This is a genomic window from Paenirhodobacter sp. YD-8 (genome assembly GCF_056590935.1).
Genome location: NZ_CM152649.1, coordinates 3,266,012 through 3,376,144 on the forward strand (window position 1 = coordinate 3,266,012; position 110,133 = coordinate 3,376,144).

The window sequence follows — 110,133 nt, forward strand, 5'->3', positions numbered from 1 at the left end:
GAGCCGATCATCATCTGGATGTCCTCGGGCACCGCGCGGGTCAGGCCAAGCGCCTTCTGCAGCTCGAAGCTGCGGTAGAACAGCCAGCTTTGCGTGCGTTCGTTGAAGAAGTGGCGATAGATCAGCCGCTCTTCCTTGATCCCGGTCTTGATCCAGTCCGAAGCGAAGAAGTCGAAGCTCTCGATATAGTCGACATCGGTCGCATCGAGGAAGGCATGGGCGAATTCGGCCGTCTTCGTCTGCATGCAGTCGCCCGAGAGCATGTAGAAATGCGTGGCCTCGGGAAAGGCCTCGACCGCGGCCTTCACCGCCTCGAGCGTGGCGGCGACAAGGCTCCACTCGCCCCAGCCGCATTTCAGCCGCTTCGCCGCGAAGGTGACGGACGGGTTGTCGGCCAGCGCCGTGCGGATCTTCTCGAAATCGGCGGGCTTGGCGCGAGCGTCGAAATGGATCGAAACGTAATCGCCGGTCGCTGTCAGCCGCTGCGCCTGCCCGATGATCCCGTCCGGGTCCTTGTGGGTCAGCAGAATGAAGGCGATTTTAGCCATAACAGAAACAGTTCTTTCGCCGATTACGCGCTATCTGCCTTGATACCGTCAAAGAACATTGAAAAGACAGAGGTTCTTTGATCTTTAGTGACTAAATATTTCGGCGATGACGTCAAGATGACGCCCGGCCGTTCAAGGAGGCAGATCGAATGGGTTTTCCAGGGACGTGGATGACGGAAAGCGAAAGCGTCGTCTACCGGGTGGTTCCGAAATGTGCCTGCTCGTCGATCGGGCAGATCATGTTCTACTCCGACCACGGCCGCTTCTTCGATGGCGACATCCATGATTCGACCTCCGGACTGCACAAGTGGTCGCAGGAGGAAAGCCAGAAGCTGATCGAGCGGAACGTGAAGGGGCACAAGAGCTATGCCTTCACCTGCGTGCGCAACCCCTATGCCCGGCTGCTCAGCTCGTTCTTCGACAAGATCGCCGGCATCCAGCGCAACGGCAAGCGCTATCGCGGCAATCTGGTGCCGCAGCTGATCCAGAAATACGGCATCGAGGTCGGCACGCCCGAGGACAATTTCGAATTCGACCAGATCAAGTCGTTCCGCCGCTTCCTGCTGTTCGCGCGCGACACCATCCGCTGGCGCCGGCCGATGGAGCCCGACATCCACTGGTCGGCGATGTCGGGGCATATCTCGACCTTCATCGTGAACGGCGGGCGCTACGACAACATCTTCTTCACCGAGAAGTTCAACGAAGGCATGCAGTCGGTGCTCGACCACATCACCACGCCGGTGCCGGTCGATCTGGCGAAAGTACCGAAGTTCAACGAATCGGAAGGCCACGGGCCGAAGCGCGCGCACAAGGTCAGCGAGTATTTCGACGACCTGTCGCGCCATCTGATCTGGGAGATCTACAAGAAGGACTTCCAGCTCTTCCGCTACGATTTCGACGACCCGGACAACAAGTATCCGCTGGGCGAGGTCGATCTCGAGGAAGTCCACGCCAAGCTCGGCGACTGAGCCGGCCCGGGCCGGCGCGGCCTCAGGGCTGCACCGACGGATCGGGCACGGCGGTGAACAGCACCTGCCCCCGCGGCAGGCGCATCGTCTCGCGCGTGGCAATCCAGCCGGTCTGCGCGGCAAAGCCGTGCACATCCGCCTCGAGCAGGTGATAGGGCGGACGGATATCGTGGGTGACGACGCCGTCGGGCTGACGGTGGGGGCGCGCCGCGATCACCGCATCGGGGGCGAGGAAGACGGTGAACAGGAACCGTTCGAGCCGCGAAAACCGCCGCAGCCCGGTCATCGCGCGCCGCAACATCGCCATCGGCAGATGCGGGAAGACGGCGAAGGCGATGGCGTGGGTGATGGTGTCGGGCACGCCCGGAAAGTCGAAGCGCGCATCCTCGATCAGCTGCGCCGGATCGAGCCTGGCGGGATCGGCCAGTTCCGCCGCATGCCCCGCCAGCAGGATCGCGCGCGAGGCATCCGTCGCCCAGTAATGGCCCGGCTCGAGATAGGGCACCGCCTTGCAGCCAAGCCGCAGCGAGCCCGCCCCGATGTCGAGAAGCGTATGCCCGGGCAAGAGCCCCGCCGCCCGCAGCGCGATCATCTGCGCCTCGCCGGTCTCGTCCCAGCGGCCGCCGACGATCTCGCGGTGGCGCCCGCGCGCCAACTCGCGCGCATAGAAGGCGTCGTCATAGGGCGAGGCGGCCATGCTCCCTGCCCCGCTCAGATCAGGCCCTTCGCCCGGAACAGCGCCTTGATGTCGCTTTCGGGGCGCGCGCCGTAATGGCTGATGACCTCGGCCGCGGCGATGCAGCCCATGGCGCCCGCCACCTTCAGGCTCTGCCCGGTGGCATAGCCATAGAGGAAGCCCGCCGCGAACTGGTCGCCCGCCCCGGTCGCATCGACCGGCACGACGCGATGCACCGGCACCTCGACCCGCTCCTCGCCGCGGATCAGCACCACATCGGCGCCCGAGCGGGTGCACACCACCAGGCTGCACTCCGCCGAGGCCAGCGCCAGCGCCGTCTCGAGATCGGTCTGGTAAAGCGACTCCCACTCGTGCTGGTTGCCGATGACGTAATCCATCTCCTCGGCCACCAGACGGCGGAAGCTCGCGCGGTGACGGTCGACGCAGAACGGGTCGGACAGCGCGATCCCCGCCTTGCCGCCGCCGCGGTGGCAGCCTTGCGCCGCCTTCAGGAACGCCGCCTTGCCATAGTCCTTGTCGAAGAGATAGCCCTCGAGGAACAGGATCTCGGTGTTCTCCACCACCTCGAGCGGCACGTCCTCGGTCGAGACCTCGGCCGAGATGCCGAGATAGGTGTTCATCGAGCGCTCGCCATCCGGGGTGACGAAGATCATCGAGCGCGAGGTCGGCAGCTCGGCCGCGGCGACCGGCGGGTTCGGAAAGCCCGTGCCCTCACCCTGCAGCGCCGCCTCGTAGAAGCGGCCAAGCGCATCGTCGCGCACCCGTCCGATGAAGGCGGTGTTCAAACCGAGGTTGCCAAGCCCGGCGATGGTGTTGCCGACCGAGCCGCCCGGCGCCTGCGTGCGCTCGCGCATCGCGGCATAGAGCACCTCGGCGCGCTCGCGCTCGATCAGCTGCATGATGCCCTTCTCGATGCCCATCAGCTCGAGGAAGCTGTCGTCGCATTGCGCGATGACGTCGACGATGGCGTTGCCGATGCCGACAACCTGATAGTTCTTCACGCGGTTTTCTCCTCGAAGGCGCACAGGTCGCGGATCAGGCAATCGGCGCAGCGCGGCTTGCGCGCGGTGCAGATATAGCGGCCATGCAGGATCAGCCAGTGATGTGCGTGTTGCTGGAATTCGACGGGCACGTTGTCCTCGATCGCGCGCTCGACGGCGTCGACATCCTTGCCCGGACAGATGCCGGTGCGGTTGCCGATGCGGAAGATATGGGTGTCGACCGCCTGCGCCGGATAGTGGAACCACATGTTCAGCACCACATTCGCGGTCTTGCGCCCGACCCCGGGCAGGCTCATCAGCGCGGCGCGCGAGGACGGCACCTCGCCGCCGAAACGCTCGACGAGGATCGCGCTGAGCTTCATCACGTTCTTCGCCTTCTGCCGGAACAGGCCGATGGTCTTGACGTGCTCGATCAGCCCCTCCTCGCCGAGGGCGAGCATCTTCTGAGGCGTGTCGGCGATCGGGAACAGGCTGCGGGTGGCCTTGTTCACGCCCACATCCGTCGCCTGTGCCGAGAGCGCCACGGCAACAAGCAGGGTGAAGGCGTTGGTGTGCTCGAGCTCCCCCTTCGGGTGGGGCTCGGCCGCCTGGAACCGGCGGAACACCTGCTGCATGGTCTGATAGTCGAACTGGCGTGCCATGCCCCCTTCTGCCCGCCCCGCCCCGCGCCGGCAAGGGGACTGTGTCCCGGCCCCGAATTTTCGCGCCAAAGGGGGGCCGTTAACCCGGTATTTCCTCTGTTGCGCGAAGATCGGCAGAGAATCAGAGCGCAACGCGGCAGGAGAAGAGGATGCAGGTTGGCTACCCGGTATCGGCGCTCAGCCTCGACGCGCAACGCGGGGTCTGGTCTTTGTCTCCCGATTTCGACCCCGGCACCATGATGTGGCATCTGGTGCAGGGCGAGGACGGGGCCGAGCTGCGCGACGCCCTCGGCCGGACCATCACCCGGGGCACGGCCGCGGCCGACCTGCCGCAGCTGCTGTGCTCGCTCGACGGGCGGGTGCTGCGGCTCGAGCGGATCGACATCGACGGGCTGCCCTGCCTGTTCGTCGCCTCCGAACCGCTGGTTCCGGGGGCAGATTATGCGGTGCTGCCGCAACCGACCACCGCCGGCCGCGCGGCCGGACCGGAAGAGATCGCCCGCCTGCCCGCCCTTGGCCCCGGCACGATGATCGCCACCGCCGACGGGCCGCAGCCGATCGACTGGCTGCGCCCGGGGGACATGATCCTGACCCGCGACAACGGGCTGAAGCCGCTCGTCTGGCTCGGCCATCACGTGATGCCGCTGCGCGCGCCCACGACCTCGCGCCCGCTGCGCATCGCCGCCGCGGCCTTCGGCCCGACCCACCCCGAGCACGAGACCATCGCCTCGCCCGGGCTTGGCATCCTGCTCGCCGGGGCCGAGCTGAAATTCTGGTTCACCGAGGGCGAGATGTTCGGCCGCCTGGCCGAGATCTGCACCGCACCCCATGCCGAGGGGCGGCAGTCGCTCTATACCCTGCTGTTCGAGGCACCCGAAATCGTTCTGGCGAACGGGATCTGGGTCGGGTCCGTGCAGTTCGACGCCGCCTATGCCGCGCTGCTGCCGGCCGAGCTGCGGGCCAACCTGCGCCCACACCTGACCGCCGCCCATGCGCAGCCGGCGCGGTCCTGGCTCGAACGCTGGGAGGTGGAGATGTTCTGCCGCGCCCGCAACGCCCGGCGGCGGGTGATCGCCGCCTGAGGCGCGAATGCGCAGCTTTCGGGTCGCGTCCGGACCGGCTGCCGGGCTAGGATCGGGCATTCCGCCCCGTCGCTGAGCGAGCCCGCCGATGCCCGACACCGTCCTCTCCCCCTCCCTGACCGACGCCGATGCCGAGGCGCAGCGGCAGGATTACCACTACCGCGTCATCTCGCGCGCGCTGCGCGAGATCGACGCCGCCCGAGCCGAGGCGGCGGCGGGCGGCCAGCGGCGCGAAGTGCCGTTGACCGATCTGGCCGCCCGGCTCGGCTTTTCGCCGGCGCATTTCCAGCGCGTCTTCTCGGCCTGGGTCGGGGTCTCGCCGAAGCGCTATCAGCAATATCTGTCGCTCGATCTCGCGCGCGAGCTGCTGGCCGAACGCCTGCCGCTCGAGGAGGTCGCCGCGGGCGCGGGCCTGTCCGGCCCGTCGCGGCTGCATGACCTGCTGCTTCGCTGGGAGGCGATGACGCCCGGCGAATTCGCCGCCGGCGCCGCCGGGCTGACGATCCGCTGGGGCCGCTTCCCCTCCCCCTTCGGCGAGGCGCTGGCCTTTGCCACCGAGCGGGGGCTGTGCGGCCTTGCCTTCACCGCCGAGACCGGCTTTGACGCGGCATTCGCCGACATGGCGGCGCGCTGGCCCGGCGCCACGCTGCGCGAGGAGGCCGAAGCCATCCGCCTCTGGGTCGAGGCGGCGCTTGGTGGCGAGGGTGAGGCGTCGCTCACCCTGATCGGCGCGCCCTTCCAGATCAAGGTGTGGGAGGCCCTTCTGGCCATCCCCTCGGGCGAGGTGACGACCTATTCCGCGATCGCCGCGCAGATCGGCTCTCCCGCGGCGGTGCGCGCTGTCGGCACCGCGGTCGGGCGCAACCCGATCAGCTACCTGATTCCCTGCCACCGCGCGCTGCGCAAGTCGGGCGGGCTCGGTGGCTATCACTGGGGCCTGCCGGTCAAGCGCGCGATGCTGGCGCGCGAGGCGGCACGGCGCGACGCAGGGCTTGCGCCCGCCCTTCCGCGCCTCGCCCAGAAGTGATGGGCGAAGAACCGCCACCCGCGCAGATCGGATGGAACAAAACCCGGGGGATCGCGTAGAACGACAGAGACGCCTCAAGGGCGCATTCCCACGCGAGAGCACGGACATGAAGAAGAACATCCCCTTCCTCGTCGCGGCCGCCGGCCTGATCGGCCTGACCGCCTGCACGGACACCTACGGCCCGGGCTATGACGCCTCGACCGACCCGAACGCCAACCGCAACTCCGGCGCGATCACCGGCGCCCTGATCGGCGGCGTCTTCGGCGCGACCCGCCGCGGCGACGACAAGCTGGCCAAGGCCGCGGCCGGCGCGATGGTCGGCGGGCTGATCGGCGGCGCGATCGGCAGCTCGCTCGACAAGCAGGCGCAGGAGCTGCGCCGCGATCTCGACACCAACGGCGTCTCGGTGGTCAACACCGGCAAGCAGCTGATCGTCACCATGCCGCAGGACGTGCTGTTCGCCACCGACAGCTCGGCCGTGCGCCCCGACCTGCAGCGCGATCTCTATACCCTCGCGGGCAGCCTGAACCGCTATCCGAACACCACGGTCGAGGTGGTGGGCCACACCGACAACACCGGCGACGCCGGCTACAACCAGCGCCTGTCGCAGCAGCGCGCCGATTCCGTCGCACAGGTCCTGATCGGCGCCGGCGTGCCGCGCTCGCGCCTCGTCGCCTATGGCCGCGGCGAGGATCAGCCGATCGCCTCGAACCTCACCGTCGAGGGCCGCGCACAGAACCGCCGGGTCGAGTTCATCATCCGGCCGAACAACTGATCAACGTCGCACGGCGACCCAAGGCCGGGGCCCTCCCCGGCCTTTTTGCTGCGATACCCATTGCCGGGCCCCGGATGTGGTCATACATCTTGACCAACGGGGGGAAGAAATGCCGTTCCAGAAGATCGAATCCGAAAAGCTCGCCTCGGCCGTCGTTCGCCAGATCGAAGGCCTGATCCTGCAGGGCATCCTGCGCCCGGGTGAACGTCTGCCGTCCGAGCGCGAGCTGTCCGAGCGCCTCGCGGTCTCGCGCCCCTCGCTGCGCGAGGCGGTGGCCGAGCTGCAGGAGGAGGGCCTTCTGACCACCCGCGCGGGCTCGGGCATCTTCGTCGCCGACGTGCTCGGCTCGGCCTTCTCGCCGGCGCTGATCCGGCTCTTTGCACGCGACGAGCAGGCGGTCTTCGACTATCTCTCGTTCCGGCGCGACCTCGAGGGGCTCGCGGCCGAACGCGCTGCTCGGCTCGCCTCGGACACTGACCTGCGGGTGATCGACACGCTCTTCCAGCGCATGGAAGCGGCGCATGCCAAGCGCAACCCGGCCGACGAGGCGGCGCTTGATGCGCAGTTCCACATGGCGATCATCGAGGCGGGGCACAATGTCATCACGCTGCACATGATGCGCGCGATGTTCGACCTGCTGCAGGAGGGCGTGTTCTACAACCGCCAGGTCATGTTCCGCAATCGCCCGACCCGCGACGCGCTGCTGGAACAGCACCGCGCGATCAATGCGGCCATTCAGGCGCGCGACGGGGCGGCGGCCCGCGCCGCCGTGGCCGATCACATGGAATTCGTCGAGAAGGCGCTGACCGAACAACGCAAGGCCGAGCGCCACGAGACCCTGGCCCAGATGCGGCTGCGCCACGAGGCCGAGAAGGCGGGCTGAGCCCCTGCCCCGGCTGCAGACATGAAAAAACCCGGCCTTACGGCCGGGTTTTCAATTTTCCCAAGGCAGGTCTCAGTTGAGACGCGCCTTCACCTCGGAGATCGCAGTGTCGATCAGCCCGGCCTTGCGGTCAGGCGTCATCTGGCCGGCAAGCACTTCGGCCGCGGCGGCGATCGCCACCTGAACGGCACGGTCCTTGACGTCCTTCAGCGCCGAAGCCTCGGCCGAAGCGATCTGCTCCTCCGCCGCCTTCAGACGCCGCGCGATCGAAGCCTGCAGCTCGGCCTTGGCCACGTCGGCCGCCGCCTGCGCGTCGCGCTTCGCGGCCACCACGATGCCCTCGGCCTGCGCCTGGACTTCACGCGCCTTGCGCTCGTAGGAGGCAAGGATCGACTGCGCTTCTTCACGCAGCGCACGGGCCTCGTCGAGTTCCGACTTGATCGTGTCCGCGCGCTTGTCGAGCAGGGAGCCGAGCAGCGCCGGAACCTTGAACTTGACGATGATCGCCACGAACAGAAGGAAGGCGATGAGCACCACGAAGTTCGGGTTGCGCAGCGAGAAGAACGGCCCTTCCTCGGAAGCGAGCGCCGGCGAGGCCGCGAGGATGAAGAGAAGCGTAAGTTTCTTCATAATCTCAGCCTTTCACGCGTGCGCCAACGGCCGTGGCCAGAGCCGCGGTGTCAGCCTGCCCGCCAAGAGCGACGACGATCTCGGCCGCGGCATCGCGCGCGACGGCTTCCACCGCCTCGAGCGCCCCGGCGCGGATCTCGTTGATCCGGGCTTCCGATTCCGTGGCGCGCTTGGCGATCTCGGTATCGGCCTTGGCGGTCGCCGCATCGAGGTCCTTCTGGATCTCGGCCTTGGTTTCCGCGATGATCTTCTGAGCCTGGGCCCGGGCATCCGCGAGCGCCTTTTCATAGGCGGCCTCGGCGTCCTTCGCCTTCAGCTTGTAGTCCTCGGCGGCGGCAATGTCGCCGGCGATGGTGCTCTGGCGATCGGCCAGCACCGCGGAGATCCGCGGCAGGGCAATGCGCGAAAGCATCCAGTAGATCACGACCAGCGCGACGCAGAGCCAGAAGATCTGGTTCGGGAAGGTCGAAAGATCAAGCTGCGGCATCGGCACGGCGGCCGCGGCACCATGCGCCACATCGGTCGCCATCTCGGCCACTTGCTGTTCAGTTTCCATGTCGTCCCCCTGGACCCTCAGATAACCGGATGGGCCCGCGTGCGGACCCATCCGACCGAAAGGATTGGATCAGGGATCAGACCGCGAACAGCAGCAGCAGGGCGACGAGGAACGCGAAGATGCCCAGAGCTTCGGCGAAGGCCATGCCGATGAACAGCGTGGCGGTCTGGCCGGCGGCGGCCGACGGGTTGCGCAGCGCGCCGTTCAGGAAGTTACCGGCGACGTTGCCAACACCCATGGCGGCGCCCGCCAGGCCGATGCAGGCCAGGCCCGCGCCGAGGTATTGACCGAATTCCGAGATGCTGCCTTCCATTGGGATGCTCCTTAGGGATTGAAAGGTTGAAAAGGGTCTCTCTGCGGTCCGGGCCTCAGTGGCCCGGATGCAGCGCGTCCTTCAGGTAGACGCAGGTGAGGATGGTGAAGACGTAGGCCTGCACGAGGGCCACGATCACTTCGAGCCCGTACATCGCGGTGACCGCGAGAACCGACAGCGGGGTGACCAGCACGCCGACTGCGGCCGACATCAGGATCACCGGCGCGAAGCCCGCGAAGACCTCGATCACGGCGTGGCCGGCCATCATGTTGCCCGCAAGTCGGATCGAGTGGCTGACCGGACGCACGAAGTAGGAGATCACCTCGATCACCGCGAGGATCGGGCGCAGCGCGAGCGGCGCCGAGCTGACCCAGAACAGGCCGAGGAAGTGGGTGCCGTTCTTGACGAAACCGACGACGGTCACGGTGACGAAGACCAGGATCGCCAGCACGCCGGTGACGGCGATATGGGCGGTCGGGGTGAAGGAAAGCGGGATCAGGCCGAGGAAGTTCGAGAAGACGATGAACAGGAACAGCGTGAAGATGTAGGGGAAGAACTTCAGCCCTTCCTTGCCGGTCACGTCCTCGACCATCTTGTGGATGAAGCCATAGACGAGTTCGGCGAGCGACTGCATCCGCGACGGGATGATCGCACGGCCACGGGTGCCGACGACGAGCAGCAGCGCCATGCAGATCAGGCCGATCGCCATCCACAGGGTGACGTTGGTCGGCGTGTACCAGTGGATCGCGCCATCACCAAACAGGGGATGGATCTTGAAAGGTTCCATCGGATGGAACGCCAGACCTTCGCTCGCTTCTTCCGCCACGTCTATTTTCCCTCTGCATCGGAGGCCGGGGCCGCCGCATGTGCCTTCTTGTTCATCTCTTCGGCGGAGCGGATCACGACCCGGATCCCCGCCACAAGACCAAGGAGCGTGAACACCAGCATCAGCCAAGGCTTCGTTCCCGCGAGCGCGTCGAGCCCAAATCCGATGCCGAAGCCGATCCCCAGCCCCGCAACCATCTCGATGACCATGCGCCACGCCATGTCGGCCTGACGGAACTTGTCATCCGCCGCGGGTTTCGGCGCCTTTTCCTTGCGCAACTCGGCCAAGCGACGTTCCAGCGCCACCAGGCGCTCGGGATCGTGCTCGTCCGAGGGACGGTCGGTCATAGGCTTCCCCCGCAACAACTCCGGGCCTTGATAGACTTCACCGCCCTGTGAGTCAACGCCGTTAGCGCCTGTCAGGACGCCCCGTAACCCCTTGTTCCGAAAGCATTTCCAGAATCAATTTCCACCCTGGCGCCGGCCCCGCCCGCCGCAGTGCGGAAATCGCATATTCAACCTTCCGGTTGACGTTTTTGCCCCCCCGCCGCATCACTGGCCCATGAGCACCCCGGCCACCGCCCCCCTCGACGCCGTCTTCGCCGCGCTGGCCGACCCCACGCGCCGCGCGATCCTGACCATGCTGCTCGAGGATGACATGGCGGTCACCGATGTCGCCGAGCCCTTCGAGATGTCGCTCGCCGCGATCTCGAAACACCTTGCGATCCTCGCCGAGGCCGGTCTGATCTCCCAGGAAAAGCGCGGGCGGGTGAAATGGTGCAAGCTCGAACCCGCGGCGATGGCCGGCGCGATCACCTGGATCCAGAGCTTCGGTCAGCTCGAGCCGATCGACCTCGACGCCTTCGAGCGCTTCCTCGAGACGGAATTGCGCGACGTGGAGGGCGCGGAGGGGGCGCTGCCCCCTCGGCCCTGACGGGCCTCACCCCCGGGATATTTGAGGCAATTGGAAGGGAGGGCCGCGGCGCCCAAAGCCCTTCCCCCCCTCTTCCCCCTCTTCCAATTGCCCCAAATATCCTCGGGGGGTGAACCGGCCGCAGGCCGGGAGGGGGGCAGACAGCCCCCCTGCCCCGCGCTCAGTCGAGCGCTGTGCCATGGCTGCGGTCATAGCCGTTCGGCGCGGACGGCTCCCAGCCGGCGGGCGCCTGCTGCGGCCGGTAGATCTCGATCTTCAGCGGGTGACAGGCCGCCGTGTCCGAGCTGTGCTCGGACGAACAGTCGCCGCCCGGGCAGGCCGACAGCGCGCCGCCGAGGTCGATCTCGGCGAAGAATTCGAGAAAATCGCCCGGGCGCACCGGCGAGGCCTTCATGAAATACAGCCCGGTGTCCCGGGTGAACCCGGTGCACATGAAGACGTTCAGCACGTCATGCACATGGAATTCGCAGGCGTGCTTCATCAGCCCCGTTTCCTCGGCGAGCGCGCGGGTCAGGTTCGAATGGCAGCAATGGTGGTAATTCTCACCTCCCGACAGCAGGTAATGCGTGTAGGGGTCGCAACGGGTGCCGATCACGTCATGCACCGAACCGCCATGCTCGTCGAACCCGTACCAGTCGAGCGTATCCTCGGTGATCGTCGCCATCGGCCGCAGATAGGGCAGCGAGGACCAGAGCTGATCGCCGGTCGACAGGTGGGTGCCGTGCAGGGCCCGGGTCTTGCCGGAATAGAAGCGTTCGGTCAGATCCTCGAGGTTCCACAGGTTCAGATCACCGACCTGCGGCCCCTCGATCGAGACGATGCGGAAGAAGTGCCCGGCCTGAACCTCGAAGAAGCGCGCCTCGCGCGGCGGCACGATCACCTCCTCGAGCAGATCCCAGCCGGGGCGCACGGCGCGATAGCCCGCCACGTCCGGGCGCGGCAGGGTTTCGACGGGGTAGCAGATCACCGGGGGGATCGCCTTCAGCGCGGCGGCATCGGCGGGGACGGCATGTTCGGGACGGGAGAGTTTCATCGCGGCTCCTTGGCTGGTGCGCCATCCTGCCATGGCCGCGGCAAAACAAAAGCCCCGGCGCAACGCCCGGGGCTTCGTTTCGACGTCGGTCGGTGCGCTCAGGCGGCCGAGTAATACCCGAACATCTGCTCGATCGGGGTTTCGACAGCGGCGATCGCCGCGGTGGCCGAGACCTCGTCTTCGGGGATGTAATAGGCATAGGCCTGTTCCAGAACCCGCAGCGCCTCTTCGGCCTGTTCGCGTTCGGACGCCTTCACGAATTTGACGACTTTCGACATGGAACTCTCCTGTGGTCGGATTGAGTTCCTCCCTGCCGGTCCATGTAGGGGATCGGGGCGCGTCTGGGAAGGGGCGCGGGCGCAAGGGTGCCATGCAAATGCTGCAGCGCAGCAAATTTGTCGCACCCTCAAAGGCAAGGGCCCCGGATCGCTCCGGGGCCCAGATCTTGTGGTGTCAGGCTCAGACCTGGCGGTTGACCATCATCTTCTTGATCTCGGCGATCGCCTTCGCCGGGTTCAGACCCTTCGGGCAGGTCTTGGTGCAGTTCATGATGGTATGGCAGCGGTAGAGCTTGAACGGGTCTTCGAGCGCATCGAGACGTTCGGCGGTCGCCTCGTCGCGGCTGTCGATGATCCAGCGATAGGCATGGAGCAGCGCCGCCGGGCCGAGGTAGCGGTCCGAGTTCCACCAGTAGCTCGGGCAGGAGGTCGAGCAGCTGGCGCACATGACGCATTCGTAGAGACCGTCGAGCTTGCGGCGGTCCTCGATCGACTGGCGCCATTCCTTCTCGGGCTCGTTCGTCTTGGTCTGCAGGAAGGGCATGATCGAGGCGTGCTGCGCATAGAAATGCGTCAGGTCCGGGATCAGGTCCTTCACCACCGGCATGTGCGGCAGCGGGTTGATCTTGACGGTGTCACCCTTGATCTCGTCGAGACCGTAGATGCAGGCGAGCGTGTTGATCCCGTCGATGTTCATCGCGCAGGAGCCGCAGATGCCTTCGCGGCAGGAGCGGCGGAAGGTCAGCGTCGGGTCGATCTCGTTCTTGATCTTGATCAGCGCGTCGAGGACCATCGGACCGCATTTGTCCATGTCCAGGAAGTAGCTGTCGACACGCGGGTTTTCCCCGGTGTCCGGATCCCAGCGATAGATCTGGAACTTGCGCACATTCTTGGCGCCTTCCGGCTTCGGCCAGGTCTTGCCGACGCGGATTTTCGAGTTCTTGGGAAGCGTGAACTGAACCATTTCTTATCCCTTCCAGTCGGTTCGGGCGTAAAGCGGCCGCGTCGGCATGCGGCCGGATTTCTGATAGACGCAGCGGTCGAAGCGTGCGGAGGGGTCGTAGTTGCCGCCAAGGCCGATGTTCACATCAACCTTGGTCCGGGTGCGGAAGCCACCCGAGGTGGCCCCCATCCCGATCTCGCCGGAGATCGGCCTTTCGGACTGCACCTGCGCGAGGCACTGCCGCTCGGCAACATCCACCGGCACCGGGGCGCAGGCGGCAAGGCAGAGCCCCGCCACCGCAAGCGTCCCATATGCCGAGGCACGCCCCATCAGTAGACGCGCGCTTTCGGCGCGATCTTCTTGAGGTCGATCCCGCCCTCGTCCTGCGGCGTCAGCGGATCGACGTGGACCGCGCGGAAGCTCAGGTCCACCGTCGAGCCGTTCACGCGCATGATCGAGTGCTTGCGCCAGTTCACGTCGTCGCGGTTCGGATAATCCTCGTGCGCATGCGCGCCGCGGCTTTCCTTGCGCGCCTCGGCGCCGACGATCGTCGCCAGAGCGTTCGGCATCAGGTTCGTCAGCTCGAGCGTTTCCATCAGGTCCGAGTTCCAGATCAGCGACCGGTCGGTGACGTGCAGGTCGTTCATCTTCTCGGCGACGGCGGTCATCTTGACCACGCCTTCGGCCAGCGACTTGTCGGTGCGGAACACCGCGGCGTCCGACTGCATGGTCTTCTGCATCTCGAGACGCAGCGCGGCCGTGGGCACCGAGCCCTTGGCATTGCGCAGCCCGTCGAAACGGTCGAAGGCCTTGTCGATCGCCGATTTCGCCGGCGTCGGGATCGCCTTCGCCCGGTCGATGACCTGGCCGGCGCGGATCGCGGCGGCGCGGCCAAAGACCACGAGGTCGATGAGCGAGTTCGAACCGAGACGGTTCGCCCCGTGCACCGAGGCACAGCCCGCCTCGCCCACGGCCATCAGGCCCGGAACGACGGCGTCCTGGTCTTCGGCGGTCGGGTTGATCACCTCGCCCCAGTAGTTCGTCGGGATGCCGCCCATGTTGTAGTGCACGGTCGGCAGCACCGGGATCGGCTCCTTGGTCACATCGACGCCGGCGAAGATCTTCGCCGATTCCGAGATCCCCGGCAGACGTTCGGCCAGCGCTTCCGGCGGCAGGTGCGAGAGGTTCAGGAAGATGTGATCCTTGTGCTCGCCCACGCCGCGGCCTTCGCGGATCTCGATCGTCATGCAGCGCGAGACGACGTCACGCGAGGCCAGATCCTTGTAATGGGGCGCATAGCGCTCCATGAAACGCTCGCCCTCGGAGTTGGTCAGATACCCGCCCTCGCCGCGCGCGCCTTCGGTGATCAGGCAGCCCGAGCCATAGATGCCGGTCGGGTGGAACTGCACGAATTCCATGTCCTGCAGCGCGAGGCCTGCGCGCGCCACCATGCCGCCACCGTCGCCGGTGCAGGTGTGGGCCGAGGTCGCCGAGAAATAGGCACGGCCATAGCCGCCCGTCGCCAGCACAACCATCTTGGCCGCGAAGACGTGGAAGGTGCCGTCGTCGAGCTTCCAGCACAGCACGCCTTCGCAGGTCTTGCCGTCTTCGCTCATCAGCAGGTCGAGCGCGAAATACTCGATGTAGAATTCCGCGTTGTTCTTCAGCGACTGGCCGTAGAGCGTGTGCAGGATCGCGTGACCGGTGCGGTCGGCCGCGGCGCAGGTGCGCTGCACCGGCGGGCCTTCACCGAATTCGGTGGTGTGGCCGCCGAACGGGCGCTGATAGATCTTGCCCTCTTCGGTGCGCGAGAACGGCACGCCGTAGTGTTCAAGTTCATAGACCGCGGCCGGGGCGGCGCGCACCATGTATTCCTGCGCGTCGGTGTCGCCGAGCCAGTCGGAGCCCTTCACGGTGTCGTAGAGGTGCCACTGCCAGTTGTCCGGGCCCATGTTCGAAAGCGAGGCGGCGATGCCGCCCTGCGCCGCCACGGTGTGCGAACGGGTCGGGAAGACCTTGGTCACGCAAGCGGTGCGCAGGCCCTGTTCGGCCATGCCCAGCGTCGCGCGCAGGCCCGCGCCGCCGGCACCGACCACCACGACGTCATAGTGATGCGTCTCGTAAGGATAAGCTGCCATTTGTGTCGTCCCGTATTCAGTTCATCGCGCCGAGCACGATGCCGAGGAAGGTCATCTTCGCCAGCGCGTAGAGCGCCACGGCGATCACCAGATAGGCCACCGAATAGGCGGCGATGACCAGAACCTTGCGCGTCGTGCCCGCGGTGTAATCCTCGAGCATCATCTGCGCGCCCTTGGCGAAGTGGCGCATGCCCACGACCACGAGCAGCGCGGTCACGATCGCCGGGAAGGGGCGCGAGAAGGTCGCGATCACGCCTTCCTGGCTCTGGCCGAGGGCACGGCCGAAGACGATCAGGAAGACAGGCACGAGGAAGGCCAGCGCGACGGCGGAAACCGTCATGTACCAGTGGTGCTCGGTGCCGGTATGGGCGGCCCCCTTGCCCACGGCGCGTTTGCGATCGGTCAGGTAACGCATGAATGCCTCCTCAGACCATGACGATGATGACGGTGATGATGGTGAGAACCACCGACCCGATGATGATGCCCCAGCCGAGCTTCTCGGCGGTCTCGATCTCGAGGCCCTTGCCGGCGTCGAAGTAGAGGTGACGCAGGCCGGCGAGATAGTGATACCACACCGCCCAGGCCGAGAGCGTGAACACCAGATCGCCGAACCAGGAGGTGACGATCGCGTTCACGAAGTCGAAATAGCCGGGGCTCGTGGTCGCCGCGAGCAGCCACCAGACCGCGAGAAGCGCGCTTGCGATGAGGGCGTTGCCGGTGATCCGGGTGAGGATCGACGACATCGAGGTCATCTGCGGGCGGTAATACGGGCCGATCATGAAGGGGGAAAGGGGCCGTTCAACCCGTTTCGTTTCAGCCATTTTGGGTCCCTCTGTCGCTGGGCCCCGTTGGCGCGCCGGTCGAGGGCGGCTGGCGCGGGCGGGGCTGGCCGGATTTGCGCCCCCTGAATAGCGCATATTTCGCCCAAGTCACGAGCCCTGAATCGCGAATTGGCGCTTTCGGGCCGGTAAACGCGCAAAAAAAGTGCTTCGTGATCACAAATTTTCGGCGCGTGATCACGTGATTGCGCTCACACGACTCACCGCGACGGGAACGGGTGAGACCCACCGTGGACGGCCGCAGGCCCGACAGGGCAAGACCTCGGGTGGCGCGCCCGCCAACGGAAACGGCGGCGCCGAAGCCCCGCCGTCGCGCCCGCGTCGCGGGCAGAATTCGAGTATCCTGGCCAAGGAAAAGTCCGGGGCCCAGTTCAGGCACCCGGGCTCTTTCCGGCGCGGGATCACATCGGCATCAGCGCCCAGTAGTCGAGATCGAGCAGCACCTCGGGCGCGTATTTGCCGTCTTCGCCCTTCAGCGCGAACTCGGCCGCGCCCTGCTTGACCGCGACCAGCCGCAGCCGGATCGCGCCGACGCCCGGGGCGTCGGTCTCGGCCTTGTCGAGCACCTCGGACCAGGCCTTGACGGTGTCGCCGGCAAAGCAGGGGTTCGCATGCGCGCCGCCGTTCAGCGCCACGATCATCTGCGCATTGGCAAGGCCGTTGAACGACAGCGCCCGCGCCATCGAGATCACATGGCCGCCATAGATCAGCCGCTTGCCGTCCTCGCGGAAGGTGGCGTCGAAATGCACCTTGGCGGTGTTCTGCCACAGCCGCGTGGCGATCATGTGCTCGGCCTCTTCGATCGTCACGCCGTCGACGTGGTCGATCTTCTCGCCGATCTCGTAATCGCCCCAGCGGTGCGGCTCGCCGGCCAGACCGAAGTCATAGTCGCTGAAATCGAGCCCCTCGGGCACCACCAGATCCTCGGCCGGCACCGCCTTTTGCAGCGCGGGCAGCACGGTTTCCGGCGCCGGCGCCGACAGGTCGCCCTTTCGCACCATCACCCAGCGGACATATTCGAGCACGACCTCGTCCATCTGGTTCAGCCCGCGGGTGCGGACATAGACGACGCCGGACTTGCCGTTCGAGTTCTCCTTGACGCCGATCACCTCGCTTTCCGAGCGCAGCGTGTCGCCCGGCCAGACCGGCTTCAGCCAGCGCCCCTCGGCATAGCCGAGGTTCGCGACGGCGTTCAGCGACACGTCGGGCACGGTCTTGCCGAAGACGACGTGGAAGGCGATCAGGTCGTCAAGCGGGCTGCCGTCGAGGCCGGAGGCGGCGGCGAACTCGTCCGAGGAATAAAGCGCGTGGCGCGCCGGATAGAGCGCGTGATAAAGCGCGCGCTCGCCCTCGGCCACGGTGCGCGGCACGGCGTGGCGGATCACCTGCCCCACCTTGTAATCCTCGAAGAAACGGCCCGGATTGGTCTTCGCCATCATTGCTCTCCCAGCTTGATGTCGGGGTGATAGTCCTTGCCCGGCACGTCCTTGGTGACGGCCTGCGCACAGCGCATCACGCCCTTCGCGGCGTCGAAGGCATAGGCGGGCGAGCCGTGCAGCTCCCAGCCTTTCGACAGCGCCAGCGAGACCTTGTGGCAGAAGGCCGAGGTGTCGTCCTCGGTCAGCAGACGATAGAGTTTCATCGCATCACCCGAATGTCGGATAGCCGGCCGCGTAATGCAGCCCGGCGATCGCCCCATAGACGATGACCGTGCCAAGCACCGCCATCGCTTCCTTGCGCGCCCCGCCGGTGGCGGCGGGCGGCACCCATTTCGTGCGGTTGGTCAGCACGATCTCGACCAGCGCCCAGAGCCCGAGCCCGCCAAAGAGCACGAAGCTCGGCGTGTCGCCATTCACCAGCAGATGCGCGACCGACCAGACCAGCATCCCGGTCAGCATCGGGTTCCGGTAGTGCCGTGCGACCCAGGTCTTCATCCCGGCCGCGGCGAAAAGATAGACCGCGACCAGCATCAGCAGGTTGTTGATGCCCGCCAGCGCCGGGGTGCGCACCCAGTAGGTGGTGCCGAACCACGAGCGGTAGCCGATCACCATCAGCACCACGCCGACGACGATCGCCGCGGTCACCGCCGGCCGCTCCGCCGCGCCGAGGGCGCGGGAGAACCCCGGGAAGATCCGTTTCGCCAGATGCGCAAAACTCCACAGCAGGAGACCGAGGATCAGAAGCGCCATGAGAGTGCCTTTCAGTTGCCCAGAGCGGCAATCGCCTCCGCCTTGGCGAGGATCTGCCGCGCCGTCACGATATGCAGGTTTTCGACGATCTTTCCATCCACGACCGCGACACCGAGCCCGGCTTTCTCGGCCTCGTCGAAAGCGGCGATCTGGCGCTGCGCCAGGTCGATCTCGGCCGCCGAGGGGGCGAAGGCCGCATTCGCGATCTCGAGCTGGGCGGGGTGGATCAGGGTCTTGCCGTCAAAGCCCATGTCGCGACCCTGGTCGCATTCGACTTTCAGCCCCTCCTCGTCCTTGAAGGCGTTGTAGACGCCGTCGACGATGATCTTGCCGAAGGCCTTGGCGGCCAGCAGGCAGGTGCCGAGCCCGGCCATCATCGGCAGACGGTCGGCGCGGAAGCGGCTCTGCAGCTCCTTCGCGAGGTCGTTGGTGCCCATCACCATGCCCTCGAGACGGGGGTGTGAGGCGATCTCGGCCGCGTTCAGCATGCCGAGCGCGGTCTCCATCATCGCCCAGAGCGGCACGCCCGGGATCAGGTCGGCCACCGCGTCGAGGTCGGACTTGCGCGACACCTTCGGGATCAGGATCGCGTCCACCTTCGCGCCCTCGCGGATCGCGGCGGCAAAGGCGCGCAGGTCGTCACGGCCCCACTCGGTATCGAGCCCGTTGACCCGCACGATGCGCGCCCGCGCACCGTAATCCGCCTCTTTCAGCGCCTTCGCCAGGATCGCGCGGGCGTTCACCTTCTCGTCGACGGCGACCGCATCCTCGAGGTCGAAGATGATCGCGTCGCAGGCGAGGCGCGTGGCCTTTTCGAGCGCGCGCTCCTTCGAGCCGGGGATATAGAGCACCGAGCGATAGGGACGGGACGTGCCGTGAGCGGTCATGATTCTCTCCTCGCAACAATCTTTCGCCAAAGACCACACATCCGACACTTTCAGCAAGAGAAGAATTGCCGCAACGCAGAACCATTCGGCGAGCGCGCATCGGGCGACTCGCCCCCTGCCCTGCCGGTGACCGCGCGCAGCGCGCCCGTCCGCGCCCCGGACAGCGGGAAATTTTCTGCATACAACGGCATGCCGAACCGGTTCGGGCCGCGCCGGGCCCTTGCCAGACGGGACGCGAAGGGCTAACCCTGCCGCGTCAGTTTCAAATCATCCATCCTGACCTTTGGAGGAATCCCATGGCCCGACCCAAGATCGCCCTCATCGGCGCCGGCCAGATCGGCGGCACGCTCGCCCATCTCGCCGCGATCAAAGAACTCGGTGACGTCGTCCTGTTCGACATCGCCGAAGGCACGCCCCAGGGCAAGGCGCTCGACATCGCCGAATCCGGCCCCTCCGAAGGCTTCGACGCCACGCTGAAGGGCACCAACGACTACGCCGACATCGCCGGCGCCGACGTCTGCATCGTGACCGCCGGCGTGCCGCGCAAGCCCGGCATGTCGCGTGACGACCTGCTCGGCATCAACCTCAAGGTGATGAAGTCGGTCGGCGAAGGCATCGGCAAATACGCTCCGAACGCGTTCGTGATCTGCATCACCAACCCGCTCGACGCGATGGTCTGGGCGCTGCAGCAGTTCTCGGGCCTGCCGGCGGAGAAGGTCGTCGGCATGGCCGGCGTGCTCGACTCGGCGCGCTTCCGTCACTTCCTCTCGGTCGAGTTCAACGTCTCGATGAAGGACGTCACCGCCTTCGTTCTGGGCGGCCACGGCGACACCATGGTGCCGCTCGCCCGCTACTCGACCGTTGCCGGCATCCCGCTGCCGGACCTGATCGAGATGGGCTGGACCACCCAGGAAAAGCTCGACGCGATCATCCAGCGCACCCGTGACGGCGGCGCCGAGATCGTCGGCCTGCTGAAGACCGGCTCGGCCTTCTACGCGCCGGCCACCTCGGCGATCGAGATGGCGGAAGCCTATCTCAAGGACCAGAAGCGCCTGCTGCCCTGCGCCGCCTACGTCAAGGGCGCCTTCGGCCTCGACGGCATGTATGTCGGCGTGCCGACGATCATCGGTGCCGGCGGCATCGAGAAGGTCGTCGACATCAAGCTGAACAAGGACGAGCAGGTGATGTTCGACAAGTCGGTCGACGCCGTGAAGGGCCTCGTCGCGGCCTGCAAGGGCATCGACCCGACCCTCGCCTGATCCGGCAAGGATTGTCTCTCGGGAAAGGCGCGGCTTCGGCCGCGCCTTTTTCGTTGCGCTCAGGCGGCGACGAGAGGCGTGGGGTCGAAGCCGAAGCTTTGCGCCGCCCGCGCGAACAGCACCGCCTCATGCGCCAGCAGCGCCCGGTCGAAGCCCGCGGGGCTCAGGTCGACCGCGCCGACCACCCGCGCCGTCCGCGCCGCGATCTGCGGATCGAAGCGGGCGAGCACCCCCTCGCGCTCGAGCGCCCGGGCCTGCCCGGCAGAGATCACCTTCGCCGCCAGCCATTGCGCATGCAGAGCGCGCGCGTTGTGCGCCGCTCCCGCCATCGCCTCGAACTGCAACTGCCGCTGCGGCGCGTGCGAGGGCGGGTTCTTCGCCATCGCGTTCAGCGCGCGGCGCATCATCTTCAGCGCGTAATGCAGCTCGGTCAGCCCGTCGTAATGCAGCAGCGCGAGCTTGGCCGTGCCGTCATAGGGCACATCGCGCCCGCCGCCGTTCCACTCGCGCATCGGCCGGTGCACGCCGACGAACAGCTCCCGCCCCGAGCGCACCGCACATTTGCCGAGGTTGTGCCCGCACAGCCCCTTGTTCAAGAGCGCCAGCGCCGCGTCGTCATAGATCGTCCCGCCGCGCGCCTCGAACCCCCACCAAGGCAGGCGATAGACGCCGGTGAAGATGTCGGCCGCCGGCAGATCGTCGAGGTGGGTGCGCTCGGCCACGCCGATCTTCACCCAGCTCGCGCCCGGACGGACGGCACTCAGCACCTCGGCGACGCTTTCGCCCGTCGTGGGCAGGACGAATTCGTCGGCGTCGCAATGCACCAGCCAGTCAAGCTTTGTCTCGGCCAGCATCCGGCTGGCGTGATACTTCTGCCGGCCAAGATGCTTGACCGGGCGAAACCCGTTCGAGAAGGCCCAGCCGTCCTCGCCCGCGTCATGCAGCACCGCGCCCGGCACCCCCGCCAGCAGGTCGCGCGCCTCGGGGTTCGGGCGGTCGAGGCAGATGTGCACCTCGTCGGCGCCAAGATCGAGATGATGCGCCACGAAGGCCGCAATCAGGGCCGCTGGCTCGTCCGCCAGTGCCACCACGCCCCATCTGTCCATGCCCCGCCCGCTCCCTGTTCTGCCGCCCGAAGCTTTTCCGATTCCTTCGCCCCGGACAAGCCTCATGCTGCTCCGCAGCATTTGTGATCACGCATTTGAGGGGTGTGATCACAAAGCGCGCTTTTCTGCCGATCCGGGCAGTCGTCACGCATTTATCGGTTTGTTACACGCCCCGAATGTGCCAAACCACCATGCAAATCGCACCAGCATGGGAACTCTGCCATGAACATTCATGAATATCAGGCGAAGCAGCTCCTCAAGAGCTACGGCTGCCCGGTCTCCGAGGGCCGTCCGGTCCTGAAGGCCGACGAAGCCAAGACCGCCGCCTCCGAGCTCGACGGCCCGCTCTGGGTGGTCAAGGCCCAGATCCATGCCGGCGGCCGCGGCAAGGGCAAGTTCAAGGAGCCGGAAGCCGGCGAAAAGGGCGGCGTCCGCCTCGCGAAGTCGGTGGAGGAGGCTGCCGAACTCGCCAAGCAGATGCTCGGCCGCACCCTGGTCACGCACCAGACCGGCCCGGCCGGCAAGCAGGTGAACCGGATCTACATCGAGGACGGTTCGGACATCTCGCGCGAACTCTACCTCGCGCTGCTGGTTGACCGCCAGACCTCGCGCGTCTCCTTCGTCGTCTCGACCGAAGGCGGCATGGACATCGAGGAAGTGGCCGCCCACACCCCCGAGAAGATCATGTCCTTCTCGGTCGACCCGGCGACGGGGCTGAGCGACTTCCACGGCCGCCGCGTGGCCTTCGCCCTCGGGCTCGAAGGCGCGCAGGTCAAGCAGTGCGTCGCGCTGGTCAAGAACCTCTACCGTGCCTTCATCGAGAAGGACATGGAGATGCTCGAAATCAACCCGCTGATCGTGATGACCGACGGCAATCTCAAGCTGCTCGACGCCAAGCTCGGCTTCGACAACAACGCGCTCTACCGTCACTCCGACATCATGGCGCTGCGCGACGAGACCGAAGAGGACCCGAAGGAACTCGAAGCCTCGAAATATGACCTGAACTACATCGCGCTCGACGGCGAGATCGGCTGCATGGTGAACGGCGCGGGCCTGGCCATGGCGACGATGGACATCATCAAGCTCTACGGCGCGGAGCCGGCGAACTTCCTCGACGTGGGCGGCGGCGCGACCAAGGAAAAGGTCACCGAGGCGTTCAAGATCATCACCTCGGACCCGAACGTGAAGGGCATCCTGGTCAACATCTTCGGCGGCATCATGCGCTGCGACATCATCGCCGAGGGCGTCATCGCCGCGGTGAAGGAAGTCGGCCTCAAGGTTCCGCTGGTGGTGCGTCTCGAAGGCACCAACGTCGAACTGGGCAAGGAGATCATCTCGAAATCCGGCCTGAACGTGATCGCGGCGGACAACCTCGCCGACGGCGCCCAGAAAATCGTGAAAGCTGTGAAGGGCTAAGAACATGGCAGTCCTCGTCAACAAAGAAACCAAAGTCATCTGCCAGGGCATCACCGGCTCGCAGGGCACCTTCCACACCGAGCAGGCGATCGCCTACGGCACCAAGATGGTCGGCGGCGTGACCCCCGGCAAGGGCGGCTCCGAGCACCTCGGCCTGCCGGTGTTCAACTCGGTCCACGAGGCCGTGGCCAAGACCGGCGCCAACGCGACCGCGATCTACGTGCCGCCGCCCTTCGCCGCCGACTCGATCCTCGAGGCGATCGACGCCGAGATCGAGCTGATCGTCTGCATCACCGAGGGCATCCCGGTGCTCGACATGATGAAGGTGAAGCGCGCGCTGATCGACAGCAAGTCGCGCCTGATCGGGCCGAACTGCCCGGGCGTCATGACCCCCGACGAATGCAAGATCGGCATCATGCCCGGCTCGATCTTCAAGCGCGGTTCGGTCGGCGTCGTGTCGCGTTCGGGCACCCTGACCTATGAAGCCGTGAAGCAGACCACCGACATCGGTCTGGGCCAGTCCTCGGCCGTGGGCATCGGCGGCGACCCGATCAAGGGCACCGAGCACATCGACGTGCTCGACATGTTCCTCGACGATCCGGAAACCACCTCGATCATCATGATCGGCGAAATCGGTGGCTCGGCCGAAGAGGAAGCCGCGGAATTCCTGAAGGAGCAGAAGAAGAAGGGCCGCTGGAAGCCGACCGCCGGTTTCATCGCGGGCCGCACCGCTCCTCCCGGCCGCCGCATGGGCCACGCGGGCGCCATCGTCTCGGGCGGCAAGGGCGATGCCGGTTCGAAGATCGAAGCGATGCGCTCGGCCGGTATCGTGGTGGCCGAAAGCCCCGCCCATCTCGGCGAAGCCGTGATGAAGGCGATCAAGGGCGAATGAGTTCCGGGAGGCCGCGGGAGACCGCGGCCTCCATTCCCACTCCGCAGTGCCGAGCGGGCCCGGCAGGCCCGTTTCGCCCTTCTGAGTGTCCCCAAAGGTCGGACGCGGCCTGAATTCGGAGGTTGAGATGAGAAAAGTGACGTCTGGTGCCCTGGCCTCGGCCATTGCCCTCATGATGCTGGCAGCCTGCAGCGGCGGCCCCGGCAAGGACCCGATCCCGCTTTCGGCATCCGGCCCGATCACCACCTATCCGATCATCGGCACGTCCAAGGTCCCGCAGGGAACCACGCCGACCGGCTCGACCGGTTACGCGGTGGCCAATTCCGCCCGTTCCAACGGCTCCATCGTCGCCGGCACCGCCGCGACCTGCGGGGCCGCGAATGCAGGCGGTGAGTACGAGCTTGCCTGTGCCCAGGCAGCCGGTCAACCGGGCGCTGCCTCCCCCTACAAGTGACGCAGCGTTCCGCAGGAGAGTGAAGACAATGAAACGTGGACTTCCGGCTGTCTCGGCCGCGCTGGCGGCGCTGATGCTCGCGGGCTGCATGACTGCAGCCCCCGGCAGCGGCACCGAGACGGCCGCGCTGGCACCGCCGGTGCCGAAGGACGAGCGCTCGCACGGCACCTTCGAGCAGATGACCGGCATCAATGGCGATGCCGTCTCGGCGATCTCGGGCGATACCAAGCGCGCCTATATCTATTTCGATTTCTTCGCCGCCGACAAAACCGCGGTGAAAGCCGCGCCGGCGAAGCTCTGTGCCCATTACGGCAAGGGCCTGAAATCGTCCTTCGTCACCGAGCCGGGCGACCGCGAACCCGGCATCAAAGTTTTCGTGGTGGACTGCGCAGGCTGATCCGCCACCCCCGCCCCTCACCGGCCCCTCAGCCGTTTCCAAGGACAACCGTCATGAATGACCAATCCCCCAACGAACAGTTCGAAGCCTCGAGCTTCCTGCAAGGCGCGAACGCGGATTACGTCGAACAGCTCTATGCCCGTTTCGCCGCCGACCCGAGCTCGGTCGATACCGCCTGGGCCGCCTTCTTCGCCTCGCTCGGCGACAACGAGCTCGACGTGAAGAAATCGGCGCAGGGCCCGTCCTGGGCGCGCTCCGACTGGCCGCCGAGCCCGAATGACGACCTGACCGGCGCGCTGACCGGCGAATGGCCGATGGTGCCGGCGAAGGAAGCCAAGGCCGCCGGCGACAAGATCAAGGCGAAGGCCGCCGAGGCCGGCGTGCAGGTCTCCGAAGACGCGGTGAAGCGCGCCGTGCTCGACTCGGTGCGCGCGATCATGATCATCCGCGCCTATCGTATCCGCGGCCACCTGATCGCCGATCTCGACCCGCTGCACATGCGCGACGAGACCGCGCACCCCGAGCTCGACCCGAAGTCCTACGGCTTCACCGACGCCGACATGGACCGGCCGATCTTCATCGACAACGTGCTCGGCCTGCAGGTCGCGTCGATGCGGCAGATCATCGACGTGCTCAAGCGCACCTATTGCGGCACCTTCGCGCTGCAGTACATGCACATCTCGAACCCCGAGGAAGCCGGCTGGCTGAAGGAGCGGATCGAGGGCTACGGCAAGGAGATCCAGTTCACCCGGGAAGGCCGCCGCGCCATCCTGAACAAGCTGGTCGAGGCCGAGGGCTTCGAGAAGTTCCTGCACGTCAAGTACATGGGCACCAAGCGCTTCGGCCTCGACGGCGGTGAAGCGCTGATCCCGGCGATGGAACAGATCATCAAGCGCGGCGGCAACCTCGGCCTGAAAGAGGTCGTCTTCGGCATGCCGCACCGCGGCCGTCTGTCGGTGCTGGCCAACGTGATGATGAAGCCCTACCGGGCGATCTTCCACGAATTCCAGGGCGGCTCCTACAAGCCCGACGACGTCGACGGTTCGGGCGACGTGAAGTATCACCTCGGCGCCTCGGCCGACCGCACCTTCGACGAGCACACCGTCCACCTGTCGCTGACCGCCAACCCCTCGCACCTCGAGGCGGTGAACCCGGTCGCGCTTGGCAAGGTGCGCGCGAAGCAGGACCAGCTGAACGACGCCGACCGCACCCAGGTGATGGCGGTGCTGCTGCATGGCGACGCGGCCTTCGCCGGCCAGGGCGTGGTGGCGGAATGCTTCCAGCTTTCCGGCATCCGCGGCCACCGCACCGGCGGCACCATCCACATCGTGGTGAACAACCAGATCGGCTTCACCACGGCGCCGCATTTCTCGCGCTCCTCGCCCTACCCGACCGACATCGCGCTGATGGTGGAAGCCCCGATCTTCCACGTCAACGGCGACGATCCGGAAGCGGTGGTGCACGCCGCCAAGGTGGCGACCGAGTTCCGCCAGAAGTTCCACAAGGACGTGGTCATCGACATCTTCTGCTATCGCCGCTTCGGTCACAACGAAGGCGACGAGCCGATGTTCACCAACCCGGCGATGTACAAGAACATCAAGGGCCACAAGACCACGCTGCAGCTCTACACCGAGCGTCTCGTTGCCGACGGGCTGATCCCGGAAGGCGAGATCGAGGACATGAAGGCCGCCTTCCAGGCCAAGCTGAACGAGGAATTCGAGATCGGCAAGGCATTCAAGCCGAACAAGGCCGACTGGCTCGACGGCCGCTGGAAGCATCTCGACCGGCAGAGCTCGGATTATGACGCGGGCGTCACCCCTATCTCGCCCGAGCAGCTGGCCGAGCTCGGCAAGGCGCTGACCTCGCACCCGGACAGCTTCGACATCCACAAGACCGTGGGGCGTCTGCTCGAGTCGAAGAAGAAGATGTTCGAGACCGGCGCCGGCTTCGACTGGGCGACGGCCGAGGCGCTGGCCTTCGGCTCGCTGCTCACCGAGGGCTTTGCGGTGCGTCTGTCGGGGCAGGACTGCACCCGCGGCACCTTCTCGCAGCGCCATTCGGCCTTCATCGACCAGACCACCGAGGAACGCTACTACCCGCTGAACCACATCAAGCCGGGTCAGGCGCGCTACGAGGTGATCGACTCGATGCTGTCGGAATATGCGGTGCTCGGCTTCGAGTACGGCTATTCGCTGGCCGAACCGAACGCGCTGACGCTGTGGGAAGCCCAGTTCGGCGATTTCGCCAACGGCGCGCAGATCATGTTCGACCAGTTCATCAACTCGGGCGAACGCAAGTGGCTGCGCATGTCGGGTCTCGTCTGCCTGCTGCCGCACGGCTTCGAGGGCCAGGGCCCCGAGCACAGCTCGGCCCGTCTCGAACGCTTCCTGCAGCTCTCGGCGGAAGACAACTGGATCGTGGCGAACTGCTCGACCCCGGCGAACTACTTCCACATCCTGCGCCGGCAGATCCACCGCAACTTCCGCAAGCCGCTGATCCTGATGACGCCGAAGTCGCTTCTGCGCCATCCGCTGTGCACCTCGAAGGCCGAGGAATTCACCACCGGCTCCTTCTTCCGCCGCGTGATGTGGGACGATGCCGACGTGCAGCAGAAGCACGGCAACTCGGAGTTCCGGGTGAAGCCGGACAGCGAGATCAAGCGCGTCGTGATCTGCTCGGGCAAGGTCTACTACGACCTGCTGGCCGAGCGCGACAAGCGCGGCCTCGAGGATGTCTACATCCTGCGTCTCGAACAGTTCTACCCGTTCCCGGCGCATTCGATGGTGACCGAGCTCAGCCGCTTCAAGGACGCCGAGGTGATCTGGTGCCAGGAAGAGCCGAAGAACCAGGGCGCCTGGACCTTCGTCGAGCCGAACATCGAGTGGGTGCTGTCGAAGATCGACGCCAAGCACTCGCGTCCGCGCTATGCCGGCCGCAACGCCTCGGCCTCGCCGGCGACCGGTCTTGCCAAGAGCCACAAGGCGGAGCAGGACGCGCTCGTCAACGACGCGCTGGAGGGCTGATCGATGACCGAAGTCCGCGTCCCCACGCTTGGCGAGAGCGTCTCGGAAGCCACCGTCGCCACCTGGTTCAAGAAACCGGGTGACACGGTCGCCGCCGACGAGATGCTGTGCGAGCTCGAGACCGACAAGGTGACCGTCGAGGTTCCGGCCCCCGCCGCGGGTGTGCTGGCCGAGATCGTCGCTGCCGAGGGCGAGACGGTGGGCGTGAACGCCCTTCTCGCCACGATCAACGAAGCGGGCGCCGCGGCGCCCGCCCCGCAACCCAAATCCGAAGGCGCGGCAGCCCCTCAGCCGGCCGCGCAACAGTCCAAAGAGGTCAAGATGACGGACGTGATGGTGCCCGCCCTGGGCGAGAGCGTGTCGGAAGCCACGGTTTCCACCTGGTTCAAGAAAGTGGGCGACACGGTCGCGCAGGACGAGATGCTGTGCGAGCTTGAAACCGACAAGGTCTCGGTCGAGGTTCCCTCGCCCGTCGCCGGCGTGCTGACCGAGATCGTCGCCCCCGAGGGCGCGACCGTCGCCGCCTCGGCGAAGCTTGCCGTCGTGGCCGAAGGCGCCGCCGGTGCGGTCGCCGCGCCTGCCGCCGCCGCTCCGGCCGCCGCCCCCGCCCCGGCCGCTGCGACCGCCGGCAAGGATGTCGAGGACGCGCCCGCCGCGAAGAAGGCGATGGCCGAGGCCGGCCTCACCCCCTCGCAGGTCACCGGCACCGGCCGTGACGGCCGGATCATGAAGGAAGACGTCGCCGCGGCCGCCGCCAAGGCTGCCGCCGCTCCGGCCGTCTCGATCGCGCCCGCCCCGGCCTCGGCCCCGCGCGCCCCGGTCTCGTCGGACGACGCCGCCCGCGAGGAACGCGTGAAGATGACGCGCCTGCGCGCCACCATCGCGCGTCGCCTGAAGGATGCGCAGAACACCGCCGCGATGCTGACGACCTACAACGAGGTCGACATGTCGGGCATCATGGCGCTGCGCAACGAGTACAAGGACGCGTTCGAGAAGAAGCACGGCGTCCGCATGGGCTTCATGTCCTTCTTCACCAAGGCCTGCTGCCACGCGCTGAAGGAAGTGCCGGAAGTCAACGCCGAGATCGACGGCGGCGACGTCGTCTACAAGCACTACGTCCACATGGGCGTGGCTGCGGGCACGCCCACGGGCCTCGTCGTTCCGGTGATCCGCGACGCCGACCAGATGTCGTTCGCCGACATCGAGAAGGCGATCGCCGAGAAGGGCAAGCGCGCCCGTGACGGCAAGCTGACCATGGCGGAAATGCAGGGCGGCACCTTCACCATCTCGAACGGCGGCGTCTACGGCTCGCTGATGTCCTCGCCGATCCTGAACCCGCCGCAGTCGGGCATCCTCGGCATGCACAAGATCCAGGATCGCCCGGTCGTGGTGAACGGCCAGATCGTGATCCGCCCGATGATGTATCTGGCGCTGAGCTACGATCACCGCATCGTCGACGGCAAGGGCGCGGTGACCTTCCTCGTCCGCGTCAAGGAAGCGCTGGAAGACCCGCGCCGCCTGCTGCTGGATCTGTGATCCGACACCGGGGCGGCGCGCGCGCCGCCCCTTTTTCCATTCCGGCCCCTTTTTCTTGGCGGAAATACTCCGGGGGGCACGGGGGGCGGCGCCCCCCGACACTGCCAAAGGATCAAAACCATGGCTGAATTTGATGTGATCGTGATCGGCGGCGGCCCGGGTGGCTATGTCTGCGCGATCCGCTGTGCCCAGCTGGGCCTCAAGACCGCCTGTGTCGAGGGCCGTGGCGCCCTTGGCGGCACCTGCCTGAACGTCGGCTGCATCCCCTCGAAGGCGCTGCTGAACGCCACGCACCACCTGCACGAGGTGCACGAGAACTTCGAGAAGATGGGCCTCACCGGCGCCAAGGTGAAGGTCGACTGGGCGAAGATGCAGTCCTACAAGCAGGACGTCATCGACGGCAACACCAAGGGCATCGAGTTCCTGTTCAAGAAGAACAAGGTGACCTACCTGCAGGGCTGGGGCTCGATCCCGGCCGCGGGTCAGGTGAAGGTCGGCGACGAGGTGCACTCGGCCAAGGCGATCGTGATCGCCACCGGCTCGGAACCGGCCTCGCTGCCGGGCATCGAGATCGACGAGGACACCGTCGTCACCTCGACCGGCGCGCTCTCGCTGCCGAAGATCCCGAAGTCGATGGTCGTCATCGGCGCCGGCGTCATCGGGCTCGAGATGGGCTCGGTCTATGCCCGCCTCGGCACCGAAGTGACCGTCGTCGAATATCTCGACGCGATCACCCCCGGCATGGACGGCGAGGTTGCCAAGAACTTCCAGAAGATCCTCACCAAGCAGGGGCTGAAGTTCGTCCTCGGCGCCGCGGTGCAGGGCGTCGAGAAGGGCAAGGGCAAGAACACCGTCACCTACAAGCTGCGCAAGGACGAGAGCGAAGCCGCGATCGAGGCCGAGGTGGTGCTCGTGGCGACCGGCCGCAAGCCCTACACCGCGGGTCTCGGCCTCGAGGCGATCGGCGTCGAGATGCTGCCGCGCGGTCAGGTGAAGACCGACGCGCATTGGGCGACCTCGGTGAAGGGCATCTATGCGATCGGCGACGCGATCGTCGGCCCGATGCTCGCCCACAAGGCCGAGGACGAGGGCATGGCGGTGGCCGAGGTGATCGCCGGCAAGCATGGCCACGTGAACTATGACGTGATCCCCGGCGTGATCTACACCACCCCCGAGGTGGCCTCGGTCGGCAAGACCGAAGAGGTGCTGAAGCAGGAAGGCCGCGCCTACAAGGTCGGCAAGTTCTCCTTCATGGGCAACGGCCGCGCCAAGGCGGTGTTCCAGTCGGAAGGCTTCGTGAAGCTGATCGTCGATGCGGGCACCGACCGCATCCTCGGCTGCCACATCATCGGGCCGTCGGCGGGCGAGCTGATCCACGAGATCTGCGTCGCGATGGAATTCGGCGCCTCGGCGCAGGATGTCGCGCTGACCTGCCACGCCCACCCGACCTTCTCGGAAGCGGTGCGCGAGGCCGCGCTCGCCTGTGGCGACGGCGCGATCCACGCCTGAGCCCTTCCGGCACGGATACGGAAAAGGGCGGCCCTCGGGCCGCCCTTCTTCATGCGAACGCCCCGGTCAACGGGGGATACCGGACCGGGGCGCCGGTCCGCGCGGCGGCGGCTTCGGTTCCGTGAACGCCGCACGAACAGAGACGTTACGGCCCCGACCGCCGCTTCCGTCGCATCGTCCGCCCCCGCGCCGGAGGATTGCGCGGCTCACTCGCCCTCGCGCGCCGCCCGCTCGAGCCGCTCGGCGAATTCGCGGCGCAGCGACTTGCGCACCTCGGCCGCGCGCCAGCGGTGCTTTTCCAGCGCCCCCTGCGGCACCAGCGCCGGCACCTCGGCGGGCCGGCCATCGTCATCGACCGCGACCATGGTGAAGTAACAGCTGTTGGTGTGGCGCCGCGTGCCCGAGGTGATGTTCTCCGCCTCGACCCGGATGCCAATCTCCATCGAGCTGCGCCCGGTGTGGTTGACGGCGGCCGAGAACCGAACCAGCTCGCCCACATGGATCGGCTGCTTGAAGGTCACCTGATCGACCGAGAGCGTCACCGCATAGCGCCCCGAATAGCGCGAGGCGAGCGAGAAGGCGACGCGGTCAAGCCAGTTCAACAACGCCCCGCCGTGCACCTTGCCCGAGAAATTCGCCATGTCCGGCGTCATCAGCACCGTCATCTCGAGCACCTTGCGCTCGTCGTCGGTCAGAGTCTGGTTCATCCGTGCCCCCGTTTTCGGGCCAGCATGCCCCCAGGCGCGGAAAGGTCAATCCCCCTGCCCTGCCTGTGGCTCATTGCGCGAGGTGGCGCAGCCCCTGGGTCACGTCGGTGCGCACCGCAAGGCGCAGCCCCGGCTCGTCGCCCGCCCGCAGCGCGGCGAGGATCAGCCGGTGATGGCGCGGCGGCTCGTTGCGCTGCATCCGGCCATAGAGCGCGCGCATGGTCGGGCCGAGCTGCAGCCAGACGGTCTCGATCACCGCCAGCATCGCCGGCGCCTGCGCGCGCAGGTAAAGGGTGCGGTGAAACTCGAGATTGGTGCGGATGTAGCCCACGGCATCATGCTTGGCCACCGCCTCGGCATTCGCGGTGTTGATCGCGCCAAGCCGGTCGATCAGCGCAAGGTGGGCCCGCGGCAGGGCGCGCGAGGCGAGTTCCGGCTCGATCAGGGCGCGCAGCGCGGCAAGCTCCTCGATCCGCTCGTTCGAGAGCTCGGGCGTCGTCACCCGGCCCGACGAGGACAGCATCAGCGCGCCTTCGGCAATCAGCCGGCGCAGCGCTTCGCGCACCGGGGTCATCGAGACGTCGAATTGCTTGGCCAGCCCGCGCAGGGTCAATGCCTGGCCGGGGGCCAGTTCGCCATGCATGATCTGCAGCCGCAGCGTGCGATAGATCCGGTCATGCGCGGCGGTCTCGATCGGGCGGGTGGTGATCGTGGTCATGGGGCGTATGTGATCACGAATCCGCCCGGCGTCAATGCCGCGCCGTCAGTCGCGGAAGCGGATCGACTGCAACGCGCCGCCCTCGCGCTTCAGCCAGGCGCGGTGCGGGGCGTAATCTGGCATCAGCCGCGCCACCTCGGCCCAGAAGGCGGGAGAGTGGTTCATCTGCGCCAGATGCGCGACCTCATGCGCCGCGACATAGTCGAGCACCGCCGGCGGCGCCATGATCAGCCGCCAGGAATAGGAGAGCGACCCATCCGCCGCGCAGGAGCCCCAGCGCGAGCGTGTGTCGCGCAGGGTGATGCGGCGGAAGGGACGGCCCAGCACCTCGGCATGGCGCTCGGTCGCGGCCTGCAGGCGCAGCCGGGCGCAATGGCGCAGGAAGGTCTCGAGCCGAGTCGCCAGCCGGTCCTCGCCCGGTGGCACGATCAGCCGACCGGGTTCGAGCCGCGGCGCGCGCACCGTCCCCGCCTCGATCCGCCGCTCCTCGCCCTCGACCGGCACGGTGGCACCAAAGGCCGGGCGGCGCAGCGCCGGCATCGCGGCCAGTGTGCGGCGCAGCCACTCGCCATGGCCCTGCGCGAAGGCGAGCGCCTCGGCGAGCGGCGCGCGGGTCGGCAGGGTCAGCACCACCTGCCCATCGAGTCGCGACACCCGCAGGCTGAACCGCCGCGCCCGGGCCGAGCGACGCAGCGTGACGGCGACGCCGGGCAGGTCAGGCAGGGTGAATCGGCTTGAATCCATCGGTCATCCGGGGCTTCGGGGCAGTTCACGGCGAGCGATCGCCCCCGCGGCGCAGAAAGCGCGGAAAAGGCTTTGACACCCCCCCGCATGTATGGCAGTTGGCTGCGACTCTGTGCGAAAGAGCTTGCCAGGAGACTTCCATGCCGAAAGAGGAATGGGGCGTCAAGCGCCTCTGCCCGCATTGCGCGAGCCGCTTTTACGACCTGCAAAAAGATCCGATGACCTGCCCGGTCTGCGGAAACAGCTTCTCGAGCGAAAGCCTGACCTCGAGCGGCCGCGGCCGCGTTCTGGTCGCCGACAAGGCCTCGCCGCGCGAACATGATCTCGAGGTCGACGATCTGCCCGACGAGGATCTGGACGAAGACGCGAGCGACGTCGATCTCGACGACGATCTGCTCGAGGACGACGAGGACGACAACGTCTCGCTCGACGATATCGCCGACGTCGGCAGCAGCGACGAAGAGAACTGATCCCTCCCCTTGTGGAGCGGAGGCAGGGCGCGGGCATCCCGCGCCCTTTTGCTTTGCGCGCCGCTCCTCCGCCGGGCATGAAAAAGCCCCGGGCGCGGGGCGCGACCGGGGCAGTCGGGGGAAGAGGGGGCGGGCTCAGCCCTTCACGATCAGCCGATAGCGCAGCTGGTCGAAGATCACCGCGAGGATCAGCAAGAGCCCGATCAGCACCATCTGCATGTAGGAGCTGATCTGCGCGAGGTTCATGCCGTTCTGCACCAGGATGATGAAGAAGGCGCCGAGGACGACGTTCTCGACCCGGCCGATGCCCCCGCGCAGCGACACGCCGGCGATGACGCAGGCGGCGATCGATTCCATCGCGATGGTGCCGCCGAGGTTCGCCTCGCCGCTTTCGACGCGGGCGGTGAGCAGCAGCCCGGTCAGCGCCGCGATCAGCGCGCACAGGCCATAGACGAGGATCAGCACGCCGCGGGTGTTGATCGCCGACAGATGCGCCGCCTTGATGTTGCCGCCGACCGCATAGACGCGGGCGCCGGCCCGGGTGCGCGCCATGAAGAGCCACATCGCGGCAATCGCGACGAGCGCGATCGCCACCGGCACCGGCAGCCCCAGCACCTTGCCGAAGCCGAAGGTGTCGCCGAAGGCGAAGGGCAGGCCCGAGACCGGCACGCCGCCGGTCAGGAACAGCGCAAAACCGGTGCCGACCGAGGACACGCCGAGCGTCATGATGAAGGGCGAGACGTCGAAAAGGGCAACGCCGATGCCGTTGATCGCGCCGACGACCAGCGCCACGGCAAAGCCAGCGAGCGCGCCAAGCGCGATCACCAGCCAGACCGCATCGGGGAAGACCGGCGCCAGCGCCGTCATCACCAGTGCCGAAACGACCGAGGAGAGCGCGATCACCGTGCCCACCGACAGGTCGAAGCCGCCCGAGATCAGCACCAGCATCTGCCCGAGCGAGACGAGCACCAGATAGACCGACTGCCGCGCCACGTTCATCAGGTTCTGCGGCGTCAGGAAGTTCGGCGACAGCACGGCGAAGATCACCATCGCCGCGATCAGGAAGAACGGCAGCACGCCGAGTTTGACGAAGATGCGCAGCGGCAGGGCCAGCAGTCCGCGCGCGGGATGGGCCTGCGTCATGCGAGGTCTCCTTGCAGTTCGGGGGCAACGGTTGCGGCGCCGGGATCGGCACCGTCGAAGAAATGGCGCAAGATCGCGTCCTCGCTCAGCTCTTCACGTTCGAGCCGGGCGGTGATGCGGCCATTCGCCAGAACGAGCGCGCGATGCGCGAGGTTCATCACCTCGGGCAGGTCGGAGGAGATCACCACCACCGCCTTGCCGGCCTCGGCGAGTTCCGCAATCAGCCGATAGAGCGCGGCGCGGGTGCCCATGTCGACGCCGACGGTGGGCTCGTCGAAGATGTACAGATCGGCGTCATGGCCGAAGGCCTTGCCGAACAGCACCTTCTGCTGGTTCCCGCCCGAAAGCTTGGCGACGGTGCGGGGGCGATAGGCTTCGGGCAGCTCGACATGGCCGAAGATCTGCGCGGCGCGGCGACGCAGGGCGGCAAGGCTCAGCACCGGGCCGCCGTCCAGCATCAGGTCCATGCGCAGGTTGCCGAAGGGGGTTTCCGCCAGGATCAGCCCCTCGTGCTTGCGGTCGGGCGACAGATACCACGCGCCCGCCTTCACCACCCGCCGGGTGGGGGCACGGGTGATGTCCAGCCCCTTGAAGCGCACCTTGCCCGCAAGCGTCGGCGCAAGCCCCATCACCGCACGGAAAAGACGCGACTTGCCGGAGCCGACGAGCCCCGCCACGCCCAGCACCTCGCCACGGCGCAGGGTGAAGGAGGCGTCGAAGACGCCCGGGGCTGCAAGCCCCTCGACCTCCAGCACCACCGCGCCGGGAGTGCGGGCGATCTCGGGATAGATGTCGCGGATCTCGCGCCCGGCCATCATGTCTACCAGCGCCTCTTCGCTCATCTCGGCCATCGGCGCGGTGCCGATCTTGGCGCCGTCACGCAGCACGGTGACGCGCTCGGCGATGCGTTCGAACTCGTGGACGCGGTGCGAGATGTAGACGATGCCCACGCCCTCGGCCTTCAGCCGTTTCACCACGTCGAAAAGCTGGTCGACCTCGCGATCGGTCAGCGAGGCGGTGGGTTCGTCGAGGATCAGCACCGACAGCGCGCCCTGCATCGCCTTGGCGATCTCGACCATCTGCTGTTGCGCGCGCGACAGCCGCGCGACGGTGGCGCCCGGGTCGATCGCGAAGCCGAGTTCGGCCAGCGTGGCGGCGGCGCGGCGGCGCATCTCGCCGGGCGCCAGGAAGGGGCCGGGCCCCGGTTCGTGGCCCAGGAACATGTTCTGCGCCACGGTCATCGTCGGGATCAGCGAGAATTCCTGAAACACGGTGTAGATGCCCTGCGCCTGCGCATCGGCGACCGAGGCGAAGCGCACCGGCACGCCGCGCACGCGGATCTCGCCCTCGGTCGGCGTGTTCGCACCGGCGAGCAGGGAGATCATCGTCGACTTGCCCGCGCCGTTCTCGCCGAAGAGCACGTGCACCTCGCCGGGCAGCAGGGTGAAATCGACCGCGTTGAGGGCGAGAACGCCGGGATAGGCCTTGGTCAGGCCCCGGGTCTCGAGAAGGGGAGAAGTCATCGGCAACGCTCCGGTTGGAAAGGCGCCCCGGCACGGGCCGGGACGCCGTGGGAGATCAGTTGACCGAGAACACGGGCTGGAAGCCCTCGGGCGGCAGCACCGCCTCGCGCGGGGTGTTGGCCAGGTTGTCCTTGGTGATGACGAAGATCTTCGGGCCGACGTGCTTGACGTAGGGCTTGCCCTCGAGGATGCGCACCGCCTGGTCGACCGCGATGCGGCCCTGGATGACCATCGAATCCGCCGGCGCCGCCTCGATGAAGCCGCGCTGGATGCCCGAATAGACGCCCGGCGTCAGGTAGAAGGCCAGCAGCCCGACCTTGTCGGTCAGCCCGCGCTCGCGCAGCAGGCCCTGCGCCGCCTCGGCGGTGACCGCGGTGCCGGCGATGTAGTTCACATCGGGGTTCGCCTGCAGCACGTCCTCGACCAGCTTCAGCTGCGCTTCCTTGCCGGTGTCGCCATAGCGCGGCTCGAGCACCTTCACCGCCGAGCCCTTGACCGCTTCCATGAAGCCGGTGTTCGCCGCCTCGACCCAGCCGGCGCCGGCCGGGCCCGGGAACCAGCCCACGGTGACCTCGGGGCTGCCCGCCGGGTGCTTCTCGGCCAGATACTTGCCGGTCTCGTGGCCCATGGTCCAGAACGAGACCAGCGACTTCGCCGAGATGTCGGGCGAGGACATGCCGTTCACCACGTCGATCACCGGCACGCCCTTGGCGGCGGCTTCCTTCACCACCGAGTTCAGCCCGTCATAGGAGATTGCGCCGATGATCACCGCCTGCGCGCCGCCGGCGACGCAATCCTCGATCTGGCTGATCTGCTTGGCAAGCTCGGTATAGCCGCCGGCCTCGACCACGTTCAGCTTCACGCCCTGGCGCTTCGCCTCTTCGGTGACGCCATAGTCGACGCCGAGCCAGTAGGCGTCCTTCATGTGCGGGAAGGCGACGCAGATGTTCCAGGGCTTGTCGGCCTTCGGCAGCGCCTCGTAGCTGATCGGCGCGGAGGTGCCGTCGGTCGAGAAGGCGGGGGTCACCTCCTCGGCCGGATAGGGGAACCAGTCACCGGCGAAGGCCGGCACCGCAAGGGTCGTCGCGCCAAGCAGCGCAAGCGCAAGACGGGCATGTTTCATCGTTCAGAGACCTCTCTGTTTTTGTGGGATCGGTCGCGGTTGATCCGCGTTTCTTCGGGTGGTGTGGGTGAGTGGTGGTCGTGGTGGTGGCGGCGCGCCGCGGGCCCTCAGGCCAGCGCGGCACGCAGCTTTGCAAGACGGTCGCGGCGGGCGGCGCGGGCCGCGAGCGCCTCTTCCATCGTCACCTCGGTGAAGCGCACCTTGGTGTTCGGCTGCAGCTGACCGATCAGGTCCATGTCGGCCGAGATCACCGCGCCAAGGGTGAAGTAGCCGCCGCCCGAGACCGCGTCGCGGTGCAGAACGATCGGCTCCTGTCCGCCCGGCACCTGGATCGAGCCGTAGGAATAGCAGCCGTCGACGATGTTCGACGGGTCCGAGCCCGCGCCGAAGGGCTGTTCGCGGTCGACGAATTCCATCGGCGCACCGCCGCGGAAGCGATAGCCCATGCGGTCGGCCTCGGGCGCCACGACCCATTCGTCGGCGAAGAAGCGCGCCTGGCAGGCAGGGGTCAGCCGGTGCCAGTAGAGCCCGGTCAGCACCCGCAGCGAGACCGGCGCCGAGACCGGGGCCAGAAGGCCGCGATCAAGGCTGCGCTCGGTCATCGTCGTGGCCTCGCCCACCGGCACCACGTCGCCCGCCGCGATGGCGCGGCCGTCGATGCCGCCAAGCGCACCGATCGGATAGGTCGAGCGGCTGCCAAGCGCGAGCGGCGTCGCGATGCCGCCGCCGAAGGCGATGTAGATCCGCGCGCCGGCCTTGAGGAAACCGAAGCGCAGGGTCTGACCGGCCTTCACCACGAAGGCGCTCCAGCCCTCGCGCGGTTCGCCATCGACGAAGATCGGCATCTCGGCGCCGGTGACGGCCACCAGCGTGTCGGCGTCGAAGGTCAGCTCCGGCCCCATGAACACCGCCTCGAGCCCGGCCGCGCCCTCGTCATTGCCGACCAGCATGTTCGCCACGCGCAGCGCAAAGCGGTCCATCGCGCCGCCCTCGGGAATGCCGAGGTGGAAATAACCCGGACGGCCAAGGTCCTGCACCGTCGTCGAGAGCCCGGGTTTGACGACCTTAAATGCCATTGAGGGCCTCCATCAGGTTCGCGTTGGTGCCGGCGATGTCGGCGTTGAAGGCGTCGAGATCGAAGGTGACGGGGGCGATGCGCGGCGTGTAGGTGCCGGCGGCCACCGCGGCCTCGATCCGCTCGTATTCGGCGCGGTCGACGGGCTTCCATTTCACGATGTCGCCCGGACGGAAGAAGACCATGAAATCCTTCAGGTAGGACACCGTCTGCGTCGGGTCGTAGATCGGCATCGGGGTGATGCCGAAGAGCTGATAGCCGCCCGCGCCGCGCACCGAATAGATGCAGGCAAAGCAGCCGCCGATGCCGACCGAGAGCTTCGGCGTGTCGGTGCGCGGGCGCAGGTATTTCGGCACCTGGATCTGCTTCTCGCGCTCGACGAGCTGATAGAGGAAGGGCAGGCCCGCGACGAAGCCGACCATCGACACGAACCAGGGCTGCGAGTGGAAGGCCTCGAGGAAGGCCTCGACGCTGTCATAGCCGTTGATCCGCGCCGCATAGTCGAGATCCGATCCGGTCGGGTCCTGGTGCCGCTCGCGGAAGCGCATCAGCGTCTCGTGCGTCCAGGGGTCCTGGAAATAGACCGGGATCTCGATGATCCGCGTCTCGAGCCGCTTGTCCGAGACCTCGGCCTTGTGCTCGAGCTCCTTGATCCGCGCCATGATCTCCTCGGGGGCGATCACGTCGGGGTCGAAGCGCACCTCGAAGGAGGCGTTCGCCGGGCAGATCTCGGTCACGCCGGGGATCTCGGCCTCGGCCACCGCATTGCGCAGCGAGAGTGCGATGAAGAAGGCCTCGAGCGACATCTCCTCGTCGATCTCGACATAGACGTGCTCGTCGCCGCCGAAGGAATACCTTGTCTTCACGGTCTCTCTCCTATGCTGCGGTGGGGGCGGTCAGGTTCCCGGCGGCAAGCCAGGGTTCCAGCCATTGGGTGTGGAAGTCGCCCGCGCGCACGCCCGCATCGGCGGCCAGCGCCAGGTGCAGCGGGATCGTCGTCTTCAGCCCGCCGATCTCGATGCCGATGAGGGTGTCGGCCATCAGGTCGATCGCCGCGGCGCGGTCCTCGGCCCAGACGATCAGCTTGCCCAGAAGCGAATCGTAGAAGGGCGGGATCTGATAGCCCTCGTAGAGGAAGTGGTCGAAGCGCACGCCCTCGCCCACCGGGATGGTCAGCGCGGTGACCTTGCCCGGGAACGGCAGGAACTGCAGGAACGGGTCCTCGGCGTTCAGCCGGACCTCGATCGCGTGGCCGGTGCAGGTGATCTGCTCCTGCGTCAGCGGCAGCGGCTCGCCGCCCGCGATGCGCAGCATCAGCGCCACGAGGTCGAGCCCCGTCACCATCTCGGTCACCGGATGTTCCACCTGGATGCGGGTGTTCATCTCGATGAAGTAGAACCGGTCCGCCGCGCCGTCATAGAGATATTCGATGGTGCCCGCGCCGCGGTAGTTCACCGCCTGCGCCAGTGCCACGGCACTGTCGCACAGCGCCTTGCGGGTGGCCTCGGGCAGACCGAAGGCCGGCGCCTCTTCCCAGACCTTCTGCCGGCGGCGCTGCAGCGAGCATTCGCGCTCGTAGCAGTGCACGGCCGCGCCGGTGCCGTCGCCGAGGATCTGCACCTCGATGTGGCGCGGATTGAGGATCACCTTCTCGAGGTAGAGCCCGCCATCGCCGAAGGCGGCCTCGGCCTCGGCGCGCGCCTGCGGCGCGAGACGGGCGAGTTCCTCGGCCGAGGTGGCGATGCGGATGCCGCGCCCGCCACCGCCCGCCGCGGCCTTGATCATCACCGGATAGCCGATGCTCTCGGCGATCGCCACGGCCTCGGCCGCCTCGATCCGCCCGTCCGAACCCGGCACCGTCGGCACGCCGGCAGCCTTCGCCGCGATCTTCGCCGCGACCTTGTCGCCCATCCGGTCGATCGTCTCGGCCGTCGGGCCGACAAAGACCATGCCCGCCGCCTCGACCGCGCGGGCGAACTCGGCGTTCTCGGCGAGGAAGCCATAGCCCGGATGCACGGCGTCACAGCCCGCATCCTTCGCCGCGGCGACCACCGCCGCGATGTTCAGATAGGATTTCGCCGCCTGCGCCGGGCCGACGCAGACCGCGCCATCGGCCAGCTGCACGGCCAGCATCCCGGCATCGGCCTCGGAATGGGCCTGCACCGTCTCGATGCCCAGCGATTTCGCGGCGCGGATGATGCGCACGGCGATCTCGCCCCGGTTCGCGATGAAGAGTTTGCGGATCGCCATCGGATCAGTCCAGCTTCGCCAGGGTTTCGCCCGCGCTGACCGGCGTCGCATCGGCCGCAACATAGCCCGCGAAGGTGCCTGCCGCCTCGGCCTTCACCTCGATGAAGGTCTTCATCACCTCGATCAGGCCGATGGTATCCTCGGCCGCGACCGCCTCGCCCGCCGCCTTGAACGGCGCCGCGTCCGGCGAGGGCTTGTGGTAGAAGGTGCCGGGAAGGGGCGAAAGAATATCGGTCATGGCTCTCTCCTGTCAGATCAGTCTTGTTTGAGCACCAGCGCCGCGGGGGCGATGGTGATGCCGTTTTCGAGCAGCGTGGTCTTGATCGCGCGGCCGATCTCGACCGCGCCGGGGGTGTCGGAATGGAAGCAGATCGATTCGAACTCGACCCGGATCTCCTTGCCGTCCACCGTCTCGACGGTGTTGTCGAGACAGGCGCGCAGGCATTTCTCGGCGAGTTTCGCCGGATCGGGGGGCGCGACGCGGCGCTGGAACACGATCGAGCCGCTCGCATCATAGTCGCGGTCGGCGTAGAACTCGCGCACCACCGGCTGGCCGAGCCGCTGCGCGACCTCGCAGGTGTGCGAGATGTCCATGCAGAACAGGGCCAGCTCGGGCGCCGTGCGCTGCAGCGTCTCGACCAGATGGCGCGACAGGTCCTCGTTCGCCGCGGCCTCCATGTAGAGCGCGCCATGCGGCTTCACATGCTGAAGCGCGATGCCATAGCGCCGGCCGAACTCGCGCAAGGCGCCGATCTGGTAGAGGATGTCGTTCACCAGCTCCTCGGAGGTGGCGCGGATGTAGCGTCGGCCGAAGCCCACGAGGTCGCGATAGCCCGGGTGCGCGCCCAGCCCGACCGAGTGTTGCTGACACAGCTTCACCACCCGGTTCATCAGCGTCGGGTCACCGGCGTGAAAGCCCGTCGCCACATTCGCCGAGGAGATGACTTCCATCAGCTCCTCGTCGGGCGCGCCCATCGTCCAGTGGCCGAAGCCTTCTCCAAGGTCACAGTTGAGGTCGACGATCTTCGGCATGTCCAGGTCCACGTAACATTTGCATGAACAGGTTTCCCGAAGAATCGCATCATGTAAAATTCAAAGATATGTCTTTTTCATTTCTGTTTTTCAGATAAACAGGTGATCGGGAGCCCACCGCAAACTTCCAATATTCCTTGGATTGCTTGGCATTTGAGCAATTCGTTAACACGGATCTTCGGAAGATGTGATGAGCAGCATCTGAATATCAGAACAGGTCATCATGAACTTCCGGCAGATCAAGTATTTCGTCGCCACCGCCGAGACCGGTCAGGTCAGCCGCGCCGCGAACGCGCTGTCGATCTCGCAATCGGCGGTGACCACGGCGATCCGCGAACTCGAGACCGAGATCGGCACCGAGCTGTTCACCCGCACCGCGCACGGGATGGAGATGACGCAATCGGGGCGCGAGCTTCTGGCGCTGAGCTACGAGATCCTGACCAAGATCGACGAGGCGGTGAACATCCGCGAACGGGCAAGCGGCACCACCGGGCGGATCCTCGTCGCCACGACCTATACCGTGATCGGCTATTTCCTGCCCTATCACCTCGACCGCATCGCACGGATGCACCCCAATCTCGACATCCAGGTGCACGAGCTGAACCGCGAAAGCGTCGAGGAAGGGCTGCTTGCGAACCGCTTCGACATCGCGATCGTGCTGACCTCGAACATCTCGAACCCCGAGCTCGAGACCGACACCCTGTTGCGCTCGACCCGGCGGCTGTGGGTGCCGCAGGGCCACCGCCTCGCCGACCGCCGCAAGGTGCAGTTCAGCGAGATCTCGGAAGAGGATTACATCATGCTGACGGTGGACGAGGCGGCGAACACTACGATGAAATACTGGACCTTCGGCTCGACCCCGCCGCGGGTGAAGATGCGCACCTCGTCGATCGAGGCGGTGCGCTCGATGGTGGCGAACGGCCAGGGGGTGACGGTGCTCTCCGACATGGTCTATCGCCCCTGGTCGCTCGAGGGGCGGCGGATCGTGACGGTCGAGACCGACCCGGTCGTGCCCTCGATGGACGTGGGGCTTGCCTGGCGCCGCGGCACCGAGATGACGCCCGCGACGCAGGTGCTCTACACCTACTTCCGACAGGCCTTCAACACGCCGCAGATCTGAGCTCAGGCGGGGAGGCGGTCGGCCTCGGTCAGGAACAGAACCTCGACCCCCAGGCGACCGGCCAGCGCCCGCCCCGCCGCCTCGCCGAGCACCATCAGGGCGCTGGCGACGGCATCGGCGCGCATGCAGGTCTCGGCCAGCACGGTGACCGAGGCCGGGCCGCCCAGCACCGGCGCGCCGCGGCGCGGGTCCATGGTATGCGAGAGCTGCCGGCCGCCGACCTCGACCCGGTGGCGATAGTCGCCCGAGGTGGCGATGGCGATGTCATGCAGCTCGAACACCGAATGCACGGCGCGGAGCGCGGGGTCGGGGCGTTCGACCGCCACCGCCCAGCCCCGGCCGTCGGGCTGGGTGCCGATGCCGCGCAGCTCGCCATCGATCGCGGCGAGCGCGCGGGTGATGCCATGCGCGCCCAGCACCTCGACCAGCGCATCGACGCCATAGCCCTTGGCGATGCCGCTGAGGTCCAGCGTCATCTCGGCGCGCTTGCAGGCGGTGCCGGCGGCGCGGTCAAGCTCGAGCCCCTCGAAGCTCGGCCGCCGCGGGCGGGCCATCGCGGCGCGGATCGCGGCCGGGTCGGCCGGCGCCGGGCCAAAGCCCCAGGCCGCGACCGCATCGCCCATGGCGATCTCGAAGGCGCCGCCCGACAGCCGGCCGATTTCCAGCGCCTCGGCCAGCACCGTCATCAGCCGCGCGGGCAGCGGCACCGCGACATCAAGCGGCGCCGCGTTGAGCCGCATCAGGTCGCTCTCGGGCCGCCAGGTCGACATCTGCGCGTCGACCTCGTCCACCGCCTGTTGCAGCGCGGCCGCGAGAGGGGCGAGGTCTGCCCCCTCGGGCGCATAGAGCACCACCGACCAGCGCGTGCCCATCGTCGAGCCGCTCAGCGCGCGGCGGGTCAGATCAGAAGACGTCTTCGGCATAGCGTCCCTCTTCCTTCAACAGTGCAAGGCTCTTGCCCTGCCCTTCCAGGATCGCGGAGAGCGCGTCGCGCACCCCTGCGGCCATCTCGCGTCCGCCACAAACCAGCACCTGCGCGCCCGCGGCCAGAAGCGCACCGACCTGCGCCGCCTCGGCACCGATGCGGTCCTGCACATGCTCGCGCCGGCCCGCGCGGGAGAAGGCGGCGCTCAGCCCCGACAGGCGGCCATCGGCGCGCCAGGCGGTCAGGTCTTCCTCGTAGAGGAAATCGCTCTCGGGGGTGCGGGCGCCGAACCACAGATGCACCGGGCGGTGGCGGCGGTTCGCGCGGACAAAGCCCGCAAGCGGCGCGATGCCCGCCCCCGCCCCCACCAGGATCAGCGGCTTGCGCCCCTTCGCCGGGTGGAAGGCCGGATTGCGGCGCAGGAAGGCGGTGACCGTCGCCCCGGGGGCCAGCGCGGTCAGCTGACCCGAGCAGAGCCCGCCCGGCTGCCGGCGCACGCAGATCTCGACGAAGCCGTCGCGCGCGCCCGAGGCCAGCGAATAGAAGCGCGGCAGGTCCGAGCCCTCGGGCAGCACGCCGAGCAGGTCGCCCGCCTCGAAGCGGGCAAAGCCCTGCCCGGTCAGCCGCTGCCACAGACCAGGCTTCGGCAGAGCGAAGCGCAGGATCGCCGCCGGGGCCTGGACCTCGGCGCCATAGTCGCGACGCGAGATCAGGCGCAGCGCCTCGCCCTGCGGCACCTGCGGCAGATGCGCGAGGTCAAGCGGATGCCCCAGCACGTCGCCCAGATCGCGGCCCCAGCGGGCGAAGTCCTGCGGCGACTGGCGGTTGACGGTGCCAAGGGGCATCAGCTCGGCCCAGCCGATGGCGCGGGCGGCCTCGGTCAGGTCCTGCGCATAGCCGCAGAACTCGGGGAAGCTGCGGTCGCCGAAGCCGAGCACGGCAAGCGGCGCGGCGGGTGGCGTCTTCAGCGCGCGGATGCAGGCCAGAACGCCGCGGGCGGCGGCGGGCGCCTCGCCCTCGCCATAGGTCGCGGCAAGGATGAGGAAGCGCTTCGCCTTGCCATAGCGCGCCGGATCGAAGGCGCTGAGGGGCGCGGCGTGCACGCTGTGGCCGGCCTGCGCCAGCGCGTCGCGCAGGGTGCGGGCAAAGCCCCAGGTCGTGCCGCCTTCCGAGGCGACGAGCAGGATGGTCTCGGCACTGCCCGAGGCGACATTGCCCGGCAGACGCACGCCCGAGCGGCGGGTGCGCAGCCATTGCACCGCCCCGGTGACGGCAAGCGTCGGCACGCTCAGCGCCATCAGGCCAAGGATCAGGCCGAGCGTTGCCGCGCCGCGGCCGGTGTGCAGCATCTCGACAATCGCGCTCGCGCGTTCCCACGCGCTCGGCAGGGCCGAGGACAGCACGGCGCCGGTGCCCGGGTCGATCAGCGCGGTGCCGCCCGCGGCACTCAGGGTGAAGACGTCGGTCGGGTCCTGCGACGAGGGGAAGGAGAGGTCGCGCAGATCGGCGACCGGGGTTTCGGCCAGCAGCGGGATCTGCGCGGGGGCCAGCCGGGGCAGCCCCGCCGTCGCCACCGCAGGGGCCGGATCGACCGCCTCGTCAGGCAGAAGCGAGAAGGTCGAGGCGGTCATCCACAGCGCGGTGAGCGAGGACAGCAGCAGCCCGCCCACGGCAAAACGGGCCAGCTCGACATGCACGCGCCCGGGCCAGGGCCCACGGGTGCGGCCGAACCAGCGCCGCCACCCGCCCATGCGCCGCGCCACCAGCGCCGCGCCCGACAGCGTCAGCACCGCCATCGCCGCCGCGCCCGCCGCCATCACCAGCCGCCCGGTGTCGCCAAGGAACAGCGAGCGGTGCAGGTTGGTGAGCCACAGCTCGACCGACGAGGGGTCGGCGCTGACCGCATCCGCCCCCGTCACCGGGTCGATCACCGCACTGCCGGGCGTGCCCGCATCGAACCACCAGGCGGTGATCCGACCCGAGGGCGCGCGGCGGATCTGCTCGAGCCCGGGATGGGCCGCCTCGACCTGTGCCGCCAGTTCGGCGACGCTCAGCCCCGCCGGCGCCTGCGGCGCCCCCACCCGCTCGAGCGCGGGAAAGACCGAAAGCGCCGCGCCGCTGAGGGCGAGGACAAGGACGAGCAGCGCGGCAATCAGGCCGGGCCAACGGTGGATCGAGCGCAGCACGGGCGGGCCCTCCGGATCAGAAGCTGACGGTCAGCGTGTCGATGTAGCTGCGCCCCTGCGCCGGCTTGCCGACGATGTCCGAGGTCAGCGGCAGCACCACCTCGTTCGGGCTTTCGCGCATGTCCTCGACCGCGGCATCGACGTGGAGCACATAGCCAGCATCGAACAACGCGTCCTGAAGGTCGAGCGTGATCTTCAGCGAGCGGCCGGCACCGACCGAGGCGCCGGTGATGCCGTCGACCTGTGCGGTGTCGCCGCCGGTCGCGGCCTGCCAGCCGGTGAGGTGGCGATAATACTTGGCCTTGCCGCCCGCCATCCACAGGCTGCCGACATAGCCGCCCTTCGCATCGGTGACATAGAAGGCCAGATAGGCGCCGTCGCCGCCGTAATTGCGCATCTGCGTGGTGAAGGTGACGGGCTTGGCCTGCGCGAGCGCCGGAACGGCGGTCAGCGCGGTGGTCAGGGCGAGTGCGGTGAGCAGGTGTTTCATTCTCTCTCTCCTCGGATCAGTTCGTCTGCACCGCGGGCTTCGCGCCCGGGGCGAAAAGCCCGTTCGCGGGCGGCGCGGAGGTGCCGGCAGGCGCCGGACCACGGCTGGTGCAGCCCGGGGTCCCCGGCGCACAGCCGCGGCCCTCGTCATCGTCATCATCATCGTCGTCGTCATCGTCATCGTGACCGCGACGGCCGAAGATCCAGCCCTCGCCCTCGTCATCATCGTCATCCTCGGCAAGGCGCATCGGTGCCGGGGCAGCCGGGCTGGCGGCGGCCGGGGCGGCGGCGGCATCGGTCGCACCGCCGGAGACGACCACGGCCGAGCGCACAAGCGGGCCAAGCGGCGACGCCGCAGCGGGGGCGGCGGGCGTCACCTCGGGCACGGGCGCCGCGGAAAGCGCGCCGACGACGCTCGTGGTGATCGCGGTGGTCAGGGCAAGCAGGGCAAGAACGGATTTCATCTGGGGTCCTTCGTGTCTGGTATCTGTCGCAAGGTGTCGCGCCCGAAGCTGAGCGCGGGCTGAAGCGGCGGGACTTTCCGCTTCAGCGGGCTGTCAGGTCGGGCGCGCCGGTCGAACAAGGGACAAGCCCGGCGCGCCCGCTCCCGGGGGGACGATTCCCGGGAGCCGGACCGGAAAACCGGCCCGGAAATCGGGGTCAGTCGCCGTGGCCGTGGCCGTGATGATCGTCATCCTCATCGACCTCGCCCTTCAGCACCTCGAGCGTCGCCGGATCGAGCTTCATCTCGACCGCGCGGCCCTGGGCATCGCGCGCATCGAGCTCGTAGCAGCCGTCGTCGATCTTGATCCGCCGCACCGTCAGCCCCTGCGCCTCGGCCAGTGCCTGCACCGCGGCGCGCGGCTGCCAGTCGGCCATCGGCACGCGGCAATGGAGCTCGCCGGCAAAGGCCCCTCCCGGCGCAGCGACAAGCAAGAGCGCAGGCAGCGCCAGACGGGACAGCGGGCGAGAGAATGACGACATCGGCTCCTCCGGTTTCGGTTGCCCCTTCTTTGCCGCGCGAATCTGACGCGAGCCTGAACCTGCCCGCCATCGAGGTTCAGCTTGCCGTCAGCTTCGCACGGAATAAGCTGGCCACGCTGCCGGAGGAGCCCATGCGCATTCTGCTGATCGAGGACGACGAGGTGCTGGGCGCCGCGGTGCGCGACCAGATCGCGGCCGACGGCCATCCCGTCGACTGGGTGACGCGGCTCGATGCGGCGCGCGACGCGATGGCGGTGGCGGTCTATGACCTGATCCTGCTCGACCTGATGCTGCCCGACGGGCTGGGCCTTGGCTTCCTGCGCGCGCTGCGCGGGCGCGGCGATGCCACCCCCGCCATCATCCTGACCGCGCTCGATCAGGTGTCGGACCGCATCGACGGGCTGAATGCCGGCGCCGACGACTATCTGGTGAAACCCTTCGACCTCGCCGAGCTGTCCGCCCGCATCGGCTCGGTCGCGCGCCGCTATGCCGGCAACCCGAACCCGATCATCACCCTCGGCCCGCTCGAGATCGACCTTGCCGCCCGCGCCGTGCGCCGCGACGGCAAGCCGGTGTCGCTCACCGCGCGCGAATGGGCCCTCTTCGAGGCCTTCCTCGCCCGCCCCGGCCAGCTGCTGTCGAAACCCGCGCTGGAAGAGCGGCTCTATTCCTTCGACGACGAGGTCGAAAGCAACACCGTCGAGGTCCATGTCAGCCGGCTGCGCAAGAAACTGGGCGCGGGCGTGATCGAGACCGAGCGTGGCCTCGGCTATCGGCTGGGCCGGGGATGAGGGCGCCACATTCCCTGCAGCTGCGCCTTGGCCTTGCCGTGGGCGCGGTGGTCACGGCGCTCTGGGCCGCGGGGGCGCTCACCACCGCGCAGCTTCTGCGCCGCGAGATGAACGAGGTCTTCGATTCGATGCTCGAGGAGACGGCGCAACGCGTGCTGCCGCTTGCCGTGACCGAGATCCTCGGCCGCGAGGGGGCGACGGGGCCCCAGACCGTACCGGTGATCCGCGCCCATGAAGAGCAGTTCACCTATGTCGTGCGCGATGCTTCGGGCGCGGTCTTGCTGCAATCGCACGTGGCAGACCCCGCCGCTTTCCCGCCCTATGCCGGGCCGGGTTTCTCCGACACGCCGCAGCTGCGGATCTATTCGGACGAGGCGCTGCGCGGCAGCGTGACGATCTCGGTGGGTGAGCCGGTCGCGCGTCGGGCCCGCCTTGCGGGCAAGGTGCAGATGGGGCTGCTCGCCCCGCTCGCGCTGATGGTGCCGCTGTCTCTGGGCGCGATCGCGCTGGTGCTGCGGCTCGGCTTTGCGCCGCTGCGCCGGTTCCGGCTGCGGCTGGCGCGGCGCGGCGCGGCCGACCTTTCGGCGGTGGAAACGCGCGACCTTCCGGCCGAGGTGCAACCGCTCGCGGAAACCCTGAACGCGCTGCTCGCCAGGCTCGATGCCGCCTTCCAGGCCGAGCGCAGCTTCACCGCCAATGCCGCCCATGAGTTGCGCACGCCGCTTGCCGGCGCCATCGCCCAGGTGCAGCGGCTGCGCGCCGAAAGCACCGACCCCGCCCCCACCGCCCGCGCCGCCGAGATCGAGGCCGGGCTGAAGCGGCTGACGCGGCTCTCCGAGGGGCTGATGCAGCTTGCCCGCGCCGAGGGCGGCAAGCTGCGCACCGGCACGCCGCGCGACCTGCGCCTGGTCGCCCGGCTGATGGCCGAGGACACGGCACGGCTTGCCGGCGCGGCCCCGGTGACGCTCGATCTGCCTGCGGCGCCGGTGCTCTCCGACCTCGACCCCGACATCTTCGGCATCCTCGTGCGCAACCTCGTCGAGAACGCGCTGCGCCACGGCACGCCCGGCGCGCCGGTGACCGCAAGGCTTGCGCCCGATGCGACGATCTCGGTCGAGAACGACTGCGCCCCGGTGCCCGCCGAGACCCTCGCCCGGCTCGGCACGCGATTCGAGCGTGCCCCCGGCGCCGGCAAGGGCAGCGGGCTCGGCCTTGCCATCGTGCGCGCGATCGTCACCCGCTCCGGCGGGCGACTGGATCTCGCCTCTCCCCTTCCGGGCCGCGACCGCGGCTTTTCGGTGACCGTCACCCTGCCGCCCTCCCAGCCCGGCTGACCCATTCCCCTTTTCAACCCAGCGACACCGCGAGGCACCCATGTCCCCCCTTCCCTACCAGTCGGCCCACGAGGAGCTGCATTTCATCAACCGCTCCGGCTGGCTGCGCGCCGCCGTGCTTGGCGCCAATGACGGCATCGTCTCCGTCGCCTCTCTGATCGTCGGCGTGGCCGCGGCCGATCCCTCGCCCACGGCGGTGCTGATCGCCGGCGGCGCCGGCCTTGCCGCGGGCGCGATGTCGATGGCGGCGGGCGAATATGTCTCGGTCTCCTCGCAATCCGACATCGAACGCGCCGATATCGCGCGCGAAACCGCGGCGCTGCGCGACACCCCCGAGGAAGAGGAGCGCGAGCTCGCCTCGATCTTCGAAAGCCGCGGGCTGAGCCAGGCCACCGCCGCGCTGGTGGCGCGCGAGCTGACCGAGAAGGACGCGCTCGGCGCCCATGTGCGCGAGGAACTGGGCCTGTCCGAGGTGCATGCCGCGAACCCGCTGCAGGCGGCGCTGGCGTCCGGCCTGACCTTCTCGGTCGCGGCGGCGATGCCGCTGATCGCCGCGGTGCTGGCGCCCGCGGGCCAGGTGATTCCGGTGGTGGTCGGCGCAACGCTCGTCTGCCTTGCGCTTCTGGGCGCGCTTGGCGCCCAGGCCGGCGGTGCCCCGAAGCTGCCCGCGACGCTGCGCGTGCTGTTCTGGGGCGCGGCCGCGATGGCGATCACTGCGGGCGTCGGGCGGATCTTCGGGGTGAGTGTCTGAGCCCTTTCGAGGGGGGCGCGGAGGGGTGCGGAAAATTTTGCAGGGAAACGCAAAATTCCTCTTGCGCCCACCCGCGCCCCCCCATATACGACGCCCTACGCAAGGCGCTGAACCAGCGCACTGCGGACCTCACGGTGGGGCCATAGCTCAGTTGGGAGAGCGCTTGAATGGCATTCAAGAGGTCAGGGGTTCGACTCCCCTTGGCTCCACCAAAATTCCCCTGAAAAGTAGCAGATAGTTCTGCCTTTCTTGTCAGAGGATTTGCCTCTGCCGCGCAGACTTGTGCCGTTTTCCCTTCGAAAATCCATGCTGCCTTGATCCGCGCCCATAGCGTGTCGATCGCGTTGCGGCCCTTCCCCATGTCAAACCCGAGGATGGCCCATGAGCGACCATTTCTTCGTCGTGACGGGCGGCCCCGGTGCGGGCAAGACCAGCCTCATTACCGAGCTTGCCCACCGCGGCTTTCACACAATCCCCGAATCCGGCCGCGCGATCATCCGCGAAGAGATGGCGAGCGGCGGAGACGCCCTCCCCTGGGCGGATCGCATGGCCTATGCCGAACGATGCTGGAGAGGGACCTGCGCGCCTACAGCGCCGCACAGGCACTCTCAGGCCCCGCAATCTTCGCCCGCGGCATTCCCGACATTCTGGGCTACCTGACCCTCCGGGGTCTCCCCGTGCCGCCCCACGTCGCCGCAGCAGCCAAGGCAGCCCGCTACAACGCCCGCATCTTCCTGGGCCGTACTGGGATGAGATCTTCACCGAGGACAGGGAGCGCAAGCAGACCCGCGCCGAGGCCGAAGCGACCTGTGCCGTCATGCGTGAAACCTACGCCGCGTTCGGATACGAGATCACGGAACTTCCATACAGCCACACACCGCGACGAGCCAACTTCGTCGGAGCTTGTCTCCGATCGTGACGGGCCCAGGCCTTGGCGCACTGGAGAAGGCACCCGAAGCGCTGAAGGGCCGCACAGCGAACCGCCAGTGCCCCCTCCCCCCTGAACAGAGCCGGCCACTAACCGCGGACTCCAAGGAGGGCAGGCGCCCCGTCGCGCGGCAAATCTCCGCGACCGGCGCGCCGTCCTCGCCCCGCTTCAGGATGAACGGCTTCCGGCTCATCGGGCTCATGCGGCCGCACTGGGGCCACGCCCCCCTCTTCACACCGTGAACGTCGATGCCTTCAGGCGAACCCGCCCTTTTCCAGCCAGGAAAATGTCGCGCCCCCCCGGCTTCAAACGGTCCGGTCATCGGGGGTAGCTCAGACGGGCCTCGACCGCCGAGAGGATTCCGCCGATCGTCCCGTCAATCTGCGTCAGCGCCTGCCGGGCCTTGTCACGATACGCGCGCCGCCCGCAAGAATGCTCCCCCCTCAGCCCCGCAGAGCGGTCAGCGGCGGTTGTCGCCAGGCCAGCATGGCCGGGAGCAGCGGCACCAGCAGCCCCGCCAGCACCAGAAGCCCGAGCCCGCCCAGATCGTCACGGCTGAAGCCGACCGGCAGCGCGAACCCCTGACGTGCCGAGAAGCCGTGCGAGATCAGGCTGGCGGCCAGATAGCCAAGACCCAGCCCAAGCGCCATCCCGATCAGCAGCAGCGCGCACAGCTCGCCCCAGACGATGCCGAAAACTGCCCCGCGCGGAGCACCGAGTGCGCGCAGCGCGCCGATCTGATAGCGGCGCTGCCCGACATGGATGACCGCGACCAACAGGAGCGAGGCGGCAACCAGCGACTGCGTGCCAAAGGCGATCGCCGACAGCACCAGCCGGGCATCGCCCATCATCGCGTAGAGCCCGGTCAGCACCTCGGCAGGGAACACCGCCACGGTGTCGGGGCGCGCACGATACTCCTGCCGCAGCCGGTAGGCATCGGAAATGCTCCGGGGCTTGACGAGGATCGCCGGAAGGCCGGGAAGCGCGCCATCCCAGTCCTCATCAAGCGCGGCGTCGGCGTCGAAGAGCCCGTGGCCGTGCCCGGCCTCGCCCGCGGCATCGTGGTCGGGGGCATTCGACGGCGCCGGCTCATGGCCCTGCGCCGGGGTCTCGCCGGCCTCGAGCGCGTGGACGTGCCAGACCGCCTGGATCGGCACCAGGATGGCACGGTCCCAGGGCGTGCCGGTGGGGCGCATCCGGCCGGCGACACGATAGCCGATGTCGGCATGGGCATGACCGCCCGCCTCGGCCTCGCCATGCATCGGGGCGATCGTCGCGCCCACGGGCAGCTGCACCGCCGAGCCGATCACCGCCTCGCCCTCGGCCGCGAAGATCCGCCCCTCGGCAAGCCCCTCCGCGGCATCCTCGATCACCGCGCGCGAGGTGCCGACGATCGGGTAGCCCTGGAAGAAATCGCCAAAGCCCACCGGCGCGGCCCAGGCCACCCGCGGGTCCCGCGCAAGCGCCCGCAGCACGTCGCCCGGCATCAGCGGCAGCGCGGCCGGCTGCAGGAACACGCTCGAGAGCACCAGCTGCGTTTCGCTGCCCGGCGCGCCGATCACCAGATCGAATTTCTCCGAGGCCCGGGCCGAGCCGAGCCGCAGCGCGCGCTCCTGCAAGGTGACGGCGGCGCCGAGCGCCACGGCAAGCGCAGTCAGCGCCACCACCACGAGGGCCCCGGGCCAGAGCCGGCGCAGGTCGGCCAGAATGAAACGCAGCATCACGAGATCTCCTGCAGGGCTTCGGCCATCGGGGGGTCGGGGGGGCAGAGCTCGTCGACGCGGATCGCACCATCGGCCAGCCGGATCCGGCGCGCGAAGGGCGCGATCAGGCGCAGGTCATGGGTGACGACGATCAGAGTCGCACCGGAGGCCGCGGCGAGATCCTGCAGCAGCGCACCGATCGCCGTGCCATTGACCGGATCGAGGCTGGCGGTCGGTTCGTCGGCAACGATCACCCCGGGGGCGCGCAACAGCGCCCGGGCGACGGCAACCCGCTGCATCTCGCCGCGCGACATGGTCTGGACCGGCTGATCGGGGCGCGACAGACCGACCTGCGCCAGCAGATCGACGGCCCGGCGAACGGTCTGTGCCCCGGCCGCGCGCGCCAGCCGTGCCGGCAGCAGCACGTTTTCCTGTGCCGAGAGGCCGGGGAACAGATGGAAATCCTGCATCACCAGGCCGATATTGGCGCCGCGCCAGCGGTCGCGCGCGCCCTCGGACAGCGCCGCGATATCGGTGCCATCCCAGGACACCCGGCCGGTGGTGGGGCGGATCAGCCCGGTGATCACATTGACCAGCGTCGATTTGCCTGACCCCGAGGGGCCGGTCAGCGCCACATGCGCCCCGGCCGGAATCTCGAGGGTGTCGACGCTCAGGCCCGGGGTTTCCAGCCCGGGAAAGCGGACCTGAATCCCGGTCAGGGACAGCGATGGCATCGGGCGTTCTCCTGCGGCGTCAGACGGTATCGTAATGGGCGTCGCGCAGCCGCAGCTGGCTGACGAAGCCGGTCTCGGGGTCGACCCAGGATCCGCTCTCGAGCCGCCCGGTCACCTCGATCGTGCGATTGGGCTGCACGAAGGTCTGGCGCCGCCCGAGATAGACGACGACGATGTTGTCGGGCCAGTCGGAATCGGACGAACAGAAGGGACAAAGCGCCATCGGGATCTTCGTCAGCACGAAGAACTGCGCCTCGGCCTTGAGCGGCGGCGCCATGAAACCGCGTATGCGCACCGTCTTGCCGTCCAGAAGCTTGACCTTGTCCGAGAAGGTCAGACCAAGGGCACTATAGGCGCCATAGAGTTGATCGAAGGTCAGCTCGGGCGCTTCGGCCTGCGCGGCGCGCGGCAAGAACGCCAGGGCCGGCAGGGCGGCCAGAAGCTGGCGGCGGCTCGGATGAATAGGCATGGGGACCCCTGTCGCGAATGGGAAAGGGGGCCGTGCGCACGGCCCCCTTCGGAACACAGCCGTCGGGCTTACTTCTGCACGGTGCCGAGCGCGAAGGTATCCGCGAGCACCTTGTAGACGTCGGATTGCTCCATGTAGCCCTTGAACTCCTCGGCGCCCGGGCCGGTCGCCTGCAGCACCACATCGTCGACCGCGTGAACGGCGGTGTCGGCATTCTTGGGCAGGTTGCCGGTGCGCAGAACCGCGCCGGGGATGTCCTTGTAGGCCTCGTTCGCGACGTAATCGCCCGATTCCGTCTTCACCGCCGGCTCGAACGGACCATCCAGCTTCGGCCGGAAGGTTTCGTAATAGTCGGGGAAGTTCGACGAGAAGATCGCCAGACGGCGCGACACGTCGATCTTGTCCGGATAGCCGTCATGATCGGCGTCGGTGTAGTTCGGATAGCCCGCCTCGTCATAGATGCCGACCTTGTCGCGCATCTCGGTGCCGGGCTTTTCGTCGTCGATCGTGCCGATCACCGAGACGCCATGGGTATGGTCGCCGGTGACGACCACCAGGGTGTCGGGATGGGTCTTGGCGAATTCCATCCCGGCGGCAACCGCCTTGTCGAACTCGATGGTGTCGACCACGGCGCGATCCCAGTCCATCGGGTGGGACATCTTGTCGATCGAGGCACCCTCGACCATCAGGAAGAAGCCGTCGGGGTTCTTCGAAAGCTGGTCAAGCGCGGTCTGCGTCATCTCGACCAGGCCGGGCTGATCGGGGAACTTCTCGACGGTGCCCATCTTCAGGAAGGAGCGATCGAGCTTCGTGTCCATGTTGCCGGTGTGGAACAGGCCGAGGATCTTGCCCGAATTGGTGCCGTCGGCGGCCTTCAGTTCGGTCGCGGTGGTGGCAATGGTATAGCCCGCATCCTTGAACAGCGAGATATAATCCTTGTCGTCCTTGCGCTTCGAGCCGGGCACATCGGATTTCAGGAAATAGGCCGACCCGCCGCCAAGGATGACCTCGGGCTGAACGTCATAGAACATGCCCACGATCTCGGCCTTGTCGGCGCGCTTGCGGGTATGCGCGACGACGGCGGCCGGGGTGGCATCCTCGATCTCGGCGGTGGAAACGACGCCCACCGATTTCTTCGTGGTGCGGCGCAGCGCCTCGGCGATGGTTTCGACCTTCGGGTCGTCGAGGGTCGCCGGGGTGCGGTCGGCATAGACGCCGAGCGCATTCACCCGCGCCTTGTGGCCGGTCATGTAGGCCGACATCGTGTTCGCCGAGTCGGTGGCGATCGAATGGGTCGAGGAGGTGCCGATGAAGGCCATGTGGTCGAGGTCGTCCATCGCGAGGCGACCATCCGCCTTGCCGTCGTGCATGCCGTGCGACATGATCCGCGCGGCGGTGCGATGCGCCACCGAAAGCCCGTCGCCCAGGAAGAAGATGACATTTTTCGCCTTCGGCACGTCCGGCGTGCCAAAGACCGTCCAGGTCACCGATTTGGTCTCGTCGCCGGCCTTGACGGCAACGGTGTAGTCACCCGGCTGGGCGATGGTCAGATCCCGCAGGATCAGCGCCGAGCCAAGGACCTTGTCTTCCTTGCCCTTTTCTTCGGCAACGAATTCGGCAGGCTTGCCAAAGACTTCCGCATAGGGCTTGCCGTTGACGGTGACCGCCACATCGGCTTCGGCATGGACCTGATCGAGTTCGATCTTGAAGTCGAAAGGCGAGCCGGCAAGGATCGTCGCGCGATCGAGCGGCATGATCACCGGCGCAGCCTGCGCGATGCCGGTCAGCATCGTCGTCGCGGCGAGGGAGAGGAGGAGTTTGTGCATTCTTGCCTCGTGAAAGCGGGATTTCAGTATCCGGGCGTTTCACTAAGCCGCATGTGTCACAGCTGCATGACACCAGGGCATGTCCCCGGGGACGGGTGGTCCCGGGGGGATCGCGGAGCGTTCCGGATCGATGATGCCGAGATTGCGCATTGCGCGGGGGTCAGGTGCCGGCGCCGATCCAGCGCGCCGCCTTCTCGGCGATCATCAGCGTCGGGGCGTTGGTATTGCCACTGGTGATGTCGGGCATGATGCTGGCGTCGACGACGCGCAGCCCCGTGATGCCGCGCACGCGCAGATGACTGTCCACGACGGCCTGCGGATCGTCCCGCCGCCCCATCTTCGCGGTGCCGACCGGATGGAAGATCGTGGTGGCGATGTCGCCCGCCAGCTTGGTCAGCTCCTCGTCGCTTTCGAACTGCGCGCCGGGCTTCCACTCCTCGGGCCGGTATTTCGCCAGCGCCGGCTGGGCGAGGATCGCGCGCACCTGCCGCAGGCTTTGCGCCGCAATCGTCCGGTCCTCCTCGGTGGACAGGTAGTTCGGCGCAATGACCGGCGCCTCGTCGAAACGATCGGAGCGGATCATCACGCTGCCGCGGCTGGTCGGGTTCAGGTTGCACACGCTGGCCGTGACCGCGGGGAACGGGTGCAACCCCTCGCCGAAGGCATCGAGGCTCAGGGGTTGGACGTGATATTCCAGATTGGCATGGGCCCGGTCCGGCGAGGACCGGGTGAAGGCGCCAAGCTGGCTCGGCGCCATGCTCATCGGCCCGCTGCGCGTCAGCGCGTATTGCAGACCGATCCGCGCCTTGCCGAACAGGCTGCCCGCCAGCGTGTTCAGGGTCTGGGCCCCCTGCACCTTGTAGATCGCCCGGATCTGCAGGTGATCTTGCAGATTGCCGCCGACACCGGGGGCATCCAGACGCACCTCGATGCCCAGCGATCTCAGGTGCTCCGCCGGGCCGATCCCCGACAGTTGCAGGATCTGCGGCGACCCGATCGCGCCCGCGGACAGGATCACCTCGCCCGTCGCGCGCACACTGATCGCGGCACCGCCCCGGCGCACGATCGCACCGGCACAACGTTGCGCCCCGTCCGGCGCGGTCTCGATCAGCAGACGCTCGACCTGCGACCGGGTCCAGACCGTCAGGTTCGCACGCCCCTTCGCCGGGCGGAGGAACGCCTTCGCGGTGTTCCAGCGCCAGCCGGATTTCTGGTTCACCTCGAAATATCCGACCCCGGTATTGTCGCCCGAGTTGAAGTCGTCGGTCGGCTCGAACCCCGCCTCGGTCATCGCCCGCGCGACATCGTCCAGGATGTCCCAGCGGAGCCGCTGCTTTTCGACGCGCCATTCGCCGCCATGGCCATGCAGTTCGGAAAAGCGGTGCCGGGTCCCGGCGACGGGATCGGCGCCATCATCGAGCCGGTAGTGATCTTCATGCGCCATGAAATCGGGCAGCGAATTCTGCCACGTCCAGGCATCGTCGCCCACGGCCTGCGCCCAGCCGTCATAGTCGCGTGCCTGGCCGCGCATGTAGATCATGCCGTTGATCGAGGAACAGCCGCCCAGGGTCTTGCCGCGCGGATAGCGCAGCGAGCGGCCGTTCAGCCCCGCATCCGGCGCCGTCTGATAAAGCCAGTCGGTGCGCGGATTGCCGATGCAATAGAGATAGCCGACGGGAATATGAATCCACGGATAGGCGTCGGATTTTCCGGCCTCGAGCAGCAAGACCCGTTTCGACGGATCCTTGCTGAGACGATTGGCAAGCAGGCAGCCGGCCGAACCGGCGCCGATGATGATATAATCAAACCTGTCGCGTGACATCTCGGCAGCTCCTCTCAGACGGCGAAGGGGCACAGGCCCGCAGCCGGGCGGCGACGGCGCAGCCGAACCTGCTCGACCGCCTCTCGATCGGCGACGGAGCGCACCGCCGCCTCGGTTTCTGCGCTTGAAAACCGCGCATTCCTGATGAAACACCCGATGTCGGCAACGGTCATGTCACTCCTCCCTGTCTCTCCCAAGACATGGGATAGCGGCAGGCGAGGCGAGATTTCCAATGACTAATGAGACGGCGCATTATAAGCTGAATTAATATGAAAAACCTCGCAGACCTTCGCAGCTTGCAGTCCTTCGTCACCGTCGCGCGCGAAAGCAATGTCTCTCGTGCGGCGGAACGGCTGCATCTGACGCAGCCCGCGATCAGCCTGCAACTGAAGCGTCTCGCCGCCGAGACCGGGCTCAAGCTGTTCACCCGCACCTCGAGGGGGGTCGAGCTGACGCGCGACGGCGCGGCCCTGCTTGTCAAGGCAGAGCAGGTCCTGGCGGCGCTCGAGGATTTCCGGCAAACTGCCAACCGGATGACCGGCACCGTGCGCGGCACCTTGCACGTCGGCACCGTCATCGACCCGGATTTCATCCGGCTGGGACAATTCCTGCGGGCGGTGGCACAGACCGCGCCGGATCTGCAGACACAGCTGGCGCATGGGATGAGCGGCGATGTGCCGGTGCGCCTGTTGCGTGGCGAGATCGACGTCGGGTATTTTCTGGGGGATCCGGAAGACGGACCCCCTGCCCCCGGGCCCGAGACCGCACGCAGCGAAAGCCCCTTCCATTACCGGGCGCTGACCCGGTTCAAGTACCGGGTCGTCGCCCCGGCGGGCTGGGAACAGCGCACCGCGGGCCGGGACTGGAAGGCGCTCGCGGAACTGCCCTGGATCGGAACGCCGCCGGCCTCGGTGCACCACCGTTTGCTCAGCCGGTTGTTTTCCGATCTGGGCGTGACACAGAACCAGGTCGCCGTCGTCGATCAGGAACCCTCGATGCTGGCGATGGTGCGCTCGGGTGGCGGGCTGAGCCTGTGTCGCGAGTCGATCGCGCTGAACGAGAAGCAAGTTCACGGGCTGGTCGTGGTGGATCACGCCGAGATTGACGTGAAACTTGGCTTTCTGACCCTTGCGCGTCGCAAGGCCGAGCCCGCCATCGACCTTGCCTTCGATCTGATCCGGAAGATCTGGAACCTGAGCGAGTGAGCCGCAAGTCCGCTTCCGGGCGGCCCGCCACAGGAAGACGACGCGACCGGAGTGACGCGGATGCGGCCCCCGCACCCGCGCCGTTCCGGCGCCCCGGCCTCAGCGCCCCTGCCAGACCGGCGCGCGCCGCTCGAGGAAGGCCCGCGCCCCCTCCTGCGCATCCTCGCTCTCCATGATCGCGCGCAGGGTGCGGGCATTCTCGGGCCACAGGGCGGCCAGCTGCGCGGCCTCGGCGGCGCGGCTCAACCGCAGGGTCTCGGCCACCGCCAGCGGCGCATTGGCAGCGATCTCGCGCGCAAGCGCCAGCGCGACGGCGAGCCCCGCGCCCGGCTCGGCTCGGCGCGCGATCAGCCCCAGCTCCCAGGCCTCGGCCGTGTCGACCATCCGCCCGGTCAAGAGGATCTCGCGCGCCCGCGCCGGCGCGATCACCGTGGCCAGCCGCAGCGCGCCCCCCGCCCCCGCGACCAGGCCGCGGATCACCTCGGGCAGACCGAAGCGGCTGCCTTCCTCGGCGACGATCAGGTCGCAGGCGAGCGCCAGCTCACACCCGCCCGCCAGCGCCGCCCCATGCACCGCCGCGATCAGCGGCTTGGTCCGTCGCGCCTCGGTCAGCCCGGCAAAGCCGCCCGGACCGAACAGCACCGCCTCGACCTGCCCCGCGCCGAAGGCCGCCAGATCCATGCCCGCACAGAACGCCGGCCCGGCGCCGCCCAGCACCGCCACCCGCAAGGCGGGGTCCGCCTCGAACCGGGCCAGCGCCTCGGCCAGCCCCGCCGCAGCAGCAGCGTCGATCGCATTGCGCCGCGCCGGCCGGTTGAGCGTGATCCGTGCCACCGGCCCCTCGGCCTCGAACAGGACACTGGCTTCGGTCATTGCAGAGCCTCCGCGATCAGACGTTTGCGCAGCTCGCCGCGGATGATCTTGCCGGTGGTGGTCACCGGCAGCTCCTCGACGACATAGAGCGCGCGGGGGTATTCATAGGCCGCCAGACGGGTGCGGACATGGGATGCGATCTCGTCGCGCAGGCTGGCGCAATCGTCATGCCCGGCGCGCAGCTTGACGAAGGCCGCCACGATCTCGCCGCGCAGCGGATCGGGCTGCCCCACCACCCCCGCCATTGCCACGGCGGGATGCGAGATCAGGCAATCCTCGATCTCGGCGGGCCCGACCCGGTAGCCCCCGGTCGAGATGATGTCGTCGTTGCGCCCCTTGAACACCAGCCGCCCATCGGGCCGGCGCAGCCCCCGGTCACCGGTCACCAGCCAGCGCCCCTCGGGCCCCGTCACGAATTTCTCGGCCGTCGCCACCGGCTGCTGCCAATAGCCCAGGAACATCACCGGATCGGGCGACAGGATCGCGATCGCCCCCTCCGCCCCGTCGGGCAGCCGTTCGGCGGTGCTCTCGTCGATCACGTCGACACGGTGGCCCGGCACCGGCCAGCCCATCACCCCGGTTTCCGGCGCCTCCAGCACGCCGCAGCTCGACACCACCATGTTGCATTCGGTCTGGCCGTAGAATTCGTTGATCGTCACGCCAAGCGCCTGCCGCCCCCACTCCAGCAGCTGCGCGCCCAGAGGCTCGCCGCCCGAGGCGACCGAGCGCATGTTCAGCGCCCAGTCGGCACTGTCGGGATCGGCCTTCATCATCTTCAGCGCGGTCGGCGGCAGGAAGGCGTTGCGCACGCCGAAACGGCGGATCAGATCGGCCGCCGCCCGCGCCGAGAACTTGCGGAAGCGGCAAGCCACCACCGGCACCCCGTGATGCAGCGCGGGCAAAAGCACATCGAGCAGACCACCGATCCAGGCCCAGTCGGCCGGCGTCCAGATGCAGTCGCCGGGCTGCGGCAGGAAATCATGGCTCATCTCGACGCCGGGCAGATGGCCGAGCAGCACCCGATGCGCATGCAGCGCACCTTTCGGGTTGCCAGTGGTGCCCGAGGTGTAGATCAGCAGCGCGGGCGCGCTCGCGCGGCTGTCGATAGGCGAGAAGGCCTCCGGGGCCGCGGCCAGCGCCGCGTCGAAGTCCTGCGCGCCCGCGGCCGGCCCGTCGACGGTGAAGATCACCTCGAGATCGGGGAGCTCGGCGCGGATCTCGGCAATCATCGGCAGGCTGGCGTGATCGGTCACGAGCACCCGCGCGCCACTGTCGCGCAGCCGGTGCAGCAGCGCCTCGGGGCCGAAGAGCGTGAACAGCGGCAGCGAGACGCAGCCCGCCTTGAAGGCCGCGATATGGGCAATTGCCGTCTCGCGACGCTGCGGCAGCAAGATCGCGACGCGGTCGCCCGCGCTGACCCCGTCGCCGCCCAGCCCGAGCCCGCTCAGCACATTGGCAAAGCGGTTCGAGGCCGCGCGCAGCTCGGCAAAGCTGGTCTCGCGCGCCGGGCCATAGCCATCCTCGCCGACCTCGATCAGCGCGACGCGCGCCGGGTCCGCCTCGGCCCAGCGGTCGCAGACATCGACACCGATATTGAACTGTTCGGGAATATCCCACTGAAATGCCGACATGGTCGCGGCATAGCTCTCCTTGCGAGACAGCATGCTCTCTCCTCCCCTTTCGACGCCCCGCCGGGGGCGCGCTCCTCCGCGCAAAAGGGAGCGCATTCGCCGCCGGGTTGTCTATCGTCGGAAAAGTTGACGCCAGGGAAGGCAAATCGCGGTCGAGGCGCCTAGGGGATCAAAAAACGGTGGCGTTCCTTGCGGGCGACCTGCTGCAGATATTCCGACACGGCGCGCACCCGCGCGAGGTCTTCGGTGCTCTGGTGGCTGAGCAGCCAGACAGTGCGGGTCAGCACGTAATCCTCCACCAGAACCGGCTCCAGATCGGGGTCATCGAGCGCCATGAAGCGGGGTAGAATCGCCAGCCCCGCCCCCTCTCGCACGGCCTCGCGCTGCGCGATCATCGAGGTCGAGGCGAAGCCCACCGGCGCGGTGATCCCCAGATCCTCGAGGTAGCGCAATTCGTCGGAAAACAGCATCTCGGGGATATAGCCGACGAGCCGGTGATGGCGCAGATCGCGCAGCCGTTCGGGGCGGCCATAGCGGCGCAGATAGTCGGGCGCAGCAAAGAAATGCAGATGGTAATCAGTCATCCGCCGCGCCAGCAGCCGACCGCTTGTGGGCAAGGTCAAATCCAGCGACAGATGCACTTCCTGATGCGACATCTGGAACTGCCGCGAGCGCACCACCAGCGCCACATCGACATCGGGGTTGTCGCGCTGGAACCGCGCCAGCAGCGGGGTCACGACATAGGTGCCCAGACCGTCGGGCGCCCCGATCCGCACCGTGCCCGCCAGCCGCCCGGCCTCCCCCACGATCTGCTCGTGCACGCGGGTGCTGGACCGCTCGACCTCCATCGCGATCGGCAGCAGCCGTTCGCCCGCCGGGGTCAGCGCGTATCCCGCCTCGTCGCGGATGAACAATTGCGCGCTGACCGACTTCTCGAGCGCCCGGATCCGGCGCGCCACCGTGGTCTGGTCGATCCCCAGTGCACGGCCCGCCGCCGTCATCCGCTTCAGGCGCGACAGCGCCAGGAAAAACTTCAGATCATTCCAGTCAAAAACTGTCTGCATTTTTGCAAAATACCTCTGCACATTTACCCATGTCAAACGGCTCCCGACCGCCCTTTAATCGCGGCGAGGGGAGGAGACTGGTGCGGCTCGCGCCGGTCGCCTGAGTTTTGGGAGGAAATCTAATGGTGCTGATCCGTCTGCTCGACGGGTTGAACGAGATCGTGGGCCGTGTCGTGGCCTTCGTTGCGGTCATCTTCGCGCTCATGATCATCTACGATGTGATCATGCGCTATGGCTTCAACGCGCCGACGCTCTGGGCGTTCGATCTGACGAAACAACTCTACGGTTTTTACTTCATCCTGCTCGGCGGATATGCGCTGCGCCATCAGGCCCATGTGCGTGTCGATCTGGTGACCGAGACGCTGCGGCCGGGGCCGCGCCGGGTGGTCGAGATTCTCGGCTACCTGATCTTCTTCTTCCCGTTTGCCTGGGTGTTCGCCACCCGCAGCTGGGATTTCGCCATGCGCTCGCTGGCCCAGAATGAAACCACCTATGGCGCGATCCAGCTGCCGGTCTATCCGGTCAAGATCGCGATGGCGGTCGCGGCCGGGCTGCTGCTGCTGCAGGGCGTCTCCGAGGTGCTCAAGCTGGTGCTGAACAAGCAGGAGCCGTCTCATGTCGGGTGAACTCATCGGCCTGATCATGGCCGGGCTGTTGCTGCTCGGTCTGTTCATGGGCCATCCGCTGGCCTTCGTCCTGGGTGGCACCGCAGTGCTGGGCGCGCTGATCGCGGGCAAGCCGATGGTGCTTGGCATCGTCATCAACCGGATCTTCGGCGAGGTTCTGGACAATTACATCCTGATCGCGATTCCGCTGTTCGTGCTGATGGCGCGTTTCCTGTCCGACAGTGGTGTGACCGACCGGATGTTCGAGACGCTGCGCCTGCTGATGGGGCGCGTGACCGGCGGGCTCGGGCTTGCGGTCGTGTTCATCTCGATCCTGCTGGCGGCCACCACCGGCATCATCGGCGCCTCGATCACAGTGATGGGCGTGATGGCGCTGAAGCCGATGCTGCAATACGGCTATTCGAAACGGCTGACGACCGGGCTGATCGGGGCCTCGGGATGCCTGGGCATCCTGATCCCGCCCTCGATCATGCTGATCCTGATGTCGTCGAACTCCTCGCTCTCGGTGGGCGAGCTCTTCGCCGGCGCGATGGTGCCGGGCGTGGTGCTCGGGCTGCTCTATGCGGGCTATGTCGCGCTGGTCGCGCTGTTCCGTCCCGATCTGGCGCCGCCGGTCTCGATGGAGGAACGCGTGCCGGTCTCGCAGCTGCTGCCGATGCTGCTGCTCGAGGCGCTGCCGCCGCTGGTGCTGATCTTCGGGATCCTGGGCACCATGCTGGCCGGTATCGCCACCGCCACCGAAGCCTCGGCGATCGGCGCCTTCCTGGCCCTGCTGATCGTGATCTTCCGCGGCAAGTTCGAATGGGCGACCTTCGCCTCGGCGCTGTGGGAAACCGGGCGGACCTCGGCGATGATCCTGTTCATCGTGGTCGGCGCGACCGCCTTCACCGGCGTGTTCAACATCACCGGCGGTCTGCATGCGGCGCAGAACATGATGCGCGGGCTGGACATGGAGCCCTGGATGCTGATCACGATGATGATGTTCGTGATCTTCGTGATGGGGATGTTCCTCGACTGGACCGGGATCGTGCTGCTGTCCTTCCCGATCTTCCTGCCGGTGGTGCGCGAGATGGGCGTGAGCGAGCTGTGGTTCGTGGTGCTGACCGCGGTCGTGCTGCAGACCTCGTTCCTGACCCCGCCCTTCGGCTATGCGCTGTTCTACATGCGGGCGCTCGCGCCGCGCAGCATCAAGACATCGGACATCATCCTCGGCGTGATGCCCTTCATCGCCCTGATCGTGGCGATGGCGCTGGCGCTGGCGATGTTCCCGCAGCTGATCACCTGGCTGCCCGACACGCTCTACAACACGAAATGACCAATCTGCACTGACTGAGGAGGAGAAGTCGATGCGAACCAAGTCCCTGAAAACCGGTGTGTTCACCCTGGCGCTGATCGGCGCGGGCGTTGCGGCACAGGCCGAAACCAGCTGGCAGATGACCACCACCTGGCCGAACTCGCTCGAACTGATCGAGATGGACAAGCACTTCGTCGAGCTGGCGAACAAGCTGACCACGGGCGATCTGAAGATCGAGTTCTTCGAAGGCGGCAGCCTGGTCCCGTCGGGCGAGGTGTTCGGCGCGGTCGAGAGCGGCACGATCCAGGCGGGCGGCGACTGGCCGGGCTATTGGGCCGGGCGCGATGCGGCCTTCTCGCCGCTCGCCACCACCGCCAGCCTGTTCAACGCGGTCGACTATGTGAACTGGATCCAGCAATGGGGCGGCAAGGAGCTCTATAACGAGGTCTACGGCAAGTTCGGCATGGTCTATCTGCCCTATGCCGTGACCAACAACGAGTCGGGCTTCCACACCAAGGAACCGATCCGCTCGATCGCCGATCTGCAGGGCAAGCGCCTGCGTCTGTCGGGGCTCGAGCAGGGCCGTCTGCTCAACCAGCTGGGCGGCTCGCAGGTGTCGATGGCCGGCGGCGAGATCTATCAGTCGCTCGAGCGCGGCGTGATCGACGGGGCCGAATTCTCGACCCCGAACGTCGACTGGTCGGGCGGCTTCCAGCAGGTCACGAAATACTGGGCGACGCCGGGTTGGCACCAGTCGGCCTCGGTCTTCGGCGTGATGATCAACAAGCAGGCCTGGGACGCGCTCAGCCCCGAGACCCGCGAAAAGCTGGAAATCGCGGCGGAAGCCAACCTGATGTGGTCGCTCTCCTTCACCGAACGGCGCGCCAATGACGCCTACAAGCAGTTCAAGGAAGTGAACGAGATCACCCGCATGGACGACGCCGCGCTGGCCCAGATCCAGACCATGGCCAACGCCGTGATCGAACAGGTCGCCTGCGAGAACCCGAGCTCGGCCAAGGTCTACCTGAGCCAGCTGGAATACCTGCAGGACTACTCGAACTGGCGCAAGGCTTCGGCGCCGTTCAACCTGGGCCGCGACCCGAACGGCCCGGACATCGAGAAGATCCGCGCCTGCGCCAGCAAGTAAGCGCAGCCCGCACGACCGGAACGGGGCCCACGCGGCCCCGTTCCTTTTCAGCGCATGCCCTTCCGACCTCCGCGCAGGGCCCCGCCCGCCGCGCGGAGGTCGCCCCGGCACAGAGAGGCCCCGCACAGGGAAGCTGACCGTCCGCTTCCGGTCCTTCATGCCCGCGCTGGCCACCATGCTGCACCAAGCTTAAAGGTCTGCTCAGCCCCAAGCCGACCACGCCCCCTTCCATACGCAAAAGGCGCCGGAGCATCCGCCCCGGCGCCTCTATCACCGTTTGTCAGAGAGCAGCCCAGAGGCATCAGGCAATACGTTTCGCCCTCGGCACCCCTTGCGCAGACTTATGCTTCCGTTTGCGCATTCATCTGCTTTCTCTGACTCATCTTACAGTTGCCAGCTCCTCAGCCGCATTTCGAATGGCCGCAGTCGGCGCAGGTCATGCAGCCCTCGACCTTGCGCATCGCATAGCTGCCGCAGGCCGGGCAGGCCGCGCCGCGCGGGGCCTCGCCCACCACCATCACCTCGGCCTTCGGATCGGACTTCAGCCCCATCCCCTCGCCCGCGATGAAACCGATCGCGATCAGGTGGCGCTCTATCACCCCACCGATCGCCGCAAGAATCGAGGGGATGTATTGCCCCGCCATCCAGGCGCCGCCGCGCGGGTCGAACACCGCCTTCAGTTCCTCGACGACAAAGCTCACGTCGCCGCCGCGCCGGAACACCGCCGAGATCATCCGCGTCAGCGCCACGGTCCAGGCGTAATGCTCCATGTTCTTCGAGTTGATGAACACCTCGAAGGGGCGCCGGTGGCCGCCCTGCACGATATCGTTCACCGTGATGTAGATCGCGTGCTCGCTCGCCGGCCATTTCAGCTTGTAGGTCGCGCCCTCGAGCGCCGCGGGGCGGTCGAGCGGCTCGGTCAGATAGACCACCTCGGCGCCCTTGTCGGCCTCGGGCGCCTTCTCCGAGGTTTCAGACACGCTCAATACCGAGCCGGTCACGTCGTTCGGCCGGTAGGTGGTGCAGCCCTTGCAGCCGGTTTCGAAGGCTTCCATGTAGACGCCCTGGAACTCCTCGAAGGAAATGTCCTCGGGGCAGTTGATCGTCTTCGAGATCGACGAGTCGATCCATTTCTGCGCCGCCGCCTGCATCCGCACATGGTCGAGCGGGGCGAGGGTCTGGGCGTTGACGAAATAGTCGGGCAGCGCCGCGTCGCCCTTCAGGTCGCGCCACATCTGCACCGCATAATCGACGACCTCTTCCTCGGTGCGCGAGCCGTCCTTCTGCAGCACCTTGCGCTTGTAGGCATAGGCGAAGACCGGCTCGATCCCCGAGCTGACATTGCCGGCATAAAGCGAGATCGTCCCCGTCGGCGCGATCGAGGTCAGAAGCGCGTTGCGGATACCATGCGTGCGGATCGCCTCGCGCACATCCTCGTCCATCTGCAGCATGGTGCCGGTGGCCAGATATTTCTCGGCGTCGAACAGCGGGAAGGCGCCCTTCTCCTGCGCCAGATCGACCGAGGCGAGATAGCTCGCCCGGGCGATCTCGTGCATCCAGCGTTCGGTCTGCGCCGCCGCCTCGTCCGAGCCATAGCGCAGCCCGAGCATCAGCAGCGCATCGGCAAGCCCGGTCACACCGAGCCCGATGCGGCGCTTGTTCATCGCCTCCTCGGCCTGCTGCGGCAGCGGGAAGCGCGAGGCGTCGACGACGTTGTCCATCATCCGCACCGCGGTGCGCACCAGCCGGTCAAGCGCCACCGGATCGAGCTTCGCCGCCGGGGTGAACGGATCGGTGACCAGCCGGGCGAGGTTGACCGAGCCGAGCAGGCAGGCGCCATAGGGCGGCAGCGGCTGCTCGCCACAGGGGTTGGTCGCCGCGATCTGCTCGCAATAGCCGAGGTTGTTCATCTTGTTGATGCGGTCGATGAAGATCACGCCCGGCTCGGCGTAGTCATAGGTCGAGCGCATGATCTTGTTCCACAGATCGCGCGCCTGCACCGTGTGAAAGACCTTGCCGCCGAATTTCAGATCCCAGGGGGCATCGGCCTTCACCGCCGCCATGAAGGCATCGGTCACCAGCACCGAGAGGTTGAACATCCGCAGCCGGGCCGAATCCTGCTTCGCGGTCACGAACTGCTCGATGTCGGGGTGGTCGCAGCGCATCGTCGCCATCATCGCGCCGCGGCGCGAGCCGGCCGACATGATCGTGCGGCACATCGCGTCCCAGACATCCATGAAGCTCAGCGGGCCCGAGGCATCGGCCGCGACGCCCTTCACCTCGGCGCCGCGCGGGCGGATCGTCGAGAAGTCATAGCCGATGCCGCCGCCCTGCTGCATGGTCAGCGCGGCTTCCTTCAGCATGTCGAAGATGCCCGACATGCTGTCGGGGATCGTGCCCATGACGAAGCAGTTGAAGAGGGTCACGGTGCGCCCGGTGCCGGCACCCGCGAGGATGCGGCCGGCGGGCAGGAACTTGAAATCCTCGAGCGCGGCATAGAAGCGCTCTTCCCAGGCCACCGGGTCCGTCTCGACCGAGGCGAGATCACGCGCGACACGGCGCCAGCTGTCCTCGACCGTGATGTCGATCGGCGTGCCATCGGCCTCTTTCAGACGGTATTTCATGTCCCAGATCTGTTCGGCGATATTGGCGGCGAATCGGGTCATCGGCTCCTCGGTCCTGTCGTGACGGCCCCGATGCAGTGGCAACATCCGGGGCAGAAAAAGAAAAAGCCCCGGAACATCTGGTGTCTGACGGGGCAGGAGGCCACAATAGCATGAGTGCCCGGCGAGATTCCAGCCGCGAAATCGCTCCGCGATGCAGTTGCCGGCCGACGTCGTGCGTCCTATGTCAAAAGCCGCGAAACCGGGGGGCCGCGATGATTCACCTGATCAAGCTCTGCGTCGGCGCCGAGAAGGTCGAGGACCTGATCGAGTGGCAGGCGCAGCACTACGGCACCGGCCCTGCCCGCCACGTCACCCGCATGGGGCCGAAGCGCAGCGACGAGCTGCTGGACGGCGGCTCGCTCTACTGGGTGTTCAAGGGCGTGGTGCTGGCCCGGCAACGGGTGATCGGGCTCGAGGACGTCATGGGCGCCGACGGCATCCCGCGCTGCGCGATCCTCCTCGACCGCGAGGTGGTGCGCACCGAGGCGATGCCGCGCCGCCCGTTCCAGGGCTGGCGCTACCTGACACCCGAGGACGCACCGGCCGACCTGCGCCCGACGCGCGAGCGCGAGGAGCCTCTGCCGCGCGAGCTGCAGGCGGCACTCTCCGAGATCGGCCTCAGATAGGGGGGCTGTCTGCCCCCCTCCCGGCCTGCGGCCGGTTCACCCCCCGAGGATATTTGCAGCAATTGGAAGCCGGAAAATCCTCGCGCTTTCTCCTTGCCGAAAAGACCTCGGGGGTGAGGCCGGAGGCCGAGGGGGCAGCGCCCCCTGCCCCGCTCAGCGCAGGATCGGCGGCTTCGACGGGTCCATCCCCGGCGCGGTGATGGTCAGCTCCTGCACCTCTTCCTCGACCGCCTCGGGCAGGTGCAGCACCAGCGCCTTCTCGAGCAGGACCGCCGCCGCGGGGTCCGCCTCGTTCAGGAAGGTGACGTCGAGTTCGCCCGCCTCGAGCCCCGAGAAGGCCAGCGCCTCGGCCATCGCCTTGGCGATGCCGGGCTGCGCCGGCTCGGGCGCGCCGAGGAAGGCGAGGACATGGCCGCGCCGGCCGCCCTCGTAGGTCACGCCGCCCAGCAGCGCGTGGCTCGCAAGCCCGGCAAGCTGGTCGAACTTCGCCTCGAAGGCCGGCAGCAGCAGCGCCAGCATCGCCGGCGGCAGCGCCGGCGCATCGAAGGCCACCGGGCGCGCCGCCGTCGTCTCGGGCGCATGGGTCAGCGCATGGGTCAGCCACTCGAGCGCCTCGGGCGGCAGCAGCATCGCCGAGTCCGCGACGCCCAGATTGACGCCCAGCCCCACCGCCTCGCCCGCGAGGTTCTGCGCGATCACCCGGCCCGGAAGCGCCACATAGGGCGCGGGGGTCGCGGTGAATTCGGCCAGCCGTTCCTCGGTGTCGAAGGCCAGGACGAAATCCCCCTCCTCGGTCGAGAAGAGCTGCGGGATGATGTCGTTGTCCTCGTCGGGCTCGTGCTCGAGCAACAGGAACAGCTCGGCATCGGCAAGCCGGTCATAGACCGCAAGGCGCAGCGCCTCGTTCTCGGGATCGGCTTCCATCGCGGCATGGGCGCGGTCGTAGGGGGTCTCGGTCATGTCACCTCCTTCACCCGGGCGCGCAGGGCGGGGATCAGTTCCGCCTCGAACCACGGGTTGCGTTTCAGCCATGCCGTATTGCGCCAGGACGGATGAGGCAAGGGAAAGACGCGCGGCGCATGATCGCGCCATGCCGCGACGGTGGCGGTGACGGCGCGCGTGCCGAGGTGCCAGCGCTGCGCCGCGCCGCCGACCAGCAGCGTCAGATCGACCGGGCCGAGCGCCGCCATCACCCGCGCCCGCCAGGTCGCGGCGCAGAGCGGCGGCGGCGGCAGGTCCGCCCCTTTCGCGTCATAGCCCGGAAAGCAGAAGGCCATCGGCACGATCGCGATCCGCGCGAGGTCATAGAAGGTCTCGGCCCCCACCCCCATCCAGGCGCGCAGCCGGTCGCCCGAGGGGTCGGTGAAGGGCCGGCCCGAGGCATGCACCCGCGCGCCGGGCGCCTGACCGACGATCAGCACCCGCGCCCCGGGGCGGAACCAGACCACCGGGCGCGGCGCATGACCCGTCTCGGTTGCGGCGAAACGGGCCGCGCACAACCGGCAGGCGCGGATTTCCTCTGTCAGCGCTTCGGCGACAGGCTCGGTCATGCGTCTCTCCCTGTTTCGTGCGGCGAAACAGTCCCCGGCCGATTGTAACTGCCTGCACAGTTCGGACATAATGTCGCCGGAATGCACATCTAGATCTTTTTCCACAAAGGATCCGGTCGTGATCGACGAACCGGACGAGGCACGGTCGGCAGGAAGCGATGCTGGAATTCGAGAATGTCAGCAAGTCCTTCTGGACGGGAAAGCAGCGCAAGGTGATCCTTGACCGCGCCAGCTTCCGCGTCGAGCTGGGCCGCTCGCTCGGCATCCTGGCACCGAACGGCACCGGCAAGACCACGATCATCAACATGATGGCCGGGCTCGAGAAGCCCGACGAGGGCGAGATCCGCAAGACCTGCCGCGTCTCCTTCCCGCTCGGCTTCATGGGCGGCGTGGTGAACAAGCATTCGGCGCGCGAGAACGCGCGCTTCATCGCCCGGCTCTACGGGCTCGACCCGGATTATGTCGAGGCCTTCTGCCGCTGGCTGACCGGGATCGCCGAATATTTCGACATGCCGGTCGGCACCTACAGCCAGGGCATGCGCTCGCGCTTCACCTTCGCCTTGATGCTGGCGCTCGAATTCGACATCTACCTGATCGACGAGGGCATGCCCTCGACCACCGACGTGGAGTTCAACCGCAAGGCCGGTGCGATCCTGCGCGACCGGCTGAAGGAGGCGACGGTGATCGTCGTCTCGCACCAGGCCGCGACGCTTGAAAAGTTCTGCCGCTCGGCGGCGGTTCTGCGCGACGGGCAGCTCTACATGTTCGACACTCTGGAAGAAGCGAAGCGGATGTATGACTACAAGTCCTAAAGTCGCCAAGTATCGCATCCGCCGCACGCCGATCCCGGGCGTCACGCCGGTGCCCCCGGCCGCGGCCGAGACCGGGCGCGGCGCGACGATTGCCGATCTGCTGTCGCATCGGGCCGCCGCGCGGCGCAGCCCGGCCGCCCCCGCGGACGACCCCGCCGCGCTCTTCGAGCCGCAGGACGACGGCTTTGCCGCGCTCGACTTCCCGAGCGCGCATCCCGATGGCGACACCCAGGTGCTCGGCCCGTCCGAGATGACCCCCGAGGAGGAGATCGAGGCGATCCGCGCCGAGGGGCTGACCGGGCGGCAGCTGCGGCTGGCACGACGGATGGCGAAGAAGCACGGGATCGAGGCGACCTCGGATTTCGAGGCGGTGCGGATGCTGCGCCGGCGCGGCATCGACCCCTTCGACCGCTCGGCCCTGATGCATCTCGAGCACGACGACGAGACCGGCCCCGGCACGGTGCCGACCGGCACGGCGGTGGGTCTGGGCACGGGCTCGGCCACGACCAAGGCGCTCGCCCGGCTTGACGGCGCCGGCGCCGACACCCGGGTGAAGCTGCCGCAGACGGTGAAGGACGCGCCGCCCCCGGCCCCGCCGCTCGACGAGGGGGCGCGGGCGCGCGAGATCATCAAGATCCAGCGCGACATCGCCCGCCGGCGCCGGCGCAAGCTGATGCTGCTGGCCGCGCGGCTTGCCTTCTTCATCTTCCTGCCGACGCTGATCGCAGGCTATTACTATTACGTCATCGCGACGCCGATGTTCGCGACGAAAAGCGAATTCGTGATCCAGAAGTCCGAGGGCATGGCCGGCGGCAGTGGCCTTGGCAGCCTGTTCTCGGGCACGCAGCTCGCCACCAACCAGGATTCGGTCACGGTGCAGAGCTATCTGCAGTCGCGCGACGCCTACAAGCGGCTGGATGCCGACCAGCATTTCCGCGAGGTATTCTCGGCCCCGAACATCGACCCGCTGCAGCGGCTGGATGCCGGCGCCTCGAGCGAGGCGGGCTACAAGCTTTACCAGCGCAACGTGAAGATCGGCTACGACCCGTCCGAGGGGCTGATCCGGCTCGAGGTCATCGCCCCCGATCCGCAGACCTCGGAACGGTTCTCGAAATCGCTGATCTCCTATGCCGAGGAACAGGTCGATCAGCTGACCGCACGGCTGCGTGGCGACCAGATGAAGGGCGCGCGTGACAGCTATGACGATGCCGAGGCGAAGGTCTTTGCCGCCCAGGCCAAGGTGCTCGAACTGCAAGAGCAGGTCGGCGTGCTTGACCCGGTGTCGGAAAGCAGCCTGGTGATGGGGCAGATCTCGGCCTTCCAGACGCAGCTGCAGCAGAAACGGCTGGAACTCGGGCAGCTTCTCGACAACTCGCAGCCCAGCTCGGCGCGCGTGCAGGGCGTGAAGGGCGACATCGCCCGGCTCGAACAGCTGATCGCCGAGCTGCGCAAGCAGCTGACCGACAAGACCGGATCGACCGACTCGCTTGCCGCGGTCACCGGCCAGCTGCGCATCGCCGAGGCCGAACTGGAGACCCGCCAGGCGCTGCTCTCCGCGGCCGCGCAGCAGATGGAGACGGCGCGGATCGAGGCGAACAAGCAGGTGCGCTACCTCGAGATGGGCGTGCGTCCGGTCGCCCCCGACGAGCCGACCTATCCGCGCGCCTTCGAGGACACGGTGCTCGCCTTCCTGATCCTGTCGGGCATCTATCTGATGCTGTCGCTCACCGCCTCGATCCTGCGCGAACAGGTCTCAAGCTGATCCGGCGCGCCGGGGTCCGCCCCGGCGCCGCCCGTTCCGGCGGGTCGCTCAGGCGACCTGCCCCGCGGCCCAGCCCGACGACCAGGCCCATTGGAAGTTGTAGCCGCCAAGCCAGCCGGTCACGTCGACCGCCTCGCCGATGAAGTAAAGACCCGGCACCGTGCGCGCCTCCATCGTCTTCGCGTCGAGCGCCTCGGTCGCGACCCCGCCCAGCGTCACCTCGGCGGTGCGGTAGCCTTCCGAGCCCACCGGGCGCACCTGCCAGCGATGCACCTGCGCCGCCAGCCGCTCGAGCGCGCGGTTGCCGTGATCGGCAAGACGCCCCGCAAGCCCCGCCTCGGCCACGGCAAAGGCCGCGAGCTTTTCGGGCAGCAGCCGCGCCAGGGCGTTGTGCAGCGCCACCCGCCCCGCCTCGGCCCGCATCGCGGCCAGTGCCGCGGCGATGTCACGCCCGGGCGCCAGATCGACCACGATCGCCTCGCCCTCGCGCCAATAGTTCGACACCTGCAGGATCGCCGGGCCGGACAGCCCGCGGTGGGTGAAGAGCACCGCCTCGTCAAAGCCCGTGCGCCCCGCGCTCACCCGCCCTGCCACCGCGATGCCGGCGAGCGGCGCGGTCTTTTCCAGATCCTGCGCGGCGAAGGTCAGCGGCACGAGGCCCGGGCGCGTTTCCGTCACCCGCAACCCGAAGCTTTCCGCGATGCGGTGACCGATGCCGGTCGCCCCCATCTTCGGGACCGACTTGCCACCTGTCGCCACGATCACCCGGCCCGCGCGCAACGGGCCCTCCGAGGTGTCGACCACGAACCCCTCGCCCTCGCGCCGCACCGCCTCGACCGCGGAGCCAAGCCGCAGCTCGGCGGGCCCAAGCGCCGCGAGCAGCATGTCGACGACCTGCGTCGCCTTGCCGTCGCAAAAGAGCTGCCCCGCCGTCTTCTCGTGCCAGGCGATGCCCGCCCGCTCGATCCGGGTCAGGAAATCGGCCGGCGTGAAGCGGCTCAGCGCCGAGAGCGCGAAGCGCGGGTTTTCCGACAGGAAGCGCCCGGCGGCGTTTTGCCGGCTCAGCTCGCGGTTGGTGAAATTGCACCGCCCGCCGCCCGAGATGCGGATCTTCTCGCCCGGGCGGGCGGCATGGTCGAGCACGGTCACGCGGCGACCGCGACGGGCGCATTCGCCCGCCGCCATCAGCCCGGCGGCCCCGGCTCCCAGAATGACGACATCGGTTTCAGACATGGCCGAGCCCTATCCCTTCGGCCGTTACGACTGCAACAGGATTCGGAACTTTCTTCTTGCAGCACTGCCCCCCCTTGGCTAAACAACGCCCCACGTTGGGGCGTGGCCAAGTGGTAAGGCAACGGTTTTTGGTACCGTGTACCGTAGGTTCGAATCCTACCGCCCCAGCCATTCTTCCTGCCAAGATCCTGAGATGACAGAAGAAGCCGAGAGCCCATGCGCCGCCGCCCGCGCGCAGCATGAGGCCGGCCCCGGTGAACGGGGCCTCGCCGACGGCCAGGACATGTGGGAAAGGCGGCCGCGGCACGAACGCGGCCAGTCTTGCGGAAAACCGCCGCCTCAATGACACACCGCCCGCGCCCCGGAAGAGCGCAGGCGGCACGTCAGGCCGGACGGGATCAGTTCCCCGGCATCAGCACCCGGTCGATCACCTGGACCTCTCCGTTCGAGCGTCTCATATCCGGCGCCAGAATGGAGACGATGGTGCCGCGCTCGTCACGCAGCTGGATCATGCCGGCCTTGACCTCGACCCCGACATAGCAGCCGCCGAGGGTCTTGATCATGTAGGGACCCGCCTGAACCGCAAGCATCCGTCGAAGCGTGTCGGTATCGACCCGGCCCAGAAGGATGTGGCAGCTGAGGAACCGGTGCAGCTCGGCCCGTCTCGCCGGATTCGTGTATTGGTCAAGCATGCCCGGATGCAGCGCGGTGAACGCCGAGTTGACCGGGGCGAAGATCGTGAACACGCCCTTGCCCGCCAGCGTCTGGTCCAGACCCGTCGTCTGCAGCATCGCCGCCAGCGTCGAATGCTCGGGCGAGCTGGCGATCATCTGCATGACGCTGTTCCCGGAATAGGAATACGCCCCGCCCGCAACCGGCGTGTTGCCTGAAGACGCCCCGCTCGCCGAGCCCAGCACCAGACAGCCAGCCATGAACGCCTTGAGAATGAAATGCATGTGAGATGGTCCTCCTGCTCGGGGCTGCTCCGGCGGCAAGCCTGATGCGCGATCATCATGTGATACAAACTTTAGTTTGTGTTTGCATAACTTAATGTTGATATATGCGCAAGAGAGGTATGTCCTGCAGCTGCCTCCGGCCGCCACCTTCCCGACCGAAAATGCAGCCCCTGCGCCAAGTTGGCATTGCGACCGGAAGAGGCCGCATCCTACAGTGCCGCCAGAAACCGAAGAAGCTGCCGTGATCAAGAAACTCTCAATACGCAGATGGCGCTCAGAAGAAGGCTCGATGGCGATCCTTCTGCTCCTGCTCATTCCCGCGATCCTGCTGATCGGCGGCATCGGAACGGATATCTGTCTGGTCAATGCCCAGAAGAAATACGTTCAGTCGCAATCCGATCTCGCGGCGCAAAGCGCGGCGCGCGTGCTGCCCGACCTCGCGCTTGCCCGGCAGACCGCGCAAGACGTGGTCAGCGCAAATGGCGCCTATGGCACGGTGACACTGGCGCGCTCGGATGTGATCTTCGGCAGCTACAGCTCGGGCGTCTTCATCCCCGCCGCCAATCAGAATTCCTCCGGCGGGGTCAATGCCGTCAAGGTGGTCGTGCCCTCGCCCTACACACCGCTGTTGCTGCGCCCGGTGATGGCCTCGGACCTCACCGTCACCCGCAGCGCGATCGCGACGCAGCGGGCGGCGATTGCCTTCAGCCTGCGCAACTCGCTGCTGACCCTGAACACCTCCGCCTCGATTCTGGACAGCGTCCTGCGCGGCCTGCTGGGCGTCGACGTCTCGGCCGCCGTCCTGGACGCCTCGGGCGTGCTCGGGCTCGGCGTCGACGTGAACAAGCTCCTCGGTCTGCTCAGCCTCGATGTCGCGGGGCAGGTGCTCGACTATCGGGACATCCTGAACCTCGGGATCGGCACGCCGCTCGTCGTGCAGGCGCTGTCGACGCTCGGGGTTCTGCCCGCCGGCACCACCTCGGTTTCGGGCGGAACGCTCTCCCTCGGCTCGCTCCTGAACCTGTCGCCCTCCGCCCTCGATGTCGAGATCGGTCAGATCCTGCCGAACCTGTCGCTGAATGCCTTCGACCTGCTGATGGCGACCGCCAGTCTCAACGGCAGCCTGGGCAACGGGCTCGTCAGCGTGCCGCTGAGCCTCGGCATTCCCTATGTGCTCGATGTGAACCTGTCGCTTGGCATCGTGCATTCCGCGGTCATGGCCGCCGGATTCATCGACGACATTCCGCCCCTCACCGCCACGGTCAGCCAGCTTTCGCTGAAGCTGCAGGCCGAGCTCCTGTCCTATATCAAGCTAGACATCGGCCTCGCCGGCGCACAAGCCACCGCGACGGCAACGAGCCTCAATTGCGCGGCCCGTGCACCGAGCGACACGCTTGCGACCTTCGACGTGCAGACCGCGCCGGTCGTCCTCGACCTCAGTCTGACCGTTCCGGGCATCCTGAACGGCAGCACGACAAGCGACAGCGACAGCATCTCGCTGTTCGGCGGCCTGCAGAGGGTGGCGGTGCCGCTCGGCTCGCTCGGGGAGAGCGTCATGCTGGAGACGCCGATCCGGATTTCGGGGCTGACCTCCTTCGTCTCTGGCCTGCTCGGCAATCTCAGCAGCAGCCTCAGGACCGACCGGAACCAGTGCGGCCTCCTCGGGCTCGGCTGTCTGCTCGATCTCGTCAACAGCGTCATCAGCGGGCTGACCTCGCTGATCTCCGGAACGTTCCTCGACAGTCTGGTCGATGACCTTCTCAACGCCCTCGGCATCGAGATCGCCCCGGCCGAGCTGGTCGTCAGCGATTACAGCTGCTCGTCGCAGCTGGTGCAGTGACGGCTCAGCGGACGATGACCGAGGCGGAGCGGGTGATCTGGCCGAGGTTGACCCCCAGCATCTGCGAGAATTGCGATGCCGCGCCGCCCGCCAGATCGTAGGTCACGCTGATCGTCAGCAGCCCCGAGGCGGCGGGCTGGTTCGGGCAGGCGGCGAGCGGCTCGAACTTCGCCGCCGAGAGCGTCAGGCTGTTTTCGGCAAGCGCAGACAGATAGTCCTGCCCGAGCTTGAGACAGATGTCGCCCTGGTAATTCTGCCCGACCAGGGAAAACCCCTTGCGCGCCAGCTCGAAGGCAACCTGCTGCACCTCGCTTTGCGAGGCGATCAGCAGGCTAACGAAGGCGATCAGCGCCAGCATCAGCAGAAATGCCGGGAAGATGACGACGAACTCGACGGTCACCGCCCCCGCCTCGGCGCGCAGCCGGTCCGCGAATCTCCCGAAAGGCCGGCCCCGCATCAGCTTGCCCCGGACATCGTGGTGGTGCTGTCGCTGCCGACGCCCTGCGTGGGGGCGGTCTGCGGCGGCGGCGGCACGTGATAGGTCGGGCGCGCCGTCCCCGAGGGATAGAGAAGCTCGTCCGGATAGGCCGTCTGCGCCGCCAGATTGTTGGCGACGGTGCAGCCGGCGCCGGGGAAGCAGCCGGACTGGTCGACCTCGATCGCGTCGATCTGGATCATCCGCACGATGCCGGTGCTGCCCGGCGCGTCGGAGGGACCGGGCATGCGCAGATCGACGCGCGGAATGCGGCTGCCGATCAGCTTGCGCACGGCCGAGGCCCGCGCCTCGTCCTGCCCGGCCGAGCAGCCGCGCGGCACGGTGACGATGACGGCACCGGCATGGGCCGCCTCGGCCGAGCCGATGAAGGCGCGGATGCGCTTCTGGTCGGCCGTGGGGATCCGGGCCGAACACTGGCCGAAGGAATAGCTGACATGGGCGCTGACGATCTCGGGCGAAAGCCGGCCCTGCACGGTCTGCACCGGCTCGCCCTCGCAGCCCGAAAGCAGCACCAGGGCCAGACCGGCGGCAACGAGGGAACGGTCGAAAGTCGGAAGGATCATGGCATCACCTGTTGATGAGGAAGCCGGCCTGACTGCGGGGCCGCCCTCCCGTCGCCGCATCGGGCCGCACCATCTGGCCGGTCAGCATCTGCTGCACCCCGTTCGGCGCCAGCGCAGCCCCGTCCAGCGGGGTTTTCAGCTGATTGCGGGCCGTCGGGCGGACGACATAGGGGGTCACGATGATGACAAGCTCGGTCTCGCCGCGCTGGAAGGCCGAGGAGCGGAACAGCGCGCCGATGATCGGCAGCTTCGCAAGCCCCGGGAACTCGGTCAGCGACTGCTGCCGGTCGGACCGGAACATCCCGGCGATGGCGAAGCTCTGACCGCTGCCAAGCTCGACCGCCGTCGAGGCGGAGCGTTCGGCGATCACCTTGCCGTCGGTGGTCGACTGCGCCTCGTCGATCGAGCGCACCTTGGTGTCGAGCTGAATGTGGATCTGATCCTTGTCGTAGACGGTCGGGGTGAAGGTCAGCTCGACCCCGATCGGCTGGAACTCGATTCGCGTGTCATCCTGCGTTGCGCCGACGCGATAGGGAATGCGCCCGCCGGCCAGGAAGGTTGCCTGCTCGCCCGAGCGCGCGGTCAGATTCGGTTCCGACAGGATGGTGGCAAGGCCCGAGCGCGACAGCGCATCCATCACCAGCCCGAGGTTGTTGCCCATGCTGGCCGAGACCGAATACCCCGCGATCGTCGAGGCCGGCGAGCTGAGGCTGCGGTTCTTCGAATTGCCCGAGATGGAGAACCCGAGATCCTGCTCGATGCTGCGCGAGACCTCGGCGATGGTGACCTGCAGGTTGACCTGCGGCGGCGTCGTCAGCTTGAGATTGTTGACCACCACGGCGGCCTCGCCGGCCAGCTTGGCCACGACGTTCTCGGCCGCCTGCGCATCGGTGTCGCTCTCGACCGTCCCGTTGACGAAGATCGCGCCGTCGGCGGTCGACAGTCTGATCGCGCTGCCCGGCACCGCCTGGCTCACCGCGGATTGCAACCGCCCGAGATCGATGTCGACCTCGACCTTGGCCTCGATCAGGGCCCGGTTATCCGCCCCCAGCACGAACAGATCCGACGAACCGATCCCCTTGCCGACGACATAGACATATTGCGCGGACTGCATGTCGACATCGGCGACCTGCGGACTGGACAGGAAGACCGCACTCGCGGGCTCGGTCAGGCGAATGAACTTGGCCTCTCCGACCTTGAGCCGGATCGACATGTGCTGTGTCGGCGCTCCGGTCTCGATCTGCGGCGCGGCGGAACCGTCTCCGGCATTCTGCGCCAAGACGGGCGACGCAAGCCCCCCCCCGCACAGCGCCAGAGTGCCGACAAGAAACAGAGGACGGGAGATGGGGAAGATCGAACAGGTCATCACGAGTCTTTTCAGGGCCGCTTTCAAAGAAATGGAGAAACAATCGGACTCATCAACGCTGACCGGCCCATGCGCCGACCTCACACTCATCGCAGCTGCGCCCGGATCAGCGGACGGAGCAGATAGCTCAGCACCGACCGGCGGCCAGTCTGGATGTCGACCTCGGCAATCATGCCCGGACGGATCGGATACCGCTCCCCATGCCGTTCGAGATATGCCCGGTCGGTTTTCACCATCACCTTGTAGAAGCTTTGCTTTCCGTCTGCACCATCAGCCTCGACGGTGTCGTCGCTGATCTGTTCGACCGTGCCCTTGAGATCACCGTAGACCGAGAAATCATAGGCCGTGATCTTCACGCTCGCCGGCATGCCCGGTGCGATGAAGGCGACGTCGCGCGGCGCGACATGGGCCTCGATCAGCAACTGGTCGTCGATCGGCGTCACTTCCATGATCGCCTCGCCGGGCTGCACGACACCGCCGAGCGTGGTGATATTGACATTGTTCACCCGCCCCGCCACCGGCGAGCGCAGATCCGTCCGCTCGAGCTGGTCCTTCTTCTGCACGATGCTCTGCTGCAAGGACAGGAGCTTCGCCTTGGTATCCGCAAGTTCGCTGTAGGCGTCCTGCACATAGACGTTGCGCAGCTCGGTGATCTTGCCCTCGAGGGTGGTCTTCTGCTGCTGCAGCTTCAGCAGGTCGACCTGGCTGACGGCCCCCCGCTTGGCCAGCGGCGCGGTCAGGTCGATCTGCGTCTGGATCGGCTCGATCTGGCTGTTGACCGAGGCGATGGACTCGAGCAGCTTGGTCCGGCGCGCCCGGAACAGCCGTTCCTCGGTCGCCTGGATCTCGGTCATCGGCTCGAGAAAACCGACATCCTCCTTCTCGAGAACCTCGGCCTCCAGCCGCTGCACCTCGGCGGCCAGAACCTCCATCTCGGATTTCGCCTGCAGATAGGCCGAGCGGAACTGCGTCGGGTCCATCTTCACCAGGATCTGCCCGGGCTGGACGGTATCGCCCTCGCGCACCTGCAGCTCCGAGATGATCCCGCCCTCGAGGCTCTGGATCGTCTGCTGGCGGCGCAGCGGCACAACGCGCCCCTCGCCCCGCGTGATGTCATCGACCCGCGCCAGCGCCGACCAGATCAGCGCGATCACCACCGTTGCGGCGATCACCCAGATCGTCTGCCGCGCGACCTGCACCGCCTGCAACCGGCGCGAGCCGTCGGCGAAGCTGGGAGTATCCGTGGACAGGCTGCTCATTTGACCGTCTTGATCCCGTTGGCATGGGCGCTGAGATCGATGACCTGACCAAGCGGCCCGTGATAGGCGATGCCCCCGTCCTTGAGGACCAGCGCGGTATCGGCCAGGGCCAGAACCTCGCGCTTGTGGGTGGCGATGATCGCGGTGCGCGAACCGAGCCATTCGTGCAGATAGGTGATGACATGCTTTTCGGTGATCTGGTCGAAAGCCGCCGTCGGCTCGTCCAGCAGCACGATCCGCGGATCTTGCAGCAGCACGCGCGCAAGGCCGATCGCCTGGCGCTGCCCGCCCGAGACATTGGCGTTGCTGTGGATGCGCAGATCGAGGCCGCGCACATGGCGCCGCACATAGGCGCCAAGCCCCACCGCATCGAGCGCCGCCATCAGCTCGTCATCGGAATGCAGGCCACGGTCGAGCAACAGGTTGTCACGCAGCGTCCCCTGAAACAGCGCGACGGATTGCGGCAGATAGCCGATCTGGCGGCGCCGGTCGATCGGGTCGATCTGGCTGAGCGACAGGTTGTCGATCAGCAGGCTGCCGGTGGTCGGATTGGTGAACCCCGCCAGCATCCGCAGCAGCGTCGACTTGCCCGCGCCATTCGCCCCGATCAGCGCGGCATGTTCGCCGGCGGCGATCTCGAGCCCGGCGATCGTCAGCTCGGGCGGGCTGTCCTTCTCATGCGCGAAGGTGACGTCCTGCATCCGGTAGGCACCGGCGAAATGCGGTGCGCGCAGGTATTGCCGGTCGGAGGGGCGCTCGACGGGCATCGCCATGATCCGGTCGAGCCCTTCCATCGCCGCATGCACCCCCTGCCAGCGCGCCAGAAGCCCCGCCACCCGGCTCATCGGCGACAGCGCCCGGCCGGACAGCAGCGTGCAGGCGATCAGCGCACCGACCGTCATGTGCCCCTCGCTGATCCGATAGACGCCGACGATCACCACGCAGCCATAGGCGATCTGCTGGATCGAGGCGACGAATTGCGAGATCAGCGTGGTCAGCTCGCGGCTGCGGATCGACGAGCCCGCGATCGTCGCCGACAGCTGTGCATAGGCGCGTTGCAGCCGGTTCTCGGCCCGGGCGGCCTTCACCGTCTCGAGGTTCGACACCGCCTCGAGCAGGATGCCGTTCAGCGCCGCGCTTTCCTTGGTGTGCTCTTGCGAGACCTTGGCGAGGTGCTTTTGCATCACGATCCCCGGCAGCACGATGGCGATCGAGGCGCACAGCGTCACCAGCGCCACCGGCCCGCCAATGAGGGCGATGATGGCGATGAAGATCAGGGTGAAGGGCAGGTCCGAGAATGCCGCGACCGTGCTCGAGGTGAAGAATTCCCGTACCACCGCGAAGTCGCGTACCTGATTGGCGAAGACGCCGGTCGATTTGGGCTGCTGCGACAGATGCAGGTTGGTCACCTGCTCGAACAGCTGCGACGACAGCCGCAGGTCGAGATCGCGCCCGGTCACGTCGACCAGCCGCGCGCGCATGATCCGCAACACGAATTCGAGGCAGATCGCAAGACCCACACCGCTCGCCAGAATCCACAGGGTGTCGAAGGCACCGCTCGGCACGACGCGGTCATAGACCTGCATCGAGAACAGCGACGAGCCGATCGCCAGCAGGTTCGCCATGAGGGCCGCAAGGACCACGTCGCGATAGATCCGGAGGTTGTCGAGGACGGGGCCGATGATCCAGTGCCGCTTGTCCCCGACGGTCTCGCCGAGCCGGTCGGACACGACGTCGATCGGCCGCGCGAACAGGGCCTTGCCGGCATAGCGCGCCTCCAGAGCGGCAAGCGCGCAGTCCTCGCGTCCGCCGCCGGTCTCGGGATGGACCAGCGTGCAGCGCCCCTCGCCCACCCATTCCAGCACGACATATTGCCCGTCGTGCAGGAACAGCAACGCCGGCATGGAGGCCGCGGAAATGTCGCCAAGCGCCCGCGTGCTGATCCGGCAGCTCATGTTCGCCCGGCGCAACGCGATGGCCGCATGGTCATGCGGCAGGCGCCCGTCCGCGTTGACAAGCCCGTCGCTCAGCCGCTCGGGCGGAACCTGAATGCCGTTGAGCCGGCACAGTTCCATCAGTCCAACGACGAAGGGGTCGGTCGTGCTCTGTCCAGTCATCGCGAAACCGCCCCTCGATGCGTCATCTCACTTCACCCGCTGTTGCCCGCCCGCCGCGACGACAAGCGATCCCAGGACCCCGATCGACTGGGCGGCTTCATATTCCGTCTGCTTCAGCGTGCTGAAAGTGTCGATGGAGCTGACCTGCGCGTCGTAATGGTCGCGCCCGGTGGTCAGCAGGTCGACAAGCTCGCGCTTGCCGGCCACGAACTGCTGTTCATAGGCCTCGAGCACCTTGTCGGCCTGCGCCAGCTGGTTTTCCTGTGCGACCCCGGTCTGCTGCAACACCACAATCTGCTGCACCGAGGCGCGGACCTTGTTCTGCAGATCGCGCTCGGTCGACAGCAGACTCGATTTCGCCGCGTCGAGATCCTGCTCCGCCCCCTTGATCGCACGGCCGCGGAAATTGCCGGCATCGAGGTCCATCGAGGCCGCGATGCCGATCGACCCGCTTTGCCCGCGTTCGCCATTCAGCGCCTGCCGGCCCTGCGCCTGGATCGAGATCGTCGGCAGACGCGAGGCCTTGGCCTTGTCGACCCCCTTCTCGGCGATGCTCACATCAGCCTTGGCAGAGACATAATCGGGGGCCACGATGACCGCCGAGATGATCGCCGCGCTGTTGCTGTAGAGCTTGGCAAAGCCGAGATCGGGCAGCGGATCGACCCGGTCCGGCGGCCGCCCCACGAGATACTCGATCTGAGCCAGCGCCATCTGCCGGTCGGCCTGGATCTGTGCCAGCTGATCCTCGGCGCGGGCGATCTCGAGCCGTGCCCGGGCGATCTCGGCAGAATCGGCAAGGCCGGCGTCGACGCGGTCCTGCGAATACTTGGCGATCCGGCGCGCGAAGGTCGCGTATTGCTCGGTGCAGGCCAGCTTGCGGTCCATCGTCTCGACAGTCAGGAACTGCAGCGCGATGTTGTAGGCCAGCTCCTCGACCGCGCTCTTCAGCTTGGCGACGGCCTTCACCCGGTCATAGGAGGCGATGCCGACCGTGCTGCGGATCCGTCCCCAGTCGAACAGCACCTGCGACAATGTCACCAGCGCCTTCGGGCCGCCGGTGGAGGTGGAGTTGGTCTCGGCCGCGAAGCTGACCGAGGGCAGCCACGCATCCTTCGCCGCCGCGATGTCGGTCGTGGCGCGGGACACCTTCTTGCGCAGGGCCGAGACGCTCGCGTCGTATTCGGTCGCCGCCCGGAGCGCCTCGCGATAGCTCATCGCCGCGCAGTCCGTCGCAAAAAGAGCAAGGCAGGCAATGCTTCCGGCCAGAAGGGAAAGCCGTCTCATTGTCTCAATGATCCCCCGCATCAGAGGGACGACCCGGTGACACGGGCAGGTGCCGGCCGGCCGGGCTCTTACGCGCCATGGACATCGTCGCTCCCCTGCATCAGATCCGCGAGCGTGGTGTCACTGTCGGGCAGCGACGCGGTGGTCGCCGCGCTGTCGGCGTCCGTGCCGCTGAGCTCGCTGGCGCTGTCGAACATGCCGCCCGCGAGACCGCTGTCGGAGCCCGCCGCCTCCGCGCCCGAACTGTCCGAGGCCGCGGCATCCGCAACCGCCGTCCCGCTGTCGAAGGACATCAGCGCGGCGATGTCGATCGAGGGGGTATCGCTGCTGATGAGGTCAGCGACAAGAGCAGCGGGATCCGTCGCGGTGTCGGAGGTGGTCGCGGCGTCATCGGCATGGACCTCATCCGTCACGGCGCTTGCGTCTGCCGTGTCCGCTGCGGGCGCGTCGGCGGGCGACGCGGCATCCGCATGTGACGATTTGCCACCGCCATCATCCGAGACGATGATCTCGCCCAGGATCGCGCCGAGCGCGGTCGAGAAGGCAAGCCTGTCCAGCCCCACCCCGCCAAAGGACCAGCCGCCGGTGCCGTCCGCAGCCTCCGCCCCGGCCGGGGCAGCTTCGGCCTGCACGGGGGCCGCGGCCTCGGCCTCCGGCGCCGTCACCACCGCGCCGGCATCTGCGTGGCCGGTGTCGACCGGATCGACCTCGACAGGATGGATCGTGCCGGTCTCGGGCTGAAAGGGTTCGGGCGCCAGAAGACCGGTCACCTCGACCGGGCCTCCCACGCCATCAAGAAGGCGGCTGGCATCCCCTTCCGGGCCGATCACAAAGAAATCGCGCAGCACAACCTGCTGGCCATCGAGCAGCGTCACGCGCAGATCGGCGCCGGCCTTCTCGAAATAGGCAATGCCGGGGGCACCCTTCCCGAAGTAGATGTCGGATGGTGCCGTGATGGAGATTTCCGATCCGTAGGCCCGGGCAGTCCCCCCCGTCGAAGGGGTTGCGGAAAAAATCTCGACCGCCATTTTGCCTCTACTCTCCTGATTCCCCGCCACTGCGGCGGTTGTATCGACTGTCAGGACATCAAAACAAGCCCTGTCACTTCCGGCCACGGCAACGAAGGCCAGGCAAGACCGCCCTCACGCTGCCCGGAGCGACGCCGGGCCCGGGCCTTTCCGAAAGAAAGCTGCGCCTCCCGGAAAACACCGGAAGGCGCAATTTCAGATGCGGAGAGCCCCGAGGCTCTCCGGCTCCGATCAGCCGAGGAGCGAGTTGTCACCGAGCAGGGAGTCGAGGGTATCCGACACCGTGTCGAGCGTGCCGCCGAGCAGACCGTCCGACCCGCCAAGCAGCCCCCCGAGAAGGCCGTCGGACCCGCCGAGGAGACCGCCAAGCAAGCCATCCGAGCCGCCGAGGAGACCATCGACGGTGTCGGTCACCCCGCCGAGCAGGCCATCGGACCCACCGAGCAGGCCGTCCACGGTATCCGTCACCCCGCCAAGCAGGCCGTCCGAACCGCCGAGGACGCCGCCGAGCAGGCCGTCAACCGTGTCCGTCACCCCGCCGAGAAGGCCGTCGGAGCCGCCAAGCAGACCGCCGAGCAGGCCATCCGAGCCGCCGAGGAGACCATCGACGGTGTCGGTCACCCCGCCGAGCAGGCCATCGGACCCACCGAGCAGGCCGTCCACGGTATCCGTCACCCCGCCAAGCAGGCCGTCCGACCCGCCGAGCAGACCGCCGAGAAGGCCATCCGAACCACCGAGGACGCCGCCAAGGAGGCCGTCAACCGTGTCGGTCACCCCGCCAAGCAGGCCGTCGGAGCCACCAAGCAGACCGCCGAGAAGGCCATCCGAACCTCCGAGGACGCCGCCCAGAAGGCCGTCAACCGTGTCCGTCACGCCACCGAGCAGGCCGTCGGAACCGCCGAGCAGGCCATCCAGAAGGCCGCCGTCGGTCGCGGTGCCATCGCCCAGAAGCCCCTCGCCGAGCAGATCGCCAACGAGGCCCTCCGAACCGGTCACCGCCCCGAGCAGGCCATCATCGCCGATGAGCCCACCGAGAAGGCCGTCCGAACCGGTGATGTCACCCAGCAGCCCCGAGTTCCCCGTCAGATCGCCCAGAAGACCGCCGTCGGCAATCAGACCGTCGAGAAGCCCGTCGCTGCCGCCGAGAAGGCCGCCAACGGTATCCGTCACGCCACCGAGAAGGCCGTCGGAGCCACCAAGGACGCCGCCCAGAAGGCCATCAACCGTGTCCGTCACCCCACCAAGCAGACCATCCGAGCCGCCAAGCAGACCATCAACCGTGCCGGTCACCCCGCCAAGCAGGCCGTCCGACCCGCCGAGCAGACCGCCGAGAAGGCCATCCGAACCACCGAGGACGCCGCCAAGGAGGCCATCAACCGTGTCGGTCACCCCGCCGAGCAGGCCGTCGGAGCCACCAAGCAAACCGCCGAGCAGGCCATCCGAACCACCGAGGACACCGCCCAGAAGGCCGTCAACCGTGTCCGTCACGCCACCGAGCAGGCCGTCGGAACCGCCGAGAAGGCCATCCAGAAGGCCGCCGTCGGTCGCGGTGCCATCGCCCAGAAGCCCCTCGCCGAGCAGATCGCCCACGAGGCCCTCCGAACCGGTCACCGCCCCGAGCAGGCCATCATCGCCGATGAGCCCACCGAGAAGGCCGTCCGAACCGGTGATGTCACCCAGCAGCCCCGAGTTCCCCGTCAGATCGCCCAGAAGACCGCCGTCGGCAATCAGACCGTCAAGAAGCCCGTCGCTGCCGCCGAGAAGGCCGCCAACGGTATCCGTCACGCCACCGAGAAGGCCGTCGGAGCCACCAAGGACGCCGCCCAGAAGGCCATCAACCGTGTCCGTCACCCCACCAAGCAGACCATCCGAGCCGCCAAGCAGACCATCAACCGTGCCGGTCACCCCGCCGAGCAGGCCATCCGAACCGCCGAGGAGACCATCGACGGTGTCGGTCACCCCGCCAAGCAGGCCATCGGACCCACCGAGCAGGCCATCCACGGTATCCGTCACCCCGCCAAGCAGGCCGTCCGACCCGCCGAGCAGACCGCCGAGAAGGCCATCCGAACCACCGAGGACGCCGCCCAGAAGGCCGTCAACCGTGTCGGTCACCCCACCAAGCAGGCCGTCGGAGCCGCCAAGCAGACCGCCGAGCAGGCCATCCGAACCACCGAGGACACCGCCCAGAAGGCCGTCAACCGTGTCGCTCACCCCGCCAAGCAGGCCGTCGGAGCCACCAAGCAGACCGCCGAGCAAGCCATCCGAACCACCGACGGCGCCGCCCAGGAGGCCGTCAACGGAACCCGTCAGCTCGCCGACAACATCGGTGACATTGCCGAGCAGGTTGTCGACCGTCGAGCCGAGATCGCCGGTCACGCCGCCAAGAGCGGTGCCGAGGTTATCGACCAGTCCGGTCACCGCGTCCGTCACGCCGTTGCCGGTGGCGCCGTCGCCCAGCAGACCCGCGCCGAGCAGATCGCCCACGAGGCCGTCCGAACCGGTCACCGCCCCGAGCAGGCCATCATCGCCGATGAGCCCACCGAGAAGGCCATCCGAGCCCGTGATGTCGCCCAGCAGCCCCGAGTTCCCCGTCAGATCGCCCAGAAGACCGCCGTCGGCAATCAGACCGTCAAGCAGACCGGTGGTGCCACCCCCCGTGAGGTCGTCGACCAGGTCGCCAACCGTGCCGCCGACGTTGTCGACAAGATCGCCCACCAGATTCCCGGCGTCGCTCACCACGTCACCGACGGTGTCGAGCAGCTGGTCGAGAAGCGACGAATCAGAGGCATCCGTCGGATCCGTGGCATCCGTCGGTTCCGTCGTGTCGGTCGGCTCCGTGGTGTCGGTCGGCTCCGTGGTGTCCGTCGGCTCCGTGGTGTCCGTCGGCTCCGTGGTGTCGGTCGGCTCCGTGGTGTCCGTCGGCTCCGTGGTGTCGGTCGGCTCCGTGGTGTCCGTCGGCTCCGTGGTGTCCGTCGGCTCCGTGGTGTCCGTCGGCTCCGTGGTGTCCGTCGGCTCCGTGGTGTCGGTCGGCTCCGTGGTGTCCGTCGGCTCCGTGGTGTCGGTCGGCTCCGTGGTGTCCGTCGGCTCCGTGGTGTCGGTCGGCTCCGTGGTGTCCGTCGGCTCCGTGGTGTCGGTCGGTTCCGTGGTGTCCGTCGGCTCCGTGGTGTCGGTCGGCTCCGTGGTGTCGGTCGGCTCCGTGGTGTCGGTCGGCTCCGTGGTGTCGGTCGGTTCCGTCGTGTCGGTCGGTTCCGTCGTGTCGGTCGGCTCCGTGGTGTCGGTCGGTTCCGTGGTGTCCGTCGGCTCCGTGGTGTCGGTCGGCTCCGTGGTGTCGGTCGGCTCCGTGGTGTCGGTCGGTTCCGTCGTGTCGGTCGGTTCCGTCGTGTCGGTCGGCTCCGTGGTGTCGGTCGGTTCCGTGGTGTCCGTCGGCTCCGTGGTGTCGGTCGGCTCCGTGGTGTCGGTCGGCTCCGTGGTGTCGGTCGGTTCCGTGGTGTCCGTCGGCTCCGTGGTGTCGGTCGGCTCCGTGGTGTCCGTCGGCTCCGTCGTGTCCGTCGGCTCCGTCGTGTCCGTCGGCTCCGTGGTGTCGGTCGGCTCCGTGGTGTCGGTCGGTTCCGTGGTGTCGGTCGGCTCCGTGGTGTCGGTCGGTTCCGTGGTGTCGGTCGGCTCCGTGGTGTCGGTCGGCTCCGTGGTGTCGGTCGGCTCCGTGGTGTCCGTCGGCTCCGTGGTGTCGGTCGGTTCCGTGGTGTCCGTCGGCTCCGTGGTGTCGGTCGGTTCCGTGGTGTCCGTCGGCTCCGTGGTGTCGGTCGGCTCCGTCGTGTCCGTCGGCTCCGTGGTGTCGGTCGGCTCCGTGGTGTCGGTCGGTTCCGTGGTGTCGGTCGGTTCCGTGGTGTCGGTCGGATCCGTGGTGTCGGTCGGCTCGCTCGCGCCATTGCTGCCATTCGACATCATCAACACCGCGCCGAGCCCCGCAAGGCCGGCTGCGACCATCCCGCCGATGCCATCCATTCCGGCCCCGATCCCGGCGCCGGCGGCATCGACCGCCTCGGTGAGGCTCGTCACCCCGGAGAACGAGCCGTCCGAGAACAGCAGGCGGCTCACCTCACCCTTCGGACCGGTCTGGAAAAAGTTGTCGACGACGATCTGATCACCGCTGTTGAGCTTGAGCACCAGATCGTTGCCGCTCTTCTCATAGCTTGCCACATCTGCCCGAAGCGTCGGAACGCGTACATCCATGGGCTGGGGGACGGAAATCTTCGTGGTGTTCATTTTCAGCTCTCTTGGCTCTGGATCTTCACTGACAATGGCAGAGGTGACGACTATTTCGTCATTGCTCTACATACTTTCGTATCACCTATAGATCTAAAAATTGAGTTGATCTATCTTTAATTTCAGAACATCCACACCTAATAGTTTCCCAAACCGCATCCCTGCGCGGTCTCGGACCAGCGGCGGGTCCGGCGCGAGGATATGTCTGAGCGGCAATACCGAGCTGGACGTGGAGTTCGCTGCATTTTATGAGTTGGCCGAGGCAAGCCGGAGGAAAGCGCGCCGTGATCCGAAATGTGCTTCTGACCATCACACTCTCTCTCGCTGTCGGAGGGTGCGCCGATGGCGGCTTTTCCGTCGGTGCGGGGTCATCTTCCGCACGGAACACCGAAAAGGTCGCTGACGCGGCGCTTGGGGTCGGCGACTACAACGAGGCCGCCCGTCTCTACGAGCGCGCCGTCGCGACCTCGCCGCGGTCTGTTGATGCCTGGCTCGGGCTGGGCCGGGCCTATGGCGCCACGGGGCAGTTCACCCGCGCGCAGAATGCCCTAGCGGCGGCCCAAAAGCTTGCGCCGCGCAACACCGAAGTCCTTGTCGAGCTTGGACATCTCCAGCTCGGACAGATCCACCCGCGCGAGGCGCTGGAGTATTATGACAAGGCGCTGAAGGTCGACAGCCGGAACAAGGCGGCCCTGACCGGCAAGGGGGTCGCCCTCGATTACCTGTCGCGGCACGAAGAGGCGCAGCAGGTCTATCAGCAGGCGCTGGCGCTCTATCCGACCGACTTTCCGCTACTGAGCGACTCTGCGCTCTCGCATGTGCTGTCCGGCGACATCGGCGAGGGAATTCGCCTGATGGAACAGCTGCTGCGCGATCCGACCAAGGGGCGCACGGTGCGGGCGAACATGGCGCTCGCCTACGCGCTCGACGGGCGCGAGGCGGATGCGCGGGCGATGATGAGCGGCGACGTCGCCCCCGATGAGATCACCCGGACGCTGGCCTATTACCGCCAGATCCGAAAGGACTACCTCGCCGGGAAGCCGATCGGCTATCTGGTGTTCCGCTGACCGTCTGCGGGCCTTGCGCAGACGATCAAGACCGTATCGACGACTGACGCCCGACATGGGCGCAAACAATAACGAGTTCAGATAGTTAAGAAATCTTCACGGCAAGACGGGGGCTCCCCGCCCCTTGCTCCTGCCATGCCACGCCCGTTTGAGCCTCTGCCTCTCGTCCTGATCCGGATAAACACGTCATGCGTTTGAAAGTTGCCCTGCTCGTCACTCTCGGAACGATCCTCATCCTGGTGTCGTCCGCACTGCTGCTGGTGCGGGTGCGGGCCGCCGATCAGCGCGCCGAAGAGATGAACCGTGCCATTGCCGTCTTCGGTGACATCGTCTCGCTGCCGGCCCTCGAGCGCGACGTGAAACGCGGCGAGGAGATCACGCCCGCCGATCTTTCCGATCTCCGCATCCCGTCGGTCTATGTCCCCGAGGGCGTGCTGCGCGCCTGGCCCGAACGCACCGATCCGACGCAGAAATACTACGCCCTGAAGGACATCAAGGCGCATGCCCTGCTTCAGGCGGAGGAGGTCTGGCTCGGCTCGGCAGAGGACGGACCGCTGTTTGCGGCGGGCAAGGGCGCCGTGCCGATCACGCCGAAAAACCTCGCGGAGCTGGCACCGACGCTGAAGATCGGCGATTATGTCGACGTCTACTGGCAGCGTGCCGCGACGAACGGCCAGCCCGAGGTGCGGCAGATTGCCACAGCGCTGCGCGTTCTCGGTCTGCCCGGCGCGCCCGGTGCGCCGAAAACGCCGGATGCGCCGAAAAACGCCTTCGAGGGGCGCTTCGTCGTGGAGGCCGGTCAGGACCGGATTCCGGTGCTGCTGCAGGCGGCAAGCCAGGGGGACCTTTACGTCTCTCTCACCGGCAGCGCCTCGACCGACGAGAAGGGCAACATCATCGTCGACAACACCGTGCTGCGCACGCTGCCGCTGGTCACCCGCGCCGGCGCCGCCCCCGCCCCGCTCGCCGCGGCGGTCAACCGCATCACCGAGGCGCAGAAGACGCCCGAGCTGTGCAACCTGTCGGTGGTGCGCTCGTCGCAGCGCACGGTCCTCCAGGTTCCCTGCAACTGAGAGAAAGGATCAGCCCATGTCCGCTCTCAGAATCTGCACGGTCACCGACGGGCTCGACGCGGTATTGCAGGTGGCGGTGCTGCTGTCCTCGGTCGGCGACGACAGCAAGCGCACCGACCTGCAGCTGAACGCCGCGCAGGAGGTTCTGGGCAAGACCGGAGCCGGGGAATTCGACCTGATCGTCCTCGCCGGGACGGACGATGGCCGATCCCCCGACATGCTGCGCGAGGTTGCCAAGATCGCCGTCGCCCGTGGTGCGACCGTGCTGCTGCGCGGGGCCGAGGCCGTCCTGCCCGACGGGCTGCCGCCCGAGCTGGGCATCCTGCGCGGCCCGCCGTTTCCGACCGGCACCCTCGACGAGCTTCTCGCGGCCGCCGAACCCGTCGGCGGGACGACGGCCGCCCTGCAGCCGGAACCGGGCGCCGACGCCGGGCCGCGGATGCCGCTGCGCCGGCTCATCGCACGCCTGACCGGCCAGGCAAAGGCCGTCCCGCCTCCCCTTCCCCCCGCTGCCCCGCAGGTGCATGTGATCCAGCCGACCTGCGGCGGTGCCGGCAGCACGACGCTGAGCGTCAATTTCGCCGTCGCACTGGCCGAGCGGGCAAAGCTCGAGGACGACCGCACGGCCGTCTGCCTGCTCGACCTGAATCTGCAGTTCGGCTCGGTCGGCACCTACTTCAACCTGCCGGAGAACTCGCAGCTGCGGGACGCCTATCGCAACATCCGGCGAATCGATGCCGAGGTCTTCCAGAACTGCCTGCAATACCCCGTCCCCGGGGTCGCGGTGCTGCAGACCCCCGCCGAGATCATGCCCTTCGATGCGCTCAATGCCGCGTCGGTCGGAGAGCTGATCGCGCTGGCGCGCGGCACCGCGCCGGTGGTGATCGTCGACATGCCGCATTGCATCGCCGACTGGGCCGAACAGGTCTTCATCGAAGCCGACCGGATCTTCTGCGTCAGCACGCTCGACGTGCGATGCGCGCGCAACGCGCGGCTGCTCGAGCGGCTTCTGGCCGCCTCTTCGGTCGCCCCGCCCGAGCATGTGATCAACCGCGCCCCCGCCCGCCGCGCGCGCGAGTGGGACGAGAACCGCGCCGCCTTCGAAACCGCGATCGGCCGTCCGCTTTCGACGATCTTCTCCGACGGCGGCGCGCAGGTCACCGCCTCTTGCGACGCGGGCAACCCGCTGTGCAGCAGCGCCCCGAAAAGCCCCCTCGCACAGGAGATCCGGGCTTTCGTCGCGCGGTTCCCGATGCCCGTGGCACAGCAAGGAGAGAGGTGACCCATGTCGATGTTCGACAAGTTCCGGCAGGAGCAGAACGAGCAGGATGCGGGTTCCGCCACATCCGCCCCCTCGCCGCAACCGCCGCAGGCAGCCTTCGCCCCGGCGCCGTCACAGCCCGCCGCCCCTTCCGCCGAAGCCGTGCGCGATGACGCTGCGCGCGAGCGGCGGCACAAGCTTGGCGAGCTGCGCCAGGCCGCCCATGCGCGGCTGCTCGAAACCTTCAACCTGCCCGCGCTGCTGCAAGCGAGCGAGGCCGAGATCAAGATCGAGATCGGCAACATCGTGCGCGAGCTGATCCCGAACACCGCGGTGGCAATGAGCCGCTCGGAACGCGAACAGCTTGTCGACGAGCTCTATTACGAGGTCATGGGCCTTGGTCCGCTCGAGGTGCTGCTGAAGGACGAGAACATCGCCGACATCCTCATCAACGGCCCGAACATGGTCATCGTCGAGCGCAACGGCATGCTCGAGGAAACCGACGTCCAGTTCCAGAGCGAGGCGCACCTGCGCCGCATCTTGCAGAAGATCCTCGCCAGTTCGGGCCGGCGTCTGGATGAATCGACCCCCTATGTCGATGCCCGCCTGCCCGACGGCTCGCGCCTGAACGCCGTGATCTCGCCGATCGCCATCGACGGCACCCTGGTCTCGATCCGGAAGTTCCGCAAGGACAAGCTGACGCTCGAACAGATGGTGCTGTTCGGCTCGCTCAGCGAATCGATGGCGAGCTACCTGCGCGCCGCGGTGCAGGCGCGGCTGAACATCATCGTCTCGGGCGGGACCGGCTCCGGCAAGTCGACGCTGCTGAATGCGCTGTCGGCCTATATCGGCAAGCGCGAACGGATCCTGACCATCGAGGACACCGCCGAGTTGCAACTGCAGCAACGCCATGTCGGCCGGATGGAAAGCCGGCCTGCCAATGTCGAGGGCAAGGGCGCGGTGACCCAACGCGACTGCCTGCGCAATGCCCTTCGGATGCGTCCGGACCGGATCATCGTCGGCGAGACCCGCGGCGAGGAAGCGATCGACGTGATGCAGGCGATGAACACCGGCCACGACGGCTCGATGACCACGATCCACGCGAACACCGCCCGCGACGCGACCAGCCGGCTCAAGAGCATGGTGCTGATGGCGGGGCTCGAGATCCCGCTTGCCGCCCTGCGCCGGCAGGTCGCATCGGCCGTCAACCTGATCGTGCAGGTCGAGCGGATGCAGGACGGCACGCGCAAGATCGTCTCGATCACCGAAATCGTCGGCTGCGAAAGCGACGTGATCTCGATGCAGGAGCTGTTCTACTTCCAGCACGACACCATCACCCCGGAAGGGCGGGTCGAGGGGCGGTTTCTCGGCGCGGGCGTGCGCTCGCATTACATCGAGAGATTTCGGCGCAGGGGCATCCGCCTGCCCGATTCCCTTTTCAACGGAGAGGGATGATGGGGGGCTCGATGCTGCTTCTGGGGCTGTTCATGACCGGCGGCGTGATGCTGGTGATGGCGGTCTGTCTCTATGTCATCACCGATTACCGGCGGCTGCGGCAGCGCGTGCTCGAGCGCTTTTCCGGCTCCCATGCGGTCACCACCCCGGCCCCGGCCCCCAGGCGCCCGGCGCCGTTGCGGATCAACGACCCTGCCGCCCCCCGTGGCGCGGCCGGCAGCACGCTGCCGGGGCGGAAGCTGTGGCGCGACCATCGTCGGCTGATCCTCATCGGTGCGCTCACGCTGTGCAGCGTCATCCTGCCGGTCGGCATCGGCCTGCTGCAGATCGGCTTCTGGTGGAGCCTTCTCGCCTGCATCGTCGCGCTTGCGGCCGGCGCCGCCTTGCTGCCGCGCTGGCACGCGCGCAAGCTGCAGGCCGAAATCGAGGCAAGCGTGCCGGATGCGCTCGACATCGCGGTGCGCAGCCTGCGGATCGGCATTCCGATCAGCGTCGTCATCCGCACCCTGGCCGAGGACACGCCCGGCCTTCTGGGGGCGGAATTCGCCTTCACCGCGGACCAGATCAATTTCGGCAAGGACACGATCCAGGCGCTCGAGGAACTCGCGCAGCGCTGCGACAACCAGACCCTGCGCTTTCTCGCCGCCGCGGTCGCGATCCAGAACGAGACCGGCGGCAACCTGGCAAGCCTCGTGGAGAAGCTCGCGGCCCTCGCCCGCGCACGCATCCGGCTGCGGCGCAAGATCGACTCGATCACCGCCGAGGCGAAATGGTCCGGCATGTTCCTGTCGGGCTTCCCGATCGTCGCCTCCGGCGGAATCTGGCTGCTGGCCCCGGACTATTTCGCCCCGATGAAGGGCCATCATCTGACCCCCTCGATTCTGACGGCGGTGGTCCTCCTGCTTGTGCTCAACCTGATCTTCATGCGCCGCATCGTGCGCTTCGACACCTGAGGGCCGGATGGAAAACTTGGCCATTCTCGGGGTTGCGATCGGCGAGGCATTGCTGTTGGGCGGCCTGCTCCTGTGGCGCCTCGCGCCGCGCGCCGAAACCGTCGACGCGCCGGACGAGACCGAAACGCTCACCTTCCTCGCGGGAGACTTCTCGCCGCTGCAGCGACAGCTTGCGCAGGCCGGTTTCACCAACCCGAGCGCGGTTGCCCTGTTCAACCTTTCGAAGGCGCTTGCGGGGCTGATCGGCCTCGGCGCCGGTTACTTCGGGCTGGCCTGGTTTCAGGGCCACGTCCCGAATTTCACGATCCTGACCGTCTCGGCCCTCACCATCGCCTTCTGCGCCGCCTACATGATCCCCGCCCTGTGGATCAGCGCCCGTCAGGAGGCTTACAAGCAGCGCCTGGAAAAGGCCCTGCCCGATGCGCTCGACCTGCTGCAGATCTGCATGGAGGCCGGCCAGTCGCTTGACCAGTCGATCATTCGCACCGCGCGCGAACTGCACCCGGTCCATCCCGAACTGGCTGCGCATCTCGACTGGGCGGCCGAGGCGATCCTCGCCGGCATGGACCGCGGCGAAGCCTTCCGCCGGATCGCCGCCGAGACCGAGAACGAGGACATCGCGGCACTCGGCAATGCGCTGGTGCAGACGGTGCGGATGGGCACGCCGGTCGCGCAGACCCTGACCGTCTATACCGACGACCTGCGGGACAAGCGACTGCGCAAGGTCGAGAGCAAGGCCAATATCCTGCCGACCAAGATGACACTCGGCACAATGTTCTTCACGGTTCCGCCGCTGCTGCTGCTGCTGCTGACCCCGGCAATTCTTCGTATCATGGGGATGGTGTGATGCGCGCAACGACCCGCGGCGCCGGCTTGGCGCTGTTCTGGCGACACGACAACTCGGCCTCGGGACAGGCCGGACTCCCCGCCCGGCAGGCGCTTGCGATCAGCCTGGTCGCCCTGCTGTGTGCAGGCTTCCTGCCCGCGCAGATCTGGCAGCAGCCGGGACTGGCCGGTTTCGCGCTCAGCTGCGCCTTCGGGGCCACCGTGCTGACCGCCTTCCGCCATCATGTCCTGACCGCAGGCGAGGCACTCGCGGTCACGGCGGGGCTCGGGCTGGTCATGACCCTGCGCTTCCTGCCGATGCTGTCGCCACTCGCCGAGAACGGGCTGGAGCGTCTGCTCCTCGGCGTGGTCTTCGGGCTGATCGCGCTCGGGCTGAGCGACCGCCTGCCCAGCCTCGGCGGGGCGCGGACCGATCCGGATCAGCCACCGGGCTTCCTGGGCTTCACCCTGGGCTGGCAGGTGACCGCGGCGGTCGGGATCGCGGTGCTGCTTGTCGAACTCGTGCTGTTCAATGTGCCGATCGACCTCAGCTCGGCCCTGCACACCGAGCTGATCGCGCTCGGCATCATCACGGTGCGGAACTTCACCGGCTACGCCCTTGCCCACCACAGCCGCGGCGGGGCGCAAGCGCCCCGGACGCTGGCCGCGCTCGGCCTCGGGATCTTCACCCTGCTCCCGGCCGTCCTCGAGCTTGCCGGTGTCGCCCAGAGCGCGGCCCCCGCCATCGTCGCGCTGCTGGCGTCCTCGATGATGCTGCTGCTGATCAGCGTGTTCCGCACCGCGCGCGCCTCGGCGGCCTGTGCCGCCGCCAGTTGCGCCGCGCTTGGCGAGACGACCAGCCACGTCCCGGACATGGGCAGTTCACTGCCCGAACTTGCGGTGATTGCCGCCTTCATCATGGTTTTCGTGGCGCTGAACCGGTTCGCGCAATGGGGCATGGGGGACAGGCTGGCCGCCGCCGGTGCCGGGCGTCGCTTTCAGGCCGACGAGGGCCGCTGGCTCGCCGTGCTGGATCTCAACCGCCGCCTGATGAGCTTCCCGCTGTCGCGCGAGGCCGACCTGCAGAACGTGCCGTTCTCGCACCTCTTCTCCCAGGCCGAGCTGCCGCCGCTGATCGAGCTGTTCCGCCGGCTGAACGCCCCGAGCGCCGCGCCACCCGACAGCGAGACCCCGACGCCGCTGACCATCACCATCCCCGGCGAGGCGCCCACCCTGATGCGGGCGCGGGTGCTGTCGCGCGAGGACGGGCAGATCTGGCTCAGCCTGGCGGCCGAACAGTCCGACCGCAGCCTGGCGGCACGGCTTCAGGCCTGCGAGGCCAGCCTCGTCGAGGCCCGCGGCCGCGAGGAACACCTGCTTGCCGTCGCCTCGCACGAGCTGCGGACCCCGGTCACGATCCTCGCCATGCTGGTCGAGGACATGAAGGCCGGCTCGAGCTGGGACGAGATCGGCATCAGCATGGAAAGCACCGTCCGGCGGCTGACCGGCATCATGGAGAACCTGCGCGCCCAGACCGACAGCCAGGGCCGCGGCGAGATCTTCACCCTCGCCGAAATCGGCTTCCAGATCCTCGAGACCTTCAGCAGTTCGGCTGCGAACATCCGGCTGCGCCTCGACCAGTCGCAGGACTCCGAGCTGCTGCTGCAGGGCGCGCCGGTGCGCATCGTCGTCGCATTGTCGAAACTCGTGCATAATGCGATCGTGCATTCGCACGGCACCGAGGTCACGATCAGCTCGTTCCTCACGCCGGGCGAGGGCAACACAGCGACGGTGACCTGGATGGTGCGCGACGACGGAACCGGCGTTGCCGAAGAGGTCCGCGACCGGATCTTCGAGGCCTTCCGCGCCTCGGGCAACGAGGGCACCCGCGACGCGGCGCCGGGGCTCGGTCTCTATTACGCGCGCAAATCCATCGGCATGATCGGCGGCAAGCTCTGGCTGGACGACAAGGTCCAGCCGGGTGCCTGCTTCGTCATGACCCATCCCGTCCGCCTGCTGCGCGAGCAGTCGAAGAATGACGAGCCAAAGCAAGAAATGACACAAGACACTGTTCCCTACGCTTCGAAATCCGTCCTCCTGGTGGAAGACAACAAGCTCGTGGGCGAATTGACCGCGAACCGCCTGCGCCGGCTGTTCGGCACCGTGACCTGGGTCGAGACCGGAGCCGAGGCGCTGGCCAGCTTCCGGACGGCCCAGCCCTCGATCATCTTCGTTGACCAGCTCCTGCCCGGCATGACCGGCAGCGAGCTGGTCGAGGAAATCCGCCGGATCTCGACCTCGGTGCCGGTGGTCGGGATCACCGCCTCGACGCTCGGGTCGGAATGCGAGCGGCTGGAGGCGGCGGGGGCGAACCTCGCGGTCGAAAAGCCGCTAAGCTTCGAGCAGACGCGGCTGATCGCGCAGCAGTTCTTCGGCGCCGAAGACTGATCCGACGCCGACGCCCCCTGCCCCCGGTGCAAATCCGCGATGCGGGATTGCCTCCGCGGGGCAGCCGTGCGCAGATCCGGTATCCGCCCCTCCCACGCCCGGAAAGGCCGTCCCTGTGGCCCTCACAGAGAACCCGTCTCTGAAGAACCTGATCGACACCCTGTCGCACCTCGACGAGGCGGGGGATTGCGCGCTGCTGCTGCTCGACGACACCGGCGACGCGCTCTTCTCCAACCCGGCCGGCGACGCCCTGCTGCACGACTGGTCGCGCGATGGAGAGCTGCCGCAGACGATGCGCCAGGCGATGCGCGACGCACCGCTCTACCTGCGCCGGCCCCTGCCCGAGGCCGGGGCGGTGATGATCTGCCTGCCGCGCGACGACAGCACCGGCCAGCGCGTCTATCTTTTCCGGGCGGACCGCCCGACGCCCGAGGCCGCGGCCTACCGCCTGATCCGCCGGCTTGCGGTGCATGACCTGCGCACCCCGCTGCAGGCGCTGCTGGCGACGACCGAGGGGCAGTCCCCGGCCCTGTCCGAGGCCGCACGGACCGCCCTCGACCGGATCACCGACGTCCTGGCGCTGTCCGGCACCGAGACCCCGGGCGCGCTGTCGCGGGCCTTCGATCCGGCCGCCACCATCACGGCGATCGTGACGATGCTGCAGCCACTGGCGCAGGCCCGGCAGGTCGAGCTTGTCTTCGACCCGCCGCCGCGACAGGCCGGGGTGCAGGGCCCGGAACCGGTCTTTCGCCTGCTGGCGCAGAACCTGATCGGCAATGCCGTGCGGCATGGCGCGGGCGTCCGGCGGATCCGGCTGCGGATGGAGCTTGATCGTCCCGGCGTCTGGACCATCACGCTCGAGCAATGGCAGCAGGCGGGCACGATCCCGCGGGCGCTTCTCGAGGGGCTTGCCCGGGGGACGGATGCCCCCTCCGAGGGGGTGCGGCTGATGCATGCCGCGGGGCAGATCCTGCACGGCAGCTGGGACCTGCTGTCCCGCGCCGGAGAGGAGGCGATCTCGATCACCTTCCCGCTGCCCGAGGCCGCCGAGATCGCGCCGGCCGAGACCGCCCCCTGCCCGCCACCGCAAGACCTCGCCGGCGCCCGCCTTCTGGTGATCGAGGACAACACGGTCGTCCGCGACTGGATGGCCCAGACCTTCCGCCGCGCCGGCGCCCAGGTCAGCACCGCCGCCGATGGCATGGCCGGGCTGCTGCTGGCGGAAACCGCCACCCCGGCATTCGATGCCGTGCTGCTCGACCTCGTCCTGCCGGGGCTCGACGGGCTGTCGATCGCGCGACGGCTGCGGCTGCGCGAACGGCGTGGCCGGCCGCGGCTGATCGGCTTCTCGGCACAGGACGATGCGGAAACGCGCGCCGCCTGCGCCGAGGCGGGGATGCGCCGTCTGCTGCCCAAGCCCCTGCCCGCCGCGCAGCTTCTGGCCAGCGTCGCGCAGGAAATTCACGCCCTCAGATCGTCGGAACCCGCCATGAACCAAGGCCCCGCCATTCCACCCTCGCCACAGGCCCCGCGTGTCGCGCTGTTCCGCGACGCGATCGTGACCGAACTTCTGGCCGACCTCGGCGCGGAGGGGGCGGGTCGGTTCATGGGCCGCGCCCTCGACGAGGCCGAGGACACCCTGCGGGCCCTGAAAGACCAGGGCTTCGGCCCGAAGACGCGCGCGCAACTGCATTCCTCGGTCGGCTCGTGCGGCATCACCGGACTGAGCTTCGTCGAAGCCTGCCTGCGCCGGATTCAGGACACCGGCCGGGAGCACGGAGACCTCGCCCCCTGCTATCTCGAGCTTGCCGAGGCGATCGGGCAGACGCGGGCGGCGCTGAACGACGGCGGCCCCCGGACCCCGGGAGCGGCCCGCCCGGCCTAGGCGGAAAGGCTCCGCACGCACCTTCGCGACGCCGGGCAAAAACCCGTCCCCGCCGCGAAGCGGTCCACGGATCCGCAGAAAACTGCTACTTGTGAGCAAGCGAAGACGCTATATGGCTCCGATACGAAAAGGGCGACGCACCGAATGACAGCCGAGAACAAACTTCAGCTCCTCATTGCCGACGATCACGCGATGATCCTGGAAATGTTCCAAATGTTCGTGGGGCAGACCGCCGACATGGAGTTGACCACCGCGCAGGACTTTGACGGCGCCTTTGCGCTGATCGGGGCAAAGGGACCGTTCGACATCATCTTGCTCGACCTGCAGATGCCCGGAATGAACGGGCTCGAGGGGCTCGACCGCGCCCTTGCGACGAACGGCGGAAAGCCCGTCGCGATCCTGACCGGCAATCCGACGGCGCATCTCGTCGACGAAGTTCTCCAGCATGGCGGGTCCGGCGTCGTCCCGAAGACCATGCCGCTGAAATCGCTGACCAATGCGATCCGCTTCATGGCGGCGGGCGAACGCTACGTGCCGCTCGAACTGCTGAACGACCGCATTACGGCACGCGACTCGCTCGACCATCCGCTGACCGACCGCGAGTTCGGCGTGCTGGAGCATCTGGCGGAAGGGCGCTCGAACCGGGACATCGCGACGGCGCTGAACCTCGCCGAGCAGACGGTGAAGATGCACGTGAAGTCGATCTGCCGCAAGCTCGGCGTCAGCAACCGCACACAGGCCGTCATCGTCTCGCGCGACAAGAACCTGCTCTGAGATCGCGGGGCCGCGAGATCCCGAAGCGGCCGCTGGCCGCCTCGGGTCGTGCCGGTCTCAGAACCGGGTCGAGAAGCTCAGCCCGAAGCTCTGGGTGTCGTCGCCCTTTTCCGTCTCGGTCGCCTTCGCCAGGTAGATCGACAGCGGCGAGCCATGCACGTCGAAGGTCACGGTCAGACCGACCGAGCTGCGCAGGTTCTTGCCGTCGTCGATCATGCCGCCGAGCGTGTCGTTCAGCCCCCAGACCGAGCCCGCGCTCACGAAGGCGCCAACCCGGGTCGGAGTGTGGAACACCTCGCCCACCGAATGCTGCACGTCGATGCTGCCGACCGCATAGTAGTTTCCGCCAAGGAAGTCCTTGCCGTCCTTCGGCCCGATGCCGCGCGGCGCAAAGCCGCGGAACGTCGCCCCGCCAACCTGATAGCGGTCGACGATCCGCGTCGCCGCGCTGCCCTGCTGGGTCAGCGCCCCGCCCTGGAAGCTGAACATCACCGCCGTGTCCGGGCTGAGCGGAACGCTCGACTGCGCCGCGATCCGGCTGTCGGCCAGCGCATGCTCGTCGCTCATATTCCAGAAATACTGGTCGAAGCGGAACGAATAGGCCGGCGCGGCGAACGTCGAGACCGCCTCGTCCGAATGGATGGAATAGCTGAAGCGCAGATAGGGGCGCGCCACCGATCCCTCTTCCGACCAGATCAGCGCGCTGGCGCCGCTGTCGATGTTCTCCAGCGAGTCGCGACGATAGCCGAGCCCGCCCTCGAACCGGCCCAGCACCGGATCGACATGGGCAAGGTATCCCTCGATCCGGGCGCTGCGGTGACCGAAGCTCTGATCGTCGTATTCGGCGTTCAGGAAGGCCGCATCCAGCCCGAAGTCCAGACGACCGGGTGTGTCGCCGGTGTGATAGGCGCTGGTCTCGAGGCTCTGGGATTCCGCCCCGAGGCGCAGGTCGATCGCGCCATAGGTGTTCGGGAACAGATTGTAGCGCTCGAAGAAGAGCGAGCCGACGACGCCATCCTCGCTGTCATAGGCGATGCCGAAGCTGACCCGCCCCGGCCGCAGCTCCTTTTCCTGCACATCCACGACCAGCGTCCGGCCATCCGCCGTGACCTTCGCCGCGGTGAACACGCCCGAGTCCTTCAGGCAGCTCTCGATCTGGCGCAGATCATCGGCGGAATAGTCGGTGTCGGGCGAGATGCCGCAAGATGCCTTGAGCTGATCGTCGGACACCATCCGGGTGCCATGCACGGTCACCGCGTCGAAGCTGCGCGCCTCGGCAAGCGGTGCGATCACGGCGCCGGACAGGATCGCGGCCCCGCCGAGCAGACCAGCGAAAGCCCCCTTGGTTTTGCGGTCAATGTGCATCGTCTCGGCTCCTCGGCTATCTCTGTCGCGCCCCTCGTGAGTGAAGCGGCACGGGGTGTCAACGCTTCACCGTTTCGGGCCGCGAGATCGGCACCGGATGTGACACCCCGGAAACGGTGCCGCCGTCTCACTCCGGCATGTGGATGAACTTCGCCCAGTGCGGCATCTTCTTCACGCCGCCGCCGACATGGATCGTCCCGGGCAGTTCATAGCCCGCGGGGAACCCCCCGGACTGGGGAAAACCGAAGACGGAGTCATGGACCGTCACGTCGTCGAGGATCATCGGCCAGACCTGCTCTGCCAGGAACGCCTGATCCATGAACCGGTTGTCATGATAGCCCTTGGCGCCGACGAGATAGTCGCGAATGTTGGGCAGGACCCCGGCGGTGCCGCCCCACATGCCGGCGAGGATCAGTTCGTGATGCAGGACATGATCACGCATCACATGGAAGCGCTTGCCCGACCCGAGCCAGTCCGACACCGCGAGAAGCTCCTTCGCATTCAGTCGCGAATCCGCGTCGCGGCAGACGAAGACATTCACCCCCGGATCGTCGGACACGAAGAAACGCCACATCGGGCGAAGCGCCGCAAGAGCGGGCCCCTCCATCATCACGACCTGCGCGCCAAAGGCCTGCAGGGCGGCGATCGCATCCGCAGGCACGCTGCGGTCGCAATAGAACCGCGCCGTCCAGCGCATATACAGATGTTTGGCGATCTGCGCGTTGACGATCGCCCCGGTCACGTATTCCGGCCGGTCCCCCCAGAGCGAGAAGGCGATGATATTGCGCTCGGGGCGTTCGGGGTCGAAGCCGCGCCCTCCGGGTTTCAGCCCGGCCCGGACGAAGGGGCTTTTGGGCGCGCCCTCAAGGGCGAGACGATGCTTGTCGCGCAGGTTCCGCAGCCCCTCGTCGCGCGCCTCCTGCTGATGGCCGGAGCGGCCCAGACAGGAGATATAGGTGTTCCGGGTCGCGATGTCCTCACGCAGCTGCAGCGCCTTGCGCAGCGGCTCGAGGGCCGTCTCGTACTCGCCGCGCTGCTTGAGGAAGAGGCCGAGCGCGACATGACCGTCGCTGTCCTGCGGGTGATGAGCCGCATAATGCTCGAAGGCCCGAAGCGCCGTCACGTTATCGCCCGCATCGCGCAGGCAATAGGCCATGAACAGGCCCGCGTTCCCCTCGGGCTCGCATTTCGCCGCGACGCCATAGGCCTTGGCGGCATCCATGAAACGCCCCTGCGCGCGCAGCTCCCGCGCGATCCGGCGGATCTCGGAGACGGGGGGATAGGGGCGGGAGCCCTCTGCGGCGCTCACGGCAGAGTCGGCGACGGACGATTCGAACATGCAGGTCATTTCCATTCGGGGGACACTCGGGGAACGATCCCAGAAAAGCCGGCCGCGTGACGCGGCCGGCGCAGACAGGGTCACGGCCGACAGGGCCGCATCAGGCCCAGGATGCCATGTCGATCAGCGAGCGCAGGTAGCGCATGTTGTTGCGTTTCGCCGCCTGCAGACCGTGACAGAAGGCTGCCCTCGTGATCGGCGTGCGCAGCGTCGCATCGCAGATCGCCATCCGCTCGGTGCTGAAGTCGTCTTCCCGGACCGAGGAGGAGAGCAGCACCAGCGGCATGCTCGGAACCACCCGGCGCAGGAACAGGCACTGCTCGACGACCTCGCCGACATCGCCGATGGAGCTCTCGTCGACGAGGCAGAAGTCGATCCGGCGCACGCTTCTGGCCAGCCAGCGTTCCGAGGTGTTCTCGAGATCGGTGAGCAACAGATTGCCCCCCATCCACCGGAGCCAGTCATTCACGGAGCTGGAGACGCCGCCGGCCTTGCCGAAAAACAGCGACAGCCCCCGCGGGCAATAGGACGGCATGTAGTTCAGCCGCGACATCTGACGTTCGCGCCCGTCCCAGAAGAACAACGACGAACGGACCTGCCGCGCCTCGTCCTGCAGAAAAGTCGCGTCCCGGCCAATCTTGCCTTCACTGAATTCGAACATCTGATGCCTCGCTTCGCAGAGTGCCCCCACTCCGTTTCGACCAGTAGCATCTTGGGCTGCGCCGCTTTCCGCTATCTGGGTTCGTCATGGAGACGATATGATCTAAATCTCATTGTGTACATACCAAAGTATGTATTCGATGAATTTTTGGTTCAAGTTTGCTGTCTGCGATGCGAGGAGCGCCGCCCCTCCCCGCCCCCACGCCAACGTCATTTAGCAATGGAAAAACGCGCTTGCACTCTGAATGCCGCCTTGCCATACACGTCGGCGCAACGCCCTTGGCCCTTATTCCACAGGAAAAAGACGCCACGCGTGTTCAATGCCGAGCAGAACATGGCCGCGGCGCGGATCGTCCGGCCGCACGCCAGCCAAGAACCGAATGGCACCGGCCGCCGAAAGGCGGGCCGCGCGATCCGGAACAGGAACAGGTCCAGACCGAAAGACATTCGCCGTGAAACGTCGCGCTTTCGTCCTCCTCGCGCTTCTCCCCCTCGCCGCCTGCGGTGGCAAGAACGGGGAGATGCAGTTCTACCCGATCGCCGGGCCGATCGCCGATGCCGATTCCTCGATCGTCATCGCGGCCAAGGCGACCAATATCGACACCTCCTCGGGGCAGCTCTACTTCCGCCTGCCCAAGCCCAAGCTGAAATGCGAAGGCACCTGGAGCTCGGTCACCCCCAAGGTCACCTCGCACGAGCGCGGCCTGTCGCTGACGATCCGCGACACCGGCGGCAAGTACAAGAACGCGACCGAGGATGTGGGCGGCGTCAACCGCGGCGAGATCTACGCCGTGTGCGAGGACGGCACCCGGATCCAGGGCAGCTTCATCCAGGGCTCGGGCACCAAGAGCGGCACCGGCACCGCCACCGACACCCTCGGCAACAGCTACAAGCTGCTGTTCTGACCTTTCGCGAAACCGGCGCGGCGCGCGGGCTCTGGCCCGGCTCGCCCGGCTGCGCTATGGCTCGGCCATGACCGACACGCCCTTCCCCACCCCCGAAAGCCCCACCCCCGAAAGCTTGGCCGCCTGCGCCGTCGACGTGCTGACCACCGCCGATGCGATGGAGAAGACGGCGAAATCGCGCGCCCATGCCAGGGCCTGGTTCGACGCCCGCGCCGCCGGCACGCCGATGCCGATCGGCACCGCCACGCCGCCGCTGCGCCCCGCCCGGCCGGAGCGGCCCGAGCTGCTCGCTCCGCGCGACGTGCCGCGCCGCCGACCGGGATCGGAGGCCGGACGCAAGGCGCTGCTGCATGCGCTCGCCCATATCGAGCTCAATGCCGTCGATCTGCACTGGGACATCCTCGCGCGCTTCACCGCGACGCCGATGCCGATGGGCTTCTATGACGACTGGGTGAAGGCGGCCGACGAGGAATCGAACCACTTCCGGCTGGTGAACGCCTGTCTCGGCACGCTCGGCTCGTTCTATGGCGAGCTGCCCGCCCATGCCGGCATGTGGCGCGCCGCCGAGGACACCGCCGAGGACCTGCTCGGCCGGCTGACCGTGGTGCCGATGGTGCTCGAGGCGCGCGGGCTCGACGTCACTCCGGGGATGATCGAGATCTTCCGCAAGGCCGGTCTGCCCGACGCCATCGCCGCGCTCGAGACGATCTATGCCGAAGAGGTGGGCCACGTCGCCTATGGCTCGAAGTGGTTCCACTTCCTGTGCGGCCGGCACGAGCTCGACCCGAAGGAGACCTTCCACGGGCTGGTGCGGACCTACTTCCACGGCGCGCTGAAGCCCCCCTTCAACGAGGAAAAGCGCGCCGAGGCCGGGCTGCCGCCCGATTTCTACTGGCCGCTGGCCGAGCGCGACGACGAGGTCTGAGCCGCTTGCACCCGCGGCGGAAACGGGGTAGGCGAGGCGCCCTTCCAGCGGAGCCCGCCTCATGCCCGATTTTCCCCTCGCCATCGACTTCGGCACCTCGAACTCCGCCGCGGCGGTGCTGATGGGCGGCCTGCCGCGCCGCATCCCCATCGAGACCGGCGCCGACACCCTGCCCACCGCGGTCTTCTTCCCGGCGAATGGCGGGCCGATGCGGATCGGCGCAGCCGCGGCCGAGGCGCTGATCGCCGGCACCGAAGGACGCTACATGCGCGCGCTGAAAAGCGTGCTCGGCACCTCGCTGCTGAACGAACCGCGGCTGATCGGCGGCAAGCGGCGCAGCGTCGCCGACATCATCACCGCCTTCCTGATCGAGCTGCGCAGCCGCGCCGAGGCGACGAGCGGTCTGCGCTTCACCCGCGCGCTTTCCGGCCGGCCTGTGCATTTCCATACCAACGACCCCGAACGCGACCGCCGCGCCGAGGACGACCTGCGCGCCTGCTATCTGGCCGCGGGCTTCGAGGCGGTCGAGTTCCTGCCCGAACCCGAGGCGGCGGCGCTGGCCAGCACCGGCAATGCCGCGGCGGGCGAGACCGGGCTCGTCGTCGACATCGGCGGCGGCACCTCGGACTTCACCCTGTTCCGCACCACCGGCGCCCGCCCCGAGATCATCGCGAGCCACGGCATCCGTCTGGGCGGCACCGATTTTGACCATGCCGTGTCGATGGCCCATGTGATGCCCGCCCTCGGCCTTGGCGGCAGCCTGCGGCGCGAGCTTGGCTCGGGCCTGCTGCCGGTGCCGCAGGCAATCTACGTCGACCTGTCGACCTGGGCGAAGATCCCCTTCCTCTACACGCCCGAGACCCGGCGGATGGTGGCCGGCATGGTCCGCGTCGCGGTCGAGCGCCAGAAGATGGAGCGCCTTGCCACGGTGCTGGAAGAAGAGCTCGGCCACGAGATCGCCTTCGCCGTCGAGAAGGGCAAGATCGCCGCGAACATGCGCGAGGAGGCCGCCCGCATCGCGCTTGGCTTCGTCGAGCCGCGGCTCGCCTGTGACGTGACGCCCGCCTCGCTCGACGCCGCGCTTGCCCGCTACCGCGCCGATCTGGCCGAGGCGATGGCCGAGACGCTGCGCCTTGCCGGGCTGGCGCCCGGGGATGTCGCCCGCGTCGTCTTTGTCGGCGGCGCCAGCCTGATGCACCTGGTGACGGAAGAGGCCGCGCGGCTCTTCCCGCAGGCCACGATGCAGCAGGGCGACGCCTTCACCGCCGTCGTCGACGGGCTCGCCCTCGCCACCGCGGTCTAGAAGCTCGCCAGCACCCGCAGGTGGCTGTGGGCGTGGTTGCCGCCGCCCTCGTGGACGTGGTGGTGGTGCTCGTCCTCGGCCACCGGGATCAGCCCGAGCGTGCCATGCAGCACCCCGCGTTCGAGGAACAGCGCCTCGGCATAGGCGCGCACCTCCGCCACCCGCCCGCGCATCACCGCCACCTCGAGCGCATGACGATGGTCGAGCGGCACCGACAGCGCCGCCACCGTCTGGTCGTGCCGGTCGAGCCGCCCCTGCGGCAGCCGCGTCGCCAGGCTGCGCACCGACGGGTCGACGACATAGCTCACCGTGCCGAAGCACTCCGCCGCCTCGGGCGCGCCCGGCCGCGCCGCCAGCGCCCGGCGCAACAGGTCGCGGATCGCCTCCGACCGGCTTTGCGCGCCGGTCTGCTCGAGATGGGCGTCAAGCTCTGCCGCCAGGTCGTCGTCAAGCGTGATCGTCGTGCGCTGCATCCTGCCTCCGTCTGTCGCGGCAAGCCTAGCACCCGCGCGCGGCAAACAGAAGCGGGCGGCAGTTCTGCCTTGCCCTGCCGGGGGCGGTATGCATAACTTTCAAAAAACGCATACGACAGGAAAAGCCATGCCCCGCTTCCTCCCGCTGCTGCCGCTGGCCCTGATGCTGGCCGCCTCGCCCGCCGCCGCGCATTTTCAGGAGCTGATCCCCTCGGCCGATGTCCTGCCCGAGGGCGGCAAGGTCACCTTCGATCTGGTCTTCACCCACCCGGTCGAGGGCGGCCCGGTGATGGCGATGCAGAAACCCGCGGGCTTCGGCATGGTGATGAACGGGCAAAAGACCGACCTGATGCCGGCGCTGCGCAAGGCCCCGGTGGGCGGCACCCCCGCCTGGGCCGCCGAGGCCGATCTGGCCGAGCCCGGCGCCGCGGTCGTCTGGGTCGCGCCGCAGCCCTATTGGGAACCGGCCGAAGGCAAGTTCATCGTCCATTACGCGAAGGTGGTGGTCGATTCCTACGCCTCGGGCGCGGGCTGGGACGCGCTGGCGGGCCTGCCGGTCGAGATCGCGCCGCTGACCCGCCCGAACGGGCTGTGGACCGGCAATGCCTTCACCGGCGTGGTGCTGAAGGCCGGCAAGCCGGTGCCCTTCGCCGAGGTCGAGGTCGAGTTCGTCAACGACGGCTCGGTCGTGCCGCCGAATGACGATTTCATCACCCAGGTGCTGAAGGCCGACGCGAACGGGACCTTCAGCTATGTGATGCCGCGCGCCGGCTGGTGGGGCTTTGCCGCGCTGATCGAAGGCGATACACCGATGACGTCGCCCGAGGGCACCGAGGTGCCGGTCGAGGAAGGCGCGCTGATCTGGGTGAAGGCAACCGGCATGGGCGGCAACTGATGGCACATATCCCCGACGGGATCCTGGCGGCGCCGGTGCTGATCGGCGGCGCGGTGCTGGCGGCGGGCGGCGTGGCGCTGGCGCTGCGCCAGATCGACGACCGCGCGATCATCCGCACCGCGATCCTGTCGGCCACCTTCTTTGCCGGCTCGCTGATCTCGGTGCCGGTCGGGCCGTCGAGCGTGCATCTGCTGCTCTCGGGGCTGATGGGGGTGATGCTGGGCAGCGGCGCGTTCCTGTCGGTGCTGGTCGGGCTGGTGCTGCAGGCGCTGCTGTTCGGCTTCGGCGGGCTCACCACGCTCGGCGTCAATACGGTCAACATCGCGCTGCCCGGCGTGGTGCTGGGCCTGGCCCTTGGCCCGGCGATCCGCCGCGCCACACGCCCCGGCCTGCGCGCGGGGCTTGCGGCCCTTGTCGGCGCGCTGTCGGTTCTGGGTACCGGCGGGCTGGTCGCCGCCTGCCTCGCGCTCTCCTCTCCCGCCTATGCCCCGGTCGCGAGCGTGCTGCTTGCCACCTATCTGCCCCTCGCCCTGGTCGAGGCCGCGATCACCGCCGCGGTGGTCGGCTTCCTCGCCCGGGTCGAGCCCGACGCCCTGAGGCCCGCCGCATGACCCGCATCCCCCTTGCCCTCGCCCTGCTGATCGCGCTCGCCTCGCCCGCCGCGGCGCACAAGCTCAAGGTCTTCGCCACCGTCGCGGGGACCGAGGTCACCGGCTATGCCTTCTTCGTCGGCGGTGGCCGGGCGCAGGGCACCGGCTGGATCGCGCGAGACGCCGCCGGCACGCAGGTGGCCTCGGGCAAGACCGATGCCGAGGGCCGCTATCGCTTCACGCCCCCCGCGGGCGCGGGCGATCTCACCGTGACGGTGAACACCGAGGAAGGCCATATCGCGCAGGCCGTGCTGCCGGCCGCAAGGCTTGACGGCACGCCCACGGCCGCCGGCAGCGCCGGCCCCGCGGCCGCCGCCTCGCTCGCCGCCGCGGGCGTGGTGACCGCCGCCCCCGCCGCCCCGCCCCGCGACGACGACGCCCTTGCCGCCCTCGTCGAGGCCGCGGTGCAGCGCCAGGTCGAGCCGCTTCAGGAACAGATCGAGGCGATGGATGCCCGCCTGCGCCTGACCGACGTGATGTCGGGGATCTTCCTGATCATCGGGCTCGCGGGCATCGGGCTGTTCCTGCGCGGGCGGCGCGGATGATCCCGGCTGATCTGCGCTTGCGGCTGGTGGCGGCGGTTCTGCTGG

At 67.7% G+C, this 110,133-nt stretch carries 109 protein-coding genes, 2 tRNA genes and 1 pseudogene (2 of these 112 only partly in view); 47 read left to right on the forward strand and 65 right to left on the reverse strand.

Annotation, left to right across the window (positions count from 1 at the left end; genetic code table 11):
* Positions 1–548, reverse strand: partial view of a DUF5928 domain-containing protein gene (locus AC0QTQ_RS15790; protein WP_480257352.1) — the 5' end (the start) only. It extends 1,027 nt beyond the left edge of the window; only the first 548 of its 1,575 coding nucleotides appear in the window; its start codon is at positions 546–548; the stop codon falls past the left edge of the window.
* A 149-nt stretch (positions 549–697) separates the two neighbouring features.
* Here AC0QTQ_RS15790 and AC0QTQ_RS15795 point away from each other — a divergent pair, with 149 nt between their 5' ends.
* The gene (locus tag AC0QTQ_RS15795; RefSeq protein WP_121533820.1) at positions 698–1,516 is read left to right on the forward strand and encodes a sulfotransferase family protein; all 819 of its coding nucleotides are present in this window, start codon (positions 698–700) and stop codon (positions 1,514–1,516) included.
* Positions 1,517–1,538: 22 nt separating this feature from the next.
* On the opposite strand, the gene AC0QTQ_RS15800 is transcribed toward AC0QTQ_RS15795, so the two are convergent.
* From AC0QTQ_RS15800 to nth, 3 genes are read right to left on the reverse strand one after another with little or no spacing between them, the layout of a single operon-like run.
* A complete protein-coding gene (locus tag AC0QTQ_RS15800; RefSeq protein WP_480257353.1) occupies positions 1,539–2,213 on the reverse strand; it encodes a class I SAM-dependent methyltransferase in 675 nt (224 codons plus the stop codon).
* A 14-nt stretch (positions 2,214–2,227) separates the two neighbouring features.
* Complete coding sequence (locus tag AC0QTQ_RS15805; protein ID WP_480257354.1) at positions 2,228–3,214, reverse strand: adenosine kinase; 987 nt, start codon at positions 3,212–3,214, stop codon at positions 2,228–2,230.
* Positions 3,211–3,855 (reverse strand): endonuclease III, encoded by a 645-nt coding sequence (gene nth / locus AC0QTQ_RS15810; protein WP_121533823.1) that lies wholly within the window; start codon positions 3,853–3,855, stop codon positions 3,211–3,213. The genes AC0QTQ_RS15805 and nth overlap by 4 nt, the downstream gene beginning before the upstream one ends.
* Before the next feature lie 149 nt (positions 3,856–4,004).
* Here nth and AC0QTQ_RS15815 point away from each other — a divergent pair, with 149 nt between their 5' ends.
* The 4 genes from AC0QTQ_RS15815 (at position 4,005) to AC0QTQ_RS15830 (ending at position 7,622) form a co-directional block, all read left to right on the forward strand.
* On the forward strand, positions 4,005–4,937 hold the full coding sequence (locus AC0QTQ_RS15815) for a Hint domain-containing protein (protein ID WP_480257355.1): 933 nt from the start codon (positions 4,005–4,007) through the stop codon (positions 4,935–4,937).
* A 115-nt stretch (positions 4,938–5,052) separates the two neighbouring features.
* Entirely contained in the window at positions 5,053–5,964 is a 912-nt protein-coding gene (locus AC0QTQ_RS15820; RefSeq protein WP_480259241.1) for a methylated-DNA--[protein]-cysteine S-methyltransferase, read from the forward strand.
* 106 nt (positions 5,965–6,070) lie between these two features.
* The gene (locus AC0QTQ_RS15825) at positions 6,071–6,739 is read left to right on the forward strand and encodes a YiaD family glycine zipper/OmpA-like lipoprotein (RefSeq protein ID WP_480257356.1); all 669 of its coding nucleotides are present in this window, start codon (positions 6,071–6,073) and stop codon (positions 6,737–6,739) included.
* Between the two features lie 109 nt (positions 6,740–6,848).
* On the forward strand, positions 6,849–7,622 hold the full coding sequence (locus AC0QTQ_RS15830) for a FadR/GntR family transcriptional regulator (protein ID WP_121533827.1): 774 nt from the start codon (positions 6,849–6,851) through the stop codon (positions 7,620–7,622).
* 72 nt (positions 7,623–7,694) lie between these two features.
* Here AC0QTQ_RS15830 and AC0QTQ_RS15835 read toward each other — a convergent pair whose 3' ends face one another.
* From AC0QTQ_RS15835 to AC0QTQ_RS15855, 5 genes are all read right to left on the reverse strand, one after another.
* Positions 7,695–8,252, reverse strand: coding sequence for a F0F1 ATP synthase subunit B (locus AC0QTQ_RS15835; protein WP_480257357.1), 558 nt, complete (start codon positions 8,250–8,252; stop codon positions 7,695–7,697).
* A 4-nt stretch (positions 8,253–8,256) separates the two neighbouring features.
* Positions 8,257–8,808 (reverse strand): F0F1 ATP synthase subunit B', encoded by a 552-nt coding sequence (locus AC0QTQ_RS15840; protein ID WP_480257358.1) that lies wholly within the window; start codon positions 8,806–8,808, stop codon positions 8,257–8,259.
* Positions 8,809–8,884: 76 nt separating this feature from the next.
* Complete coding sequence (locus tag AC0QTQ_RS15845; RefSeq protein WP_113899546.1) at positions 8,885–9,121, reverse strand: F0F1 ATP synthase subunit C; 237 nt, start codon at positions 9,119–9,121, stop codon at positions 8,885–8,887.
* Positions 9,122–9,176: 55 nt separating this feature from the next.
* Positions 9,177–9,947 (reverse strand): F0F1 ATP synthase subunit A, encoded by a 771-nt coding sequence (locus tag AC0QTQ_RS15850; protein WP_480257359.1) that lies wholly within the window; start codon positions 9,945–9,947, stop codon positions 9,177–9,179.
* A gap of 2 nt (positions 9,948–9,949) precedes the next feature.
* Positions 9,950–10,294: an AtpZ/AtpI family protein gene (locus tag AC0QTQ_RS15855; RefSeq protein WP_480257360.1), complete on the reverse strand. Its 345-nt coding sequence runs from the start codon at positions 10,292–10,294 to the stop codon at positions 9,950–9,952.
* A 214-nt stretch (positions 10,295–10,508) separates the two neighbouring features.
* Here AC0QTQ_RS15855 and AC0QTQ_RS15860 point away from each other — a divergent pair, with 214 nt between their 5' ends.
* Positions 10,509–10,880, forward strand: a complete 372-nt coding sequence (locus AC0QTQ_RS15860; RefSeq protein WP_480257361.1) for an ArsR/SmtB family transcription factor — start codon at positions 10,509–10,511, stop codon at positions 10,878–10,880.
* Between the two features lie 160 nt (positions 10,881–11,040).
* Here AC0QTQ_RS15860 and AC0QTQ_RS15865 read toward each other — a convergent pair whose 3' ends face one another.
* The 11 genes from AC0QTQ_RS15865 to AC0QTQ_RS15915 form a co-directional block, all read right to left on the reverse strand.
* Positions 11,041–11,913, reverse strand: a complete 873-nt coding sequence (locus AC0QTQ_RS15865) for an urea carboxylase-associated family protein (RefSeq protein WP_480257362.1) — start codon at positions 11,911–11,913, stop codon at positions 11,041–11,043.
* A 98-nt stretch (positions 11,914–12,011) separates the two neighbouring features.
* Positions 12,012–12,191: a hypothetical protein gene (locus AC0QTQ_RS15870; protein WP_121533833.1), complete on the reverse strand. Its 180-nt coding sequence runs from the start codon at positions 12,189–12,191 to the stop codon at positions 12,012–12,014.
* A gap of 181 nt (positions 12,192–12,372) precedes the next feature.
* Positions 12,373–13,155, reverse strand: a complete 783-nt coding sequence (locus tag AC0QTQ_RS15875; protein WP_121533834.1) for a succinate dehydrogenase iron-sulfur subunit — start codon at positions 13,153–13,155, stop codon at positions 12,373–12,375.
* 3 nt (positions 13,156–13,158) lie between these two features.
* Positions 13,159–13,431 (reverse strand): hypothetical protein, encoded by a 273-nt coding sequence (locus AC0QTQ_RS15880; protein WP_480257363.1) that lies wholly within the window; start codon positions 13,429–13,431, stop codon positions 13,159–13,161.
* Between the two features lie 32 nt (positions 13,432–13,463).
* Positions 13,464–15,272, reverse strand: a complete 1,809-nt coding sequence (gene sdhA, locus AC0QTQ_RS15885; RefSeq protein WP_480257364.1) for a succinate dehydrogenase flavoprotein subunit — start codon at positions 15,270–15,272, stop codon at positions 13,464–13,466.
* 16 nt (positions 15,273–15,288) lie between these two features.
* Positions 15,289–15,687 carry a succinate dehydrogenase, hydrophobic membrane anchor protein gene (gene sdhD, locus AC0QTQ_RS15890; RefSeq protein WP_480257365.1) on the reverse strand — a complete coding sequence of 133 codons (399 nt, stop codon included), beginning with the start codon at positions 15,685–15,687 and terminating at the stop codon, positions 15,289–15,291.
* A 10-nt stretch (positions 15,688–15,697) separates the two neighbouring features.
* Positions 15,698–16,093 (reverse strand): succinate dehydrogenase, cytochrome b556 subunit, encoded by a 396-nt coding sequence (sdhC, locus tag AC0QTQ_RS15895; RefSeq protein ID WP_121533838.1) that lies wholly within the window; start codon positions 16,091–16,093, stop codon positions 15,698–15,700.
* 419 nt (positions 16,094–16,512) lie between these two features.
* Complete coding sequence (locus AC0QTQ_RS15900) at positions 16,513–17,547, reverse strand: MaoC family dehydratase (RefSeq protein WP_480257366.1); 1,035 nt, start codon at positions 17,545–17,547, stop codon at positions 16,513–16,515.
* Entirely contained in the window at positions 17,547–17,753 is a 207-nt protein-coding gene (locus AC0QTQ_RS15905) for a DUF1737 domain-containing protein (protein WP_480257367.1), read from the reverse strand. The genes AC0QTQ_RS15900 and AC0QTQ_RS15905 overlap by 1 nt, the downstream gene beginning before the upstream one ends.
* A gap of 4 nt (positions 17,754–17,757) precedes the next feature.
* A complete protein-coding gene (locus tag AC0QTQ_RS15910; protein ID WP_480257368.1) occupies positions 17,758–18,300 on the reverse strand; it encodes an NnrU family protein in 543 nt (180 codons plus the stop codon).
* Positions 18,301–18,311: 11 nt separating this feature from the next.
* Positions 18,312–19,187 (reverse strand): HpcH/HpaI aldolase/citrate lyase family protein, encoded by an 876-nt coding sequence (locus AC0QTQ_RS15915; RefSeq protein WP_480257369.1) that lies wholly within the window; start codon positions 19,185–19,187, stop codon positions 18,312–18,314.
* Between the two features lie 296 nt (positions 19,188–19,483).
* Between AC0QTQ_RS15915 and mdh the strand changes: the two genes are divergently transcribed.
* Entirely contained in the window at positions 19,484–20,446 is a 963-nt protein-coding gene (gene mdh, locus AC0QTQ_RS15920; RefSeq protein WP_121533842.1) for a malate dehydrogenase, read from the forward strand.
* 59 nt (positions 20,447–20,505) lie between these two features.
* Here mdh and AC0QTQ_RS15925 read toward each other — a convergent pair whose 3' ends face one another.
* Positions 20,506–21,552 (reverse strand): glycosyltransferase family 2 protein, encoded by a 1,047-nt coding sequence (locus AC0QTQ_RS15925; protein ID WP_480257370.1) that lies wholly within the window; start codon positions 21,550–21,552, stop codon positions 20,506–20,508.
* A 222-nt stretch (positions 21,553–21,774) separates the two neighbouring features.
* Here AC0QTQ_RS15925 and sucC point away from each other — a divergent pair, with 222 nt between their 5' ends.
* The 7 genes from sucC to lpdA all read left to right on the forward strand — a co-directional run bounded on the left by sucC (position 21,775) and on the right by lpdA (position 30,779).
* Positions 21,775–22,968 carry an ADP-forming succinate--CoA ligase subunit beta gene (sucC, locus tag AC0QTQ_RS15930; RefSeq protein ID WP_121533844.1) on the forward strand — a complete coding sequence of 398 codons (1,194 nt, stop codon included), beginning with the start codon at positions 21,775–21,777 and terminating at the stop codon, positions 22,966–22,968.
* 4 nt (positions 22,969–22,972) lie between these two features.
* Positions 22,973–23,860 carry a succinate--CoA ligase subunit alpha gene (gene sucD / locus AC0QTQ_RS15935; RefSeq protein WP_121533845.1) on the forward strand — a complete coding sequence of 296 codons (888 nt, stop codon included), beginning with the start codon at positions 22,973–22,975 and terminating at the stop codon, positions 23,858–23,860.
* A 127-nt stretch (positions 23,861–23,987) separates the two neighbouring features.
* Positions 23,988–24,314, forward strand: a complete 327-nt coding sequence (locus tag AC0QTQ_RS15940; RefSeq protein WP_480257371.1) for a hypothetical protein — start codon at positions 23,988–23,990, stop codon at positions 24,312–24,314.
* A 28-nt stretch (positions 24,315–24,342) separates the two neighbouring features.
* Positions 24,343–24,711, forward strand: coding sequence for a hypothetical protein (locus tag AC0QTQ_RS15945; RefSeq protein WP_480257372.1), 369 nt, complete (start codon positions 24,343–24,345; stop codon positions 24,709–24,711).
* A gap of 53 nt (positions 24,712–24,764) precedes the next feature.
* Positions 24,765–27,734, forward strand: a complete 2,970-nt coding sequence (locus AC0QTQ_RS15950; protein ID WP_480257373.1) for a 2-oxoglutarate dehydrogenase E1 component — start codon at positions 24,765–24,767, stop codon at positions 27,732–27,734.
* Between the two features lie 3 nt (positions 27,735–27,737).
* The gene (gene odhB, locus AC0QTQ_RS15955; RefSeq protein WP_480257374.1) at positions 27,738–29,270 is read left to right on the forward strand and encodes a 2-oxoglutarate dehydrogenase complex dihydrolipoyllysine-residue succinyltransferase; all 1,533 of its coding nucleotides are present in this window, start codon (positions 27,738–27,740) and stop codon (positions 29,268–29,270) included.
* Positions 29,271–29,390: 120 nt separating this feature from the next.
* Complete coding sequence (gene lpdA, locus AC0QTQ_RS15960; RefSeq protein WP_121533850.1) at positions 29,391–30,779, forward strand: dihydrolipoyl dehydrogenase; 1,389 nt, start codon at positions 29,391–29,393, stop codon at positions 30,777–30,779.
* 206 nt (positions 30,780–30,985) lie between these two features.
* Here lpdA and AC0QTQ_RS15965 read toward each other — a convergent pair whose 3' ends face one another.
* From AC0QTQ_RS15965 to AC0QTQ_RS15975, 3 genes are all read right to left on the reverse strand, one after another.
* Entirely contained in the window at positions 30,986–31,486 is a 501-nt protein-coding gene (locus AC0QTQ_RS15965) for an acyl-CoA thioesterase (protein WP_480257375.1), read from the reverse strand.
* 70 nt (positions 31,487–31,556) lie between these two features.
* Complete coding sequence (locus AC0QTQ_RS15970) at positions 31,557–32,204, reverse strand: GntR family transcriptional regulator (protein ID WP_121533852.1); 648 nt, start codon at positions 32,202–32,204, stop codon at positions 31,557–31,559.
* A gap of 45 nt (positions 32,205–32,249) precedes the next feature.
* Positions 32,250–32,948, reverse strand: coding sequence for a M48 family metallopeptidase (locus tag AC0QTQ_RS15975; protein WP_480257376.1), 699 nt, complete (start codon positions 32,946–32,948; stop codon positions 32,250–32,252).
* A gap of 140 nt (positions 32,949–33,088) precedes the next feature.
* Between AC0QTQ_RS15975 and AC0QTQ_RS15980 the strand changes: the two genes are divergently transcribed.
* A complete protein-coding gene (locus AC0QTQ_RS15980) occupies positions 33,089–33,418 on the forward strand; it encodes a TIGR02300 family protein (RefSeq protein WP_121533854.1) in 330 nt (109 codons plus the stop codon).
* A gap of 135 nt (positions 33,419–33,553) precedes the next feature.
* On the opposite strand, the gene AC0QTQ_RS15985 is transcribed toward AC0QTQ_RS15980, so the two are convergent.
* The 8 genes from AC0QTQ_RS15985 to AC0QTQ_RS16020 form a co-directional block, all read right to left on the reverse strand.
* Positions 33,554–34,561: an ABC transporter permease gene (locus AC0QTQ_RS15985; RefSeq protein WP_121533855.1), complete on the reverse strand. Its 1,008-nt coding sequence runs from the start codon at positions 34,559–34,561 to the stop codon at positions 33,554–33,556.
* Positions 34,558–36,084 carry a sugar ABC transporter ATP-binding protein gene (locus AC0QTQ_RS15990; RefSeq protein ID WP_480257377.1) on the reverse strand — a complete coding sequence of 509 codons (1,527 nt, stop codon included), beginning with the start codon at positions 36,082–36,084 and terminating at the stop codon, positions 34,558–34,560. The genes AC0QTQ_RS15985 and AC0QTQ_RS15990 overlap by 4 nt, the downstream gene beginning before the upstream one ends.
* A gap of 55 nt (positions 36,085–36,139) precedes the next feature.
* Entirely contained in the window at positions 36,140–37,207 is a 1,068-nt protein-coding gene (gene torT / locus AC0QTQ_RS15995; RefSeq protein ID WP_480257378.1) for a TMAO reductase system periplasmic protein TorT, read from the reverse strand.
* Between the two features lie 107 nt (positions 37,208–37,314).
* Entirely contained in the window at positions 37,315–38,283 is a 969-nt protein-coding gene (locus AC0QTQ_RS16000; RefSeq protein WP_480257379.1) for a 5-oxoprolinase subunit C family protein, read from the reverse strand.
* A complete protein-coding gene (locus AC0QTQ_RS16005; protein ID WP_121533859.1) occupies positions 38,273–39,148 on the reverse strand; it encodes a 5-oxoprolinase subunit B family protein in 876 nt (291 codons plus the stop codon). Before AC0QTQ_RS16005 ends, AC0QTQ_RS16000 begins: the two co-directional genes overlap by 11 nt.
* 10 nt (positions 39,149–39,158) lie before the next feature.
* Positions 39,159–40,532 (reverse strand): acetyl-CoA carboxylase biotin carboxylase subunit, encoded by a 1,374-nt coding sequence (locus AC0QTQ_RS16010; RefSeq protein WP_480257380.1) that lies wholly within the window; start codon positions 40,530–40,532, stop codon positions 39,159–39,161.
* Positions 40,533–40,536: 4 nt separating this feature from the next.
* The gene (locus tag AC0QTQ_RS16015) at positions 40,537–40,770 is read right to left on the reverse strand and encodes an acetyl-CoA carboxylase (protein WP_121533861.1); all 234 of its coding nucleotides are present in this window, start codon (positions 40,768–40,770) and stop codon (positions 40,537–40,539) included.
* A gap of 17 nt (positions 40,771–40,787) precedes the next feature.
* Positions 40,788–41,564, reverse strand: coding sequence for a 5-oxoprolinase subunit PxpA (locus AC0QTQ_RS16020; RefSeq protein WP_480257381.1), 777 nt, complete (start codon positions 41,562–41,564; stop codon positions 40,788–40,790).
* Positions 41,565–41,787: 223 nt separating this feature from the next.
* Between AC0QTQ_RS16020 and AC0QTQ_RS16025 the strand changes: the two genes are divergently transcribed.
* Positions 41,788–42,684: a LysR family transcriptional regulator gene (locus AC0QTQ_RS16025; protein WP_121533863.1), complete on the forward strand. Its 897-nt coding sequence runs from the start codon at positions 41,788–41,790 to the stop codon at positions 42,682–42,684.
* Positions 42,685–42,686: 2 nt separating this feature from the next.
* On the opposite strand, the gene AC0QTQ_RS16030 is transcribed toward AC0QTQ_RS16025, so the two are convergent.
* From AC0QTQ_RS16030 to AC0QTQ_RS16050, 5 genes are all read right to left on the reverse strand, one after another.
* Complete coding sequence (locus tag AC0QTQ_RS16030) at positions 42,687–43,607, reverse strand: FAD:protein FMN transferase (protein ID WP_480257382.1); 921 nt, start codon at positions 43,605–43,607, stop codon at positions 42,687–42,689.
* Entirely contained in the window at positions 43,588–45,795 is a 2,208-nt protein-coding gene (locus AC0QTQ_RS16035) for a PepSY domain-containing protein (protein WP_480257383.1), read from the reverse strand. Before AC0QTQ_RS16035 ends, AC0QTQ_RS16030 begins: the two co-directional genes overlap by 20 nt.
* Before the next feature lie 16 nt (positions 45,796–45,811).
* Positions 45,812–46,285, reverse strand: a complete 474-nt coding sequence (locus AC0QTQ_RS16040) for a DUF2271 domain-containing protein (RefSeq protein ID WP_121533866.1) — start codon at positions 46,283–46,285, stop codon at positions 45,812–45,814.
* Positions 46,286–46,301: 16 nt separating this feature from the next.
* Complete coding sequence (locus tag AC0QTQ_RS16045; protein WP_480257384.1) at positions 46,302–46,748, reverse strand: hypothetical protein; 447 nt, start codon at positions 46,746–46,748, stop codon at positions 46,302–46,304.
* 196 nt (positions 46,749–46,944) lie between these two features.
* A complete protein-coding gene (locus tag AC0QTQ_RS16050) occupies positions 46,945–47,268 on the reverse strand; it encodes a PepSY domain-containing protein (RefSeq protein ID WP_480257385.1) in 324 nt (107 codons plus the stop codon).
* Between the two features lie 131 nt (positions 47,269–47,399).
* Between AC0QTQ_RS16050 and AC0QTQ_RS16055 the strand changes: the two genes are divergently transcribed.
* The 5 genes from AC0QTQ_RS16055 (at position 47,400) to AC0QTQ_RS16075 (ending at position 50,804) form a co-directional block, all read left to right on the forward strand.
* Positions 47,400–48,059 carry a response regulator transcription factor gene (locus AC0QTQ_RS16055; RefSeq protein ID WP_480257386.1) on the forward strand — a complete coding sequence of 220 codons (660 nt, stop codon included), beginning with the start codon at positions 47,400–47,402 and terminating at the stop codon, positions 48,057–48,059.
* The gene (locus tag AC0QTQ_RS16060; protein ID WP_480257387.1) at positions 48,056–49,393 is read left to right on the forward strand and encodes an ATP-binding protein; all 1,338 of its coding nucleotides are present in this window, start codon (positions 48,056–48,058) and stop codon (positions 49,391–49,393) included. The genes AC0QTQ_RS16055 and AC0QTQ_RS16060 overlap by 4 nt, the downstream gene beginning before the upstream one ends.
* Positions 49,394–49,433: 40 nt before the next feature.
* Complete coding sequence (locus tag AC0QTQ_RS16065; RefSeq protein WP_121533870.1) at positions 49,434–50,144, forward strand: VIT1/CCC1 transporter family protein; 711 nt, start codon at positions 49,434–49,436, stop codon at positions 50,142–50,144.
* 136 nt (positions 50,145–50,280) lie between these two features.
* Positions 50,281–50,356: transfer RNA gene (locus AC0QTQ_RS16070), tRNA-Ala, on the forward strand.
* 169 nt (positions 50,357–50,525) lie between these two features.
* Positions 50,526–50,804, forward strand: a complete 279-nt coding sequence (locus AC0QTQ_RS16075; RefSeq protein WP_480257388.1) for an AAA family ATPase — start codon at positions 50,526–50,528, stop codon at positions 50,802–50,804.
* A gap of 711 nt (positions 50,805–51,515) precedes the next feature.
* On the opposite strand, the gene AC0QTQ_RS16080 is transcribed toward AC0QTQ_RS16075, so the two are convergent.
* The 6 genes from AC0QTQ_RS16080 to AC0QTQ_RS16105 all read right to left on the reverse strand — a co-directional run bounded on the left by AC0QTQ_RS16080 (position 51,516) and on the right by AC0QTQ_RS16105 (position 57,799).
* A complete protein-coding gene (locus AC0QTQ_RS16080) occupies positions 51,516–52,793 on the reverse strand; it encodes an ABC transporter permease (RefSeq protein WP_480257389.1) in 1,278 nt (425 codons plus the stop codon).
* A complete protein-coding gene (locus AC0QTQ_RS16085; RefSeq protein WP_480257390.1) occupies positions 52,793–53,509 on the reverse strand; it encodes an ABC transporter ATP-binding protein in 717 nt (238 codons plus the stop codon). Before AC0QTQ_RS16085 ends, AC0QTQ_RS16080 begins: the two co-directional genes overlap by 1 nt.
* A 19-nt stretch (positions 53,510–53,528) precedes the next feature.
* Positions 53,529–53,978, reverse strand: a complete 450-nt coding sequence (locus AC0QTQ_RS16090; protein ID WP_480257391.1) for a hypothetical protein — start codon at positions 53,976–53,978, stop codon at positions 53,529–53,531.
* A gap of 68 nt (positions 53,979–54,046) precedes the next feature.
* Positions 54,047–55,804: an alkaline phosphatase gene (locus tag AC0QTQ_RS16095; RefSeq protein WP_480257392.1), complete on the reverse strand. Its 1,758-nt coding sequence runs from the start codon at positions 55,802–55,804 to the stop codon at positions 54,047–54,049.
* 160 nt (positions 55,805–55,964) lie between these two features.
* On the reverse strand, positions 55,965–57,626 hold the full coding sequence (locus AC0QTQ_RS16100; RefSeq protein WP_480257393.1) for a GMC family oxidoreductase: 1,662 nt from the start codon (positions 57,624–57,626) through the stop codon (positions 55,965–55,967).
* Positions 57,627–57,640: 14 nt separating this feature from the next.
* Positions 57,641–57,799, reverse strand: a complete 159-nt coding sequence (locus AC0QTQ_RS16105; protein ID WP_480257394.1) for a hypothetical protein — start codon at positions 57,797–57,799, stop codon at positions 57,641–57,643.
* 96 nt (positions 57,800–57,895) lie between these two features.
* On the opposite strand from AC0QTQ_RS16105, the gene AC0QTQ_RS16110 reads away from it, so the two are divergent.
* On the forward strand, positions 57,896–58,831 hold the full coding sequence (locus AC0QTQ_RS16110) for a LysR family transcriptional regulator (protein ID WP_480257395.1): 936 nt from the start codon (positions 57,896–57,898) through the stop codon (positions 58,829–58,831).
* A gap of 99 nt (positions 58,832–58,930) precedes the next feature.
* On the opposite strand, the gene AC0QTQ_RS16115 is transcribed toward AC0QTQ_RS16110, so the two are convergent.
* The 3 genes from AC0QTQ_RS16115 to AC0QTQ_RS16125 all read right to left on the reverse strand — a co-directional run bounded on the left by AC0QTQ_RS16115 (position 58,931) and on the right by AC0QTQ_RS16125 (position 62,399).
* Positions 58,931–59,704, reverse strand: a complete 774-nt coding sequence (locus AC0QTQ_RS16115; RefSeq protein ID WP_480257396.1) for an enoyl-CoA hydratase-related protein — start codon at positions 59,702–59,704, stop codon at positions 58,931–58,933.
* Positions 59,701–61,368 (reverse strand): AMP-binding protein, encoded by a 1,668-nt coding sequence (locus tag AC0QTQ_RS16120; protein ID WP_480257397.1) that lies wholly within the window; start codon positions 61,366–61,368, stop codon positions 59,701–59,703. The genes AC0QTQ_RS16115 and AC0QTQ_RS16120 overlap by 4 nt, the downstream gene beginning before the upstream one ends.
* A 128-nt stretch (positions 61,369–61,496) precedes the next feature.
* Complete coding sequence (locus AC0QTQ_RS16125; protein WP_480257398.1) at positions 61,497–62,399, reverse strand: LysR family transcriptional regulator; 903 nt, start codon at positions 62,397–62,399, stop codon at positions 61,497–61,499.
* A 122-nt stretch (positions 62,400–62,521) separates the two neighbouring features.
* Between AC0QTQ_RS16125 and AC0QTQ_RS16130 the strand changes: the two genes are divergently transcribed.
* From AC0QTQ_RS16130 to dctP, 3 genes are read left to right on the forward strand one after another with little or no spacing between them, the layout of a single operon-like run.
* The gene (locus AC0QTQ_RS16130) at positions 62,522–63,025 is read left to right on the forward strand and encodes a TRAP transporter small permease subunit (protein WP_128147595.1); all 504 of its coding nucleotides are present in this window, start codon (positions 62,522–62,524) and stop codon (positions 63,023–63,025) included.
* Entirely contained in the window at positions 63,015–64,340 is a 1,326-nt protein-coding gene (locus AC0QTQ_RS16135; protein ID WP_480257399.1) for a TRAP transporter large permease, read from the forward strand. Before AC0QTQ_RS16130 ends, AC0QTQ_RS16135 begins: the two co-directional genes overlap by 11 nt.
* A 31-nt stretch (positions 64,341–64,371) precedes the next feature.
* Positions 64,372–65,466 (forward strand): TRAP transporter substrate-binding protein DctP, encoded by a 1,095-nt coding sequence (gene dctP, locus AC0QTQ_RS16140; RefSeq protein WP_480257400.1) that lies wholly within the window; start codon positions 64,372–64,374, stop codon positions 65,464–65,466.
* A 401-nt stretch (positions 65,467–65,867) separates the two neighbouring features.
* Here dctP and AC0QTQ_RS16145 read toward each other — a convergent pair whose 3' ends face one another.
* Positions 65,868–68,132, reverse strand: a complete 2,265-nt coding sequence (locus AC0QTQ_RS16145) for an adenosylcobalamin-dependent ribonucleoside-diphosphate reductase (protein ID WP_121533394.1) — start codon at positions 68,130–68,132, stop codon at positions 65,868–65,870.
* 212 nt (positions 68,133–68,344) lie between these two features.
* On the opposite strand from AC0QTQ_RS16145, the gene AC0QTQ_RS16150 reads away from it, so the two are divergent.
* Complete coding sequence (locus tag AC0QTQ_RS16150; protein ID WP_121533396.1) at positions 68,345–68,758, forward strand: DUF1489 family protein; 414 nt, start codon at positions 68,345–68,347, stop codon at positions 68,756–68,758.
* Positions 68,759–68,911: 153 nt separating this feature from the next.
* Here the strand turns inward: AC0QTQ_RS16150 and AC0QTQ_RS16155 are convergent, their stop codons facing one another.
* Both AC0QTQ_RS16155 and AC0QTQ_RS16160 read right to left on the reverse strand, forming a co-directional pair.
* A complete protein-coding gene (locus AC0QTQ_RS16155) occupies positions 68,912–69,718 on the reverse strand; it encodes an SseB family protein (protein WP_480257401.1) in 807 nt (268 codons plus the stop codon).
* A complete protein-coding gene (locus AC0QTQ_RS16160) occupies positions 69,715–70,308 on the reverse strand; it encodes a uracil-DNA glycosylase family protein (protein ID WP_480257402.1) in 594 nt (197 codons plus the stop codon). The genes AC0QTQ_RS16155 and AC0QTQ_RS16160 overlap by 4 nt, the downstream gene beginning before the upstream one ends.
* A gap of 158 nt (positions 70,309–70,466) precedes the next feature.
* Between AC0QTQ_RS16160 and AC0QTQ_RS16165 the strand changes: the two genes are divergently transcribed.
* Both AC0QTQ_RS16165 and AC0QTQ_RS16170 read left to right on the forward strand, forming a co-directional pair.
* Positions 70,467–71,120, forward strand: a complete 654-nt coding sequence (locus AC0QTQ_RS16165) for an ABC transporter ATP-binding protein (RefSeq protein WP_121533402.1) — start codon at positions 70,467–70,469, stop codon at positions 71,118–71,120.
* Complete coding sequence (locus AC0QTQ_RS16170) at positions 71,104–72,882, forward strand: KpsE/RkpR family capsule polysaccharide export protein (RefSeq protein ID WP_480257404.1); 1,779 nt, start codon at positions 71,104–71,106, stop codon at positions 72,880–72,882. Before AC0QTQ_RS16165 ends, AC0QTQ_RS16170 begins: the two co-directional genes overlap by 17 nt.
* Before the next feature lie 48 nt (positions 72,883–72,930).
* Here the strand turns inward: AC0QTQ_RS16170 and AC0QTQ_RS16175 are convergent, their stop codons facing one another.
* Positions 72,931–74,115 (reverse strand): BaiN/RdsA family NAD(P)/FAD-dependent oxidoreductase, encoded by a 1,185-nt coding sequence (locus AC0QTQ_RS16175; protein ID WP_480257405.1) that lies wholly within the window; start codon positions 74,113–74,115, stop codon positions 72,931–72,933.
* Between the two features lie 96 nt (positions 74,116–74,211).
* Between AC0QTQ_RS16175 and AC0QTQ_RS16180 the strand changes: the two genes are divergently transcribed.
* Positions 74,212–74,286: transfer RNA gene (locus tag AC0QTQ_RS16180), tRNA-Gln, on the forward strand.
* A gap of 227 nt (positions 74,287–74,513) precedes the next feature.
* Here the strand turns inward: AC0QTQ_RS16180 and AC0QTQ_RS16185 are convergent.
* Positions 74,514–75,071 carry a fasciclin domain-containing protein gene (locus tag AC0QTQ_RS16185; protein ID WP_480257406.1) on the reverse strand — a complete coding sequence of 186 codons (558 nt, stop codon included), beginning with the start codon at positions 75,069–75,071 and terminating at the stop codon, positions 74,514–74,516.
* Positions 75,072–75,360: 289 nt separating this feature from the next.
* On the opposite strand from AC0QTQ_RS16185, the gene AC0QTQ_RS16190 reads away from it, so the two are divergent.
* Positions 75,361–76,911, forward strand: a complete 1,551-nt coding sequence (locus AC0QTQ_RS16190; RefSeq protein WP_480257409.1) for a Tad domain-containing protein — start codon at positions 75,361–75,363, stop codon at positions 76,909–76,911.
* Between the two features lie 4 nt (positions 76,912–76,915).
* Here the strand turns inward: AC0QTQ_RS16190 and AC0QTQ_RS16195 are convergent, their stop codons facing one another.
* The 8 genes from AC0QTQ_RS16195 to AC0QTQ_RS16230 all read right to left on the reverse strand — a co-directional run bounded on the left by AC0QTQ_RS16195 (position 76,916) and on the right by AC0QTQ_RS16230 (position 87,760).
* Positions 76,916–77,368 (reverse strand): TadE/TadG family type IV pilus assembly protein, encoded by a 453-nt coding sequence (locus AC0QTQ_RS16195; protein WP_480257410.1) that lies wholly within the window; start codon positions 77,366–77,368, stop codon positions 76,916–76,918.
* On the reverse strand, positions 77,368–77,970 hold the full coding sequence (locus AC0QTQ_RS16200) for a hypothetical protein (RefSeq protein WP_480257411.1): 603 nt from the start codon (positions 77,968–77,970) through the stop codon (positions 77,368–77,370). Before AC0QTQ_RS16200 ends, AC0QTQ_RS16195 begins: the two co-directional genes overlap by 1 nt.
* 4 nt (positions 77,971–77,974) lie before the next feature.
* The gene (locus tag AC0QTQ_RS16205; RefSeq protein WP_480257412.1) at positions 77,975–79,183 is read right to left on the reverse strand and encodes a type II and III secretion system protein family protein; all 1,209 of its coding nucleotides are present in this window, start codon (positions 79,181–79,183) and stop codon (positions 77,975–77,977) included.
* 239 nt (positions 79,184–79,422) lie between these two features.
* Complete coding sequence (locus AC0QTQ_RS16210) at positions 79,423–80,595, reverse strand: beta-barrel domain-containing protein (protein ID WP_480257414.1); 1,173 nt, start codon at positions 80,593–80,595, stop codon at positions 79,423–79,425.
* Positions 80,592–82,712: a type I secretion system permease/ATPase gene (locus AC0QTQ_RS16215; protein ID WP_480257416.1), complete on the reverse strand. Its 2,121-nt coding sequence runs from the start codon at positions 82,710–82,712 to the stop codon at positions 80,592–80,594. The genes AC0QTQ_RS16210 and AC0QTQ_RS16215 overlap by 4 nt, the downstream gene beginning before the upstream one ends.
* Before the next feature lie 27 nt (positions 82,713–82,739).
* Entirely contained in the window at positions 82,740–83,927 is a 1,188-nt protein-coding gene (locus tag AC0QTQ_RS16220) for a TolC family protein (protein WP_480257417.1), read from the reverse strand.
* Positions 83,928–84,064: 137 nt separating this feature from the next.
* Positions 84,065–85,024: a hypothetical protein gene (locus AC0QTQ_RS16225; RefSeq protein WP_480257418.1), complete on the reverse strand. Its 960-nt coding sequence runs from the start codon at positions 85,022–85,024 to the stop codon at positions 84,065–84,067.
* Between the two features lie 231 nt (positions 85,025–85,255).
* On the reverse strand, positions 85,256–87,760 hold the full coding sequence (locus AC0QTQ_RS16230; protein ID WP_480259253.1) for a hypothetical protein: 2,505 nt from the start codon (positions 87,758–87,760) through the stop codon (positions 85,256–85,258).
* A gap of 64 nt (positions 87,761–87,824) precedes the next feature.
* Here AC0QTQ_RS16230 and AC0QTQ_RS16235 point away from each other — a divergent pair, with 64 nt between their 5' ends.
* Positions 87,825–89,165: a hypothetical protein gene (locus tag AC0QTQ_RS16235; protein ID WP_480259254.1), complete on the forward strand. Its 1,341-nt coding sequence runs from the start codon at positions 87,825–87,827 to the stop codon at positions 89,163–89,165.
* Here AC0QTQ_RS16235 and AC0QTQ_RS16240 read toward each other — a convergent pair.
* Positions 89,150–89,287, reverse strand: a pseudogene (locus AC0QTQ_RS16240) (BapA prefix-like domain-containing protein); the annotation flags it as partial. The gene AC0QTQ_RS16235 and the pseudogene AC0QTQ_RS16240 overlap by 16 nt on opposite strands.
* Before the next feature lie 284 nt (positions 89,288–89,571).
* On the opposite strand from AC0QTQ_RS16240, the gene AC0QTQ_RS16245 reads away from it, so the two are divergent.
* The 9 genes from AC0QTQ_RS16245 (at position 89,572) to AC0QTQ_RS16285 (ending at position 101,028) form a co-directional block, all read left to right on the forward strand.
* On the forward strand, positions 89,572–90,354 hold the full coding sequence (locus AC0QTQ_RS16245; RefSeq protein WP_480257419.1) for a tetratricopeptide repeat protein: 783 nt from the start codon (positions 89,572–89,574) through the stop codon (positions 90,352–90,354).
* A 188-nt stretch (positions 90,355–90,542) separates the two neighbouring features.
* Positions 90,543–91,427 (forward strand): CpaB family protein, encoded by an 885-nt coding sequence (locus AC0QTQ_RS16250; RefSeq protein WP_480257420.1) that lies wholly within the window; start codon positions 90,543–90,545, stop codon positions 91,425–91,427.
* Between the two features lie 16 nt (positions 91,428–91,443).
* Entirely contained in the window at positions 91,444–92,709 is a 1,266-nt protein-coding gene (locus tag AC0QTQ_RS16255) for a CpaE/TadZ family protein (protein ID WP_480257421.1), read from the forward strand.
* A gap of 9 nt (positions 92,710–92,718) precedes the next feature.
* The gene (locus AC0QTQ_RS16260) at positions 92,719–94,143 is read left to right on the forward strand and encodes a TadA family conjugal transfer-associated ATPase (RefSeq protein ID WP_480259242.1); all 1,425 of its coding nucleotides are present in this window, start codon (positions 92,719–92,721) and stop codon (positions 94,141–94,143) included.
* Positions 94,143–95,096 (forward strand): type II secretion system F family protein, encoded by a 954-nt coding sequence (locus tag AC0QTQ_RS16265; protein WP_480257423.1) that lies wholly within the window; start codon positions 94,143–94,145, stop codon positions 95,094–95,096. The genes AC0QTQ_RS16260 and AC0QTQ_RS16265 overlap by 1 nt, the downstream gene beginning before the upstream one ends.
* Positions 95,097–95,103: 7 nt before the next feature.
* A complete protein-coding gene (locus AC0QTQ_RS16270; RefSeq protein WP_480257424.1) occupies positions 95,104–95,943 on the forward strand; it encodes a type II secretion system F family protein in 840 nt (279 codons plus the stop codon).
* Positions 95,943–98,369 carry a hybrid sensor histidine kinase/response regulator gene (locus AC0QTQ_RS16275; RefSeq protein ID WP_480257426.1) on the forward strand — a complete coding sequence of 809 codons (2,427 nt, stop codon included), beginning with the start codon at positions 95,943–95,945 and terminating at the stop codon, positions 98,367–98,369. Before AC0QTQ_RS16270 ends, AC0QTQ_RS16275 begins: the two co-directional genes overlap by 1 nt.
* A gap of 115 nt (positions 98,370–98,484) precedes the next feature.
* Positions 98,485–100,254, forward strand: a complete 1,770-nt coding sequence (locus tag AC0QTQ_RS16280; RefSeq protein ID WP_480257427.1) for an ATP-binding response regulator — start codon at positions 98,485–98,487, stop codon at positions 100,252–100,254.
* 144 nt (positions 100,255–100,398) lie between these two features.
* Complete coding sequence (locus tag AC0QTQ_RS16285; RefSeq protein ID WP_480257428.1) at positions 100,399–101,028, forward strand: LuxR C-terminal-related transcriptional regulator; 630 nt, start codon at positions 100,399–100,401, stop codon at positions 101,026–101,028.
* A gap of 57 nt (positions 101,029–101,085) precedes the next feature.
* Here AC0QTQ_RS16285 and AC0QTQ_RS16290 read toward each other — a convergent pair whose 3' ends face one another.
* The 4 genes from AC0QTQ_RS16290 to AC0QTQ_RS16305 all read right to left on the reverse strand — a co-directional run bounded on the left by AC0QTQ_RS16290 (position 101,086) and on the right by AC0QTQ_RS16305 (position 104,839).
* Positions 101,086–102,393, reverse strand: coding sequence for a BamA/TamA family outer membrane protein (locus AC0QTQ_RS16290; protein WP_480257430.1), 1,308 nt, complete (start codon positions 102,391–102,393; stop codon positions 101,086–101,088).
* Positions 102,394–102,520: 127 nt separating this feature from the next.
* Positions 102,521–103,732 (reverse strand): hypothetical protein, encoded by a 1,212-nt coding sequence (locus AC0QTQ_RS16295; RefSeq protein WP_480257431.1) that lies wholly within the window; start codon positions 103,730–103,732, stop codon positions 102,521–102,523.
* 100 nt (positions 103,733–103,832) lie between these two features.
* A complete protein-coding gene (locus AC0QTQ_RS16300) occupies positions 103,833–104,393 on the reverse strand; it encodes a hypothetical protein (protein WP_480257432.1) in 561 nt (186 codons plus the stop codon).
* Between the two features lie 209 nt (positions 104,394–104,602).
* Positions 104,603–104,839, reverse strand: coding sequence for a hypothetical protein (locus AC0QTQ_RS16305; RefSeq protein ID WP_480257434.1), 237 nt, complete (start codon positions 104,837–104,839; stop codon positions 104,603–104,605).
* A 74-nt stretch (positions 104,840–104,913) separates the two neighbouring features.
* Here AC0QTQ_RS16305 and AC0QTQ_RS16310 point away from each other — a divergent pair, with 74 nt between their 5' ends.
* The 3 genes from AC0QTQ_RS16310 (at position 104,914) to AC0QTQ_RS16320 (ending at position 107,525) form a co-directional block, all read left to right on the forward strand.
* The gene (locus tag AC0QTQ_RS16310) at positions 104,914–105,297 is read left to right on the forward strand and encodes a hypothetical protein (RefSeq protein WP_245965253.1); all 384 of its coding nucleotides are present in this window, start codon (positions 104,914–104,916) and stop codon (positions 105,295–105,297) included.
* 67 nt (positions 105,298–105,364) lie between these two features.
* Positions 105,365–106,222, forward strand: a complete 858-nt coding sequence (locus AC0QTQ_RS16315; protein WP_480257440.1) for a ferritin-like domain-containing protein — start codon at positions 105,365–105,367, stop codon at positions 106,220–106,222.
* 61 nt (positions 106,223–106,283) lie between these two features.
* Positions 106,284–107,525 (forward strand): Hsp70 family protein, encoded by a 1,242-nt coding sequence (locus AC0QTQ_RS16320; protein WP_480257443.1) that lies wholly within the window; start codon positions 106,284–106,286, stop codon positions 107,523–107,525.
* Here the strand turns inward: AC0QTQ_RS16320 and nikR are convergent.
* Entirely contained in the window at positions 107,522–107,998 is a 477-nt protein-coding gene (gene nikR, locus AC0QTQ_RS16325) for a nickel-responsive transcriptional regulator NikR (RefSeq protein WP_480257444.1), read from the reverse strand. The two genes, AC0QTQ_RS16320 and nikR, sit on opposite strands and share 4 nt — an antisense overlap.
* A 127-nt stretch (positions 107,999–108,125) precedes the next feature.
* Here nikR and AC0QTQ_RS16330 point away from each other — a divergent pair, with 127 nt between their 5' ends.
* The 4 genes in view from AC0QTQ_RS16330 to cbiQ are tightly spaced (each overlapping or abutting the next) and all read left to right on the forward strand, a layout consistent with a single transcriptional unit that may run on beyond the window.
* Positions 108,126–108,893 carry a DUF4198 domain-containing protein gene (locus tag AC0QTQ_RS16330; RefSeq protein WP_480257445.1) on the forward strand — a complete coding sequence of 256 codons (768 nt, stop codon included), beginning with the start codon at positions 108,126–108,128 and terminating at the stop codon, positions 108,891–108,893.
* On the forward strand, positions 108,893–109,504 hold the full coding sequence (gene cbiM / locus AC0QTQ_RS16335) for a cobalt transporter CbiM (RefSeq protein ID WP_480257446.1): 612 nt from the start codon (positions 108,893–108,895) through the stop codon (positions 109,502–109,504). Before AC0QTQ_RS16330 ends, cbiM begins: the two co-directional genes overlap by 1 nt.
* A complete protein-coding gene (locus AC0QTQ_RS16340; protein ID WP_480257447.1) occupies positions 109,501–110,088 on the forward strand; it encodes a cobalamin biosynthesis protein CbiL in 588 nt (195 codons plus the stop codon). The genes cbiM and AC0QTQ_RS16340 overlap by 4 nt, the downstream gene beginning before the upstream one ends.
* Positions 110,085–110,133: the 5' portion of a cobalt ECF transporter T component CbiQ gene (gene cbiQ / locus AC0QTQ_RS16345; protein WP_480257448.1), read on the forward strand. It continues 662 nt past the right edge of the window; 49 of the gene's 711 nt are visible here — the first part of the coding sequence; its start codon is at positions 110,085–110,087; its stop codon lies off the right edge, out of view. The genes AC0QTQ_RS16340 and cbiQ overlap by 4 nt, the downstream gene beginning before the upstream one ends.

Coding starts and splice junctions, on each gene's coding strand:
- AC0QTQ_RS15795 (WP_121533820.1), top strand. CDS start 698: ATGGGTTTTCCAGGGACGTGGATGACGGAAAGCGAAAGCGTCGTCTAC.
- AC0QTQ_RS15800 (WP_480257353.1), bottom strand. CDS start 2,213: ATGGCCGCCTCGCCCTATGACGACGCCTTCTATGCGCGCGAGTTGGCG.
- nth (WP_121533823.1), bottom strand. CDS start 3,855: ATGGCACGCCAGTTCGACTATCAGACCATGCAGCAGGTGTTCCGCCGG.
- AC0QTQ_RS15815 (WP_480257355.1), top strand. CDS start 4,005: ATGCAGGTTGGCTACCCGGTATCGGCGCTCAGCCTCGACGCGCAACGC.
- AC0QTQ_RS15825 (WP_480257356.1), top strand. CDS start 6,071: ATGAAGAAGAACATCCCCTTCCTCGTCGCGGCCGCCGGCCTGATCGGC.
- AC0QTQ_RS15830 (WP_121533827.1), top strand. CDS start 6,849: ATGCCGTTCCAGAAGATCGAATCCGAAAAGCTCGCCTCGGCCGTCGTT.
- AC0QTQ_RS15835 (WP_480257357.1), bottom strand. CDS start 8,252: ATGAAGAAACTTACGCTTCTCTTCATCCTCGCGGCCTCGCCGGCGCTC.
- AC0QTQ_RS15840 (WP_480257358.1), bottom strand. CDS start 8,808: ATGGAAACTGAACAGCAAGTGGCCGAGATGGCGACCGATGTGGCGCAT.
- AC0QTQ_RS15845 (WP_113899546.1), bottom strand. CDS start 9,121: ATGGAAGGCAGCATCTCGGAATTCGGTCAATACCTCGGCGCGGGCCTG.
- AC0QTQ_RS15855 (WP_480257360.1), bottom strand. CDS start 10,294: ATGACCGACCGTCCCTCGGACGAGCACGATCCCGAGCGCCTGGTGGCG.
- AC0QTQ_RS15860 (WP_480257361.1), top strand. CDS start 10,509: ATGAGCACCCCGGCCACCGCCCCCCTCGACGCCGTCTTCGCCGCGCTG.
- AC0QTQ_RS15865 (WP_480257362.1), bottom strand. CDS start 11,913: ATGAAACTCTCCCGTCCCGAACATGCCGTCCCCGCCGATGCCGCCGCG.
- AC0QTQ_RS15870 (WP_121533833.1), bottom strand. CDS start 12,191: ATGTCGAAAGTCGTCAAATTCGTGAAGGCGTCCGAACGCGAACAGGCC.
- AC0QTQ_RS15875 (WP_121533834.1), bottom strand. CDS start 13,155: ATGGTTCAGTTCACGCTTCCCAAGAACTCGAAAATCCGCGTCGGCAAG.
- sdhA (WP_480257364.1), bottom strand. CDS start 15,272: ATGGCAGCTTATCCTTACGAGACGCATCACTATGACGTCGTGGTGGTC.
- sdhD (WP_480257365.1), bottom strand. CDS start 15,687: ATGCGTTACCTGACCGATCGCAAACGCGCCGTGGGCAAGGGGGCCGCC.
- sdhC (WP_121533838.1), bottom strand. CDS start 16,093: ATGGCTGAAACGAAACGGGTTGAACGGCCCCTTTCCCCCTTCATGATC.
- AC0QTQ_RS15900 (WP_480257366.1), bottom strand. CDS start 17,547: ATGGCGAAGACCAATCCGGGCCGTTTCTTCGAGGATTACAAGGTGGGG.
- AC0QTQ_RS15905 (WP_480257367.1), bottom strand. CDS start 17,753: ATGAAACTCTATCGTCTGCTGACCGAGGACGACACCTCGGCCTTCTGC.
- AC0QTQ_RS15910 (WP_480257368.1), bottom strand. CDS start 18,300: ATGGCGCTTCTGATCCTCGGTCTCCTGCTGTGGAGTTTTGCGCATCTG.
- AC0QTQ_RS15915 (WP_480257369.1), bottom strand. CDS start 19,187: ATGACCGCTCACGGCACGTCCCGTCCCTATCGCTCGGTGCTCTATATC.
- mdh (WP_121533842.1), top strand. CDS start 19,484: ATGGCCCGACCCAAGATCGCCCTCATCGGCGCCGGCCAGATCGGCGGC.
- AC0QTQ_RS15925 (WP_480257370.1), bottom strand. CDS start 21,552: ATGGACAGATGGGGCGTGGTGGCACTGGCGGACGAGCCAGCGGCCCTG.
- sucC (WP_121533844.1), top strand. CDS start 21,775: ATGAACATTCATGAATATCAGGCGAAGCAGCTCCTCAAGAGCTACGGC.
- sucD (WP_121533845.1), top strand. CDS start 22,973: ATGGCAGTCCTCGTCAACAAAGAAACCAAAGTCATCTGCCAGGGCATC.
- AC0QTQ_RS15940 (WP_480257371.1), top strand. CDS start 23,988: ATGAGAAAAGTGACGTCTGGTGCCCTGGCCTCGGCCATTGCCCTCATG.
- AC0QTQ_RS15945 (WP_480257372.1), top strand. CDS start 24,343: ATGAAACGTGGACTTCCGGCTGTCTCGGCCGCGCTGGCGGCGCTGATG.
- AC0QTQ_RS15950 (WP_480257373.1), top strand. CDS start 24,765: ATGAATGACCAATCCCCCAACGAACAGTTCGAAGCCTCGAGCTTCCTG.
- odhB (WP_480257374.1), top strand. CDS start 27,738: ATGACCGAAGTCCGCGTCCCCACGCTTGGCGAGAGCGTCTCGGAAGCC.
- lpdA (WP_121533850.1), top strand. CDS start 29,391: ATGGCTGAATTTGATGTGATCGTGATCGGCGGCGGCCCGGGTGGCTAT.
- AC0QTQ_RS15965 (WP_480257375.1), bottom strand. CDS start 31,486: ATGAACCAGACTCTGACCGACGACGAGCGCAAGGTGCTCGAGATGACG.
- AC0QTQ_RS15970 (WP_121533852.1), bottom strand. CDS start 32,204: ATGACCACGATCACCACCCGCCCGATCGAGACCGCCGCGCATGACCGG.
- AC0QTQ_RS15975 (WP_480257376.1), bottom strand. CDS start 32,948: ATGGATTCAAGCCGATTCACCCTGCCTGACCTGCCCGGCGTCGCCGTC.
- AC0QTQ_RS15980 (WP_121533854.1), top strand. CDS start 33,089: ATGCCGAAAGAGGAATGGGGCGTCAAGCGCCTCTGCCCGCATTGCGCG.
- AC0QTQ_RS15985 (WP_121533855.1), bottom strand. CDS start 34,561: ATGACGCAGGCCCATCCCGCGCGCGGACTGCTGGCCCTGCCGCTGCGC.
- AC0QTQ_RS15990 (WP_480257377.1), bottom strand. CDS start 36,084: ATGACTTCTCCCCTTCTCGAGACCCGGGGCCTGACCAAGGCCTATCCC.
- torT (WP_480257378.1), bottom strand. CDS start 37,207: ATGAAACATGCCCGTCTTGCGCTTGCGCTGCTTGGCGCGACGACCCTT.
- AC0QTQ_RS16000 (WP_480257379.1), bottom strand. CDS start 38,283: ATGGCATTTAAGGTCGTCAAACCCGGGCTCTCGACGACGGTGCAGGAC.
- AC0QTQ_RS16010 (WP_480257380.1), bottom strand. CDS start 40,532: ATGGCGATCCGCAAACTCTTCATCGCGAACCGGGGCGAGATCGCCGTG.
- AC0QTQ_RS16015 (WP_121533861.1), bottom strand. CDS start 40,770: ATGACCGATATTCTTTCGCCCCTTCCCGGCACCTTCTACCACAAGCCC.
- AC0QTQ_RS16020 (WP_480257381.1), bottom strand. CDS start 41,564: ATGCCGAAGATCGTCGACCTCAACTGTGACCTTGGAGAAGGCTTCGGC.
- AC0QTQ_RS16025 (WP_121533863.1), top strand. CDS start 41,788: ATGAACTTCCGGCAGATCAAGTATTTCGTCGCCACCGCCGAGACCGGT.
- AC0QTQ_RS16030 (WP_480257382.1), bottom strand. CDS start 43,607: ATGCCGAAGACGTCTTCTGATCTGACCCGCCGCGCGCTGAGCGGCTCG.
- AC0QTQ_RS16040 (WP_121533866.1), bottom strand. CDS start 46,285: ATGAAACACCTGCTCACCGCACTCGCCCTGACCACCGCGCTGACCGCC.
- AC0QTQ_RS16045 (WP_480257384.1), bottom strand. CDS start 46,748: ATGAAATCCGTTCTTGCCCTGCTTGCCCTGACCACCGCGATCACCACG.
- AC0QTQ_RS16050 (WP_480257385.1), bottom strand. CDS start 47,268: ATGTCGTCATTCTCTCGCCCGCTGTCCCGTCTGGCGCTGCCTGCGCTC.
- AC0QTQ_RS16055 (WP_480257386.1), top strand. CDS start 47,400: ATGCGCATTCTGCTGATCGAGGACGACGAGGTGCTGGGCGCCGCGGTG.
- AC0QTQ_RS16060 (WP_480257387.1), top strand. CDS start 48,056: ATGAGGGCGCCACATTCCCTGCAGCTGCGCCTTGGCCTTGCCGTGGGC.
- AC0QTQ_RS16065 (WP_121533870.1), top strand. CDS start 49,434: ATGTCCCCCCTTCCCTACCAGTCGGCCCACGAGGAGCTGCATTTCATC.
- AC0QTQ_RS16075 (WP_480257388.1), top strand. CDS start 50,526: ATGAGCGACCATTTCTTCGTCGTGACGGGCGGCCCCGGTGCGGGCAAG.
- AC0QTQ_RS16080 (WP_480257389.1), bottom strand. CDS start 52,793: ATGCTGCGTTTCATTCTGGCCGACCTGCGCCGGCTCTGGCCCGGGGCC.
- AC0QTQ_RS16085 (WP_480257390.1), bottom strand. CDS start 53,509: ATGCCATCGCTGTCCCTGACCGGGATTCAGGTCCGCTTTCCCGGGCTG.
- AC0QTQ_RS16090 (WP_480257391.1), bottom strand. CDS start 53,978: ATGCCTATTCATCCGAGCCGCCGCCAGCTTCTGGCCGCCCTGCCGGCC.
- AC0QTQ_RS16095 (WP_480257392.1), bottom strand. CDS start 55,804: ATGCACAAACTCCTCCTCTCCCTCGCCGCGACGACGATGCTGACCGGC.
- AC0QTQ_RS16100 (WP_480257393.1), bottom strand. CDS start 57,626: ATGTCACGCGACAGGTTTGATTATATCATCATCGGCGCCGGTTCGGCC.
- AC0QTQ_RS16105 (WP_480257394.1), bottom strand. CDS start 57,799: ATGACCGTTGCCGACATCGGGTGTTTCATCAGGAATGCGCGGTTTTCA.
- AC0QTQ_RS16110 (WP_480257395.1), top strand. CDS start 57,896: ATGAAAAACCTCGCAGACCTTCGCAGCTTGCAGTCCTTCGTCACCGTC.
- AC0QTQ_RS16115 (WP_480257396.1), bottom strand. CDS start 59,704: ATGACCGAAGCCAGTGTCCTGTTCGAGGCCGAGGGGCCGGTGGCACGG.
- AC0QTQ_RS16120 (WP_480257397.1), bottom strand. CDS start 61,368: ATGCTGTCTCGCAAGGAGAGCTATGCCGCGACCATGTCGGCATTTCAG.
- AC0QTQ_RS16125 (WP_480257398.1), bottom strand. CDS start 62,399: ATGCAGACAGTTTTTGACTGGAATGATCTGAAGTTTTTCCTGGCGCTG.
- AC0QTQ_RS16130 (WP_128147595.1), top strand. CDS start 62,522: ATGGTGCTGATCCGTCTGCTCGACGGGTTGAACGAGATCGTGGGCCGT.
- AC0QTQ_RS16135 (WP_480257399.1), top strand. CDS start 63,015: ATGTCGGGTGAACTCATCGGCCTGATCATGGCCGGGCTGTTGCTGCTC.
- dctP (WP_480257400.1), top strand. CDS start 64,372: ATGCGAACCAAGTCCCTGAAAACCGGTGTGTTCACCCTGGCGCTGATC.
- AC0QTQ_RS16145 (WP_121533394.1), bottom strand. CDS start 68,132: ATGACCCGATTCGCCGCCAATATCGCCGAACAGATCTGGGACATGAAA.
- AC0QTQ_RS16150 (WP_121533396.1), top strand. CDS start 68,345: ATGATTCACCTGATCAAGCTCTGCGTCGGCGCCGAGAAGGTCGAGGAC.
- AC0QTQ_RS16155 (WP_480257401.1), bottom strand. CDS start 69,718: ATGACCGAGACCCCCTACGACCGCGCCCATGCCGCGATGGAAGCCGAT.
- AC0QTQ_RS16160 (WP_480257402.1), bottom strand. CDS start 70,308: ATGACCGAGCCTGTCGCCGAAGCGCTGACAGAGGAAATCCGCGCCTGC.
- AC0QTQ_RS16165 (WP_121533402.1), top strand. CDS start 70,467: ATGCTGGAATTCGAGAATGTCAGCAAGTCCTTCTGGACGGGAAAGCAG.
- AC0QTQ_RS16170 (WP_480257404.1), top strand. CDS start 71,104: ATGACTACAAGTCCTAAAGTCGCCAAGTATCGCATCCGCCGCACGCCG.
- AC0QTQ_RS16175 (WP_480257405.1), bottom strand. CDS start 74,115: ATGTCTGAAACCGATGTCGTCATTCTGGGAGCCGGGGCCGCCGGGCTG.
- AC0QTQ_RS16185 (WP_480257406.1), bottom strand. CDS start 75,071: ATGCATTTCATTCTCAAGGCGTTCATGGCTGGCTGTCTGGTGCTGGGC.
- AC0QTQ_RS16190 (WP_480257409.1), top strand. CDS start 75,361: ATGGCGATCCTTCTGCTCCTGCTCATTCCCGCGATCCTGCTGATCGGC.
- AC0QTQ_RS16195 (WP_480257410.1), bottom strand. CDS start 77,368: ATGCGGGGCCGGCCTTTCGGGAGATTCGCGGACCGGCTGCGCGCCGAG.
- AC0QTQ_RS16200 (WP_480257411.1), bottom strand. CDS start 77,970: ATGATCCTTCCGACTTTCGACCGTTCCCTCGTTGCCGCCGGTCTGGCC.
- AC0QTQ_RS16205 (WP_480257412.1), bottom strand. CDS start 79,183: ATGTCGATCCGGCTCAAGGTCGGAGAGGCCAAGTTCATTCGCCTGACC.
- AC0QTQ_RS16210 (WP_480257414.1), bottom strand. CDS start 80,595: ATGAGCAGCCTGTCCACGGATACTCCCAGCTTCGCCGACGGCTCGCGC.
- AC0QTQ_RS16215 (WP_480257416.1), bottom strand. CDS start 82,712: ATGACTGGACAGAGCACGACCGACCCCTTCGTCGTTGGACTGATGGAA.
- AC0QTQ_RS16220 (WP_480257417.1), bottom strand. CDS start 83,927: ATGAGCTATCGCGAGGCGCTCCGGGCGGCGACCGAATACGACGCGAGC.
- AC0QTQ_RS16225 (WP_480257418.1), bottom strand. CDS start 85,024: ATGGCGGTCGAGATTTTTTCCGCAACCCCTTCGACGGGGGGGACTGCC.
- AC0QTQ_RS16250 (WP_480257420.1), top strand. CDS start 90,543: ATGCGTTTGAAAGTTGCCCTGCTCGTCACTCTCGGAACGATCCTCATC.
- AC0QTQ_RS16255 (WP_480257421.1), top strand. CDS start 91,444: ATGTCCGCTCTCAGAATCTGCACGGTCACCGACGGGCTCGACGCGGTA.
- AC0QTQ_RS16260 (WP_480259242.1), top strand. CDS start 92,719: ATGTTCGACAAGTTCCGGCAGGAGCAGAACGAGCAGGATGCGGGTTCC.
- AC0QTQ_RS16265 (WP_480257423.1), top strand. CDS start 94,143: ATGGGGGGCTCGATGCTGCTTCTGGGGCTGTTCATGACCGGCGGCGTG.
- AC0QTQ_RS16270 (WP_480257424.1), top strand. CDS start 95,104: ATGGAAAACTTGGCCATTCTCGGGGTTGCGATCGGCGAGGCATTGCTG.
- AC0QTQ_RS16275 (WP_480257426.1), top strand. CDS start 95,943: ATGCGCGCAACGACCCGCGGCGCCGGCTTGGCGCTGTTCTGGCGACAC.
- AC0QTQ_RS16285 (WP_480257428.1), top strand. CDS start 100,399: ATGACAGCCGAGAACAAACTTCAGCTCCTCATTGCCGACGATCACGCG.
- AC0QTQ_RS16290 (WP_480257430.1), bottom strand. CDS start 102,393: ATGCACATTGACCGCAAAACCAAGGGGGCTTTCGCTGGTCTGCTCGGC.
- AC0QTQ_RS16295 (WP_480257431.1), bottom strand. CDS start 103,732: ATGTTCGAATCGTCCGTCGCCGACTCTGCCGTGAGCGCCGCAGAGGGC.
- AC0QTQ_RS16300 (WP_480257432.1), bottom strand. CDS start 104,393: ATGTTCGAATTCAGTGAAGGCAAGATTGGCCGGGACGCGACTTTTCTG.
- AC0QTQ_RS16305 (WP_480257434.1), bottom strand. CDS start 104,839: ATGTCTTTCGGTCTGGACCTGTTCCTGTTCCGGATCGCGCGGCCCGCC.
- AC0QTQ_RS16310 (WP_245965253.1), top strand. CDS start 104,914: ATGCAGTTCTACCCGATCGCCGGGCCGATCGCCGATGCCGATTCCTCG.
- AC0QTQ_RS16315 (WP_480257440.1), top strand. CDS start 105,365: ATGACCGACACGCCCTTCCCCACCCCCGAAAGCCCCACCCCCGAAAGC.
- AC0QTQ_RS16320 (WP_480257443.1), top strand. CDS start 106,284: ATGCCCGATTTTCCCCTCGCCATCGACTTCGGCACCTCGAACTCCGCC.
- nikR (WP_480257444.1), bottom strand. CDS start 107,998: ATGCAGCGCACGACGATCACGCTTGACGACGACCTGGCGGCAGAGCTT.
- AC0QTQ_RS16330 (WP_480257445.1), top strand. CDS start 108,126: ATGCCCCGCTTCCTCCCGCTGCTGCCGCTGGCCCTGATGCTGGCCGCC.
- cbiM (WP_480257446.1), top strand. CDS start 108,893: ATGGCACATATCCCCGACGGGATCCTGGCGGCGCCGGTGCTGATCGGC.
- AC0QTQ_RS16340 (WP_480257447.1), top strand. CDS start 109,501: ATGACCCGCATCCCCCTTGCCCTCGCCCTGCTGATCGCGCTCGCCTCG.